Source organism: Rhizobium oryzihabitans (genome assembly GCF_010669145.1).
Lineage (GTDB): Bacteria > Pseudomonadota > Alphaproteobacteria > Rhizobiales > Rhizobiaceae > Agrobacterium > Agrobacterium oryzihabitans.
This window is the reverse complement of the sequence record NZ_CP048632.1, coordinates 2,180,001-2,294,457: the sequence shown is the minus strand read 5'-3', so window position 1 is coordinate 2,294,457 and position 114,457 is coordinate 2,180,001. Positions and strand designations below refer to the sequence as shown.

The following is a 114,457-nucleotide window of genomic DNA, read 5'->3' as shown; positions in this document are numbered from 1 at the left end:
CCGAATCGAGTTCGTTGAAGAAACGTTCGACCACATCGGGATCCTCGGCGATTACGGCCTCGGTGTGATTGGACGAATAGCTGCTGATATGATCGATGGCGCCGGAAATGCCGTCCACGACAGCAACCGAAATGATTGCATCCAGATATTCGGTGCGCCAGTCTTCTTCTGTCGCAGCTTTCAGGCCCTCAACCACATCGCGAACGGCCTGAGAGCCGCGCACTTCACATCCGGCCTCGATCAGGCCCTTGATGAGTGGTTCCAGATGCGTGGACACGGCAGCGGCATCCACCAGCAGGGTTTCGGCCGCCCCGCAAATGCCGGTACGGCGCATCTTGGCGTTCACGACGATGCGTTTCGCCATGTCGAGATCGGCCGAGCCGTCGACATAGATATGGCAAATACCTTCCAGATGCGCAAAGACCGGAACCCGCGCTTCAGACTGCACGCGCGCAACGAGGCTTTTGCCGCCGCGCGGCACAATCACGTCAACCATGCCATTCAAGCCGCCAAGAAGCGCGCCCACGGCGGCGCGGTCGGTGACCGGCACCAGTTGAATGGCATGCTCGGGAAGACCGGCAATCTTCAGGCCCTCGACTAGGCAGGCATGAATAGCACGCGATGAATGTTGCGAATCCGAGCCACCGCGCAGGATCACGGCATTGCCCGCTTTAAGGCAGAGCGCACCGGCATCCGCCGTCACATTCGGGCGGCTTTCGTAGATCACGCCGATGACGCCAAGCGGCGTGCGCACCCGCTCGATCTTCAGCCCGTTCGGACGATCCCAGGCGGCGATGACCTCGCCAACCGGATCGGCCAACGCAGCAACCGAGCGGATACCTTCGGCAATGCCGGCGATCCGCGCATCGTTGAGGGTGAGCCTGTCGATGAAGGAAGCAGCAAGGCCGGCATTATCCGCCGCTGCCAGATCTTTCCTGTTGGCCGCAAGGATCGTTTCTCTGGAGGCCTCTATCGCGGAGGCCATGGCGAGAAGCGCGCGGTTCTTCTGCTCAGTCCCTGCAATGGACAACGGTCGCGAAGCAGCTTTTGCCTGAGCGCCGATGGTCATCATCAGCGCATCGATATCATGGCTCTGCTTCACGGCCTGTTCAGGCATGGACCTCATCCTTCTTCGCATTTTTGACTTTGACGGCAGCACCGGTCATCACAAGATCGTCGCGATGGATCATCGCCGCACGCCCGACATAACCGAGGATCGCCTCGATCTCATTGGACTTGTGACCGATGATGAGGCGCGCCTCTTCCGCATCGTAGCCCGCAAGACCACGTGCGACCTCGCGGCCTTCCACGCCGATGATGGCAATCGCGTCGCCGCGTCCGAAATTGCCCTTCACCACACGCACGCCCGCGGGAAGCAGGCTTTTACCGGCATATAGAGCTTTTTCCGCGCCGGCATCCACATGGATTTCACCGGCCGGCTGCAACTGCCCAGCAATCCAGGTCTTGCGCGCCGTCACCGGCGTGCCTGATGGCGCAAACCAGGAGGAGCGTGCACCGTTTTCGATGGCCTTCAGCGGATTGAGCGTCTTGCCGGAAGCGATGATCATGCCGCAGCCGGCAGCGGTCGCGATCTTGCCCGCATCGATCTTGGTGCGCATGCCGCCACGCGAAAGCTCGGAAGCAGCACCGCCGGCCATGGCCTCGATCTCGGGGGTAATATCCGCAATCGTCTCAAGGAATTTCGCATCAGGATCAAGATGCGGTGGGGCGGTGTAAAGCCCGTCAATATCCGACAGCAGCACCAGAAGATCGGCACCCGTCATTGTCGCCACACGCGCCGCCAGACGGTCATTGTCGCCATAACGGATTTCGGTGGTCGCCACCGTGTCGTTTTCATTGATGATCGGAATAGCGCCGATCTTCAGCAGCTGGTTGATGGTCGCGCGGGCATTGAGGTAACGGCGACGCTCCTCGGTGTCGGACAGCGTCAGCAGAATCTGACCCGCGACGATCTCATGCCGCGACAGGCTTTCCGACCATGCCCTAGCCAGGGCGATCTGGCCGACTGCCGCCGCCGCCTGGCTTTCCTCCAGCTTCAATGCACCGGAGGGCAAGCCAAGGACTGTGCGGCCAAGCGCAATGGCGCCCGAAGACACGACCTGGACATCGACGCCGTTTTTCTTCAGCGCAGCGATGTCCTCGCAAATGGCGTCGAGCCAATCCTTTTTCAGCCCGCTTTTCCGGTCCACCAGAAGTGCAGAACCGATCTTGATGACGATCCTGTGGTGGCTGCCCAGAGGTTTACGCGTCAGGCTCATAGGCGATCGTCCTCTTCCTCGGCCTCGCTCTCCTCAGGCATTGAACGGTCGGGAAGGGCGGTCTCGCCGCCATTGCTCGCCGAGACGATGATATCGCGAAGGGCGCGCAGTGCCTCCGTCATGCCGATATGGGCAGCGGCAGACAACAGGAGCGGAGGACGGCCGCAGGCCTTCTCCAGTTCCTTTGCCTTCTTTTTCAGTTCTTTTTCGTCGAGCACGTCGATCTGCGACAGCGCCACGATTTCCGGCTTGTCGGTCAGCCCGCCACCATAGGCGTCCAGTTCGGCCTTGACCGTCTTATAGGCCTTGCCGACTTTTTCTTCCTGCGCCGAGACGAGGTGCAGAAGTACGCGGGTACGTTCCACATGGCCAAGGAAACGGTCGCCGATGCCCACGCCCTCATGCGCGCCTTCGATGAGGCCCGGAATATCGGCCAGCACGAATTCACGGCCGTCGATGGTCGCAACGCCGAGGTTCGGATGCAGGGTCGTGAAAGGATAATTGGCGATCTTCGGCCGCGCGCGCGTGACAGTCGCGAGGAATGTCGATTTGCCGGCATTCGGCAGACCGACGAGACCGGCATCGGCAATCAGCTTCAGGCGAAGCCAGACCGTCTTTTCCTCGCCCGCAAGACCCGGATTGGCATGGGTGGGCGCCTGATTGGTCGAAGACTTGAAATAGGCATTGCCGAAACCGCCATTGCCGCCAGCGGCAAGACGAAAGCGCTGGCCTTCCTTGGTGAGGTCGACGATCAGCGTCTCGTTGTCTTCCTCGAATATCTGCGTACCGACGGGCACCTTCAGCACCACATCCGAACCCTTTGCGCCGGTGCGGGTCTTGCCCATGCCGTGCTGTCCGATCGAGGCTTTGAAATGCTGCTGGAAGCGGAAGTCGATCAGGGTATTGAGACCGTTGACCACCTCGATCCAGACATCGCCGCCGCGGCCGCCATCGCCACCATCCGGGCCGCCGAACTCGATGAATTTTTCGCGCCGGAAGGAAACGGCGCCCGCGCCGCCATCACCGGACTTGATATAGACTTTTGCTTCATCGAGAAATTTCATCGGACTGCCGTTCTGTCGGTTTGCGGGCGCATTCGTCAATCGCGTTGCGCCAAACAAAAATATCGTCGTTTCGAATACAAGCGCTTCTTCACGAGGTCAAAGACTATCGTGCGGGAAGCCCCTGCGTGAGACAAGGTCGGTTTGGGATAAACCGGCCCTGTTCAAAGCATCGGGCCGAAAACTGTAATGGTTTTCGGCCCGATGCTCTTCAGGTGTCAGCGATGCGGCGGGAGGAAATCCTCAGCCGTGATCACCGTATCGATATGCGCCACCATGGCGGCACGCGCCGTGGCATAGATCTGGTGGCAGCCGGTCACCCGGAAGCCCAGTTTCTCCTGCACGCGCAGGGATGCAGGGTTATCCGCAAACACGCCGGAATGGAGAACTACCCCCGGCATGCGGCGGAAGAACCGCTCGACCACAGCAGCCACCGCCTCGGTCATGTAACCCTTGCCCCAGTAGAAACGGTTGAGCCAGTAGCCCAGATGCCACTCGCCATGCCGCAACTCGATTGAGACAACCCCGATCAGGGTATCGTCACCACTGGTGATGGCGAAATCCCAGTCGGGCAGGGTGCCGGAAGTGCGCAGAACCAGCCATTCCAGCGCATCCTGCCTGTGGTAGGGTGCGGGAACACGGGCCAGCATCCTGGTCACGGCGAAATCGCCAAGCGATTCCGCAATGCTGCCAGCGTCGGAAAGCCGCTGCGGACGCAGCACCAGACGCGACGTCTCAATGACAGGGCAGGGGCCGGGCGGCGCCGCGGTTGCAGCTGCACGGCGACGGGTAAGCTCGAGCGTGCTCATCCCATATCCCCCAGCTCTTCAGCGAAACCCAGGTCTTGCGGTCCAGCCGGTACCATTCAACCGGCACCATGCCGCCCAGCGCCAGCGAACCAACCATGCCGGAGCCCTGGAACTGGAAACCGCACTTCTGGATGACGCGACGCGAGGGAATGTTGGTGACCCGGCAACGCGCATCGATCTGGTCGATTTCACGCGTGCGGAAGGCCATGTCGATCAGCGCATGCGCGGCTTCCGTCATATAGCCCCGGTTCCAGTAGGGTTCCCCCAGCCAGTAACCGATCTCCAGCGTCTTTTCGTCTTCCTGGGGTTCCAGCGCGCAGCAGCCCAGAAACTCGCCATTGTCCATGCGGGTAATCGCATAGACGCACTTGCCAATCTCGCCAGCTTTGGTGCGTCGCACGAAGTCCGCGGCGTCTTTGGCCGTGTACGGGTGCGGCATACGCGACACCATGGTCGCGATATTGGCGTTGTTGGCAAGATGGGCAAGGGCGTCGATGTCTTCTTCGTGAGGCTTGCGTAAAACCAGCCTCTGCGACAGTAAAACGGGGCAATCGCTCCTCGACCGATCGGGCCTCGGCCGTTCCTCGGGTGACCGTGATTGGTCAACCCTCAACAATTCAGCTTGCATGGTTCAGTCCCTCCTTGGGGTTAAAGAAAAAGGGGAGTTGGGTGGTGCCCCATCTCCCCTGTTTTCTTGACTGAACCTGATACGTCTCAGCCGGGTCGATGGGACACCGGCTGCATATGACGCTTACCGGCTTATTCTGCGGCTTCCGCTTTCGGAGCCACGGATACGAACACGCGGCCGTTGGCCTTCGTGCGGAAGTTCACGTTACCTGCGGTCAGTGCGAAAATCGTGTGGTCCTTGCCGATGCCGACATTGGCGCCCGGATGCCACTGCGTGCCGCGCTGACGCAGAATAATGTTGCCTGGAATGACGGCTTCGCCGCCGAACTTCTTTACGCCAAGGCGCTTGGATTCGGAATCGCGACCGTTACGCGAGGAACCGCCAGCTTTTTTGTGTGCCATTGGAGTTCTCCTTTAAACCTTGTTTCCCGTGTCGCGCCGATCAGGCAGCAACGATGTCCGTGATGCGGACGACAGTGTGATGCTGACGATGGCCGCGCGAACGCTTGGAGTTCTGACGACGACGCTTCTTGAAGGCGATGACCTTCTTGCCGCGATTGTGCTCGACAACTTCAGCCTTGACGATGGCGCCCTTGACAAAGGGTGCACCGAACTTGGCGTCGGCGCCTTCGCCAACAACGAGAACTTCGGTGAATTCTACAGTTGCGCCTGCCTCTGCTTCCAGCTTTTCGATGGTCAGCACGGCGTCGGCCGCTACGCGGTACTGCTTACCGCCGGTCTTGATGACTGCGAACATTTTTTATCCTTTCATGTTCGTTCCGGCTCTGCCCGCATATGCAAGCTGGCCGTCTTTTTATCAGTCGGAGTAGCGGAAATCCGTCAGGACTGAATGCCCCTTTGAATGTCTGCCGGTGAAGCCGCCTTTTGAGGGGCGGAATAAACAGAAGGCGCACTACGCCATCAATTTGGGTGCCGATTACGCGAGACGTCAGTTTATGTCAAGATGACGACGGCTTGAAAAGTAACTGTAACGCCAAGAATTTCATGCTTTTTCGGCAGGTGAAGCAGTCGGGTCTCGAAATTTGTGCAGCAAGTGTTTATATGGGCCTACCAACAAGGAGCAGAAATGGCCCGCATAGACCAGACCGACGATTGGCGGGACCGCCATGCGCCGACACTTTCCGCCTTCGAGTCGCTTGCGATCGAGGCGTATGGCCACCTGCCAGAAGAATTCCGCGCCTTAACGAAGGATCTCATCATCGAGATCGCCGATTTTCCGACCGATGACGTGTTCGAAGACATGGCACTCGAAACACCCTTCGATCTTCTCGGACTGTTTGAAGGACGCGGCATCTCCGAACGTTTCACCATGGAAACGGGCGAAATGGTGAACCGCATCACGCTTTATCGCCGCCCCATTCTCGACTACTGGGCCGAGAACGAGGAAACGCTGGGCGACATCATCACCCATGTCCTCATCCACGAGATCGGCCACCATTTCGGCCTCTCGGATGATGACATGGAGCGGATCGAGGAAAGCGCTGACGAGGCCGCGGCGGAGCGATAGCCCCGCCGACGGCGCGTCTTATTGCTCGCCGAGCTTCATATCCGGATGGTATTCCTTGCCCTCGACCACCTTGGTCACGGCCTGGCCGCAATGCATCACGCCGCTTGCGGCGTTGAAGGCGTAGCTCGGCGAACCGGCAAGCTCCCATCCCTTGTTCAGCGCCTCGGTGACCCGATGGCAGAACTTCGAGTCATCGGGACCAGTTATGAAACGATAGACCTTCACGTCTTTTTTGCCTTTCTCTGTGCGATGATATCGGCCATGGCAACCAGCCTCTCGGCCTGCCCCACATGCAGCCGTTCGATCATCCGCCCGTTCATGTTGATGACGTTCAATTCCATAGATTCAGGTTTTGCGAAAGCGGCAATAATCTCTCTCGCATCCGCAACAGCGGCATCATCTGGCGCGAAGCGCCGATTGGCCGGCTCAATCTGTGCCGGGTGGATCAGCATCTTGCCATCGAACCCCATGGCGCGACCCTGTTCGCATTCACTGTCAAAAGCTGCAATGTCTCGAAAATCGTTGGACACGCTGTCGATGACATCAAGGCCATAGGCGCGGGCGGCGAGCACCACCTGCATCATCCAGGGCACGAGATAGGTTCGCCCGGGGAGGACTGGAACACGCGTTTCCTTGCGCAGATCGTTGAGCCCGATTACAAAGGCGGCAAGCCGCGCATCCGGCGTATGGGCAGCGTCGGCGATGGAGGCGGCGTTCAAAACACCCAGCGGCGTCTCAATCATTGCCCAAATTTTCAGGTCCTGGGGCGCATCGGCCTCCGCCAGAAGGTCGGCCACATCATGAATATCTGCGGGCTGCTCCACCTTCGGCAATAAAACCGCATCCGGCCGACAGGAAAGCACGAGTTTCAAATCCGCCATGCCATCCGGCGTTGAGAGCGGATTGATACGGATAATGGTCTCGCGTCCGGCGAAAGGCGCATCCGAAAATAGCCTGCCCAGATTTTCCCGCGCCTCGCCCTTCATGTCGGGCGCGACGGAATCCTCCAGATCGAGGATTACTCCGTCGCAATCGAGATCGCGGATTTTTTCGAGCGCCCTGACATTGATGGCCGGAACCGACAGCAGCGAACGGCGCGGTCTCACAGGAATATTTTCGAAAAAATTAGTCATGCCGCACTTGTGTCAAGCTTTTGTGACATCTGCAACCTGACAATCCACTGAATCCTCTTGCAAGCCGGAAGAAGAAGGCCCACATTCGTCTGGAAAGAAAGGTTGAATCATGCAAGGCATCCGTTCATTTTTCATCGCCGCATCCGGCATCGCAATTCTGGCCATGGCCGCCCTCTTCACGGCGTCGCTTACGGTCGCTTTTATCGGCGTGCTCGCCGTTCTCAGCGCTGGCCGTCTGCTTTCGGCGCGTCTGAGGCCGGCCCCCATTCCGGTCAAGCCCCGCAACCAGCGCGACATGCGCGTCTGGAACGATGGCAAGGGCACGATTATCGATCTCTGAGATCGTTTAATCCGGTCAAAATGCGAGGACGCCGCAGAAGGCGTACCGAAGAACGCGGGTTTGCGCTTCTAAAGCGATCCGTTTTGCAGTATTTCCCGGCAGAACACATCCGGCGAGCTTCGGCCCGCGCCGGATTTTGTTGAAGGGAAAACGGGAAGCGACAGATGGAAAAGTTCACGAAGCTGACGGGCGTCGCCGCGCCCATGCCGGTTGTCAATATCGACACCGATATGATCATTCCGAAAGACTATCTGAAGACCATCAAGCGCACCGGTCTCGGTAAGGGCCTCTTCGCCGAGTCGCGTTATCTCGAGGATGGCTCGCCCAACCCCGATTTCGTGCTGAACAAGCCCGCTTACCAGAACGCCCAGATCCTTGTCGCCGGCGACAATTTCGGTTGCGGCTCCTCGCGCGAACATGCGCCATGGGCGCTTCTCGATTTCGGCATCCGCTGCGTGATCTCCACCAGCTTCGCCGACATCTTTTACAATAACTGTTTCAAGAACGGCATCCTGCCGATCGTCGTCAGCCCGAGAACCTCGAAAAGCTGCTGGACGATGCGTCGCGCGGATCGAATGCCGTTCTCTCCGTCGATCTGGAAAGTCAGGAAATCAGCGGCCCCGATGGCGGTACGATCACCTTCGAGATCGATGAATTCAAGCGCCATTGCATGCTGAACGGACTTGATGATATCGGCCTGACGCTGGAACATTCCGGCGCTATCGACACGTTCGAAAAGGCAAATGCCTCGGTCCGCCCCTGGGCCTGACCGCATTTCCGCTCTTCAAAAAAGCCGATCCCGTACCAAACAGTACCGGATCGGCTTTTGCTTTGCTTGAAAAGCCCTTGAGGCGGAGATAAGAAGCCTCCGATCCCGTCCGGCTGCGACACGATTTGCCATGTGCAGGACGGAATGAGTTTGACGCCGCGCTCGCCGCAATCGAAAACCCTTCAGGATGTTTTTCGGCGCGCCGCCCAAGGAGGGTTTCTCATGACAGTCCGTTCGCTTTTCCTGCTGCCCGGTGACGGTATCGGCCCCGAAGCCATGGCTGAAGTTCGCAAGCTGATCGATTATATGAACAGCGCGCACAATGCCGGCTTCACCGTCTCGGAAGGTCTGGTCGGCGGCTCTGCCTATGACGCCCATGGCGTGGCGATTTCCGATGCAGATATGGAAAAGGCGCTAGCCGCCGATGCGATCCTGTTCGGCGCCGTCGGCGGCCCGAAATGGGATGGCGTGCCCTACGAGCATCGCCCGGAAGCCGGTCTGCTTCGCCTGCGCAAGGATCTCGAGCTTTTCGCCAATCTGCGCCCGGCCATCTGCTACCCGGCACTTGCCGCCGCTTCCTCGCTGAAGCCTGAACTGGTCGAAGGTCTCGATATCCTCATCGTCCGCGAGCTGACGGGCGGCGTTTATTTCGGTGAACCGAAGCAGATCATCGATCTCGGCAACGGCCAGAAGCGCGGCATCGACACGCAGATCTACGACACTTTCGAGATCGAGCGTATCGCCAGCGTCGCTTTCGAACTGGCCCGCACCCGCGACAACCGCGTCTGCTCGATGGAAAAGCGCAACGTCATGAAATCTGGCGTTCTGTGGAACCAGGTGGTCACCGAAACCCACGCTGCCAAGTTCAAAGACGTTCAGCTGGAACATATGCTGGCCGATGCCGGCGGCATGCAGCTGGTGCGCAAGCCCAAGCAGTTCGACGTGATCGTGACCGACAACCTCTTCGGCGACATGCTCTCCGACGTCGCCGCCATGCTGACCGGCTCGCTTGGCATGCTGCCCTCCGCTTCGCTTGGCGCGCCTGACGCCAAGACCGGCAAGCGCAAGGCCATGTATGAGCCGGTGCACGGTTCGGCTCCTGACATTGCCGGCAAGGGCATCGCCAACCCCATCGCCATGATCGCGTCCTTCGCCATGTGCCTGCGTTACTCGTTCAACATGGTGGATGAGGCAACAAAGCTCGAAGCAGCGATCGCAAACGTGCTCGACAAGGGCATCCGCACCGCCGACATCATGGCCGAGGGCAGCCGCCAGGTCGGAACCTCCGAAATGGGTGATGCGGTTCTCGCCGAATTCAAGGCGCTTTCGGCGTAACGTTTACAGGAACCGGCTGGGCAGGGGCCACGGCTCCCTGCCCGTCCTCCTTCGGCAAAAGATGCTCATATCTTTTGTCAGTCAAAGTCTTCAAGAATGCGACGACGGCATCTACACGCTTGTCGTCCAGTGCGGGCGCGGACGTCAGCTCCGTCATGGCGATGTTCTCAGGCACTTCCGGCGCATCCCATGTCTTGCCGGTTTCCGGATTGATCTGCCGGCTGGGCTTCTTGCTTTTGTATTTCACGTAAAACAGCACCACCGTGCGCAGGTCCTTGAAGACGCCATTGTGCATGTATGGACCGGTGACGGCGACGTTGCGCAGCGTCGGCACCTTGAACTTGCCACGCTCAGCCGGATCGCCGGCCACAACAGGATTTTGCGCGAGCCCAAGATCGACAGCATCCGGCTTCGAGCCGTTGGCCGCTCTCACCGCCGTGTTGGCCGGAACGCCAATGTTGAAATATTTGTGGTTGGTGAAGAGGCCGTCTTCCAGCCCCTTGGCGCCGCGAATTTCATGGCAGGTATTGCAATTGGTAAATTGCGTGGAGGAAATCAGAACTCGCCCCAGCTCCTCCTGATCGGTCAGCTTTTCCTCGCCGCGCAGGAAACGGTCATATTTGGAATCGAAGGTGGAGAATTCATCCGAACGCTCGAAGCTAGCCAGCGCCTTGGTCATCGCGGCATAGGCGCTTTCGTCACTCTTGAAAACATCGCCGCCGAACTGCGTGCCGAAAGCCGCGACATAATCGGGGTTCTCCTTCAGCCGTTTCACGATCGACGATTTGTCCGGCATCCCCATTTCGATCGGGTTGAGCGGTGGACCACCCGCCTGATCTTCCAGCATCGAGGCGCGACCGTCCCAGAATTGCCCGCCTACATACTCGCCCGCCGCGTTCTTGCCGAAAGGCGGTGTGAACCTGGCATAGGCGGCAGTCGGCGCGTTGCGGTCGCCCAGCGAAATCCCGTCATCGCCGAGCGACACGTCCCGCCCGACCTTGTCGCTCTCGCGCGCATCGGAAAAACCCGCCGCCTGCATATGGCAGGTGGAACAGGCCATGGTGCGATTCATGGAAAGATTGGGGTCGTCGAAAAGAGCTGCGCCGAGCTTTTCCAAAGTCGCATAGTCTTCGCCGCCATGGGCGCGCGTGCCGTTGAACCCGGTACCGATAGGAGCCAGCAGAATGGCCGCAGCAAAGACGGCAGAGATAAAAAATCCGGGTTTCATCATCGGTATGCACGCTCGATGTAAAATGCGCGAGTACAATATCGGACCGAAAAATATGAAGCGGTTTCAGGTCCGGCCGCGCTTCACCAAGTGTGGAGACCCGGAGGCAATTCCCCTGGTCCACGTCCTGTGCAGCGATCTATAGCACTTTCCCCCGCTCCAAGCCTACAAACTTTCGCTGCTTGGTCCACTTTGCCGCACCGTGATCCGGGAAGGCAAATGTCCGGGACGATCAACCGCCTCTGGCGATGGCATGGAAGAAAGTGCCTGAAACGAGACCCCGCCTGCCGCCAGAGGGGCCGAGCGGACGACCCTGCCCGTCAGCAATCTGGGCGAAAGGCTCATCGTGGCCCGGATCGATAACACGCGCATAATGAAACTCATGGCCGCGCAGGATCTCGCCCGCTCCGCCGAGCGGTCCATCTGCCACGATCGTCGCCTGCCGATAACCGAGATTCATCTTGCGCGTCGCGAAACTGGTGGCATGGGATAAGAGCCCGGTCATGGCATGGGTTACACCCTCGGCATCTTCCAGCGCCGCGCCAAGCACCATATAGCCGCCGCACTCACCGTGGACCGGTTTTGTCGCGGCGAAACGGGTAATGCCCGCTTTGAACCCGACCGCATCGGCAAGCTTTCCAGCGTAAAGCTCTGGATAGCCACCGGGCAGCCAGCAAATGTCGCAGGTCTCATCAGGCGCCTCGTCTGCGAGCGGTGAGAAGGGCACGATCTCGGCTCCGGCCGTATGCCAATGGCTCTTCAGATGCGGATAAAGGAAGGTGAAAGCCGCATCGTCCGCAAGCGCGATACGCTGGCCGGGCGGCGCAATCGCCGCCTCCGCCAAGCCTAGGGGCACATCCACCGGCGCGGCGAGCGAAAGCAGGGCATCGAGATCGATGGACCTTTCCATCGCATCCGCCAGCCGTTCTATATGCGCGTCAATTTCCGGATGTTCGCTGGCCTGCACCAGCCCCAGATGCCGCTCCGGCAGGATGAGCGACGGATCGCGCAATACACAGCCTGCGACAGGCAGTCCGATTTTTTCGATGGCCTCCGTACACAGCGTCCGGTGTCTTTCGCTGCCGGCCCGGTTCAGCACCACCGCCGCCATTGTGACGTCCGGATCGTAATGGGCAAAACCATGGGCGACAGCCGCCGCCGTCTGCGACTGGCCGGACACATCCAGCACCAACAGCACGGGAATGCCGAACAGCCGGGCCAGATCCGCCGCCGACCCGGTACGGTTTTCCGCCACGGGAATGCCGTCGAACAGGCCCATGGCGCTTTCGATCAGAACGAGGTCCGCGCCGTCAGTCTGCTGCAAGAACAGGTGCCGCAGCAGTTCCGGCCGCATGGCCCAGCTGTCCAGATTGAGCCCAGGCGTGCCGGTGGCAAAGGCATGGAAGCCGGGGTCGATATAGTCAGGCCCGGTCTTGATGCCGCGCACCTTGACGCCGCGTCTTGCAAAGGCCCTGAGCAGGCCAATAGTCACGCTGGTCTTGCCGGAACCGGAGCGCGGTGCACCGATGATGATCGCCCGGGCCGTCATGATCCGGCTCCACCGAGGCGGTTTCTCATCGAAACAATCTCGCCAATGACGATCAGGGCCGGCGCCTCGAATTTTTCCCGCTTTGCATCGTCAGCTATGCTTTCCAGCGTTCCGATAAAAATGCGCTCCTGCGCCGTCGTTGCCGACATGATGACGGCGACCGGCGTTATTCCTGAACGGCCGCCCTGCATCAGAAGATCGGCGATAGAACCTATATTCTTGAGCCCCATATAAACGACAATGGGTTCGTGCGTTTTCGCCAGCGCTAGCCAGTCCAGATCCTCTTCAGTACCGGCGGCATGGCCCGTGGCGAGCGTGACGGCGCGGCTGATGCCGCGCATGGTGGCGGGAATATGCGCGGAAGCAAGGGCTGCGAGCGACGAGGTCATGCCCGGCAGGATACGGAACGGGATACCGGCTAGGATCAGCGCCTCCGCCTCTTCACCACCACGCCCGAAAATAAAGGGATCGCCACCCTTAAGCCGCAACACCTTCTTACCCTGCCGGGCGAGATCGATCAGCGAGGCGGTAATGTCGTCCTGCGTTGCCGAAGGCTTGCCGCCACGCTTGCCGGCAAAGACGATTTCAGCCTGGGGACCAAGGGCAACGACATCGTCGCTGACCAGCGCATCGCGAACGATCACATCGGCCTGCGAAAGCGCAAGCGCCACTTCGAGTGTCAGATAACGCACATCCCCCGGTCCCGCCCCTGCGAGCCAGACGTGACCGGGCTCAAAGACCGGACCTTTTGCGGCGATGCTGTTTAAAACTTGGCGTATCGACATTCTTCTCGGCTGCTTTTTTAACGATGACGGAAAAAGCCGTCCCGGCTATAGGAATTCATATGGAAACAGATGGAAAGACCCTTCGCCGCGGCTGGACCACGGGCACCTGCGCGGCGGCGGCCTCGAAGGCGGCTTGCGCCGCCCTTCTGACCGGCGAGTTTCCTTACCCTGTCGAAGTCCAACTTCCAAGCGGCGCGCGGCCGGCATTTTCCCTCGCCACCGAGGAAAAAGGCGAAAACTTCGCCCGTGCGGGTGTCGTCAAGGATGCGGGCGACGATCCGGACGTCACCCACGGAGCGCTGATCGAAAGTACAGTGCGACATGGCCAACCGGGAAGCGGCATCACCTTCAGGGCCGGAAAAGGCGTCGGCACCATCACCCGGCCGGGATTGCCCCTGCCGCCGGGCGAACCTGCCATCAACCCCGTGCCGCGCAAGATGATCGAAACCGCCATTCACGAGGTCGCCGGAGAGAATGCCGATTTCGAAGTCGAGATTTCCGTCCGTGACGGTGAGAAACTGGCGGAAAAGACCCTGAATGGCAGGCTCGGCATCATTGGCGGCATTTCCATTCTCGGCACCACCGGCATCGTCATCCCATTTTCCTGCTCGGCATGGATACATTCCATCTGGCGCGGCATCGATGTGGCGCGCGCGACCGGCTGCGCCCATCTGCTCGGCGCAACCGGCAATACCTCGGAAAAAGCCGGACGGGCGATTTACGACCTGCCGGAGACCGCGCTGATCGACATGGGCGATTTCATCGGCGGCATGCTGAAATATCTGCGCAGCCACCCTGTAGAGCGGGTCACGATTGCCGGTGGCGTCGCCAAGATGACGAAGCTTGCCCAGGGCATGCTCGATGTCCACTCCAAGAAAGGCCTCGCCGATCTCGACGCGCTGGCGGAGCTGGCAACCGAAGCCGGCGGAGATGAGAATCTTGCAGCCGCCATCCGTCAGGCCAACATGGTCGCGCACGCTTTTGAGCTGGCCGAAGGCGCCGGGATTGACCTCGGTGCGATCGTTGCGGAAAAAGCCTGGGTAACCGCGGCCGCCGCGCTGAAGACGCCCACCATCGCGCTCGATATTCTGGTTTTCGATCGTCAGGGTACGCTCAAGGGGCGCACCGCCTCCACGCCGTCGCATCAACCCTTCGCATCTTCCTTCGGGGACCGGAACCGGCGTACATAATCGGTGCTATAAAGTGCGCTCTCACGAAAATCCGTCGAGGCAAGCCCGCGCCCGACGAAGATCAGCGCCGTCCGCTCCACCGGCTCGGCGGCCAGTTTCCCTTCAATGTCGAACAAGGTGCCGCGAATGACCCGCTCGTCCGGCCAGGAGGCGCGAACGACGATGGCAACAGGGCAATCGGAACCGCAAAGCGGCGTCAGTTCTTCCACCACCCTGCCGATGGCATGGATGGCGAGGTGGATGGCAAGCGTAGTACCTGTCGCACCGAAGGCTTTCAGCGTCTCGCCCTCGGGCATTTTCGAAGCGCGGCCTGAAATACGGGTCAGTACAAGGCTTTGCGCCACTTCCGGCACCGTCAGTTCCCGCTGCAGGGTGGCAGCGGCAGCGGCAAACGAGGGCACGCCAGGAGTCACAGTGTAGTCGAGACCCAGCCGTTCGAGCCGGCGGATCTGTTCACCCATGGCGCTCCAGACGGAGAGATCGCCGGAATGCAGCCGCGCCACATCCTTGCCCGCCTTTGCCGCCGCAACGAATTCCGCCTCGATCTCATCCAGCGACAGTGCGGCCGTATCGACAATGCGTGCACCCGGCGGGCAATAATCGATCAGCGCCTTCGGAACCAGCGAACCGGCATAAAGGCAGACCGGGCAGGCAGCGATAAGATCACGCCCGCGCACCGTGATGAGGTCGGCAGCACCCGGACCAGCGCCGATAAAATGAACTGTCATTGTTGTTCTCCATGTTCGATGGCACGCTCGCGGTCATGTGACGCATCCCTTGTCGTGGCGATAGCCACCGTCACATCGCCAACCACAAGACGCGCCGCAACCAGCCGCGCATTTTCTCCGGCTGCGGCAAGTGCCGCCGCTTCACTGACGCTGGGCGTCCCGGCATGATCGAGGCTTGCCTGTGAAAATGTCATTGTTTTCGAAGCAACCGCCTCGAGCCATTCCTGCGATGCGATTTCAAGCGGCAACGACAGGCGTTTCGCCGCTTCCACAAGACCAGCTTCTTCTGCCTTGAGCGGCGCAGTCGCCAGGCATTCGACGGTCACGCCGAAAGCAAGCTCGGCGGCGCGCACGGCTGCTATAATTGCATCCGAACCCGTGCCTTTACGGCAGCCTATACCAGCGACGGTCAGCATGGCTTGACCCAGCTCCACTGCGTCACCGGCATCGCCGGACGCCAGCCAGACATGGAGCCGAGAGCAACAACGCGCGACACGTCGAGACGGATCATAGAACCGCCAAGTCGCGCATGGGCATCGAATAACACCGCCTCCATTTCCAGCGTCACCGCATTGGCGACCAGCCGTCCGCCCGGTTTCAGGGCCTGCATGGCGCCTTCCAGCACACCCGCTTCGCTGCCGCCACCACCAATGAAGATCGCATCCGGTTGAGGCAGGCCCTCAAAAGCCGCAGGTGCCGCACCGATCAGGACTTCAAGCCCCGGAACGCCAAATGCCTCGGCATTACGGGCGATACGTTCCGCCCTTTCCGGGTGATGCTCTATGGCGATGGCACGAAGCGAGGGGTGCGACAGCATCCATTCGATACCGATTGAACCCGAACCGGCACCGATATCCCACAGCAACTCGCCCCGGCGCGGGGCCAGCGATGAAAGCGTCACGGCACGAATTTCACGCTTGGTGATCTGCCCGTCATGCTCAAACAGGCTGTCATCAAGCCCCTGTGCAAAAGGCAGAACACGTGCGCCCTCAGCAGCGACAACATCGATGGCCACGACGTTCAACGGATCTATGTCGTCAAAGGCAAAATCAGCCGCCCTGACCTGCCGCCGCTTTTCCCGCTGTCCGCCCAAAGCTTCAAGCAGGACAAATTCCGACTGGCCGAAACCCGAACTGGTCAGCAGTTCCGCGATCAGAGCCGGCGCACGTTCATCCGAAGTCAGCGCGATGATCCTTGCACCCGGATGCAGGTGCGGTCGCAAAAGATCGATGGAGCGCCCATGCAACGACACGCAGTCGACAGACTGCAAGGCCCAGCCAAGCCGCGCCGCGGCAAGCGAAAAGGCGGAAGGCGATGGATAGCAGACTGTCTCATCCGCATTGATTCGCCGCAGAAGTGTAACGCCGACACCATAAAAGAACGGATCGCCGGAGGCGAGCACGCAGACTTTGCCGCCGCGCAACGCCACGACATCGCTCATCTCCGCATCGAACGGCACCGGCCAAGGGCGCGCTTCGCTATGAATGGCCGCGGCCGCCAGTTCCAGATGGCGTTTGCCGCCGAAAACGATCTCGGCCGCCTCTATTGCCGCAATGGCATTCCGGCCGAGCCCCTCAAACCCATCCTCGCCAATGCCAACGATGGAAAGCCACGGCTTCTCTTTCTTTTCAGCGGAAGCCTTCTTTTGAGTGGAAGCGTTGTCCGTTCCAGAATATTCAGACGTCATGACACGCTCCATACTCATCCTTGGCGGCACGGCGGATGCCCGCATTCTGGCCGGCAGGCTGGCAGAGGACTCCGGCTACCGAATCCTGCTCTCCATGGCCGGACGCACGCTTTCGCCAGTGGAACAGCCCGTGCCGATGCGCAGCGGCGGATTTGGCGGTGCGACGGGTCTTGCGGATTTCATTCGCGCCGAGGGCTTCGATATTCTCGTGGACGCCACCCATCCCTATGCGGCGAGGATTTCCGCCAACGCCATCGAGGCAGCCCGACTTGCCAAAGTTCCGCTCGTAGCGCTTTCGCGCCCCGCCTGGCAGCGCCAGCCGGGTGACAGGTGGCAGAGTGTCGATACCGTCGAACAGGCCGTTACGGCGCTCGGCAGCGAAGGCAAGCGCGTGTTTCTGGCGCTCGGACGGCAGGAACTTCTCCCTTTCGAAGCCGCCCCTCAGCACCGCTATCTTATCCGCAGCGTCGATCCGGTGGAGCCGCCGCTCAAGGTGCCGGATGCGCACTATATCACCGCACGCGGCCCCTTTGCGCTCAATGACGAAATCCGCATGCTGGAAGAAAACAGTATCGAGACTGTTATTTCCAAGAATTCCGGCGGCAGTGCCAGTTATGACAAGATCGAAGCGGCGAGGCGTCTCGGCGTTCCGGTCATCATGATCGAGCGGCCGCCCAAGCGGAACGACGCCAATGACGCGAACGTGCCTGATGTAGCGACTGCGCTCACCACCATCCGCCATCAGCTTTCTCTTTTCGAAAAACGTGGCGAATAGACCAGCGGGTCTTTCTCGGAGCGTTCGATCAGACGCGTTTCCACCGAGCCGACGATGATGCAGGTGGCCATATCCGCCATATCGCTTGATGCTTCCGACAAAGGCACGACCCGGATACGTTCATCCGCCCGGCCTGCCGCCCGGCCGAAGATCACCGGCACCGAACCGGGCAAATGTGCCCGCAAGAGATCGAAGGCGGTGCCAAGCTGGTGCGGGCGCGCCTTGCTTACGGGATTGTAGAAGGCCATCACGAATCCGGCTTCCGCCGCCGCGATAAGCCGCTTTTCGATAATGCCCCAGGGCTTCAAATTGTCCGACAGCGAAATGGCGCAGAAATCATGCCCGAGAGGCGCGCCGGCTCTTGCGGCAACAGCGAGCATCGCCGTCACGCCCGGCACGACCGAAAAGTCTATCTCGCGCCATTCAGACGGGCCGTTTTCAATCGCCTCGCAAACCGCCGCCGCCATGGCGAAAACGCCGGGATCGCCGCCCGAAACCACACAGACCTTGCCGCCAGCGGCGGCAAGCCGCAGCGCCTGTTGGGCGCGGGAGATTTCCTCGCGATTATCAGAGGCATGGCGGCGCTGGCCGGGTCTGAGCGCCAGACGGTCGAGATAGGGAATATAACCGAAGAAATCCTCTGATGCTTCAACGGCGGCGAGCGCTTCCGGTGTCACCTGCGCCGCACTGCCGGGGCCGAGGCCGACAACCACCAGCCGGCCGGTCATGGCGTTTCACCGCCAGCGGGTCTGGTTTTCCAGCCCGGCACCAGAACCAGCGAAAAATAGGGCGCGGGCGATGCGTCCCGCTCGATCAGCGGCACGGCATGGCTGTTCGCCATGGTGCCGCGCTCGACATAAAGCGCCTCGTTAAGCTTGCCGGCTTTTTCCAACGCCCGGCGGATCTTCGGCAGGTTGCGCCCCACCTTCATGATCACGGCGCCATCCGTGCCGGACAGGCGCTCTGTCAGCACATCTTCCGCCAGCGTGCCGGGAAGCACGCTCAAGATATCGTCACCCTGCACCAGCGGTAGACCGGCCATCGACCAGCAGCCGGACATGGCGGTGATGCCAGCGACGACCTCCGCCTCATAGGAGGGCGCAAGCCGCAGATGAAGGTGCATATAGGAGCCGTAAAACAGCGGATCGCCTTCCGACAGCACGGCGACATTGCGCCCGGCATCGAGATGGGCAGCAATATCCATGGCCGACTGATCGAAAAAGGCGGCGATTGCGCCGCGATAGTCCTCGCCGTTTTTGTCGCTCTCGACGGTGACCGGATAGACCAGCGGCATTTCCAGCGTGCCCGGACGAATGAAGGCCTCAACGATGCCGCGACCATTGCCGCTGCTGCCTTTCTTGCAGAAGAAGGCAAGGACATCGGCATTTTCGATGGCGCGCACGGCTTTCAGCGTCAGAAGCTCGGGATCGCCAGGGCCGGTTCCGACACCGACCAGTTTACCCTTGGTGTGTTCAAAAAGAGCAGCGCTCACAGACCTGCCCTCGCAACCGCGTTGACGGCGGCAGCCGTCATGGCCGAGCCACCCATGCGTCCCTTGACGATGGCATAAGGAATGCCGAGCGAACTAGCCTCCAACGCATCCTTCGATTCCGCCGCGCCGACAAAACCGACCGGCATGCCGATGATGGCGGCAGGACGTGCAGCGCCTTTTTCCAGCATTTCCAGAAGATAGAACAGTGCTGTTGGCGCGTTGCCAATGGCAACGAGAGCGCCGTCCAGCTTGTCCGCCCAGAGATCGAGCGCTGCGGCGGAGCGGGTGTTGCCGATCTTTTTTGCAAGTTCCGGCGTGCGCGGATCGCGAAGGGTGCAAATCACGTCATTATTGGCCGGAAGGCGAGCGCGGGTCACGCCATGGGCAACCATTTCCGCATCGCAAAGTATGGGCTTGCCCGCCAGCAAAGCGCCGCGTGCGGCGGCAACGAAATCCGGTGAGAACCGGAAATGGCTGGCCGCCTCCACCTGCCCGCAGGCGTGGATCATGCGAACGGCAATATCCGCCTGTTCTTCGGTAAAGGCGGATAAATCCGCTTCTTCGCGGACAATGGCGAAGGAGCGCTCATAGATCGCATTGCCGTCGCGAATATAGTCATGGTCGGTCATCGGTCATCCTGTCGAAGCGCCGCAGCGATTGCCTCTCTGCCCAGGCGGGCGATGAGGTTGGCAGCGTTTTCCCCGGGCTTATGTTCTTTTTCGTAAAGACGGGCAAGCCGCGAAAGCGCCGTCCTCTGTTGCTCTAAAGGTAAAATACCGTCCTGCGGGTCGCAGGCGCGGCCCGAAATCGAAAAGGCCAGGCCATCGACGGTGCCGGAAAAGGTCAAGAGCGACGCGGCGGGATGCGCGCAACCCTTGCCGCAGCCGGAGATATGCAGCGTGAAGGAGCCGTCGAGCAACGAGGCGCATTCCTCGGATGCAAAGGCGGCCAGATCATGGGTGGGAAAGAACGCCGAAGCGCATCCCGGCGCGCCGGGACAGACGGCGATGGAAGACCGCGCATCACCTGCCCTTGTGATGAAACCGGAAGTGCCCGCGGTCTGGATCAATGCACGGCAAGCATCCGGTGACCCGAAAAATAGCAGGCTATGATTGACCGAGGGTCGCAATGTTTCGATATCAACTGCGCGCGCCAGATCACAGAGCCGCGACAGATCGGAGGCACTGACTTGCGCAAAAGCAGGTCCGACACCGGCAGCGAAAGTGCCGTTGCCGATCGCCATCAACCCCAGCGGCAAAGAAGTCGCGGGCGTCTCGCCTTCAATCTCCCTATCCACCAGGCGGTCTCCGCAAATCGCCTTTATCGTTCGCAAATCTAGATCACGGCCCCGGGCAAGCGGTCCCTTGCCGGCCAGATGAACGAGCAGCAACAGGACAACATCCGCCGCCTTGTCGGCCTCGACAAATCCCGCGCGCAACGCCTTGCTCTCCGGCCCCCGACAGACAATTGCCAGAAAACGCGGCCCTCAAGCCGCACCGCTTTCAGGCGGATATCGGCCAGCAAATCGCCCATGGAAAGACGGCCGCCCCCATCGATGACGACGGACATTTTGGCGGCGAGCTTTTCATGCAGCGCCAGCGCAGCAGCCTCTCTGCGAATCTCGCCGGCAAGAGAACTGCCATCGGCGATTTCCTGATCGTCCCGGCCGGCAAGGGGTGAGGTCTCGACTGCCAGTCCGTCGCGAAGCGGCAAACCGAGCGCCAGAACATCATTCTCCAGGTCGCAGGCGCTTTCCCGCGTCAGGCCGCGAAATTGCAGGCTGCCGCGTGCCGTGATGTCGATCAGCCCGTTGCCGTGCCGCTCGGCAAGTTCGCAAAGCGCTATCATGTCATGGGGCGCAATATCAGCCTCGAATGCGATGCGTGACAGGTATCCGTCACCGGTCAGCATCGGGGTCGACAAGGCCGGACACGTCCCACGGCGGCCAAATGGCTGGACCGGATCGGAAGGGGCCGTCCTCATGCGCCGACCCTTTCAGAACGGGGCAGGATCAGCATTTCAAGTTCCACATCAACCGCATTGCGTCGGCTGTGCCACAGGCCGCGCCGACGGGCGGATAAAAAGCGCGTCGCCATCACCTCCGCCGCCTTCGGATTTTCCCGCAGGATGAAATCGCGCACGTCCTCATTGCCGAAATAGGCGTCATAAAGCGCCTCGATCAGCGAGGAAGAAACCGCATGGGTGGTTTCGGCAAAGCCGATCAGCCGGTCAACCGTCTCGGCAAATTCCGCGGCGCCGCGCGGGCCGTGCCGCATCTGGCCGGCAATGAAGCGTGGGTTGACGGCGCGGGCCCGCACCACGCGGGTCAGCGCCTGAGAAATGGACCGGGCGCGCGGACGCGCGGGATCGGTCGTATCCAGCGCCACAATATCGGCAACGCCGCCAAGTACTGCCTTTGCGGCGGAAAACCCCCCAATGAAGGCGACATCGGAAGAGCCGTCGAGAAGATCCCGGCCCGGATCGTCACCGGTGTGAACGAGAAGGTCGGCCCGACGTACCAGCTCAACAAAACCGGCGTTCTCGAAAATCTCAAGCCCATCGGCACCGCCGAAGGCGTGACTTGCCGAATCGAGATAAGCCTGGCCCAGTTCCTCACGTTCTTCCCATTTCCCGCTGGCGAGTTTTTCCTCAATACCTGCGCCATAGGTGCCGGGTGCGGAGCCGAAGATACGTGCCGGTATGTGCCCGAGTGCCACCGCCTCTTCCGCCAGAGGATTGTCGCCCGGCGCTTCATCCCGCCGCGCGACGGCCTTGGCCGCTGCGTCGAGAAGAGCAATGAGCGCTGGAAACATGTCGCGGAACAAGCCGGAAATCCTGAATGTGACGTCGACACGCGGCCGCCCGATACTGGCGGGCGGCAGAACCTCGATGCCTGTGACGCGACCCGTGGCCGGGTCATGGATCGGCCTCGCCCCCATCAGATGCAGCGCCTGCGCCACATCCTCGCCGCCATTGCGCAGGCTGGCGCTGCCCCAGAGATCAAAAACCAGATGTTTCGGCCAGTCGCCATGGGACTGCAGATGGTGCCGAAGCACTTCTTCACCCGCCATGCGGCCCAGTTCGAAAGCCGTCGGCGTCGGCATGGTGCGCGGATCGGCGGCATAAAGATTGCGACCCGTCGGCAGCACATCGAGACGCCCGCGCGCGGGCGCGCCTGACGGGCCGGGGACAATATGGCGGCCATCGAGCGCGGCAAGCAGCGCTGCTTTTTCCGCCGCAGCGCTTTCAAGCCTCAGAAGATCGATTTCGCCTTCAGGGCTGCGGCCAAAAACATGCTGGCCATCCTTGATGGCAAAATCCTTCAGGTCGCAGAGAAAGGCATCAATGCGCGATAGCGCCGCATCGGCATCGTCCTTAGCCCCCACGCCCGCATCGGCCGCGAGCCCGGTTTCCAGTGCCTTCTCTACGATCAGTTTTGCCAACCGGTCACGGCGGCGGCGGTCAAGCCCGTCCGCCTGTGCATATTCATCGACAAGTTGTTCCAAAGCCAATTGTTCCGGCGAAAGTCCGGCATGTACCAGCACCGGCGGAACATGGCCGATGGTAACAGCAGCAATCCGCCGTTTGGCGACGGCCGCCTCGCCCGGATTGGAAACGATAAACGGATAGATCACCGGCAACGAACCAGCGACGATCTCGGGAAAACAATCGCGGGAAAGCGCCACCGTCTTGCCCGGCAACCATTCAAGCGTGCCATGCGCACCCACATGCACGATGGCATGCGCATCCGCGACCCGCTGCATCCAGGCGCCGAAAGCGACGAGCGCATGGCGTGGCGGCAGGGCAGGGTCATGGTAATCCACCCGGCGGTCCTCGTTCCGCCCCCGGTCCGGCGCCAGCGCCACAAAGACCTGGCCGAAACGAGCGACGCGAAAACGGAATGCGCCGTTGGCTAGCGCATCATCCCGTTCGGCGGAACCCCACGTGGCATCCACGGAGGCAGCAGCCCCGTCAGGCAAAGCCGCGAGAAAATCCTGATAGGCTGAAAGTTCGACAGACGCTTCCTGCTGCTCGACACAATCCAGCAAAGCCCGCGCCGTTTCGGGAATATCCGAAACGGCATATCCGGCCGCGGCCAGATCGCGCAGCATTTCAAGCACGCTTTGCGGCACATCGAGACCAACGGCATAACCGGTGCGCCCCGGCGCAGCACCCGGATAATCCGGCATCAAAATAACGATCCGCCGTTCCTGCGGCGCAGACTGTTTCAACCGCAGAAACGCAGCGATGCGGTTTGCCACCTGCTCGACACGATCCGCTTCCGGCGTGTTAACGAGGCTGACACCGCCATCGGTCCGCATCTGTTTGAATGAGATAGCACCGGCAAGAATCCGGCCATCGAGTTCCGGCAAAACCACATGCATGGCAAGGTCGGATGGGTTGAGACCGCGCGCATTTTCCGCCCAGCCGTCGCGGTGCGTCGTCGCCATGACCACCTGAAACACCGGCACGCCGAGGCGATCAAACAGGGTTTTGCCACCGTCGTCCGTCTGACTGGCAAAAGCCGTGGCGGCAACAATGGCCGCGGGCTTGATATCCGGCAGCACGGTTTCAAGAAAGCGGATCGCCTCCGCATCCTTCAGGCCGCTGACGAAAATCGGCAAAGGGCTAAAACCGCGCTGTGCGAGCCCATGAAACAGCGCATCGACGGGCGCAGAATCCGAAGCCAGAAGCATGGAGCGGTAAAAGAGAATGGGCAGAATAGGTGCATCGGCGGGGTAACCCACGCAGGCTTCCGCTTGATCCACAACGCCTTTACCGGGCCGGTAGAAACCCGCTTTCGGCAGCGGTTGGGCCTCGATATCCGGCCATGCGCCACCGCTTGCAAGAACCGAAAGCCCGGAGGCAAGCCGGTCCATATTCTCCCGCCCACCCTCACGGAAGAAGGAGAGGACTGAGGAAAGCGTCTGTCGATCGACGGTCGAGGCCGCCTCCAGCTTCTCGTCCCTCTCGCTGCACTCACCAGGCAATAACAGAAGCTTTATGCCGCGCCGTCGCGCCATTATGGAGAGTTGATCCACGCCGTAACGCCAGCGCTCCGCACCGCCCAGAATCCGGATAAGGATGACACGGGCGTGCTCCGCCGTTTTTTCGATCCACAGATCGACTGACATCGGATGCCGAAGTTCGGAGAGGTTGGCGGCGGACAGGGAAGGAAGTCTGGACCCCACCTGCCGCCATGCCTGTTCCAGCCCGGCAAGATCGCTTGCCGAAAAAGACAGCATCACCACATCCGATCGCGGCTGATTGAGATCAACCGGCTCGACCAGATCGTCCAGAGACGAGGATGTGGTGGCGAGAATATGCATCTAAGGCATTTCCAGTAAAAGTGCAGTGCAGTTTTGCGTCCGACAATGCGCAAACAAGACAGCACGTCCGATGATTCCGTTTAAACCGGACGTGCTTTATGTCAGGCGGCCAGCATCTGTTCGATCTTTTCGCGGTTGATGCCCTTCTCGCCGATGATGACGAGGCGGCTGCGGCGCTCCTCACCGGCTGCCCATGGCCGATCGTAATAATGGTTGACGCGGCTGCCGACAGCCTGCACCTGCAGGCGCATCGGCTTGGCGGAAACTTCAACGAAACCCTTGATGCGAAGAACGTTTTCCGCAGCAGCAGTTTCCGCGATACGGGTGGCCAGTGCTTCCGGATCGGTCACGGCGGGCAGATCGATGACGAAGCTGTCGAAATCGTCGTGTTCGTGGTCAAGCTCGCCATCATGATGGGTGCGGCGGTTTTCGATATCCTCCTCCACCGCAAGGCCGAGACCAATCAGAACGGCGGGGTCGATTGCACCATTCGAGGCGACGACGATCTTCGCAGCCCGCGGCAGATGCTCGAGAATATGAGCCTTCGCCTTTTCCAGACCGGCGTGATCAAGGAGATCGGCCTTGGTGAGGACGATGAGATCGGCGCAGGCGACCTGATCCTCGAAGACTTCTTCCACCGGATCGTCGTGATCGAGCGCTTCGTCATTCGCCCGCTGGGCGGCAAGCGCTTCCATGTCATGCGCCACCTGGCCCTCTGCAAGGGCGGCACCGTCCACGACAGCCACCACGGCATCCACCGTTACGCGGCTCTTGATCGCCGGCCACTGGAACGCCTGCACCAGGGGCTTCGGCAGGGCAAGGCCCGAGGTCTCGATGAGGATATGCTCCACCTTCGGCTGGCGGCTGAGGATCTGTTCAATGGCCGGCTGGAAATCATCCGCGACCGTGCAGCAGATGCAGCCATTGGCCAGTTCGACGATGTTTTCCTCCGGGCAGCTCTCAATGCCGCAGCCTTTGAGGATTTCGCCATCGATGCCGATATCACCGAACTCATTGACGATGATGGCCAGTCGCTTGCCATCAAGCTTTTCGAGAAGACCGCGCAGCAGCGTGGTTTTTCCGGCCCCCAGAAAGCCGGTGACGATGGTGCAGGGAACGCGGTCCAGAAGGGTGCTCATGATCTCTCCTCGGTAAAATCGAATGGGGGAATGCGCGCCACCATGCCGCGCTTCAATGTATCGGGGCGGCCGCGCCAGGGCATCAGGCCATCTGCGGAGGCGGCCAGCATGCGCGCGCCGGTCAGCAGGTCTTCCGCATCGTCGGGCGTCAGCCCGCCAAAGACATAGGACCAGCCGTCGCCGCCGCGAAGCACGGCGCTGAGGCCGCGTTTGCAATTGGCAAGACAATTGACGGAACGGACGACAATGCCGGCTTCCTGCGCCGTTGCCATGACGGCATCCGCAAGACGTGCACCGGGTCGCGGCTCCGCATTGGGATCGGTTTCATCGCGACAGCTGCGGCAGACAAAAACGACGACGCCGGAGGCGTTTTCGCCTTCCGCCTCCGAATTCGCACATGAAGAGACCGCTGTAATATCCAAACCGTTTCGCTTTCCGCGCCTTTAAAAACTCATCGGGGTGCGGATGTCGAAAACGGCATGCGGAAAAGCGCAGAGCCGGCTGTTCGATCTGACCGACTGACCGGAGCACCCCGCCCGGCAGACGTTTTTCCTGAAACGGCAGGTCTCCTGGCTTGCGGCTTTAAAACACCCGGGCACCGCCTTCCCGAACCATCTTTAGAGGTTCAGTGGCTTTACGGTGCGGGCTTGCCGCTTACAGTTGCGGGGGCAGCCACGGAATGACCCCTGTCAGGGCGGAACCGTGTTCCCTCTTAGCTTTTCCCGTTGCCGGGAAAAGACCGTCAGTCCCTTACCCTTAGGCTGAACGGGCGTGGGGGTCAATGCCGCGGCCCGTTGGCTGGCCGCATTGCCGGGTGCGGCAAATTGGGTATAGTCGCCGCTCCGAAAGGCAGGGGCATCCGGCCCCGCGCCGCTGGACGAGAAGGAAAACGCGATGACACGCGACATCAGCGACAGCGAAGCCGAACGCCACCGGCAGAAAATGGTGAACCGCAAGACGGTTCAGGATGCCGAAGTCGCGGAAAAGACCATCGAAAAAGGTCTGCTGATGATCAATACCGGCCCCGGTAAAGGCAAGTCCACGGCGGCTTTCGGCCTTGCTTTGCGCATGCTCGGCACCGGACGCAGGGTCGGCGTGGTGCAATTCATCAAGGGCGCATGGTCCACGGGTGAACAGCAGGCGCTGACGCTCTTCGGTGACAAGGTCGTCTGGCGTACCATGGGCGAGGGGTTTACCTGGGACACGCAGGACCTGAAGCGCGATGTCATGGCAGCCGCAAAGGCCTGGGAAGAAGCCAAGGTCCTGATGGCTGACGAAACGATCGGCCTCCTGATCCTCGACGAGTTGAATATCGCGCTGCGTTACGATTACCTGCCGCTGGAAGAAGTCGTCGAAACCCTTTCCAGCCGCCGGCCCGATCTGCATGTCATCGTCACCGGCCGCAACGCCAAGCAACCGTTGATCGACGCCGCCGACATGGTGACGGAAATGACCCTCGTCAAACATCACTTCAAGGCGGGTGTGAAGGCGCAGGCAGGGATAGAATTCTGAGATGACTGCACGCGTGCTGATGTTTCAGGGAACCGGCTCGGATGTCGGCAAATCGCTGATGGTGGCCGGCCTTGCCCGTGCCTTCGTCAAACGCGGCCTGTCCGTCATGCCGTTCAAGCCGCAGAACATGTCGAACAATGCCGCGGTCACCGCCGATGGCGGCGAGATAGGCCGCGCGCAGGCGCTGCAGGCGCGTGCAGCGGGCGTTCCGCTGTCGGTTCACATGAACCCGGTGCTTTTGAAGCCGCAGAGCGAAACCGGCGCACAGGTGGTGGTGCAGGGTAAAATTGTCGGCAATGCCAAAGCCGCCGATTACCAGCACATGAAAGCCGGGCTGATGCCGCGCGTGCTGGAAAGCTTCGAGCACCTGAAACAACGGGCCGATCTGGTGCTGGTGGAAGGGGCGGGCAGCGCATCCGAAATCAACCTGCGCGCCAACGACATCGCCAATATGGGCTTTGCCCGCGCGGCCGATGCTCCCGTCATCCTGATCGGCGATATAGACAGAGGCGGGGTCATCGCCAGCCTCGTGGGTACAAGAACCGTTCTCGACCCCGACGATGCCGCGATGATAAAGGGCTTCATCGTCAACCGCTTTCGCGGCGATCCGTCACTGTTTTCGGACGGTATGCGAATGATTGCGGAAAAAACCGGCTGGGCGTCCATCGGGCTTCTGCCGCATTTTTCCGATGCTGCGAAATTGCCGGCCGAAGATGCTCTCGGGCTTTCCGGCCCGGCGCAACACAAGCCCGGCGCGAAGATCCGCATCGCCGTGCCGATCCTGCCGCATATTTCCAATTTCGACGATCTCGATCCCCTCGACATGGAGCCGGATGTGGAGTTGATCCGCGTGCGGCCGGGCGAGACCATACCCGCCGATTGCAGGCTGGTTCTGCTTTGCGGTTCGAAATCTACCATCGCCGATCTTGCCGTGCTTAAAAATGCGGGGCTCGATATCGACATCAAGGCGCATGTGCGGCGTGGCGGCTATGTTCTCGGCCTCTGCGGCGGATACCAGATGCTTGGAAAAACCATTGCCGATCCTGATGGCATCGAAGGACCACCCGCGACGGTGGAAGGGCTTGGCCTGCTGGATGTGACGACGGTTTTGACCGGCGACAAGAGGCTCGTCTCCGTGCAGGGCAGGAGTTTCGACGGAGTTAATTTATCCGGCTATGAAATGCATGTCGGCGAAACGACGAGCGTAACGGGCAATCTCCCGTTTTCGAACATCGACGGACATACGGAGGGCACGATATCGCCCGATTGCCGCATCTTCGGGACCTATATACATGGTCTGTTTGCGGATGATCGCCAGCGTGGTGCATGGCTTGAGCGGCTTGGTGGAGAAAGCACGGAACTGAACTACGAAGCGCAGGTGGACGCCGTTCTTGATCGTCTCGCGGCCCATATGGAATACCACCTCGATCTCGACAGACTGCTTTCTATAGCGCGATAAGGATCGCCAGTAACCCGAACAGCCCAATCAGCAAGAAGTCTGCGATCCGCGCCAATCGAAGCGCCGTGCGAATATCGCCGGCAACCAACGCCGTTCTTCCGCCTTCGCCCATGAAGCGGGCTTCGATCATCTGCCCACCGTAGGAACGTGGACCGGCAAGGGCGAAACCGAGAGCACCCGCAAGCGCCGACTCCGGCCAACCAGCATTGGGGGAGCGGTGATGACGCGCATCGCGGCGTATCGCGGCAATGGCTCCACCCGGCGATGCGCCTTTCACAAAAAATGCCGCAAGTACGAAAAGACCGCCGCTCAGCCTCGATGCCGGCAGATTGACCAGATCGTCCAGCCGCGCCGACGCCCAGCCAAAGGCTTCATGGCGCGGCGAGCGATGGCCAATCATGCTGTCAGCCGTATTGATCGCCTTGTAACCCGCACCACCCGGCAGCCCCAGAAGACCTAGCCAGAGGGAAGGGGCAACGATGCCGTCGGAAAAATTCTCGGCCAGGCTTTCGATCGCCGCCCGGCATATCGCGGCCTCATCCAGCGCCTGCGGATCGCGGCCGACAATCATCGAAACGGCTTTGCGGCCCCCCTCCACCCCCTCGCGCTCCAGTGCGATGGCGACGGCCTCCACATGCTGTTCCAGACTTTTCTGTGCCGGAAGCGACGCCCCGAGCACCGCAACAAGCAACAGACCGAAGGGGAGGAACATAAGAAGCGACTGCGCAAACCATGCGAGAAATACAGTCAGCCCTACAAAAACGACCAGAGCCACAACGCCGGCCGCCTTACGCTGCGAAAATGACGCGCTCTCCCGGTTCCATTTTTTGTCCAGCAGCGCGATAAGCGAACCGATCCAGGTGACGGGATGGCCGATGCGCTTGAACAGCCAGTCCGGATAACCGGTCAGGCGTTCGATCACGAGCGACAGGAAAGCGAGAGCAAAGAACATGGGCGAGACAGTACCAGAAAAGGCGCAGACTGCGATCCGTCACGGCGGCAATCTCGGCAGGGCGCGCCTGATGTTTCCTGAAGCGCCGGAACCGTGGATCGACCTGTCGACCGGGATCAATCCGCACTCCTACCCGCATTCGCCCATTCCCGCCAGCGCATTTGCCCGCCTGCCGGAGCCTGACGCAGCCGAAGAATTAAAAGGGCTCGCAGCTGCCTCTTTCGGCGCGCCTTCTGACCGGCATGTTTCGCTTTCTCCCGGCACCCAGATGCTGATGCCATTGCTGGCTCATATCGCGGTCCACCGCGGAGCGAAAAGCGGAGCCGTGCTTTCCCCCGCCTATGCCGAACACGCCCGAACCGCCCGAATGACCGGACTGACTGTGACCGAAGTGGAGGACATCAGCGGCCTGGCGGCATCTGATTATGCCGTGGTCGTTAATCCCAACAATCCCGATGGCCGCGTTATCGATCGCGAAGACTTGTTGTCCTTGGCCAAGACCATGCACCGGAAGGGCGGCCTGCTCGTGGTGGATGAGGCCTTCATCGAAACTGGAGGTGCCGAAAGCCTCGCAAATGCTGCCGATTATGAAGCACTGGTGGTGCTGCGCTCCTTCGGCAAGTTTTACGGCATGGCGGGTGTCCGGCTCGGTTTTGCGCTCGCACGTCCAGAGATCGCTGGAGAACTGGAGGCAAGGCTTGGCCCTTGGGCAGTTTCCGGCCCGGCACTGCACATCGCAGCGCAAGCTTTGACAGACAAGGAATGGCAATCGTCCATGCGTCTCCGTCTCGCGGAAGAGGCACGGCGTATGAATGGCCTGCTGGAAAAAGCGGGACTAACGATTGCCGGCGGCACGTCCCTGTTTACTCTGGTAAGGGACCACCGCGCCATTGACCTGTTCGATCATCTTGGCCGGCGCGGCATTCTGGTACGCGTCTTTGATGAAAGGCCGAACGACATGCGTTTCGGCCTTCCCGGTGCTGAAGAGGAATGGCAGCGCCTCGAAGAAGCGCTGTCATCCTTCTGATTATTCTTCGAACGTATAGGTCTCGATAGACTCCGGCTTCATTTCGATGGAGAAGCCAGGCAGTTTCGGCGGCATGTAAGCAGCATTTCTGATATCGCAGGGTTCGATGAAGTGCTCGTGCAGATGGTCGACATATTCGATCACGCGGCCTTCCTTGGTGCCGGAAACCACGAGGTAGTCAATCATCGACAGATGCTGGACGTATTCGCAAAGGCCGACGCCGCCGGCATGCGGCCAGACCGGCAGGCCGTATTTGGCGGCAATCAGGAGAACTGCCAGCACCTCATTGAGACCACCCATGCGGCAGCTGTCGATCTGCACGACATCGATTGCGCCTTCGGCGATGAACTGCTTGAACATGATACGGTTCTGGCACATTTCGCCCGTCGCCACTTTCACGGAACCGATGGCCGCGCGAATCTTGCGATGGCCGGCAATGTCGTCCGGGCTGGTCGGCTCTTCGATGAAGAAAGGCTTGGCAAAAGCAAGCTTCTTGACCCAGTCGATGGCCTGGTCCACTTCCCACACCTGATTGGCGTCGATCATCAGATAACGGTCGGGACCGATCACCTCGCGGGCGATGGTGAGACGACGAATATCGTCTTCCAGATCGCGGCCAACCTTCATCTTCACATGGTTGAAGCCGGCATCGATCGCTTCCTGGCAAAGACGGCGCAGCTTGGCGTCGTCATAACCGAGCCAGCCGGCCGAGGTCGTGTAGCAGGCGTAACCTTCGTTCTTCAGCGTCTCGATCCGCTCCTTCTTGCCACTTTCGGCTTTCTTAAGGATTGCAAGCGCGTCGTCGCGGCTCAGCACATCGGTCAGGTAGCGGTAGTCGACGATGTCGGCGATTTCTTCCGGGCTCATATCGGCAACGAGCTGCCAGACCGGCTTTCCCGCCTTCTTGGCCAGCAGATCCCAGACAGCATTGACGACCGCGCCGGTGGCGAGATGCATCGCGCCTTTGTCCGGGCCGATCCAGCGCAGCTGGCTGTCGCTCGTCAGATGCCGCCAATATTTGCCTGGGTTCTCGGTAACGGTCGCAAGATCAGTACCGACGACGAGATGGCGCATCGCCTCAATGGCCATGCAGCAGATATCATTGCCGCGGCCGATGGTGAAGGTCAGCCCGTGGCCTTTCAGTCCCGCCTCGTCGGTATCGAGAATGACGTAAGCCGCCGAATAGTCCGGGTCGGGGTTCATCGCATCCGAACCGTCGAGGCTCTGGGAGGTGGGGAAACGCAGGTCGAAAACACGCAGATCTGTAATTTTGGTCATGGCCGTTCACTCGCGGTCAGTGTCAAAGGAAATCGTTCAATTGTGGTGGAAGGTTTCTTCCATCATTGCCCACCACTCGCCTTCCTTTCGGCTTTCGAGCGGTTGCTGGCAGGGAATGGTGAAAGACCACCATTCCTTGTTCTTCGGGCTTGCGGCCATCTTCGCCATGTCGGCGCTGAAATCACTGCCGTGGTATTCCCAATAGCCGAACAGCAGATTTTCCGGCTCGCGCAGGAAGATCGTGTAGTTGCGGATGTTGCAGTCGCTGATCAGCGCCAGAATTTCGGGCCACACGGCGGCGTGCAGTCTTTTATATTCAGCAATCATGTCCGGTTTGACGCCGATGACCATGCCCATACGCTGCATGAAAAACTCCATTATTGCTTGATGGTGGCGAGCGCCGCGCGCAGCTTCGGTTGCAGCAGGTTCAATCCGAGGCGTTCTGCAGCAGCGATGATCGGGATGAAGCGACGGCGTTTCTTTTCATCATGATTGCCGGCGATGTCGGCGAGCCGATGCGCGAGAAAGGGATTTCTCAAACGCTCCCGCAGCACACCGATATAGGCCTGCGCCTCATCCCCCATGCCTTCCGCTGCAAAGACCGGCAGCACCTCGTCACGCCAGAGCGTTTCAAGATCGTCGACCAATGCATCATCGGCCATTGCGTAGCGAACCGTCTCGTCTTTTACGCGACCATCCCGCAACCAGCGCTCGGCAAGATAGGAATGGCCGAGATTGAGCAGGAATAGCTTCAGCTTTTCGTAGTGGTCCAAGTCGTCCGTCAGCACCATTGCCGGGTGGTCGCAGGGAAGGACGAGACCTTCCTGCTTTTCGATGGCCCAAAGTGCATAGGGTTCCGCCACCGCACCAACCGGATCGATTGGCTCGGATACGATGCGATCCACCAGGCTATTGGCGAAACGGCATTTTTCATTGAGGTAAAAGGCAAATCCCGCCGGCAATTGCCACTCGTCTGCAAGCTGGCGAACAACCGCTTTGAGGCGGCCGCCATTGCGCGGAACAAGCTCGCAGGGGAAGATCGACAGTGCCGCTTCCGGATTGGTCTGAAAACGCTCCAGCAACAGCACGCACAGCTTGGCCGGAAAGCTCTTCGGAACGCGCCTGAAATCGTCGGCAAGACCCGGTCCATCAGACGAATCCAGCTCATAACCGCGATCGCCGGTATTGGACAGAATGACTTCGGCCTCGCAGGCAATGCGTCGAACCTCGGCCCAGTCCGTATCCGCCGTCAGCGCCAATGCGACAGCCTTGCCGGAAATTTCTTCATCCACCTCCTGCCCATCGCGAATGCCGCGGATACGCACGGGATAGGGGCACCGCTATTCAGCGCCGCAACGCGCTTCAGGCTTTCCGCATTGCCCGTTGTCTGGACAATTGCGATGCGCCCCAGAGCTTCGCCTTTGTCCAACGCTTGCGAAATAAACAGATCCGCATGCGCGAGAAGAAAGCGGCTGGTGCCGAATTGCAGGATGGGTGTGTCAGGCGTCATGCGACCTCCACCATGCCCTTGATGACTCCGGCTTTCGGATCGGTCAGCCCGGCGAATTTGGCAGGCACATCGGCAAGCGTCATGCGATGGGTGATGAGGGCTTCCGGCACCTTTCCTTCCCGCAGCGCCTGCAACACCCGCTCGAAGTCCTCCGGCGTCGCATTGCGGCTGCCGAGCAACGTCGTCTCACGCTTGTGAAACTCCGGATCGTTGAAGGTAATATCGCTGGCGACGATGGAAACCAGCACATAGGAGCCGCCATGGCCGACAAAGGAAAAACCGCGCTCCATGGCTTTCGGATTACCGGTCGCATCGAAAACCGCATCGAAGAAATCGCCATCGGTAATATGTAACAGATGGTCCTTGTCACCCTCGCCGAGCGTGACCGTATGGGCAACGCCGAGATGTTCCTTGCAAAAATCCAGCCGGTCGGTGCGCCCGTCAATCATGGTCACTTCGCCGCCATCGAGAACGGCGAAAACCGCAACCGCCATGCCGATAGGTCCGGCGCCGACGACCAGAACCTTCTGCCCTTTTTCAACCGCGCCACGGCGCACGGCATGCGCGCCGATCGCCAGAAATTCCGTCATCGCCGCCTGATCGAGGCTGAGGCCCTCCGCCTTGAGCACGAACTTTTGCGGAACGCTCAGATATTCGACCATGCCGCCATCACGATGAACGCCGAGCACACCGATGTTGCGGCAGCAATTGCTCTTGCCCTTCAGGCAGGCGCTGCATTCGCCGCAGGAGATATAAGGGATAACGGTAACGACATCGCCTGCCGAAAGATGGCTGCCTTCCGGTGCCTTCTCTACCGTGCCGGAAAGCTCGTGGCCCATGATGCGCGGATAGGAAAGATAGGGCTGGTTGCCGGTAAAGATATGCAGATCCGTACCGCAGACACCGATGCGGCGAATGCGTACCAGCACGTCACCTTCGCCACGCACGGGTTTCGGCAGTTCCTTTGGGAGGAGTTGACCGGGGGTCTCGCAGAAAATTGCCAGCATGCATCACCTGTGGGAAAGGGAATAAAAACGAATGGCATTGCCGCCAAAGACTGCCGCATGGTCCTCCGCCGGGACGATATCGCGGCAGAAATCCAGCCATTCCTGATAATCGCCGGCCAGTCGCAAGACCGGCCAGTCGCTGCCGAAGATCACGCGGTTTCCGCCGAACAACTCCAGAATGGTTTCGGCATAGGGCCTGACCGCCTCCGGCCGCTGATCACCGCGCTCGGTCAAGAGACCGGAAAGCTTACAATGAAGGTTGGGAAGGGCCGCCAGGGCCGCCATATCTTTGCGCCATTCCCTATAGTGACCGGTGGCGATAAGCGGCTTCGCGCCATGATCAATCACAACAGGCAATTGCGGATGCCGGCGGGCAAAAGACAGGAGATGCGGCAGATTTGGCGGCAATACCAGCGCATCGAACACGAGCCTGTGTTTCACCAGCGCATCCACGGCGGGATCGAGCGCCGGATCGTCTATCCAGGCAACGTCCTCCATGCCTTGCAGCATCGGGCGCACGCCTTTGAATGCCGGGTGTTTTGCACGACGGGCGATTCCCACCGCCGCATCAACGGACTTCATGTCCACCCAGCCGACCACACCCCTGATGAAATCCGTTTGCTCCGCCAGTTCCAGCATGAAATCCGTATCGGCCGCGTCTTCCATCGTCTGCACCAGCACCGTGCCGGAGACCCCGGCCGTAACCAGCAGAGGCGACAGATCGGCCGGCAAAAAATCCCGGTAGATGGCGGAGAGAGACGGCGGCGGCCATTGCCCGACACGATCCTTCATCAGCCAGAAATGCTGGTGAGCGTCGATGATCATGGCCTCAGGCCTTTCCGCCGGGCACAGGCGCGCCTTCGGAGATCAGGCCGCGCTTTTGCAGCTCGACCCAGAATTCATCCGGGACCGCCTGTTCGAACCATTCGATGTTGGAGGCAAGCTGCTGCGCATTGCGCGCGCCGGAGACGACCGTGACGGAGGCTGGATGACCGAGCGGAAATTGCAGCGCGGCCGCCTGCAGGGAAACGCCAACTTCGTCGCAAACGCCCTGCAAGGCATCCACACGGGTGATGATGTCGGCAGGCGCGTCGGCATAATTGAATTTGCGGTTACCGGCCAGAATGCCAGAATTGAACGCACCGGCGACCACGATCGCAACGCCGGTTTCCGCGCAGCGGTTCATGAAGGCGAGGCTCTGCTGCTCGAGCAGCGTATAGCGGCCGGCGAGCATCGCAACGTCGATATCGAAAACATCCATGGCATCGCGGACGATTTCCCACTCGTTGACACCAAGGCCGATGGCGCCCGTCGACCCTTCGTCGCGCAGCTTGCCAAGCGCCCGGAAGCCGCCGCCGCTTGTCAGCTGCTCCCAGTAATGCTGCTGCTTCTCGCCATGTGTGTAGGAACCGATATCGTGCACATAAAGAATATCCGGCTTCAGAACGCCGAGCCGCTGCTGGCTGGCTTCGAAGGACCGCAGGATACCGTCATAGGAATAGTCATAGACCGGACGGAAGGGCAGGGGCGCAATATAGGCGTCCTCTTCCGGGCCAACGGTTGCATCCGGAACCATGACGCGACCGACCTTGGTGCTGAGCGTGTATTCACCACGGTCATGCTCCGTCACCATGGTTCCAAGACGGCGCTCCGAACGTGTGTACCCGTAAAAAGGCGCGGTATCGAAATAACGAATGCCGCATTCCCATGCCTTGTCGAACGCGCCTTTGGATTCCTCATAGGGCGTGACGCGGTAGAGATTGCCCATCTGGGCGCAACCAAGGCCCATCATGGTGACTTCGACGGCGCGGCGCGGCAATTTGCGGGTATCGGAGACTTTCATCGCGGGGCTTTCTGATTTTTAGCAGAGCGGGATGGCGAAAAGGTGTGTGCGGTTTTCGCCTGAAATCCCGCATCTCAAAATTTTGAGGCGCGCCGCCAAAGCGGCGCGCCGTCTTGCATCAGTAAAGAACGTTCTTGGCTTCCGGCTTCTCGATATTGTCCTTGGTGACAACAACGACGCCAGTATCGACGAACTTCTCGACCTTTTCCTTGTTGATGAGCTTGGAGATAGTCTCCACGCCCTTTTCGCCCATCTGGTAGGAACCCTGAACAACGATGCCGGCGAGCGTGCCGTCCTTGACGAAGCCCTGAAGGTCCTGGTTGCCGTCAAAACCGATGCCGACGACCTTGCCCGCCTTGCCAGTCTGGGCAAGCGCACGGCCGACACCGATGGCGGTGGGCTCATTGGCGCCGAAGATACCCTTGAGATCGGAATTGGCGGCCAGAACGTCGGTCGTCTGGTTCAGCGCCGTCGCCATCTGCGACTGCGAATAGAACGGGCCGACGATCTTCAGGTTGGAATTCATCTGGATGTAGTCGGTGAAACCACCGACACGGCCGATTTCCGAACCGGCACCGGCCACGTAAGACATGACGGCGATCTTGCCTTCCTTGCCAACCTTGTCGATCAGCGCCTGCGCTGCCAGTTCGCCGGCTTTCTTATTGTCGGTCGCGAGGAAGGACTGGTAATATTGCTCGGAACCCTGAGCGAGCTGCGAGTCGATCAGAACCACGGGAATGCGGGCTTCCCAGGCCTTCTTGACGGCCGGCACCAAAGCATCCGGATCGGAAGGGGCGAGGACAATGCCTGCGACCTTACGGTTGATCGCGTTTTCGACCATGTTGACCTGGTCGGCGATGGCGGATTCGGCTGCCGGGCCCTGGAAAGTCATGGTGTTGCCGGCAGAGTTCTTCATCGCCGCATCGGCGCCCTTCTGGACGTTCTGCCAGAAGGTGGAGTTGACGGTCTTGACGATGACGGCGATTTCGCCGGCCTGCACGGTGGAGACGCTCCACAGCGCGATTGCGGATGTCAAAAGGGCAGTCGCAATTTTCTTCATTTCTTCCTCCGTGATGTCGGCATACCGGGCCTCCCCTGCCGATCTTTTTGCGGAAAGGGTCCGCAGCCCTTTGATCAGCGGCGGTTTCGCAACTGGTCGATCCAGACGGTGACCAGAATGACGAGGCCGATGATGATCTGTTGCGTGAAGGCGGAGACGCCATTCATATTGAGACCGTTGCGCAGGATGCCGATGACAAAGGCGCCGATGGCCGTGCCGGAAATCGTACCCACGCCGCCGATGAGCGATGTGCCGCCGATGACGGCGCTGGCGATTGCATCCAGCTCATACATCACGCCCTCATTCGGCTGGGCGGTGACGAGGCGCGACATCAGCACGCAACCCGTCAACCCTGCGAGCGTGCCGGACAGGATGTAGGTGAAATTGGTGACGCGGGCGACGTTGACGCCGGAAAGGCGTGCCGCCTCCGCATTTGAACCGACGGCATAGATATGACGGCCGAGGATCGAGCGGTTGAGCATGAAGGAGACGGCAAGCGCAATCACCACCATCAGGATGACAGGGTAGGGAATGCCCGGAAACACCACGTTCGGAAAGCCGTCATCACCGATGTTGACGATGCGGAAGAGAGCGCCATTGCCAAGTTCGCCGAAGGATTCGCCAAGACCGGAAACCGCGCGCGCGCCGGTGATTTGCAGCGCCACGCCGCGGGCAATCAGCATCATGCCGAGAGTGGCGATAAAGGGCGGCAGCTTGAAGCGGGTAACCAGAAGGCCGTTGATGAGACCGCAGAGAGACCCCGTCAGAACACCAAGAAACATGCCGACCGGCACCGGCATGCCAAGTTCCTTCACCGCAAGGGCGGCGACGACCCCGGCCAGGGCAAGCACAGAGCCGACGGAAAGATCGATGCCGCCGGTGATGATGACGCAGGTCGCACCGATGCCGAGCAAGGCGATGGACGTGACCTGAAGCGCAATGGTCATGGCATTGTTGACGGAGAAGAAGGCGCTGCTGGTGGCGGAAAACACCATAACCAGCACAACGAGACTGCCAAGCGCCGCAAACTTCTGGATAATATCCTTCTGGCGGTCGCTGAAGGCGAAGCTCTTCTTGGGTTCTGCAATATTAGCCATGTCGTTCCTCACTGCGCGGCCCGGCCGTAACCGGACGCATACCGCATGATTTCTTCCTGATTGGTCTTGGCGGTCTCAAGCACGCCCGTGATCCGGCCCTGGTGGAAGACGGCGATACGATCCGTCAGCCCCAGAATTTCCGGCAGTTCCGAACTGATGAGAATGACACCAATCCCCTGCGCGGCCAGTTCATCCATGATCTTGTAGATCGCAAATTTCGCGCCGACATCGATACCGCGTGTCGGCTCATCGAAGAACAACACGCGCGACTGCCGGAACAGCCATTTGCCGATAATGATTTTCTGCTGATTGCCGCCCGAGAGCAGCCGCACCGTCTGCTCGATCGAGGGCGTGCGAATATTCAGAAGGTCGACATAACGCTTGGCGACATCGTCATGTTTCTTGAAATCGATCAGTCCGAAACGGTTGGACACCTCGCCGATATTGGCAAGCGTCGTATTGGCCGCAACCGACATCTTGACGGCAAGACCATCACTCTTTCGGTCTTCCGAGAGATAGGCGATGCCTTCCCTGATGGCGTCCTGCGGTGAGTTGATCGAAAGTTCGCGCCCATTAAAAACGATCTTGCCCGCATCCAGAGGATCGGCGCCAAAGATCGCCCGCGCGACCTCGGTTCGACCCGCACCCATCAGCCCGGCAAAACCGAGAATTTCACCCCGGCGCAGCGAAAAACCGACATCGTGGAACACGCCGCTGCGTGTCAGCCCTTCCACGGAGAAGATAATGTCTTGCGTAGGATGCGAGGTGCGCTCGGGGAATTTGTCCTCGAGAGAACGTCCGACCATGCGCGTGACGATATCGTCAACGGTGATCGACGCGAAATCATCGGTCGAAATATAGCGTCCGTCGCGCAGAACCGTTACCCGGTCGACGATCTCGGCCATTTCATCGAGACGATGGGAAATATAGACGATGCCGACGCCGGATGCCTTGAGATCGCGGATGACCTTGAACAGCAGCCTTGTCTCCTGCTCGGTCAGCGAGGAGGTGGGCTCATCCATGATGAGGACTTCGGCATCGAGAGAAAGAGCCTTGGCAATCTCCACCATCTGACATTGGGCGACCGAGAGACCGCGAACGGTCTGGTCCGGGTCAATATCGACGCCAAGCCGATCAAGACAGCGCTTGGCATCGAGCCGCAGCTTCTTGCGATCAACGAGGAAACCCCGCCGGGGCTCGCGGGCGAGATAGATGTTTTCGGCGACAGAGAGATGCGGAACGAGGTTGAGTTCCTGATGGATGATGGCGATGCCGGCGGCTTCGGACTCCAGCGGCGATGCATATTGCACCTTAACGCCCTTATGCAGGATCGTGCCGTCGCTCGGCTGATAGACGCCGCTGACGATTTTCATCAGCGTCGATTTTCCCGCGCCATTTTCGCCGCAGACGGCATGCACTTCACCGCTGCGCAAATCGAAATGCACGTTCGACAGCGCCTTGACGCCCGGAAATTCCTTGCTGATGTTTTCAAGACGCAGAAGAACGGAGCGCTCGTCGCGCGCCATCTCCTCAGGCGAAAAATCGCCCCGAATTGTCGATGCGCCCTGCGACATCTGGAAACCTCCCACCCGTGCTCCCCGCTCCACCGGGGTACCATGAACAGGCCAAATGGTTAGGCCGGTTTTCTGGAATGGTCAAGCCAATTTGGTCAAAATTTGGATAAGGGCTCAAGAAAGAACACAATCATCAGAAGCTAGAATCCGCAATAGTGTTGTAAATTCTTATATTTAAGTAATTTCTTGCGTATTGATACGCTTGGCGTTACGGTAAGGCCAAATGCAGATTGAAGACAGGGCTCGTTAGAAAACACATGAATGGTCAGGCCAAAATAGCGGAACCACGCAGGCTTTATCAGCAGATTGCGGACCAGATACGCGAGCTCATCGATTTGGGCGAGTTTCTGCCCGGAACGCGGCTTCCGGCCGAGCGGGAACTGGCACAGAAACTCGGCGTCTCCAGACCCTCCCTGCGCGAGGCGCTGATCGCACTGGAAATCGACAACACCGTCGAAATTCGCATGGGTTCCGGTGTCTATGTATCAACCGAAGCTCTGCAGACCACCCATCACACCAAGTCGCTGGGCGACAGCCCGTCTGAACTGATGCAGGCGCGGGCGGCACTGGAAGGCGCAACCATCGTGTTGGCGGCAAGCCGCATGACGGAGGAAACCATTGCCAGCCTTCGCCAGATACTAAACACCATGCAGAAGGAAATCGAGGCGGGACGCAAGCCTCTCGATCAGGACCGGCTGTTTCATGTCACCATTGCCGAACAATCCGGAAACAGCGTTCTGGCGCGGCTGGTGGCAAACCTCTTTGATGAGCGGCACAGCCCCATTTCGGCCCAGCTGCGCGTGAAATTTGAGGATCGCGACACCTGGGCCTTCGCCCTTCAGGAACACGAAGCCATTCTGGCGGCACTGGAGCTGAAAGACCCGCTGCTGGCGCAGGCCGCAATGCACATCCATCTCGAAGGCTCCAAGAGGCGCTGGGTTGATAGTTGAATCTAAAATATAGCAGGCAATATACCGGGAGGAGGAAAACCCGTGAGTGAGAATTCCGAGGCAACCATTTTGCTGAACGCCAACGACAATGTCGCGGTGGCGCGCCGGTCCATTCCGGCCGGTGGTGCGACGGGCAGGGGCGATCTGACGGCGCTTGAACTGATCGGACGCGGACACAAGGTGGCCCTGAAGCTCATCAGATCCGGAGACGAGGTCCTGAAATACGGGCAGGTAATCGGCATCGCCACACAGGATATCGAGCCTGGCCGGCACGTGCATCTGCACAATCTCGCCATGGTGCCCTCCGAACATGCGCATCAGTTCAGTGTCGATATTGAGGAAAAGGGCATGGTGCCCGAGGCCGACCGCCGGACCTTCATGGGTTATGATCGCGGTCTCGGTGGCGTCGGCACGCGCAACTACATCGGCGTCATCGCTTCCGTGAACTGTTCCGCCACGGTATCGCGCTACATCGCCGATTATTTCAACAAGCAGGGCGGCCTTGAAGGTTTCGACAATGTCGATGGTGTCGTGGCGCTGACGCATGGCGGCGGCTGCGCGCTCAACACGAAATCGGAAGGATACCGCCTTCTGATCCGCACCATTCAGGGTTATGCCCGCCATCCAAATTTCGGTGGCATTCTGTTGATCGGCCTCGGTTGCGAAACAAACCAGATTGCCCCCATCCTCGAACACTACAAGATGGAGGAAGGCGAGCGCCTGCGCACCATGACCATCCAGCAGCATGGCGGCACGCGAAAGACGATCGACGCGGCGATTGCCGAGATCAAGGCCATGCTGCCGATGGTCAATGCCGCCCGCAGAACCGAACAACCCCTTTCAAAGCTGAAAGTGGCGCTGGAATGTGGTGGCTCTGACGGCTATTCCGGCATATCGGCGAACCCGGCACTCGGTTACGCCTCCGATCTCATTGTCCGTAACGGCGGCACGACGGTTCTTTCCGAGACACCGGAAATCTACGGCGCCGAGCACCTCCTGACGAAGCGGGCCATCACACCTGCGGTCGCCGAAAAGCTGCTGCAGCGCATCGACTGGTGGCGGGATTATACCGCCCGTAATGGCGACGAGCTGAACAACAACCCGTCCCACGGCAACAAGCTCGGCGGCCTGACCACCATTCTGGAAAAATCGCTGGGTGCGGTCGCCAAAGGCGGCTCCATGCCGCTGAAAGCCGTTTATGAATTTGCGGAAACCGTGACCGAACAGGGTTTCGTTTTCATGGATACGCCCGGCTACGATCCCGTTGCCGTCACCGGCCAGGTTGCCGGCGGCTGCAACGTCATCTGTTTCACCACGGGCCGCGGCTCCGTATCAGGGTTCAAGCCGGCGCCGTGCATCAAGATCGCCACCAATTCCGAAATGTATGAACACATGAAGGAAGACATGGATCTCAACTGCGGCGAGATCGTTACTGGCGCGGAAACCATTGAGGAATCCGGCAAACGAATTTTCGAGCACATTCTGGCGGTCGCGTCCGGTGATAAGACTGTCAGTGAGATTTACGACTACGGCGACAACGAATTCGTACCGTGGCAGGTGGGAGCGGTGACCTGAACCTGCGCATTCCAGTAAAACTGCGTAGCGGTTTTGCATCCGGAAAATGCGGGAGATGAAATCCGACTGTCCCACGTGAAACAAAAGGCCCGGAAATCACTTTCCGGGCCTTTTCCCATTCTGATAGGGGTATTCTCGCTCAGTGGCGGAAGTGGCGCATGCCGGTAAAGACCATCGTCACATTATGCTCGTTCGCGGCGTCGATCACTTCCTGATCACGCATGGAGCCACCCGGCTGGATGACGGCGGTGGCACCTGCGGCAATCGCAGCAAGCAGACCGTCGGCGAACGGATAGAACGCTTCCGACGCCACGGCAGAGCCACGTGTCAGGGGCTCAGTGAGCCCAAGCGCCTTGGCCGCATCCTCCGCCTTCAGGGCGGCGATCCGGGCGGAATCCACCCGGCTCATCTGACCGGCGCCAATACCAGCGGTCTGGCCATCCTTGGCATAGATGACGGCGTTGGATTTCACATGCTTAGCAATCTTGAAGGCAAATTTCATGTCTTCAAGTTCCTGCGCCGTCGGCGCACGCTTGGTGACAACCTTCAGCTCGAGATCCTCGACCATACCGTTGTCGCGGCTCTGCACGAGCAGGCCACCCGAAACGGTCTTGGCCGTGATACCGGCTACGCGCGGATCAGGCAGGCCGCCTGCAGCCAGCAGGCGAAGGTTTGGCTTGCGGGCAATGATTGCCTTGGCCTCTTCCGTAACATCGGGTGCAATGATGACCTCGGTAAAGAGCTTGACGATCTCTTCCGCCGTTTCCGCATCGAGCGTGCGGTTCAACGCAATGACACCACCGAATGCCGAAACGGAATCGCAAGCCAGCGCCCGGCGGTAAGCTTCGGCAAGCGTGGGACCGGTTGCAACGCCACAGGGGTTTGCGTGCTTGATGATGGCAACAGCCGGCGCGTTTTCCGGCAGGAACTCCGCCACAAGCTCGTAAGCCGCATCCGTGTCGTTGATGTTATTGTAGGAAAGCTGCTTGCCCTGGAGAAGCGTTGCCGTTGCAACGCCAGGACGCTTTTCGCCGGTCAGGTAGAAGCCGGCACTCTGATGCGGGTTCTCGCCATAACGCATCTTTTCCTTCAGCGCGCCGCCAATGGCCCGGTAGTCCGGCGTCTCGATGGAAAGAGCCTGGGCAAACCAGTTGGAAATCACCGCATCATAAGCGGCCGTGCGGGCATAGGCCTTGGCGGCAAATCTCTGGCGCAGCGCATAGGATGTCTGGCCGTCATCCGCCTGCAGGGCTTCAACCAGTGCCGGGTAGTCTGAAGGATCGGTGACAACAGTGACATAAGCGTGGTTCTTGGCCGAAGCGCGGATCATCGCCGGGCCGCCGATGTCGATATTCTCGACCGTTGTCGGATAATCGCCGCCCTTGGCGCGAACTTCTTCAAACGGATAAAGGTTTATGACCGAGAGATCAATCGCCTCGATACCATGCGCCTTCATGGCCTCGACATGGTCGGCATCATCACGGATGGCCAGAAGGCCGCCATGCACATTGGGATGCAAGGTCTTGACCCGGCCGTCCATGATTTCCGGAAAATTGGTTACATCGGAAACATCCGTCACCGGCAGGCCCGCCTCGGCGATGGCCTTCGCCGTACCGCCTGTCGACAGGAGCTTGACGCCAAGCTTCGACAGAACCGTCGCCAGCTCGAGGATATCCGTCTTGTCGGACACGGAAAGAAGTGCCGTGCGGATTTTGACCTTATCGGGAGCGGGGATTTTTTTGGATACGACAGCCATCAGGCATACTCCGTTCAACAGGGAGGACAGGCTGGACTGGGGATTGATCCAGCAATTGCCGCCGCGTTAACACAGCTTGCCGTATTAATAAACAGCGGGGATGCCGAACGGCGAAAACTACACGCGGTTTTCGTGTGAAAACCATCCGGAACCATCTAGGCCTTGCGTTCGATGATCCAGCGGATTTCCCGGGTATTGGCAAGGTTGAAGGGCAGCTCGATCTGCTGCGAGGGCCGCATGCCGGAGGCATCGGCCATGAAGACATCCTCGGTGACGAAAAGCTCCAGCCCCGGCGCGGAGAACAGCCAGGTGGTTCCATCCGCCGCTTCAAGATAAACCGACTCTTCATCCCGCTGATGCAGCTGGATGTGAGGATGGATATGGAAACGCGATACCGCCGAAACGGACTGCAGCTGCATCTTTATTGCATCTTCATCGGCACGCAGCAGGTCGCGGCCTTTTATCTTCGTACCCGCTGCATTCAATTCGATTTCCCGCTCGTGATAGCAGCCGAAATTCTGCAGATATCCATCATGCGATGCCCACAGCACATCGTTGCGGTTTCCATCCGTTCCGCGCCTGCTATCGACCTCGCTGACACCGGAGATCATGATCGGCCCAAGCAGTCTCGATCGGGACAATTTGCAGGAAGACGTGTCCGCAAGCGTGACGGTGGAGTGGGCGGCCGTCGACCGGCTGGCCCGTTGATATTCCGGTGCAGCATTTTTCGGAAAACCGGAATTAACGATGAACCGGTTCTTGCCGCAGGACATTTCGAAGGACAGGCACCCTGAATGGGCGTTGCGCGAAAGCTCCGCCGAACTGGGATAACCCGTATCCACTATGATAACGGTATCGTCGGTGGCGAGCCGTTGGTAGTTCACGTCCGGCAGCACCTTGGAGGGCCGGCCCGCCGTTTCATCATAGCGGAGCACGGAGACGAGCTCATTGGCCAGCGTGGCTGTCGCGCCGTTGAACAGCGCGAGATCGCCGCCCTGATGCCGGAAAAACCGGATTGCCGGAAACATGCGGTCAATCGCCGGCACAAGCCCCGAGGGCAGATCGTGGCCGAGATTGATGTAGCTTTGCCGAAGCGGCAAAAGATCAAGCAGGAGATCCAGCATGACCCGCGGATTGCGCGAAACATGTCCGCCATCGGGGAGAATCTGGCGTTCCATTTCCTGAGCAAGCTTCATTCCATGCCGGGTAATGCGGGAGAGGCGGGTAGGCATGGCGATGGAGGCCATGGCGAGCGCAATCCTTATCCTCAGCCTCGCTTCTCCGTCAGGCGCATGTTTCACGATCCTGTCGAGGTAACGCACATGAAAGGCAAGACTTTTCAGGAAGCGGCGATAAAAGCCCGCATCTGCCTCATATAAAACGACGGGTGAATGGGAGAGCCAGGCGATCAGCCTCTGCGCCGCAATTTCCGGTGACCAGGCGGCGCCCGCAAGCCGCTTGCCATGGATGGCGATCCACTCGGCAACGATACGGCGCGCGCGCTTGCACGCCTCGCTCGATCTGTCGGAACGGATATGCCGCAGCCAGCCGAAGGCGTGCAGGCGTTCCTCAAAAACCAGCGAAGGGTAGTCCAACTGAAATGGCGAGAGGCCACCGGTTTCAACGACGCGACCGGCAAGCGCTATACGGCCACGCAACAATTCCTCGGCAAAATAGGGGTCGATCGCCCTCAGATCGGTAGGCGCCGCTACCAGCCCGTCGGGAACACGATTGGCAAACCGGGATACATGCAGGCGCAAAGGCGTGAGGCCGACGCACAGATGCCGATACGCCATCCGTGAAAGAAGACCGGCCGCATTCATGCTGCCTGCAAAGGACCCTAACAAGCTGTGTTTCCCGTTCACATGTTTTGTTTTTATCAGTGAACCGCGATGACCGGAACGTTATCGATAAATATCTAATGATTCGCGAGAGCTTCGCTTTTTTCTACTTCTTACGCAAGACACTGCTAAAAAACCCATCGACCCCACCGAACATATCCGGCGTCGTGCGAAGATCGCCCTCTGCGGTGATAGCAGCCTCCATCGAGGGCCAATCCTCCTTGCGGACGGCGACACGCTCAATACCGGGGTTTTCTGCCAGAACCTGCGCAATCATCGCTTCCCCTTCAGAAGGATCGAGCGAGCAGTTGGAGAACACCACGATGCCTCCGGAATCGACCAGAGTAAGCGCATGCCGCAGCATCTGGCCCTGAAGCGTAGCAAGTTTGGCGATATCGTTTTCATCCTTCGTCCAGCAGACATCGGGATGCTTGCGCAGCGTGCCGGTTGACGAGCAGGGAGCATCAAGAAGAACGGCGTCGAAAAGCTGCTCCGGCTGGTACTTCATCATGTTGACCTCCACCGTTTCGGCGTGAAGGCCGAGCCGATCGAGATTCTCCCTGAGGCGGCGAAGACGATTGCCGGATTGGTCCAGAGCAGTCACTTTCGCACCCGCAAGCGCAAGCTGCGCGGTCTTGCCGCCTGGAGCGGCACAAAGATCTGCAACACGCTTGCCGGACACATCGCCCATCAGCCTCACCGGCATGCTGGCAGCGAGATCCTGCACCCACCAGGCGCCATCGGCAAAGCCGTCCAGCGACGGGATCTGCCCTTCGAACTCCCCGAGACGGACGCTGCCATTCGGCATGAGCGTGCCACCCAGCTTTTCCGCCCACAGAGCCGGATCGGCCTTCACCGTGAGATCGATGGAGGACGGCGTCAGCTGTGCCTCGGAAATCCGTTCGGCAGTCTTATCACCATAGGCGGAAACCAGACGCGCATAGAACCAGTCCGGCAGTACCGGGACCTGCGCGATCGCCTGTTCGATATCAGCTTTTTCCCGACCCAGTCGCCGCAAAACGGCATTCACCAGCTTGACGAAGCGCCTGTTGCGCGGGTCGCGATGGGCCTGTTCCACAGCGAGATCCACTGCCGAATGATCCGGAACGTCGAGATAAAGCATCTGCGCCGCACCGACGACGAGAACGTGATGCAGCGAGCGGGCGCCCTGCGGCAAGGGGCCATCAAGCAGCATCGACAATGCCGCCTCGACACGCGGCAGATGTCTAAGTGCGCTGTTGACGATGGCTCTCACGAGCGCCCGGTCCGCAACGGACAGCGCGCGGTACACCGGATTGCCATTTTCGCTGTCCAGCATTCCATCGAGCGAGGTCTTCTTTTCCAGAACGGCTGCGAGAATGCGCGTCGCGGCAACGCGTGCGGCAAGGCCCGGCTTGTCCTGGAAAGACGAAGGGCCGTCTTCGCGGCCCCCACCATTGGCCGGCCTCGGTTTTTTGGACCGCGCCGGCTTATTCTGCGTATCGGATGTCAAGACCACGGCCCTTTTCGCTCGTTTTCATTGCCTCGCCCCGAGCCTGTGCTTGGAACCGAGCCTGATTTGCGCAGACGCTTATCATTCGACGGCGCCGGCGTCGATCCTCGCGGGGAAAACTCCTGCGCCATGGCATGCAGCGCGGCGACCCGGTTTTCCGTATTGGGATGCGTCGAGAAGAGATTGTCCATACGCTCGCCCGAGAGCGGATTGATGATGAACATATGGGCCGTTGCCGGGTTGCGCTCAGCATCGTCATTGTGAATCTGCTGCGCCATGCCGGAAATCTTCTGCAATGCGGAGGCAAGCCACAGCGGATTGCCGCAGATTTCCGCCCCGCGTCGGTCAGCCGAATATTCCCGGGTGCGGCTGATGGCCATCTGCACCAGCATCGCAGCCAGCGGCGCCACGATCATCGCGACCAGCACGCCGATGAAACCAAGTGGATTATTGTTGTTTTCGCGATTGCCACCGAACAGGAACGCGAAGTTGCCCAGCATGGAGATCGCACCAGCCAATGTTGCGGTGATCGTCATTGTCAGCGTATCCCGGTTCTGCACATGCGCAAGCTCATGCGCCATCACACCGGCCACTTCCTCAGGTGTCAGACGCTCCAGCAGACCCGTGGAGGCGGCGACGGCGGCATTCTGCGGGTTTCTTCCCGTCGCAAAGGCATTGGGCTGCGGGCTGTCGTAAATATAGACCTTAGGCATCGGCAGACCGGCATTATGCGAGAGATCGCGGATCATGTGAAAAAACTCGGGCGCATTGGCCTCATCGATCTCCCTCGCGCGATAGGCTGAGAGGACCATCTTGTCCGAATTCCAGTAGGAGAAGAGGTTCATACCGGCAGCGATGAGGAAAGCAATCATCATGCCGCCCCTGCCGCCAATCAGAAAACCGACACCCATGAACAATGCCGTCATGAAGGCCAGAAGCATTGCCGTGCGCATCATGTTCATCTGTCAAACTCTCCTTGTAATTTATCAGGGAATATTCCGGGGTTTATAAAGCCCGTTTGATTATATAATCTGGTAAACGGCAAACATATTTCAATATCCCGTCATAGGGAGGATTCTCATGCAGGATGCGGATAATGACAACGGCGCGGAGATGGCCAGGCGGCTTTCGCCTGCTGCGGAACGTGCGTTGAAGGAAGCGGAAGAACGCCGCAAACAGCAGGCGGATCTCCAATTACCGCCGGAAACCGGTGGCCGCGGCGGCGCAGAACCCGTTCGTTTCGGGGACTACGAAATAAAAGGCCGGGCTATCGACTTTTGAACACCGTAATGAAAAATACCCGCTAAAAGCGGGTATTTTTCAATAAAAACAAGCACTTGCTTATTTCTGTTCCAACAGCCGGCAGATCGCTTCCAATTGCTCCAGTGTACGGTAGCTGATGCGGATTTGCCCGGAGCCGCCCTTGTGGCTGATCTTCACATCCAGGCCGAGAGCGTCTGACAGGCTGCGTTCCAGAGCAACCGTATCGGAATCCTTTTCGGCAGCCGGACGCTTCTCGGCAACGTCACCCTGCGACTTGATATCGTTTTGCGCCAAACGCTCGGCATCACGCACCGAGAGGCCCTTGGAGACGATGGTCTTTGCCAGAGTGGCCGGATCGGACGTCGATACAAGTGCTCGCGCGTGACCGGCGGAAAGCGAACCATCGGCCAGCATATCCCGAACCGGATCAGGAAGCTTCAGAAGCCTGAGGCTGTTTGCAACATGGCTTCGGCTTTTGCCGATAATTTCGCCCAGATCGTTCTGGGTGTAACCGTGCTCGGCGATCAGCTGTTCGTAACCCATCGCCTCTTCCAGCGGATTGAGGTCAGAACGCTGCACGTTTTCGACAATCGCCAGCTCCAGCGCCGTACGGTCGTCGACATCACGAACGATTACAGGGACATCGGTAAAACCAGCCAGCTGCGCCGCGCGCCAACGCCTTTCACCAGCGATAATCTCGTAACGGTTGACGCCAACTGTCCGCACCACCACAGGCTGAACAATTCCGTGCTGACGAATGGATGCAGCGAGATCCTGCAGCTCATTCTCATCAAAATGACGGCGCGGGTTTCTCTGGCTGCGAGCGATGAACTCGATCGGAATGGTACGATCAGCGTTGACGGCACGCTGTGGTTCGCCCACCGGCACCGGCTGGTCCATTTCACCGATCAGCGCCGCAAGACCGCGTCCGAGACGACGCTTGGAAAGATCATCACTCATAAGATATTACTCCATACAGTCCGGCAGACGTCACGCGGCCTTGCGCAGACGTTCTCTCTGGATCACTTCAGACGCCAGTTGCAGATAGGCCTGGCTACCCGCACATTTCAGGTCGTAAAGAATGGCAGGCTTACCATAAGACGGCGCCTCGGAAACACGCACATTCCGCGGAATGAGAGTGTGGTAAACCTTCTCACCCAGATGCGCACGCACATCGGTCACGACCTGTTGCGCAAGATTATTGCGCGCATCGAACATCGTTAGAACGATGCCCTGAATATCGAGCTGCGGGTTGACCGAGCCACGTATCTGGCTGACGGTATCCAGCAACTGGCTGAGACCTTCCAGCGCGAAGAACTCGCATTGCAGCGGCACCAGCACAGAATGTGCGGCCGTCATGGCATTCATGGTCAAAAGATTAAACGAAGGCGGGCAGTCTACGAGGATATAGGAATAGCCTCGCGCTTCCTGCGTCTCCATGGCGGCACGCAGAAGAAAGACACGATTGGCGACATTGGCGACCTGCATCTCGAAGCCAAGCAGATCCATCGTGGAAGGAACGATATCGAGGCTTGGAACCGCTGTCGGGACCGCAACTTCGGCAATGGTGTTATCACCTACCAGAAGATCGTAGGACGAGAGCTTACGCTCTTTACGGTCAATTCCAAGTCCTGTGCTCGCATTGCCCTGCGGATCAAGATCGATGATCAGCACGCGCTCGCCAATTGCCGCCAACGCGGTAGCCAGATTGATGGCCGTCGTCGTTTTACCCACGCCGCCCTTCTGGTTTGCAACTGCGATTATCCGGTTTTTTTCAAAGCTCATGCCGCACCTGGTCAGTTCGTCAGTGCCTCAAAATGAGGTTTCTGATTTCAAGAACAACAGAATCCGCCTCAATGGCACTCTGATGTTTTATCAGATCAAACTGCCAGCGGCCATGTGCTTTCTGCACTTCGGAATCATAATCCCGGCCTTTATTAAAATAGGCCTTGAGATTTGGATTATTCCGCGCCCAAGGGTGAATATAGTCGAAAAGCAGATCCAGCTCAGCCAGCGCTCTTGCGGAAACGGCATCGCAGTTTTTAACGGATTCGGGCGCTTTTTCAATTCTGACCGGATGAACAGAGCCTCTCGCGCCGGTTTCCTTTAGCGCGATTCGCAGAAATGCAGCTTTCTTATTGTTGCTTTCAACGAGATCGACCCAGCCTTCGCCAAGCTCCGCAAGAAAAATAGCGGTGATGACGCCGGGAAATCCGCCGCCGCTACCCAGATCTATCCATTTCTGAGGGGCAGGGGAGAGCTGGAAAATCTGCGCACTGTCAGCGACGTGCCTGCTCCAAAGCTCAGTAAGAGTCGAAGGCGCCACCAGATTTGTGGTTTTATTCCACTTCTTGAAAAGCTCGACAAAATGCTCGAGCCTCTCTTGTGTTTCACGTGAAACACTCTGGCCGTTTATCTTCATAATCCGACTCGCTATTGGTGCATGCGCAGTTTTTCGTTTCGCGTTGCGGAGCTCTTCCGCAAAAGTGCGAGCAGCAGCGATATCGCAGCAGGTGTCATACCGTCAACACGGGCAGCCTGCGCAATGTTCTCTGGGCGCGCCTTTTCCAGCTTTTGTTTCAGCTCATTGGATAGACCGGACAAAGTCTGAAAATCGAAGTCATCGGGAATCTTCCTGTCCTCGTCGCGCTTGATATCGACAATATCCGCACTCTGGCGTTGCATGTAGACGGCGTAACTTGCCTCAATCTGCAATACCTCAGCAACCTTGCTGTCGATAGATCGCAGCTCCGGCCAATGTTCGGTCAGCGCTTCAAGGGTCATATCAGGATAGGCAAGCAGCTCATAGACGGAGCGACGTTGGCCGTCCTGATTGAGCTTCAATCCTTGCTTGGCTGCCTGCGACGGGCTGATGGACATGCTCCTCATCAACTCCCGTCCCTGATGAAGATCGGAAAGGAAATTCGCGAAGCGCTCCTGCCGTTCACGGCCTATGATTCCGGCAACTTGACCAATGGGCGTCAATCGCAGGTCGGCATTGTCGACACGAAGCGAAAGGCGATATTCTGCTCTCGATGTGAACATGCGATAGGGCTCGCTAACACCTTTCGAGGTGAGGTCATCAATCATGACGCCGATATAGGATTCCGTGCGGCTAAAATGGATGGCATCCGCGCCACCGGCATAAAGCGAGGCGTTCAGCCCGGCAACGAGACCCTGCGCGGCGGCTTCTTCATAACCTGTCGTTCCATTTATCTGCCCTGCAAGAAACAGCCCTGGAATTTTGCGGCATTCCAGAGACGGCTTAAGCTCCCGCGGATCGACATAATCATATTCGATTGCATAGCCAGGCTGCAGAATAGTCACGTTTTCAAGGCCGGGTATGGTGCGGATAAATTGTTCCTGGACAGAAGCTGGGAGAGACGTCGAAATCCCGTTCGGATAAATGGTGTGATCATCCAGGCCTTCCGGCTCCAGAAAGATCTGGTGGCCGTCGCGTTCACCGAAGCGGGTAATCTTATCCTCAATCGACGGGCAATAGCGCGGACCGACGCCTTCAATTTGCCCTGAATACATCGCCGAGAGATGAATATTGTCCTGAATGATCTTATGCCCGGCAGGCGTCGTACGCGTCACGCCACACTCGATCTGCGGATTGACGATGCGGTCCGTCATAAAGGAAAACGGGACCGGATCCTCATCGGCAGCCTGGCGATCTACCGCGTTCCAATCGACTGTGCGCCCATCAAGGCGCGCGGGCGTACCGGTCTTCAGCCGACCCATGGCAAGACCGAGACGGGAAAGCGTTTTGGAGAGCCCAAGAGACGGCTTTTCGCCGACGCGGCCGGCGGGAATCTTTTCGGAGCCGATATGAATAAGTCCGCGTAGAAAAGTGCCGCTAGTCAGAACAACGGCGCCACAGAGAATCCGGCTACCATTTGCCATGATAACGGCAGAAACCCGGTCACCGGCCATTTCGATATCGAAAGCATCCCCTTCAATAATCGTGAGCATGTCTATGGCATCGATTTCGCGCTGCATCGCCTCTCGGTAAAGACGCCGATCGGCCTGGGTGCGAGGCCCGCGCACGGCTGGGCCCTTTTTGCGATTGAGCATACGGAACTGAATTCCCGCAGCATCAGCCACCCGACCCATCAAGCCGTCCAGTGCGTCGATTTCACGAACAAGATGGCCCTTACCAAGACCACCGATCGCCGGGTTGCAGGACATCACACCAATCGTTTCGCGCTTATGGGTAACCAGCGCGGTTTTCGCACCATGTCGTGCAGCCGCGGCTGCTGCCTCACTGCCCGCGTGACCGCCACCAATAACAATGACATCGAATGAGTGGTGCATATTCCTGCGCCTTATTTTAACCATCAGCACTGCCGCGTGGGCCGCCAATGTTTCACGTGAATCATTTTCCTATGCAGAATTCCGAGAAGATCACGCCGAGCAAATCTTCCACATCCACGCGGCCCGTAATGCGTCCGAGCGAGGTCGCCGCAAGCCGCAAATATTCTGACCTGATCGCAAGGTCCATGGCTTCGGAATGGAGCGCATCACTAACATAATTCAGCGTGTCTTCAAGACGTTTTTTGTGACGCGCGCGCGCCGGAACCAAAGTCTGCGCAGCGCCGACCCGCCTTTCGATCTCCCGTTTGATCGACGAACGCAACTCGGCCAAGCCAACACCCTCCTTGGCCGAGATGGAGAGATCATAATCCGAGCCTGCATTAGAGTGGGAAACCGCCGTTTTAGTTCGGACCCGTAACCGTCTTTGATTCTCAACCGACGCGGAAAATTGTTTCGGAATCGAATCATTATCCTGCAACACCAATACGAGATCGGCAGTTTCCGCCGTCAGAACGGCGCGCCTGACACCCTCCTGTTCGACCACATCCTGAGTATCCCTGATACCGGCTGTATCGAATATCCGAACCAGATAACCATCCAGATTGATATCCACACTCAGCACGTCTCTGGTCGTGCCGGCGATATCCGTCACAATGGCGACGTCGCGACCGCTCAGAGCGTTAAGGAGAGTGGATTTACCCGCATTAGGCTCTCCAACCAACGCCACCTTGAAGCCGTCACGAATGATTTCACTGCTTCCACCGCTCCGCAGATGACCGGCAATCTCATCTCGCAGCTGCGACACGGAATCCCAGACCTGGGACGCAACAGAATCCGGAACGTCCTCTTCATCGGCAAAGTCGAGTTCCGCCTCGATCATGGCGCGGGCACGGGTCAACCGATTTGCCCAGCCATCATAGAGCGCCGAGAGTTTGCCTGAGCTTTGCTCGACAGCCAACCGCCTCTGCATTTCGGTTTCCGCCTGCAACAGGTCGGCAAGTCCTTCAACTTCGAGAAGGTCCATCTTGCCGTTCTCAAATGCACGACGGGAGAATTCGCCGGCATCTGCGGGCCTGAGCCCCGGAAGATTGTCGAGTTCCGTGAAAATCGCGGCCATGACAGCCCGACTGCCGTGACTGTGAATCTCCACGCAATCCTCGCCCGTGAATGAATTGGGGGCCAGGAAAATGACCGTCAGCGCTTGGTCGATAATCTCATTGTTTCGATCCCGAATCGAACCCAACGCGACTTGCCGAGGGGCGGGAAGCTCGCGGCCGGTCAACTTCAACAGAGCCTCAAAGGCTAAGGGACCGCTGATCCTGATGATGGCAACACCGGCCGGCAGGGCTCCGCTTGAAAGCGCATAGATCGTATCGGTGGAAGCTGGCATCACGTACCTCGTCTAAAACAGTCAAGCCGCATTCGAATAAACGAATGCGGCTTTAAATCTTGGTCGAAGAATCCGGCTAAACTCCGGATCAGGTATTCATGGACTCGAAGAAGTCCGAGTTCGTCTTGGTCTGCTTCAGCTTGTCGATCAGGAACTCGATGGCGTCCATCGTTCCCATCGGCGCCAGAATTCGACGAAGCACGAAAATCTTCTGCAGATCCTGACGCGGTACCAGCAGGTCTTCCTTACGCGTGCCGGATTTCAGGATGTCCAGAGCCGGGAAGATGCGCTTGTCGGCGACCTTGCGATCGAGCACGATTTCCGAGTTACCCGTACCCTTAAATTCTTCGAAGATCACTTCGTCCATACGGCTGCCCGTATCGATCAATGCAGTCGCGATAATCGTCAGCGAACCGCCTTCCTCGATGTTACGAGCGGCACCAAAGAAGCGCTTTGGCCTCTGCAGAGCGTTAGCGTCCACACCACCGGTCAGGACCTTGCCGGAAGAGGGAACGACAGTGTTATAGGCGCGGCCGAGGCGGGTGATGGAATCGAGCAGGATGACGACGTCGCGGCCATGTTCCACAAGGCGCTTCGCCTTTTCAATGACCATTTCGGCGACCTGGACGTGGCGCACAGCCGGTTCGTCGAAGGTGGAGGAGACGACCTCACCCTTCACCGAACGCTGCATGTCGGTCACTTCTTCCGGGCGTTCGTCGATCAGGAGAACGATCAGATAACATTCCGGATGGTTCGCCGTGATCGAATGGGCGATGTTCTGCAGCAGGACCGTTTTACCGGTGCGCGGCGGCGCGACGATCAATCCGCGCTGGCCCTTGCCGAGCGGCGCGACGAGATCGATCACCCGCGAAGAGAGATCCTTCGATGTCGGAACATCGAGTTCCATCTTGAACCGCTCGTTTGGATAGAGCGGCGTCAGGTTATCGAAGTGAACCTTGTGACGAATCTTTTCAGGATCGTCGAAATTGATCGTGTTGACCTTTAGAAGCGCGAAGTAACGTTCGCCTTCCTTGGGACCACGGATAGGGCCTTCAACGGTATCCCCTGTCTTCAGCGAGAAGCGGCGGATTTGCGAGGGCGAAATATAGATGTCGTCCGGACCCGGCAGATAGTTCGCGTTTGCAGACCGCAGGAAACCAAAACCATCCTGCAGGACTTCAACGACGCCTTCGCCGATAATTTCAATGTCCTGGCTCGCGAGAACCTTGAGGATTGCGAACATAAGCTCCTGCTTGCGCATGGTGCTCGCATTTTCAACTTCCAGGGATTCAGCAAAAGTCAGCAAGTCGGTAGGCGATTTGCTCTTAAGTTCCTGAAGCTTCATTTCAGCCATGAAGGAAAGACCGTTTGATAATGTAATTTGGGGGAGGGCGTGTTCGCGAATCAGATGCTGAGGGAGATACCGCAGATGACTGAAAAATTCACATGCCACGAAGATGAGTGAGGGGAAAATAGCGACTGAACACGGCCGCCGCAAGAGGAAAGCACGAATTCCGCGAAATTTATCGTGAGAACCTCTTAACCGAAGGGTTTCACAACCACAAGTACGACTATGAGGATCATCAGCACCGTCGGAACTTCGTTCATCAACCGCCAGTGACGGGCAGGTCTGGTATTTTCATCCCGTGCGAAACGTTTGGCGCTGCGGGTGAAATAGACATGGGTGATGGTCAAAATCACCACCAGCGCGATTTTTGCATGCAGCCAGCCGCCGGAGAAACCGTAAACCGACCAGGCGAGATAAAGCCCCAATACCCAGCTTATCATCATCGCCGGGTTCATGATGACCTTGATCAGCCGCTGTTCCATCACCTTGAAGGTCTCGGACTGCTGTGAGCCAACAGGCGCATCGGTGTGATAGATGAACAGCCGCGGCAGGTAAAAAATCGCCGCCATCCAGGAGATCACCGCGATGATGTGAAGCGCCTTGATCCAGAGATAGAGATCGGCGGGATCGGCATAAAACAGCAGGGTGACAAATGCCGCAAAGACGCCAAGTGCTACGCCCGCCCGAAGGGCGGCTCTGTTTCCGGAACGGGCAGAGGTCTGTTTCTCGTCGCTCATGCCCCGGCTCCATAAGCGCGTACCCGCTGTACCAGCCTTGCGACGTTTTCCGGATCGGCCTGCGGGGTAATGCCATGGCCGAGATTGAAGATCAGCGGACCCTGTCCGAGCGCCTGTAGCACGGCATCGATGCCATCCTGCAACGCCCTGCCACCGGCCACCATCAGCATCGGGTCCAGATTGCCCTGCACAGAGCCTTCCTTTTGCAGATCGCGAGCGAAGCTGAGAGGTACAGACCAGTCGAGCCCGATGGCGTCTGCACCTGTCTTGCGGCGATAATCCTTCAAAAGATAACCGGCCCCCTTGGCGAAAGCGATGATCTTTGCGGATGGACGACGAGCGCGTACCGAAGCGATAATCCGTGCAACGGGCTTTACTGCATATTCCTCGAATTCCTTCTCGCCGAGAACGCCGGCCCAGGAATCGAAAATCTGAACCGCGTCGGCGCCGGCATCGATCTGCGCCACCAGATAATCAGCGGAGATATCCGCAAGGAAAGCGAGAAGTTTTTCCATCGCGACCGGCTCCTGGTAGCCGAATAGCCGCGCCGGTGCCTGATCAGGTGTGCCGTGGCCGGCAATCATATAGGTGGCAACCGTCCAGGGCGCGCCGCAGAATCCGAGAAGCGTCGTCTCATCCGGCAAGGCTGTGCGCAAGCGGGAAACGGTTTCGAAAACAGGCGAAAGATGTTTTAGGACATTCGCTGAATCTAGCTTTTCGATACCGCTCACATCGATCGGGTCCATGGCCGGACCCTTTCCTTCGCTGAAAGAGACGTTGCGATGAAGCGCGTCCGGTATCACCAGAATATCGGAAAACAGAATGGCTGCATCGAGCCCGAACCGGCGAATGGGCTGAAGGGTCACTTCAGTTGCCAGCTCGGGATTATAACAGAGCTCGAGGAAACTGCCGGCGATCTTTCGCGTTTCCCTGTACTCGGGGAGGTAACGCCCTGCCTGCCGCATCAGCCATATGGGCGGAGGTGTGACCGTTTGCCCGTTCAACACCTTTATAACCTTACGCTCGCTCATGCCACCCAACTTCTAAAAAATAAAATCAAAGAGATTTAAAAGATTTTCTATTTCTTAGAGTCGGTGAGTAGCAAGGATTAAAATCTTTCCAGTCGAAATGCCGCAGCCGGGCCTTTTCATCATTCTGCGAGCACAAGGAAATCGTTCTTTCGCAGAATAATGGAGAAATCGAAGATTCAATAAATTATTTCAATAATTTAGAATTTTAGTACCGAAGGCGTTGTCTGTGGATCGCTTGTGGAGAGATTTGAACAAGTTCCAGATTTTCAGACTATTCACAGGCACGCCGAACAACAAAGAAGCCACTTGCGAATTGTGGAAAAAAACCACTTTATCCACGGCGCGGCGCAGCCCGCAGGACAATCCGGAAGTTTGTCCCGGTTTATCAACAGCGGGAGAAAAACAGCGTGGAGAACAAAAAAAGCTTCTTCCATTTGCATCTGATTTCGGACTCAACGGGCGAGACTCTGATGTCGGCCGGCCGCGCGGTTTCTGCGCAGTTCCACGCCTCCATGCCGGTGGAACATGTTTATCCGATGATCAGGAACCAGAAGCAGCTTGCCCAGGTGGTGGACCTTATCGACAAGGAACCGGGCATCGTCCTTTATACCATCGTTGACCAGCAGCTGGCCGAGTTTCTGGATCTACGCTGCCACGCGATCGGGGTGCCCTGCGTCAACGTTCTGGAACCGATCATCGGTATTTTCCAGACCTATCTCGGCGCGCCCTCCAGACGGCGGGTCGGGGCGCAGCATGTCTTGAATGCGGATTATTTCGCGCGGATCGAGGCGCTTAATTTCGCCATGGACCATGATGACGGGCAGATGCCGGAAACCTATGATGAGGCCGATATCGTCATTATCGGGATCAGCCGTACGTCGAAAACGCCAACCAGCATCTATCTCGCCAACAGGGGAATAAAGACCGCCAACATTCCGGTCGTTCCCAACGTGCCTCTGCCCGAAAGCCTCTATGTGGCCACAAGGCCACTGATCGTCGGTCTCGTCGCGACATCGGACCGCATATCGCAGGTGCGTGAAAACCGGGAGCTTGGCGTTACCGGGGGATTTGACAGCGGGCGGTACACGGACCGCGCCACCATCATGGAGGAGCTGAAATATGCGCGGGCGCTCTGCGCGCGCAACAATTGGCCACTGATTGACGTCACGCGACGGTCCATTGAGGAAACGGCGGCAGCCATTCTTGCCCTTCGCCCGAGGACACGATAATCCGGATCGCACCATTCGGAGCAGACAGTCGATGAAACAAGAATTGATCCTCGCCTCGTCCAGCGCATCCCGCCAGATGTTGATGCGTAATGCGGGCCTGACATTTTCGGCAATCCCGGCGGATATAAACGAGCGTGCGCTCGATGAAGAGCTGGAGAGAAACGGCGCCCGCCCGGAAGAGGTTGCGCTTGAACTTGCCAGAGCCAAGGCCCTCGCAGTCAGCGCGCTCCATCCTGAAGCGCTCGTTCTTGGATGCGACCAGACAATGGCGCTCGGCACCCGCGTCTATCACAAACCGAAGACGATGGCGGAAGCCGAGGCGCACCTGCTTTCATTGTCCGGCAAGGTTCATCGCCTGAACAGCGCTGCCGTGCTCGTTCGCGGAGAAGAAGTAATATGGCAGACTGTTTCCAGTGCCGAGCTTTCCGTGCGGAAACTGAGCGTCGAATTTATCTCGCGTCACCTGCAACGGGTGGGAGAAAAAGCTCTGAGTAGCGTTGGCGCCTATCAGCTCGAGGGCGAGGGAATCCAGCTATTCACTTCGATCGAAGGCGATTATTTCACCATTCTCGGCCTGCCGCTTCTGCCTCTTTTATCGAAACTGCGCGACATGGATGTCATCGATGGCTGATTCACGTGAAACATTAACCATAAATGCCTTCGTTGCCGGTTACCCGATCAAGCATTCCAGGTCGCCTATCATCCACTCCTATTGGCTGAAGAAATTCGGCATTTCCGGCTCCTATAAGGCCGTGGAGGTCACGCCGGACGACTTCCCGAACTTCATTGCGACAATAAGGGCGCAGGGGCTTGGATCCGCCGTCGGCGGAAATGTCACCATCCCGCACAAGGAAGCCGCCTACAGGCTCGCCGATAGCCCTGACGAGGTGGCTGAAGAACTGGGTGCGGCCAACACCATCTGGATGGAAGAGGGTAGGCTTCACGCCACCAACACGGATGGTTATGGTTTTGTCTCCAATCTCGATGAGCGACACCCGGGCTGGGATAAAGCCGATCGGGCGGTGGTGTTTGGCGCCGGTGGCGCAAGCCGGGCAGTGGTTCAGTCCTTGCGGGACCGCGGTATTGGCGAAATCCACATTTTGAACCGCACTGAAGAACGTGCCCAGGAACTGGCCGACCGTTTTGGCGCCCGTGTTTTTTCCCATCCGCAGGGCGCGCTTCATGAGGTCATGCAAGGTGCCGGTCTTTTCGTGAACACCACATCGCTCGGCATGGACGGGACCGAAGCGCCCGAACTCGACTTCTCGCCGCTGGCAGAAAATGCCGTCGTGACGGATATCGTCTATGTGCCCTTGATAACGCCCATCCTGCAGATGGCGCAGGCACAGGGCATTGCGACCGTGGATGGGCTTGGCATGCTCCTCCATCAGGCGAAACCCGGTTTCAAGAAGTGGTTCGGTCAAATGCCGGAGGTCGACGAAACCCTTCGTTCCATCATCATCGCGGATATGGAAAAACATTGATGATTGTCATCGGTCTTACCGGCTCGATCGGAATGGGAAAAACAACGACGGCAAAGCTGTTTGCTGAAGAAGGCGTCCCGGTTCTCGATTCCGATGAGGTCGTGCACGCGCTTTATCGGGCAGAAGCTGTTGGCTTGATCGAAACCGCTTTCCCCGGCACGACCGCTTCCGGTGCGGTGGATCGCCAGAAGCTCGGCGAAGTTCTGCGGGAGAATCCGGCTAATTTTGGAAAGCTCGAAGCGATTGTTCACCCGCTTGTCCGGCAGAAACAGGAGGACTTTCTCGCAAAGGCTAGGGAAGAAGCTCGGCAATTCGCCCTTCTCGATATTCCGCTGCTGTTTGAAACCGGAGCTGAAGAGAGGGTCGATAAAATAGTGGTCGTCAGCTGCGCCCCTGACATACAGCGCCAGCGCGTTTTATCCCGGCCGGGCATGACGGAAGAGAAGTTTGAAATGATCCTAGCCCGGCAGATGCCAGATGCTGAAAAGCGCCAACGCGCCGATTTCGTCATCGATACCGGAAATGGTGTCGAAGCGGCGCGGGATCAGGTAAGAGGAATCTTGCAAAGATTGGCCGCCGGTTCAGGCCACGGAGAAAACAATGCGTGAGATCATTTTCGATACGGAAACCACGGGCCTTGAATCGAAACTGGACCGTGTTATCGAAATCGGCGGGATTGAGCTGATCAACCATTTTCCAACCGGAAAAACACTGCATCTCTATATCAGCCCGGAAGACCGCAAGGTTCACCCCGATGCGCTTGCGGTTCACGGCATTACCGACGACTTCCTGAAAGACAAACCGAAATTCGCCGATGTCGTCGACGAGATCCGTGATTTCTTCGAGGGCGCGCGCTGGGTGGCGCATAATGCGACCTTCGATATGGGCTTCATCAATGCGGAATTCGCCCGTCTTGGAATTGAACCTGTCGCACCCGATCTGGTGACGGATACGCTTTCGCTCGCCCGCCGCAAGCACCCGATGGGACCGAATTCTCTCGATGCGCTTTGCCGGCGTTACGGCATCGACAATTCCCACCGCACCAAGCACGGCGCGCTTCTCGACTCCGAACTTCTAGCCGAAGTCTACATCGAGATGATCGGCGGGCGCCAGACGGCGCTCGGTTTCGGTTCCTCCGCCAAGCAGGAAACCATCGTCATCGAGGATGACGTACCGCTTGAGCCACTGCAACGGCCAAGCCCCTTGCCCTCGAGACTGGACGCGGAGACGCTCGCGGCTCATGGCAAACTTGTTCTCGGCATGGGCGACAAGGCGATCTGGAACCGGTACCAGAATTGACGCGCCTGCCGAGACGTTGAAATGGCAAATGTGGTCAAAGAAAAACCCGGGCAAAGAACCCGGGTTTTGTTTTGTCAGAAATTCTGAAACGCGATATGCGCTGCTCAGTTCGGTACGGCCTGAACCTTGGCTCTCGCCTGTTCTTCGGCAACGCGCTGAGCGAACATCTGCGCAAAATCGATCGGGTCGATCATCAGCGGCGGGAAGCCGCCGTTGCGGGTAACGTCCGCGATGATCTGGCGTGCGAAGGGAAACAGAAGGCGCGGGCATTCGATGAACAGCACCGGCAGCATATGTTCCTGCGGGAAACCGGCAATGCGGAACACGCCGCCATAAACCAGCTCGGCCGCAAACAGAACCTTGTCGCCATCCTTGGCTTCCGCATTCAGCGCCAGAACAACGTCAAAATCCGAACCGGAGATCGGGTTTGCATTGACATTGACGTTGATGTTGATCGACGGCGCATTTTCACGTGCCTGGAGCGAACGAGGAGCGCCCGGATTTTCGAAGGAAAGATCCTTGATGTACTGGGTAAGAATGTTGAGGGAAGGACTTACTGCGTCCTGTGCACCATTTTCAGCGGTCATTACGTTTCCTCGCGGCGTGAATTCGTGGAAGGCGGTCTATCATTTCGACCCGAGCCTTACAACCCTTCGTGAGCCGGCCCTGGGTCTGTTCCAACGCGCCTTCAGGGTTTGGGCAGGTCGCGATCATCCGGCTTGCGGGACCAGGGAGAATCCTTCGGTCCTTCGCGGTGAAACTCTTCCTCGTCGAGGTCTACGACCTTGGAATTCCCGCTTTTTCCTTGATCATTGCGGAACCCGGAAAAATCACCGGGCTGCGGACCGGACTGGCTGCCAGACTGGCGAAACGAGCCCGCAACAACGACGCGTGGTCCGAAGGCTTTCCAGAAAAAGCGCCGAACCGTTTTCGACAACAGCAGAAGGCCGAGGATGTCGGTAATGAAACCGGGAATGAAAAGCAGGATTCCGGCGACAACCCGCATGGCGCCATTGACCAGCTCATCCGCCGGTTGGGCACCCGTGCGTCCGGCTGCCTGAAGGTTTCTCACCATGCCGATGCCGCCAAGGCGCAGGATCAGGAGCCCGAGAAACGACGTGAACAGGACGAGCGCCAATGTCAGCCACAAACCGATCGCTTTGCCGACAATGATGAAGCCGGCAATTTCGAGGATGGGCATCATCAGGATGACGATGGGGAGAAAGGAAAAACGCATCTTCTAGCCTTGCGTGTGCATCTCTGGCAGATTGCCGGTTCGCGAGAACACCGATGATTGAATCTGCACATTTGAATGATGGTAAGATGCAGACTATATGATGGTGTGGTTTTCGATTTTAAATGGCGGTTTTGGTAAAAGATGGGCTTTAGCGACTTTATCACATTGTTTTTTCTCGTTGCGGCGGTGCTGATCTTCTTTCAGCTGCGTAGCGTTCTCGGCCGCCGAACGGGCAATGAGAAGCCGCCATTCGATCCCTATAGCCCGCGCGACGTCGCGAAAGGTCCCGTCACGGACGATAACAAGGTCGTGACCCTGCCGAAGCGCGGCGAGGCGGAGGATGAAAACCGCTTTGCCGAGGCGGATGCGCTTGCGCCCGTGGACTCCGCATTAAATGCTTCCCTCAGGGACGTGATGACCAAGGACCCGACGTTCCGCCCGAAGGAATTCCTCAACGGCGCACGCATGGCCTATGAAATGATTGTCATGGGTTTTGCCGACGGCGACCGCAAGACACTCAAGAACCTTCTGTCGAAGGACGTTTTTGACGGCTTCGATGCGGCCATTTCCGAGCGGGAAAGTCGTGGTGAGGTTGTTAAGTCCACCTTCGTGGGTATCGAAAAGGCCGATATCACCCAGGCGGCCGTTCGAGACTCGGAAGTGCAGATCACGCTGAGGCTGGTCAGCCAGCTGATTTCTGCCACGTATGACAAGGACGGCAAGCTGGTGGATGGCGATCCGGACGCGGTTGCGGAAGTGGATGACATCTGGACCTTCTCGCGTGACATTCGTTCGCGCGATCCGAACTGGAAGCTGATCGCTACCGAATCCGAGCAATGAGCACGCCTTTTTCAATCGACGAAGTGTCTTTCCGCGATCTGCCAGGGTGGCGGGAGGACGATCCCAGCGAGCTTTTTGCAGCTATGGGAACGATCCTGTCGCATCTGAGGAATGCGAAACCCTACAGGACCGGCGCGCTCGGCGTCACCGCTGGGGAACTGGTTTCACTTCTGGAAGCCGCCGAAGGCTTGGAAGCGGATAGCCCCGAACAGGCGCGCCACTTTTTCGAAACCAATTGCGTAGCCTTCAAGATTTCTCCTGCTCAGGGAAAGAGCGGTTTTGTTACCGCCTTTTACGAACCGGAACTGGAAGTGTCTTCCACACCGGACGAGATCTGGCGTTATCCGATCTATCGCAGGCCGCCGGAACTGGTGGATATCGGCGACGATAATCGTCCCACCGGTTTCGATCCGACCTATGCTTTTGGCAAAGAAGGCGAAGACGGGATTTCCTATTTTCCCGACCGTCGCGCCATGGATGAAGGATATCTGGAGGGCAGGGGTCTTGAGATCGCCTGGGCGAAATCGAAGGTCGATCTGTTTTTCGTCCACGTTCAGGGTGCTGCCCGTCTCCTGTTTCGCAATGGTGAGGTGAAACGCATTACCTATGCGGCAAAAGCCGGGCATCCGTTTTCGCCAATCGGCCGCTTGCTTCTGGATCGCGGCGAACTCGATCCAAAAACCGTCTCGATGCAGACGATCCGAAAATGGCTCGCCGATCATCCCGACGACGTGGATGGCGTGCTCTGGCATAACCGCTCCTATATTTTTTTCCGGGAAGCGGATGTTGCCAAAGACGATATGGGACCGATTGCCGCCGCCAAGGTGCCGCTGATCGCTGGCCGGGCGCTTGCGGTCGATAGGCTCATTCACACATTCGGTTTGCCCTTTTTCATCCATGCGCCGTCATTGACCCATCTGGATGATGGAAAACCATTCGCCCGGCTGATGCTGGCGCTCGATACGGGGTCGGCCATCGTCGGCCCGGCGCGCGGCGATATTTTCACCGGCTCCGGTTTCGAAGCCGGCGAACTTGCCGGTACGGTGCGCAACGACGCCGATTTTTATATACTGTTGCCGCATGCTGCTGCGGAAAGGTATCGGCGATGAAGGGCAGTCGAAAGCTTGGCAAGGAAGAACGCATCCTGTGGGGTAAGGTCGCAAGGACAGCGCGGCCGATCCCAGGCAGGCTGGAGGATTTGCTGGCTTTCGACGATGTAGAGGAAACCCCGGCCGAGCCGGTGGTTCCGCAAACCGGCAAGGGTCTCTTTCCGCGCATGCTCGCAGAGCCGGCGGAGGTGCCGCCCGCTTCGCCGGACAAGAAACCCCGAATTCATCAGCCGCTGGAAAAACCGGTCAAGCGCAAGCTCACCCGCGGCAGGCTGCCGCTGGAAGGGCGGATCGATCTGCACGGCATGTTCCAGAGCGAGGCCCATGCGGTTCTGCTCGACTTTCTGCTGCGCGCGCATGAACGGGGTCTGAGGCATGTGCTCGTCATCACCGGCAAGGGGCGCTCGATAGGCAGCGACGGCGCGTTGAAAAGAGCGGTGCCCATGTGGTTCTCCAAACCGGAATATCGCCATTTGATTTCCTCCTACGAGGATGCATCTGCCAATCATGGCGGCGACGGCGCGCTCTATGTGCGGCTGGCACGCCGGAAGGGTGACAAATCATGACGCCCTTTGCCGAGGCGGTGCGACAGCTTCGCGAACGCAAGGGCGTGACGCAGAAGGAAATGGCCGCCGCCATCGGCGTGTCGCCGGCCTATCTCTCGGCGCTGGAGCACGGCAAGCGTGGCAAGCCGAGCTTTGATCTCCTTCAGCGCATTGCCGGATATTTCAATATTATCTGGGACGAGGCGGAGGAATTGTTCTTTCTCGCCGGCTCGTCCGACCCGAAAGTGGTGATCGACACCATCGGTCTGCCACCACAATATACGGCTTTCGCCAATCGTCTGGCGCGGGATATTCGCAAGCTGCCGCCGAGTATGATAGAGGAACTGTCAGCGGTGCTGCAAAAAAGCCGTTCTTGCGATTGAAACCCCTCTATCCCCTGCTTTATGCAGCATCCGGAAGCATGCGGCCTTTGGGATTGGGTGTAGAATTTCTATAGTCGCATGTCGGATTTGAGTGATTCGCTGGCTTCAGGCCTTCTCACTGAAAACTTGGCCAGGAAAACTTTGGAAAGAGTACTTATGACCGAAACATCGTCAAGCGAAGTCGGCGCGAACACGGAATACGGAGCCGATTCGATCAAGGTCCTCAAGGGTCTTGATGCTGTGCGCAAACGGCCCGGCATGTATATCGGCGATACCGATGACGGTTCCGGCCTGCATCACATGGTCTACGAAGTGGTCGACAACGCCATCGATGAAGCACTCGCGGGCCACGCCGATCTGGTGACGGTGACGCTGAATGCCGATGGATCGGTGACGGTGACGGATAACGGACGCGGTATTCCGACTGACATCCATTCTTCCGAAGGCGTTTCCGCAGCCGAAGTCATCATGACCCAGCTGCATGCGGGCGGAAAATTCGACCAGAACTCCTACAAGGTTTCCGGCGGTCTGCACGGTGTGGGCGTTTCGGTGGTGAATGCGCTTTCCGTCTGGCTGAAGCTCAGAATCCGCCGCAATGGCAAGCTGCACGAAATCGGCTTCACCCATGGTGTCGCCGATGCGCCGCTCTCCGTCATTGGTGAATATGAAGGTCGCTCCGGCACGGAAGTCACTTTCCTCGCGAGCCCGCAGACCTTCACCATGACGGACTATGATTACGGCACGCTGGAGCATCGCCTGCGCGAACTGGCATTCCTGAATTCCGGCGTGCGCATCCTGCTCACCGACAAGCGCCATTCCGATATCAAGCAGGAAGAGCTGCTGTACGACGGCGGGCTTGAAGCCTTCGTCCGTTATCTGGACCGCGCCAAGAAGCCGCTGGTGGACAAGCCGGTCGCCATCCGTGGCGAAAAGGACGGCATCACGGTCGAGGTCGCGCTGTGGTGGAACGACAGCTACCATGAAAACGTGCTCTGCTTTACCAACAACATTCCCCAGCGCGACGGCGGCACCCATATGGCCGGTTTCCGTGCAGCGCTCACACGCCAGGTAACATCCTATGCCGAAACATCGGGCATCCTGAAAAAGGAAAAGGTGAGCCTGCAGGGTGAGGACTGCCGTGAAGGTCTGACGGCCATTCTCTCCGTCAAGGTTCCCGATCCAAAGTTTTCGTCGCAGACGAAGGACAAGCTCGTTTCGTCCGAAGTGCGCCCGGTTGTGGAAAGCCTCGTCAACGAGGCTCTCTCCACCTGGCTGGAAGAACATCCTTCCGACGCAAGGATCCTTGTCGGCAAGGTCGTGGAAGCGGCCGTCGCCCGCGAAGCCGCCCGCAAGGCGCGCGAACTGACGCGTCGCAAGGGTGCGCTCGATATCGCCTCTCTGCCCGGCAAGCTTGCCGACTGCTCCGAGCGCGATCCGGCGAAATCCGAACTCTTCCTCGTCGAGGGTGACTCCGCCGGCGGTTCGGCCAAGCAGGGCCGCTCGCGTGAAACCCAGGCCATCCTGCCGCTGCGCGGTAAGATCCTCAATGTCGAGCGCGCGCGTTTCGACAAGATGTTGTCCAGCCAGGAAATCGGCACGCTGATCACTGCGCTCGGCACGTCGATCGGCAAGGACGAGTTCAACGCCGACAAGCTGCGTTACCACAAGATCATCATCATGACGGACGCCGACGTCGACGGCGCCCATATCCGTACCCTGCTTTTGACCTTCTTCTTCCGCCAGATGCCGGAACTGATCGAGCGCGGCCATCTCTATATCGCCCAGCCACCGCTTTATAAGGTGACGCGCGGAAAGTCCGTACAGTACCTCAAGGATGAGAAGGCGCTGGAAGACTATCTGATCTCCATGGGCCTTGAAGAAGCATCGCTGACGCTTGGCTCCGGGGAAGTGCGCGTTGGCGCCGATCTTCGCGAGGTCATTCTTGACGCGGTGCGCATGCGCTCGCTGATTGATGGCCTGCATTCCCGCTACAGCCGCTCGATCGTGGAACAGGCCGCCATTGCCGGCGCGCTCAACCCCGAGCTTTCGGCCAATGCGGCGCGTGCCGAGGAAACGGTTGCCGAAGTTGCCCGCCGCCTCGACATGATCGCGGAAGAAACCGAACGTGGCTGGACCGGCACGGTGCTTGATGACGGCGGCCTGCGCTTCGAGCGCATGGTGCGCGGCGTCAAGGAAGTTTCGACGCTGGATATGGGTCTCATCGGTTCAGCCGATGCCCGTCATATCGATCAGCTCGCAGCCCGCACGCGCGACATCTACGTGACGCCGCCGGTTCTGCAACGCAAGGACGGCACCATGGAGCTGCCAGGTCCGCGTGCGCTTCTGGATGCGATTTTCGCCGCCGGCCGCAAGGGTCTTTCCATGCAGCGTTACAAGGGCCTCGGCGAAATGAATGCCGAACAGCTTTGGGAAACGACGCTTGACGCCAATGTCCGTTCGCTTCTGCAGGTCAAGGTCAACGATGCGACCGATGCCGACGGCCTGTTTGCCCGCCTGATGGGCGACGAGGTGGAACCGCGCCGTGACTTCATCCAGGAAAACGCCTTGAGCGTTGCCAACCTCGACATTTAATTCTGTGGGGCGTCTCACGTAACGATTCACGTGAAACGAAACTTTAACAAAAGGCCCGGCGGTTGTTTTCCGCCGGGCCTTTTTGTTGATATTGACGCTCGGATATCAATCGGCCTTGCCGGTGAAACGCCCCTTGAAAGCGACGTCCGAAAGGGGAAGGCGCTTGCTCGGCACTTCCCGTTCCGCCAGATCATCGGGAAGGACGGTCTTGTCGGTCAATGTGCCGATGGCAACCGCCGCCTCCACTTTATAGCCTTCTGGAACATCAAGCTTTTCCACGATCTGGTCTTTCAATATGCCGGCCATGCCATGGGCGTGGTAACCGAGCAGATGGGCCTGCATGGCGAGCGAAAACCATGCCGCACCGGCATCGAAGGAATGGGTCGCTGAAGGTTTTTTCTCGCCTTCTCGCGAAATATTGTGGTCGCGGGAAATGACGAAGAGCAGCACGGAGGCATTTTTTGCCCAGCGCTGGTTCCCCTCCATCAGAAGTTCCACGAAGAGCGGCCAGTCCTCGCTATCCTTGTGTGCATAGACAAATCGCCATGGCTGATGATTGGATGCCGAGGGCGCCCAATGCGCCGCATCGAGAATGGTCAGCAGATGCTCTTGCGGCATGGCATTGCCATCGAAGGCGCGGGGAGACCAGCGATCGAGGAAAAGGGGATCGACGGGATATTCTGATTGCCGGGAATTACTGTTCGTCACGGGCCATGTCCTTTTGATTGCCGGGAGGGAAAAGGTATTTTTCGAAAGTCGGAGCAGTCAAGGGGTGACAAGTATGAATGCATCGTTCATATATGCATCACCTTGTCAGACAACTGGGAGAGAGTTCCATGAAATTGATGCGCGTTGGCCAACCCGGCCAGGAAAAGCCTGCGATCCTCGACGCGGAAGGAAAAGTCCGCGATCTGTCCGCCCATGTGAAAGATATCGGCGGCGATGCCATCTCTCCAGAGGGCCTCAAGAAGATTGCTGCCATCGATCTTGGCACTCTTCCGGTCCTCAACGAAGAGCGCATCGGCGCCTGCGTTGCCGGAACGGGGAAATTCATCTGCATCGGCCTCAACTTCTCCGACCATGCTGCTGAAACGGGTGCAACCGTACCGCCGGAACCGGTCATTTTCATGAAGGCGACCTCGGCGATCGTCGGTCCGAATGATGATGTTGTCATTCCGCGCGGCTCCGAAAAGACCGACTGGGAAGTCGAGCTTGGTGTCGTCATCGGCAAGACGGCAAAATATGTTTCGGAAGCCGATGCTCTCGACTACGTCGCCGGTTATTGCGTCTCGCACGACGTTTCCGAACGCGCCTTCCAGACGGAGCGCGCCGGGCAGTGGACCAAGGGCAAGTCCTGCGACACCTTCGGCCCGATCGGCCCCTGGCTCGTCACGAAGGACGAAATCACCGATCCGCAGAACCTCGGCATGTGGCTGAAGGTGAATGGCCAGACAATGCAGGACGGTTCCAGCAAGACCATGGTTTACGGCGTTGCCCATGTCGTTTCCTATCTCAGCCAGTTCATGTCGCTGCATCCCGGTGACGTCATCTCCACCGGCACGCCTCCCGGCGTCGGCATGGGCCAGAAGCCGCCGCGTTATCTCAAGACCGGTGATGTCGTGGAACTCGGCATTGAAGGCCTCGGTTCCCAGAAGCAGACCTTCGTCGCCGACATCTGATTATCGACAAGCGTTCAACTGAAATTGAGGCGCCGGCGGGAAACCACCGGCGCCTTCGATTTTGTGCAGTTGCGAAAAGCTGCTATGGTCAAAAAAAGAGCGTGATCCGCGAGGGAGGCGTAATCAGTGTTCTACCACCTTTATGAAATGAACCATGCGGCGATGGTGCCCCTGCGCGCGGGTGCCGATATGATGCGCCAGGCCTGCAGCAATCCATTGAACCCGCTTTCCAGCACCGCCTTCGGGCGAAGCCTCGATGCGGGCTTTGAGGTGTTCGAGCGTCTGACACGCCGTTACGTCAAGCCGGAGTTCGGCCTTGGCACCACGACCGTTGATGGCGAGACGGTTGCCGTCACCGAAGAAATCGTCTGGTCGCGTCCCTTCTGCAACCTCGTTCATTTCAAAAAAGAATTTGATACGACCCGCAAAGCGGATCCGAAGGTGCTGCTGGTTGCGCCGATGTCCGGCCACTACGCCACATTGCTGCGGGGAACGGTGGAGGCGCTGCTGCCATCGGCGGATATATACATCACTGACTGGATCGATGCCCGCATGGTGCCGGTGACAGAAGGCACCTTCGATCTCGACGATTACATCAGCTATGTCATCGATATGCTGCGTGAGATTGGACCGGGTGCGCATGTGGTTGCCGTCTGTCAACCCTCGGTGCCGGTGCTCGCGGCCGTTTCCCTGATGGAAGCCGATGGGGATGGTTTCGCACCGGCATCCATGACGCTGATGGGGGGCCGATCGATACGCGCATCAATCCCACAGCCGTCAACGGCCTGGCCAAGGCCAAGCCCATCGAGTGGTTCCGCGATAACGTCGTCATGCAGGTACCGTGGCCGCAGCCTGCTTTCGGCAGGTCCGTTTATCCCGGCTTCCTGCAATTGTCCGGTTTCATGTCCATGAACCTCGACAAGCACATGACGGCGCATAAGGATTTCTACCTCAACCTCGTCAAGAACGATGGCGATTCCGCCGAGAAGCATCGCGATTTTTACGATGAATATCTGGCCGTCATGGATTTGACGGCGGAATTCTATCTGCAGACTGTCGAAACCGTTTTTATCGACCATGCGCTGCCGAAGGGAAACATGCAGCACAGGGGCAGGGCGGTTGATCCCGCTGCCATTCGAAATGTCGCCTTGTTTACCGTGGAAGGTGAGAATGACGATATCTCCGGTGTCGGCCAGACCAAGGCGGCCCATGATCTGTGCCGGAACATCCCGGATGAAAAGCGCGCCCATTATATGCAGCCCGATGTCGGCCATTACGGCGTTTTCAACGGGTCGCGGTTCCGCAAGGAAATCGTGCCGCGTATGGTGGAATTCATCGGCAAACACCAGACTGTCTAGCGCTGGAAGACAGGCGATGCCGCGCATTTGCGTGGCCAAGCCAGTGTCGAATCGGCTATGAACCATTCATGTTTTCGCTCCTCAGAAAATCCGTGAAGTCGCCGGCGCCAAAAAAGACCGCACCGAGCCAGCGCACCGTCGAGGTGGCCGGGCGTCACGTCCCCATCACGGTGAGGGAAAACCCGCGGGCCACGCGCATTACCTTGCGCATCGAACCCGGCGGTCGGGCACTGAAGCTGACGATCCCGCAGGGCCTGCACCACCGCCAGGTTGATGATTTCCTTGAAAGGCATCAGGGCTGGCTGGAAGGCAAGCTTTTGAAAATCGGCCCTGACGACGGTTTGGGTCATGGCGCGACCATCGATATTCGCGGCATATCCCACCGCATAGACCACACCGGCAGCCTGCGGGGCCTGACCCATATATCCCAGGACGCTGACGGCACGGCGGTTCTGAAAGTCAGCGGCGCGCCCGAGCATCTGCGCAGACGGGTGGCGACCTTTCTGAAAAAGGAAGCGAAGGCTGATCTGGAGAAGCTGGTTGCGTTCCATGCGCGTGCCGCCGGCCGACCTGTGCGGTCCATCAGCATGAAGGACACCCGCAGCCGCTGGGGCTCCTGTTCCCATGATGGAAATCTGAGCTTCTCATGGCGCATCGTCATGGCGCCGGAGAAGGTCATCGATTATCTCGCCGCCCACGAGGTTGCGCATCTGAGCGAAATGAACCACGGCCCGAAATTCTGGGCCCTGTGTGAAAAGCTCTGCCCGCATACTGACGAAGCCAAGGAATGGCTGAAACGCCATGGCTCCAAACTCCACGCCATCGATTTCGATTGAAAGTGGAGGCGTGGATCGCCATCTGGATTCACGTGAAACATTCCAGAGAAAACGGATGCGATTTGGCTCGACTCTTGTCGCATTTCATGTCAGGTCGCGGGTATGAAACCGGATATCAAGATTTGCGGATTGAAGACACCGGAAGCGCTGGAGCGCGCCGTCAGGCGCGGCGCCTCCCATGTCGGCTTTATTTTCTTTGAAAAAAGCCCGCGCAACATCGAGCCCGATATTGCCGGCAGGCTGGCGGAAGGTGCCCGTGGCGCCGCCAAGGTGGTTGCCGTCACCGTCAATGCCGATAATGACTATCTCGATGAAATCGTCGATCTCGTAAAACCGGACATCCTGCAGCTGCATGGCAATGAAAGCCCGGAGCGGCTGCTGAATATCAAGGCGCTGTATGGCCTGCCTGTCATGAAGGCGATTTCCATTCGCGATGCCGCTGATCTTGCCAAAATCGACCCTTATATCGGAATAGCCGACCGTTTTCTGCTGGACGCCAAGGCGCCCGCCGGTTCCGAGCTGCCGGGTGGCAACGGCGTCTCCTTCGACTGGACCATGCTGCGATCACTTGACGGAAGTGTGGATTACATGCTTTCCGGGGGATTGAACAAGGACAATGTCGCCGAGGCGCTGGCGGAGACCAGGGCAAGCGGACTAGATTTATCGTCCGGTGTGGAAAGCGCGCCGGGTGTCAAGGATCTGTCCATGATCGACGCATTTTTCGATGTGGTGAATGATTGGTCGAAAGGCCCAAAGGGAGCTTGAAGTGAACGACGCGCCAACACCCAATTCTTTTCGCGCTGGTCCCGATGAGGACGGACGTTTCGGCATTTACGGAGGTCGCTTCGTTGCCGAAACGCTGATGCCGCTCATTCTGGATTTGCAGGCGGAATGGGACAAGGCCAAGACCGATCCCGCGTTTCAGGCGGAACTCAAGCATCTCGGCGCTCACTATACCGGTCGTCCGAGCCCGCTTTATTTTGCGGAACGCCTGACGGCGGAACTTGGCGGCGCGAAGATCTATTTCAAGCGCGAAGAACTCAACCACACCGGTTCGCACAAGATCAACAATTGCCTTGGCCAGATCCTGCTTGCCAAGCGCATGGGCAAGACCCGCATCATCGCCGAAACCGGTGCCGGCCAGCACGGTGTTGCCTCTGCTACCGTGGCCGCGCGCTTCGGTTTGCCCTGCGTCGTTTATATGGGCGCGACGGATGTTGCCCGTCAGGCCCCGAATGTTTTCCGCATGAAGCTCCTCGGTGCTGAAGTGAAGCCGGTGACGGCCGGCCACGGCACCCTGAAGGATGCCATGAACGAGGCCCTGCGCGACTGGGTCACCAATGTCGACGATACCTATTACCTGATCGGCACCGCGGCCGGCCCGCATCCCTATCCGGAAATGGTTCGCGATTTCCAGGCCGTCATCGGTGAGGAAGCCAAGGCGCAGATGCTGGAGGCGGAAGGCCGCCTGCCGGATCTGGTCGTCGCGGCTGTCGGCGGCGGCTCTAATGCCATCGGCATCTTCCATCCTTTCCTTGACGACAAGAATGTCCGCATCGTTGGCGTCGAAGCCGGCGGCAAGGGCCTTTCGGGTGACGAGCATTGCGCTTCGATCACAGCCGGTTCGCCGGGCGTTCTGCATGGAAACCGCACATATCTGCTTCAGGACGAGGATGGCCAGATCAAGGAAGGCCATTCCATCTCCGCAGGTCTCGACTATCCCGGCATCGGCCCTGAACACTCCTGGCTGAACGATATCGGCCGCGTCGAATATGTACCGATCATGGACCATGAGGCGCTGGACGCCTTCCAGATGCTGACCCGCCTCGAAGGCATCATTCCCGCTCTGGAGCCAAGCCACGCACTGGCGGAAGTCATCAAGCGCGCGCCGACGATGGGCAAGGACGAAATCATCCTGATGAACCTCTCCGGTCGCGGCGACAAGGATGTCCACACCGTCAGCAAGTTCCTTGGAATGGATGTATAAGATCATGACTGCACGTATGGACAAGCGCTTCGCCGATCTGCGGGCGGAAAATCGCCCGGCCCTGATCACCTATTTCATGGGCGGCGACCCGGATTTCGAAACCTCGCTCGGCATCATGAAGGCCCTGCCGGAAGCAGGCGCCGATGTTATCGAGCTTGGAATGCCGTTTTCCGACCCGATGGCGGACGGCCCGGCGATCCAGCTGGCGGGACAGCGCGCGCTGAAAGGTGGCCAGACGCTGAAAACCACACTCGATCTCGCCCGCGAGTTCCGGAAGGGTGATGATGCGACCCCGATCGTGATGATGGGATATTACAATCCGATCTATATCTACGGTGTCGACAGGTTTCTGGATGATGCGTTGGCGGCCGGTGTCGATGGCCTGATCGTGGTCGATCTGCCGCCGGAAATGGATGATGAGCTCTGCGTGCCTGCCCTGGCGCGCGGCATCAATTTCATCCGTCTTGCCACGCCGACGACGGATGGCAAGCGCCTGCCTGCCGTTCTTAAAAATACCTCAGGTTTCGTTTATTACGTCTCGATGAACGGTATTACCGGCTCCGCACTTCCCGATCCCTCGTTGATCTCGGGCGCTGTCGGTCGTATCAAGGCGCATACGGAACTGCCAGTGTGCGTCGGTTTCGGTGTCAAGACGGCCGATCATGCCAAAGCGATCGGTGCCGTGGCGGATGGCGTGGTGGTCGGTTCGGCCATTGTCAACCAGATTGCGGGCAGCCTGACCAAGGACGGACAGGCGACCGCCGATACCGTGCCGGCCGTCACGACGCTGGTAAAAGGACTTTCAACGGGCGTGCGCGCGTCGCGCCTTGCCGCTGCGGAATAATCGCGCGGCCCAGTCAGGAGTAGTCAGTTGAACTGGATCACCAATTACGTACGGCCCCGGATCAATTCCATGCTTGGCCGCCGCCCGGAGGTTCCGGAGAACCTGTGGATCAAGTGCCCGGAAACGGGCGAGATGGTCTTCCACAAGGACCTCGAGGATAACAAGTGGGTCATCCCGGCTTCCGGTTACCACATGAAGATGCCGGCAAAGGCACGTCTCGTCGATCTTTTTGATGGCGGCGTGTATGAGGCCTTGCCGCAGCCCAAGGTGGCGCAGGATCCGCTGAAGTTCCGCGATTCCAAGAAATACACCGATCGCCTGCGCGACAGCCGCACGAAGACCGAGCAGGAAGATACGATCCTTGCCGGCGTTGGTCTTTTGAAGGGACTGAAGATCGTCGCCGTCGTGCATGAATTCCAGTTCATGGGCGGTTCTCTCGGCATTGCGGCGGGCGAAGCCATCGTCAAGGCATTCGAGCGCGCCATTTCCGAGCGTTGCCCGCTCGTCATGTTCCCGGCCTCCGGCGGCGCTCGCATGCAGGAAGGCATTCTCTCCCTGATGCAGCTGCCGCGCACCACGGTTGCGGTGAACATGCTGAAAGAGGCGGGCATGCCTTACATCGTGGTTCTTACGAACCCGACGACGGGTGGTGTCACGGCTTCCTACGCCATGCTGGGTGATGTGCATATCGCCGAGCCCGGTGCCGAAATCTGCTTTGCGGGCAAGCGCGTGATCGAGCAGACCATTCGCGAAAAGCTTCCTGAGGGCTTTCAGACATCGGAATACCTGTTCGAGCACGGTATGGTCGACATGGTGATCGACCGCCGCGAGATCCCCGATACGCTGGCCAGCCTTCTCAAGATCATGACGAAAGCGCCGGCGGAAGCAAATGCGGTCGTTCCGCTTGCGGCTTCGGCCTGACGAAAAATATCTCACCCGAAGGCGGCAAATCGCCTTCGGGTGATGTTATACGTTGCATGATTTCATTTCTGATGCGGCGGACAAAATGGCCAAGACAACGCCTGAAAGGCGGACAGAAGACATGACGAAGCCCGCAATCGGCGAGGCCGAACAGATCATCGAAGAGCTGATGCAGCTCCACCCCAAGGGGTTTGATCTTTCGCTGGATAGAATTTCCCGTCTTCTCGAAAAATTGGGTAGCCCTCAGAAAAGACTCCCACCGGTCATTCATGTCGCAGGCACTAACGGCAAGGGTTCGGTTACGGCCTTCTGCCGCGCATTATTGGAGGCGGCGGGCCTTTCCGTCCACGTGCACACCTCTCCACATCTCGTGAACTGGCACGAACGTTATCGGATCGGCGTTTCCGGCGAGAAGGGCCGTTATGTCGAGGATGCCGTCTTTGCGGATGCGCTGCGCCGTATTGAGGCTGCCAATGGAGGCCAGATGATAACGGTTTTCGAAATCCTGACCGCCGCGATGTTCGTGCTTTTTGCGGAGCAGCCCGCTGACGCCGCTGTCGTCGAAGTTGGGCTTGGCGGGCGCTTCGATGCGACCAATGTGATCAACAACCCGGCCGTTTGCGTTATCATGCCGATATCACTCGATCATCAGGCCTATCTTGGAGATCGGGTGGAACTGATTGCCGCTGAAAAGGCCGGCATCATGAAATCGGGTTCTCCAGTCGTCATCGGCCATCAGGAATATGATGCGGCGCTGGAAACGCTTGTTGCCACGGCGGAGCGTCTCGGTTGCCCTGTATCGGTCTATGGACAGGATTTTTCCGCCCATGAAGAATTTGGCCGCATGGTCTATCAGGATGAATTCGGCCTGACCGATGCGCCGCTGCCGCGGCTCCCCGGCCGCCACCAGCTTGCCAATGCCGCTGCCGCGATCCGCGCCGTCAAGGCGGCCGGTTTCGAGGTGACGGAGCGGATGATCGAAAAGGCCATGACGACAGTGGAGTGGCCCGGCCGTCTTCAGCGCGTCCTGACCGGCAAAATCGCCGACATGGCCCCGAAGGATGCGGAGATCTGGATCGATGGCGGCCACAACCCGGGTGCCGGCGAAGTTATCGCTGAAGCCATGGCGGGGTTTGAGGACAAGACGCCACGTCCGCTGTTCATCATTGCGGGCATGATCAATACCAAGGATCCAGTGGGCTATTTCAAGGCTTTTGCGGATATCGCCGAATATGTCTTCACCGTACCGATCGGCGGTACCGATGCGGCGATCGACCCCGTTGTACTTGCCCATGCGGCCTTTGATGCCGGTCTGGTGGCAGCGCCTACATCTTCCCTTACCGAAGCGCTGGACGAATTGTCACGCCGCTTCGATCCCGAAGGGCCGGCGCCGCGTATCCTGATCGGCGGTTCGCTTTACCTTGCCGGAAATGCGCTTGCCTTGAATGGCACCATTCCCCAATAAAAAAGCCCGGCATCGCTGCCGGGCTTTTCTTATTCCATCAAAAATCGCTTATGCGGCGCCGGAAATCCAGGCGGAAAGCGCTGTCTTGGGAGCAGCACCAACCTTGATATCGGCCACTTCGCCGCCCTTGAAAATGGCGAGCGTCGGAATCGAGCGAACGCCGAACTTGGCGGCCAGTTCCGGGTTCTCGTCGATGTTGAGCTTTGCAACCTTGACCTTGCCGGCAAGCTCCGAAGAAATCTCTTCAAGGCTCGGGGCGATCATCTTGCAAGGGCCACACCATTCGGCCCAGAAATCCACCACGACTGGTTCGGCGGATTCGAGGACTTCGGACTGGAAGTTGGCGGCATCGACTTTTACGGTAGCCATATCTGGCTCTCCTTTCAGCTAAACTTTTCCGCTATGATGTGATGCGGGCGCGGCGAAATTTCAATGCCCCGGTATCTCACTTTGTCTTTATTGCGGCAAGGGCCTGCTTCATCGCATCGTCGTCAACTGTCACAAAAGCGGCATTTTCCGTGTAGATCAGCGCGCAGACGAATTTCTTGCCGGGATAAAGCGGTGCGAGAATTTCCCGATAAATCGCAAGCTGCGCCGTGTGGGAAAAGGGTATTTCGCGCGCCTCACGCGGCGGAACGCGGTTCGTCTTGTAATCGACCAGAATGACGCGGTCGCCATCCACCGCCAGCCGGTCTATACGGCCTGAAACAGCATATTGCTGCCTGCCGATCGTCATGGTTCCCATGATGGAAACTTCCGCACGACTGTTGGCTGAAAATGCCGGCTGCACCGCCGGTTCGGACATCACCCGCAGGACGGCCCGTATCAGGTGTTCGCGTTCATTGGGCGGCCAGAAACGGGCAGCGCGTTCCGCATAGCGGCGGGCCGCCTCTTCCCGCTCACTCTCGGTAAAATCCGGAAGGGCCTGCAGCATGCGATGCACCAGCCGGCCGCGTTGCAGCGCCAGTGAGGATGCATCGGCTTTTTCGCCGAACAGCGGTGAACGAACGGCCAGATCGTCCGCGCCGTCATCGATGATGGTGCCCGCGCCGGAAGGGCTGAGCGGTCTCGGCAGGGAGGGTAGGGCAGGCAAGGGGCCGAGAAGTCCCGCCGGAAGGGCATATTCTTCCTGCTGCTGCGGTTCGGTCAGTCTTTGCGGGGCGGGTGTCGGGCGGGCCTCGGACTTGCGCCAGACCAGCCCCTGCCATTCCTCGCCGTCGGCCGCAAACAGTTGCGGCTGCGAGTGTTTTTCATTGTCGGCAAGTGCTGCCTTGACGATGGCATGCCAGCATTCTGGATTTTCCCTCTGGCCGCGATAACCACAAACGACCAGATGATCGGCAGCGCGTGTCATCGCTACATAAAGCAGCCGGCGATATTCATCTTCGGCGGCCGTCTTCAGGCGGTCCTCGTCAGCGCGAATGAGATGATTGGAAAAACCGCTGCCTGGCAGCCAGACGGGGAAGGCGTCGCCGTCCGCTTCCACGAAGCGCAGTTTCGGCACATGGCTGTGGTTGAAGGCTTTTGATCCGCCATCAACGACGAAAACAACCGGCGCTTCAAGACCCTTGGAGGCATGCACGGTCATGATGCGCACTTCGCCGCGATCCTTGTCCTGTTCGCGCTTCACCTCCGGCGAATCCGTTTCCAGAACGGAAAGGAAGGCCTGCAGGCCGGGCAGGCCTGTCCTCTCATGGTCAAGCGCAAAGGACAGGAACTCGTCCAGAACATCGCTCGCCTCGTTGCCGAGACGGCCCAGGAACTTCTTGCGACCGTCATGCAGGGTCAGAACCGCGGCAAAGAAATCATGCACGGTTGCCGTTTTTGAAAGCGCGATGAAGTTTTTGAGTTTGCTGACCACTGCGGAAAAGCGGCTGCTCTCATCCTGCGAAAGTGTCTGCAATCTCTGCCACACGCTCTCCATATCGGATCGCGAGGCAGCCGCATCGAAAACATCATCTTCGGTGAGATTGAAAATAGGGCTTTTCAAAAGTGCTGCCAGCGAAAGATCATCCTCGGGCAGCACGACAAAACGGCCAAGCGCCAGAAGATCCTGGACGGCGATGTGGTCGGTCAGGCGAAGACGGTCGGCACCGGCAACGGGAATGTTCTTGCGTCGTTTCAGCTCGCGCGTCAGCGCGTTGACGAAGGCGTGGCGTTTTCTGACCAAGACCAGAATGTCGCCCGGTTCGACGGCGCGTTCCACGCCCTTTTCGATGATGGTCTGGGTCCCGATCATCCCGGCGATGCGCGCGGCGATCCGGCGGGCAACGATGGTGGCCGGCGCGCTTTCCCGAAGTGCATCGAAAGGTGCTGTCCAGTCCTCTTCGTCCTCGGCGGTTTCCGGCGCAACCATATCCCAGACTTCCACCGTGCCGGGTGGCCGGCGCGGTTGGAACGGTGTTCGACAGGCTCGTTATCGGCGCTGAGGCCACTGGCATTTTTGGGGTCGGAAAAGACCTGATCGACGGCGGCCAGCACATCTTCCGTGGAACGGAAGGACAGTGGCAGGCGGATGCGGTGAAACGCCTGCTCGACCGAATCGACGCGTCTTTTTGTCTCGTCGCGCTCCTGGGAGAACCGCTCCGGCCTTGCGCCCTGAAACGAATAGATCGACTGCTTTTCGTCACCCACTGCAAAAAGCGTGCGCCGGCCTAGGCGGGCACTCTCGCCGGTGAAGAAATCCGCCGCCAGCGACTGGATGATCGACCATTGCACCGGGCTCGTATCCTGCGCCTCATCGACGAGAATATGGTCTATGCCCTGGTCCAGCTTGTAATGCACCCAGGCACCCGCCGTATCGCGGTTGAGGAGGTTGGCGGCGCGTTCGATCAGGTCTTCGAAATCGAGCTGGCTTCGCTGCTTTTTCAGATCCTCGAAATCGCCGATCAACCGCTCGGCCAGAACAAGCGCACATTTCGTCGCCTCCAGCATCCGCACCAGACGATAGCGGTTGCGGCAGGCAACGACATGGTCCCGCGCAAGCGTCAGTGCGTCGAGGAGATCAGGTGCCGATTTCTGCATGCCTTTGTTGATGACATAGGCATCGGATTTTTTCTCGCCCTTGGCCGTCAACAGCGCGGCCTCGATGAATTCCATGCGCCGCACGGAATCCGTCTGCCGTTTCGCTTCCCGCAGGGCATAAGCGACGTCGATGACGCGCGATCCGCCCACTTCGTCAGCAAGCGTGAGATATGTATCGAGGGAAAGCCCGAAGAGGCCGGGCAGGGGCCAGAAGGCCGCCGCTGCCGTCTCTTCTGTTTCACCCGCTTCAATCTGCATTGCCTGCCGCAATTGGGCATCGATGCCATCAGCCTGTTTTGCCTCAATCAAAAAGGCGCGAAGGGCGCTGCGATTGGCGATGATGGCGGTCAGAAGCGATTCAAGCCCGCTTTCATCTGCCAGATCAAGCACATAGGCGAGAGACTGCGCGAGATCAGTGTCTCCCTCCGTCGAAACAGCCGTTAGGAGCGAACGGCGCGCCTCGGCCAGCAGGGTGGTTGCGGCACGGTCATCAAGAACCGAGAAATGGCCGGCGACATTGGCCTCCAGCGGGAACTGATGCAGCAGCGCTTCACAGAAGGCGTGGATCGTCTGGATTTTCAGCCCGCCCGGCGTTTCGAGCGCCTTGGCGAACAGCCGCCGCGCTTCAGCAAGCTTGATGCGATCCGGTACCTTGCCTTCGATGGCGGCAATGCGGTCCTTAAGATCATTATCCGGCAATGTAGCCCATTCCGCCAGGCGGTCGAAAACGCGGCTCGACATTTCAGAAGCCGCCGCCTTGGTATAGGTGAGGCACAAAATCGCGGAGGGTCGGCATCCGGCCAGAAGCAGGCGGATGACGCGCTGGGTCAGAACATGGGTCTTGCCGGATCCAGCATTGGCCGAAACCCAGGCGGAGCTAGCCGGATCAGAGGCGAGCCGCTGCCGGTCGCTCGTCCAGTCGATCCAGCTTTGAGGGGTATCCGTGGCGGGCCCGTGATCGATAGGGTCAATCATCATCGCCGTCTCCCGGTTCCGCCGTCGACCATTCCGAAACCCGGGCGAGGTGGTCATATTCCCCGCCATAGGATTGCTGCTCCTCCGGCACCAGCCGTGAGGCAAAGCCATTCTCGCCATCACGCAGCGAACGCACGAATTTGGCCAGCTGGTCGATGGATTCGGTTGCCAGTTCGATTGCCGATTTCGGCGCTTTCTTGCCGCTCCGGTTGGAATGTTCGTTATTCACCTGGTCGGCAAAAAAACGCTCACCCGGCCGCAGGCGCACATAGATGAGGTTTTCCGGCGTGTGCGAACCCGCCTCGCGAAAGGCGCCGCGCATCAGCGCTGCCGCTTCGAGCGCAAGCTGCGGGTCAAGCAGCGCGCGCGCCTGATTGACTGACGGCGCGAGCCCCGTCTTGTAATCGATAATATCCGCCTGACCGCTGGTCTTGATGTCGATACGGTCGGCGATACCAGTCAGCCTTATGCCCGCCTCGGGATTTCCTGTCCGGCGCGGGCTTCGAAGAAGCTGCGGCGGATGGATGGATGTCGTTCCTTCTCCCAGTCGATAAAGGCGCGCGCCACCGCCTCGAATCGCGGGCGCCAGATGACATCGACATGCAAGGGAAGATCTTGCGCATCGAAACTTTCATCCAGAATGCGCTGCATGGCCTCAAGCGATGCCGGCGTGCCCGGAATATGTCCCTCGCGTGAATAACGTTCGATGATTGCGTGATAGAGCGTACCGCGGTCGGCCGCGTTGGGGTCGCGATTGAACGGGTGGAGAGGATCGAGCCGCAGGATGCGCCGCGCATAGATCGAATAGGGATCGCGGCGCAGCCTGCCCACTTCGCTGAAAGAATAGCTTTTCGGATGTAGCTCGGCAGGCGGCTTCGGGGCAGGGCGTTTTGCCGCTTCCTGGTCGATGCTCGCGTCCATCAGACCCGCCCAGTGGCGATAGGTCTCGCCACGCTTCTTCAGCTGGTCGGCGAAATCCTCGCCGCCGAGTGCCAGCAATCGCTGCAGCCAGCGCGATGCGACGGCGGGTGTCGAACCTTGCCGGAGCGCCCGGCTGTAAAAAATCTGCCGAGTGCCGTTCGCCATCTCGAAATCATGCGCCAGTTGGCCGATCCGCCTCTCCGGCGGCTCCAGGCCGATCGCGGTCTTCATGTTGCGGGATAAAAACGGATTGTTTGCCGTCTGGCCCGGCCAAAGCCCTTCGTTGAGGCCGCCGATCACCACGGTGTCGACGCTCTGCAAACGCGCTTCGAGCGCGCCGAAGATGAAAATTCGTGGATGGCGCATGGATCGCGGTTTGATCGATTCGCCGGCCACCAGTGCCGCGAAGATATCGGCCCATTGCGGACCGTCAGCATCGAGGATTTCGCCGCTTTCCATCAATTCGCCGAACAGGCCGGAAAGCTTGTCGCCTGCCTCGCCGGACCAGAGCGCGGCAAGATCATTGTTTTCATCGGCGCAAATGGCTTCGATCACCCGGCCGGTCCGCTCTGCCCAATCGGAAAGCGGTAGTTTGTCCGTGAAAGACCGGCCCGACCTGTCGCGTCGAACGAATGCAGCACCGAGCGGCTCTGTCGAAACGGCGATCCGACGCGCCAGATCGCGTGCGGCCTCCACGCTTCCCTCCGGCAGTGCCAGCCGCCAGGCAGGCGGGTGCCGATCATCGCGCTGCGCCACGAGTTGCGCATCGAGAACCGCCTCCAGATTGCCGATTTCAGTTTCGACGCGGCCGCCTCTGAGTGCGATCAACTCCAGCCCTTTAGATGCCGTCGTGAATGCTTCCTCAGAAAGCCCGAAACGGCTGAGCGGATGTTTCAGAAGGGAAATGACCGGCACCGGATCTCCGGGCCTGAGGATCGCTTCCAGCGCCAGTTGCGTCAGCCCCGCCTGTGGCGTGGCGGATAATGGCGTGCCGGCTGAGTCATCGGCTTCGATACCGAAGCGCTGCAGTTCCGTCGCAACGCGCCGCGCCAGTCCTCGGTCGGGCGTGATCAGCGCTGCCTGAGACGGGCGCCCGGCACCCGGCGCTTCGAGCGCCAGCCGCAGCGCCACCGCGATTGCGGTTGCCTCTTCCCGCTCATTGGCAGCTTCTATCAGGGTCGCCGCTGCGAAAGCATCGTCGAAAAATCCGGGCGGTTTCTCCTCACGCCAACGGTTCCAGTCGCTGGTGGATTTGGCCGGCGCGAGTGCCGCTGAAAACACCGCCGCGCGTTTTTCGAGATCACTGTCGACAGCGCCGATCTGAACGACATCGTCGCGCATGATGCCGAGCTTCTGCAAGAGCATGTAAAGCCCATATTGCGAATGGGTGCGGCTGGAAGGGTCGGTGGGGTCCTCGGCAATCGCCTCCCATTGCTCCTCCGGCATCGAAAGATCGAGACCCGGAAGCACGACGACGCCCTGCGGCAGGGAGGCAACGGAGGCGATGAGGTCAGCTGCCGCCGGAATGGAGCCCGTGGAGCCCGCAACGATGATCGGCCCGGTATCCGGCAGATTGGCAAGCCGGTTGGCCTCCGCCCGCAGGATGCCGTTTCGATGCCGGCCTGCGGAGGTGCGGTTGAGCTCGGCGAGACGGGCAGGCCAGAAGATGCTGGCGATCTTCAGGAAATCCGCCGTCAGCTGCCACCATTGGGCGTGATCGCCGGTATCGAGATGCTGAAGAGCTTCCCATTCCTTTTCTTCGGTATCCATCGCATCAATCACCTCGCCAAGCGCACGCGCCAGCCATATGGCGTCGGCGGGACTGGCGGGGGCGACGAGCGGTGAATCCGAATGGATCGCCCTGATGGCGTCCGGCAGGCTGTTGCGCCATGCCAGAATGAGGCGCGCCAGCTCGATCAGCCTGCCGGTGCCGGAGATCGGCGGCGCCAGATCCATGATCTCGGGATTTTCAATTTCGAAGAAGCCGCTGTCGTCATCCGTTTCGCCGAGCGGCCGGATGAGCGGCAGAATGGCGGATCGGCCACCCAGAAGATCGACGAATTCGGAGCGCAGCACGCGGGCGGAGCGCCGGGTCGGCACATAGATCGTCACCTTGGCGAGCGAAAGCGGATCGGCCGGGTCATATTGATAGCCGGATGTCAGTGTCCCGTCACACAGCGTTTCCGCGAGCGTCTTGAGGAACGGTGTTCCCGCGGCGATCGTCAGGACGCGCTTTGCGTGGTGGGTCAAAGTCATGCAGAGCGCTTTTCCCTGTATTGCCGGATAATGCTTTCGGCGTCTTCTATCGCATCGGGCGTGCCGACGGTGATCCAGTGGCCATCCAGTGGGAGCCCGAAAAGCCGGTCTTTTTCGATGGCGCGGTCAAAATAGATATTAAGATTGAAGGCATCCGTCGGCGCATCGTCAAGCAGGCGCGAATCCATGGCGATCGCCCCGGCATAAACCACCGGGTTCGGATCACCGTCGCGATAACGCGCCAGTTTGCCACTGGCAGAGAGTTTGAAATCCCTCTTGCCGTTATGTCCGGTTGTGCGGTCCATGTCGACGCAGAGCAGCGCCATATCCATGTGCGTGGCATCGAAGAATTGCGCAAGCTTGCGCAGATTGCTGACGGCATTCAGCTGCTCGCCAATCCAGAAAAGATCGGCGTTCATGACGAAGACGGGACCGGGCTCCAGAAGTTTCAGGCCCTTGGCAAGCCCGCCACCGGAATTCATCAGCTGCGACCGCTCGTCGGAAATCAGGATCTCGGCATCCGAGCGGGTTTCAAGGTGGGCGATCATCTGTTCGGCATGGTGATGCACATTGACGACGATCCTCTCGGCCCCGGCTTCGACAAGGGCATCGAGCGCGTAGTCGATCATCGGCTTGCCGGCGATCTTGACGAGCGGCTTCGGTATCGTATCCGTGATCGGGCGCATCCGCGTGCCGAGCCCTGCGGCAAGCACCATCGCGTTCTTGATCGTCATCGTGGTCAACCGTCTTTCAGTCGTTAAATTCCATGCCCATGCGCAAGCACCAGTCTCGGAGAGGCGCAAGTTCCGGATGCGAAAGCGCTGCGCCAAGATAGCGGAACGTCCTTGGCATATGTTGCATATAACCGGGTTTTCCATCCCGTTCCAACAGTCTTACCCAGATACCGGCCAGCTTGCAGTTGCGCTGCGCCGACATGATGGCGAAGGCCTTGAGGAAAGCGGTCTCCTCAAACGAAGGCGTGTTTCTTCTGCCGTCGAGATAGTGCGAAAGCAGACGCGCTTGCAGTTCGGGGGAGATGGTAACCCGGGCATCCTGCACGATGGAAGCGAGATCATAGGCGGTCGGGCCGATCATCGCGTCCTGAAAATCGATCAGTCCGACCTGCCGGATGCCGCTATTCTGCTGTTGCCAGATAATATTCGGAGAATGGAAATCGCGCAGCAGAAGCCCTGTTTCGCAATCGGCGAGCGTATCGATCAGCCTGTCCCATAGGGCGTAATAGTCGCTCTTTTCGCTATCGGTGAGCGGCTTGCCACGCTTATGGGGCAGATACCATTCCACCAGCAGCGACACCTCGATCTTCATCGCCTGCCGGTCGAAGGGCGGAACCTCATAGGTGCTGCCATCACCCACCGGCAGCAGATCGGGCCGGGGCGTCTGATGGAGGGCGGCGAGACAGGCGACGCTTTGCAGATAACGCTCCTCTATCGGCGTTCCGTCAGATGCCAGCACTCCGTCCCGTCCGAGGTCCTCCAGAAGGAGAATGCCCTGGTCTGTATCCGCCGCCAGAATCTCCGGCGCGCAAAAGCCGCTGTTTCCCAGATAGTTGCCGATCGCCACGAAGGAACGGGCATCCTGGGCGAGATGGGCGATTTCCGCATAGGTCTTGCCATCCGCGACGATCGCCCCTCTCAAGGGGCGTCGCCAGTCCATCAGGATAAGGTCCGAACCATCGGTGGAAATGGTCTCATAGGCGCGTGTGGAAGCATCGCCGCTCAGAAAACGGCGCGTCGCGTCGCCCATGCCATTTTTTGCGAGGAACGCGCGAATGGCAAAAACGCGCTCAAGCCGTGCTTTTTGCTTCGCGGGAGCGTCGATCACAGCCAGACGCCCTTCACCGGAATGGGTCAGCGTCAAGCTGATGGTCTGCTCGGGCGGCAGAACCTCGGCAGCCATATCCGGCCACTCGATCAGGCAGATACCGTCCTCCAGCATCTCGTCAATGCCGAGCTCGTCCAGTTCGGAGACATCCGAAAGCCGGTAGAGATCGAGATGCGCGACCGGAATACGTGTGGGGTAGGTCTGTATGATCGTGAATGTTGGGCTTGGAACTTCAAGATCCGGTGCGTCCGCCATCGCCCGGATGAAAGCACGGGCGAGGGTGGATTTGCCGGCACCGAGATCGCCGATGAGCGCAAGGCAATCCCCGGCCGTCAAAGCCAGCGCCAAATCTTCACCTAACCGGATGGTGTCTTTTTCCCCATCAAGGGAAATGGTGATTGGCAGGATATCGTCACTCATTCTGCGGCGATGGAATGCGGGCGCGTGGCGGAGGGAATGCGGCAGGTGACGATGGTGCCGTTACCGGGTCGGCTGTCGATGCTGACGGTGCCGTGATGCAGGCTGACGAAGCTTTCCACGATGGAAAGGCCAAGCCCCGCACCGGTTCGCCGTCCGCCATTGCCGCGCGTCTCGAAGCGGTCGAAGACGCTCTTCAGCATGTCTTCCGGGATGCCCGGGCCCTTGTCCGCCACCGAGAACAGGAAGTCGCCCTCGCTGCGCTGGCAGGAAAGCTGAACGACAGATCCTTCCGGCGCGAAATTGATCGCATTGGTCAGAAGCTTGATGAGGATCTGCTTCAGGCGCTGATGATCGGCCACCAGGCTGCCAAGATGGGCCGGTGCGACGACCTCGAGCGAAATGCCGCTCTCCTGCAGCCGGTCGGCGATCTGCACCGACACATCGTCAAGCAACTCGTTCAGGTCGTTTTCCGAATAATTCAGCTGCATGATGCCGGCATCGACGGTCGCGAGATCGAGAATATCGTTGACGATGGTCAGAAGAACCGAGGACGAGGTGGAAATATGGTCGAGATATTCCGCCTGCCGCTCCGTCAGTTCTCCAATACCCGGGGTCTTCAGGAGATCGGTGAAACCGATGATATTCGTCAGCGGCGAGCGCAATTCGTAGGAGACGTGCTGCACGAAATCGTTCTTCAACTCGTCTGCTTTGAGCAGTGCGTCGTTCTTTTCCTTGAGCGCCCGCTCGGCCCGCACGCTGTCTGTCATGTTGACGAAAGTCAGCATGGTCTGCGCGTCCGGCAGCGGAATGATGGCGTAGTCGAGCACGAGGCCGGAGAGCAGCTCAAGCGTGCCCTGCCTGGACGGACGCTCGTCGTCAAAGCTGGTGATGAACTGGCTGAAAGAACGCCAGCCGTCCGGCCTGTCATAGGATTGCGTGCAGGCCGTTTCGATCGCGCGGATGTGGGTGCCTGTTTCAGCCTGCTCCGCGGTAACGCCCCAAAGCGCCCGGAATGCCGGGTTGGAAAGGCGAATGCGCCCATCCGCACCGAACACGGCGACACCTTCGGCCAGATGGTCGATGGTTTCGCCCTGCACCTTCACCAGCGTGTTGTAGCGCATCTGCAGATCGACCTGTTCGGTCAGGTTCTCGAAGACCCAGGTCGCGCCGCCCTGCGGGTGGGCGGTTGCGATGACCCGCAGGGTCTGGCCGTTTGGCAGATGCCAGAGATCGGTCTTGGTATCGAGGGAACGATAGACGGAAAGCGCTGTCTCTTTCCAGTTTTTCCAGTTCAGCTGCTCCGGCAACTTGCCGGCGGTGCGCAGCCTGTCGAGAAGCTCGGAATTATCAGGGCCGGACTCGAGGAAAACCAGATCGAAACCCCACAGGGTTGCAAAAGCCTGATTGTAGAATTGCAGCCGCTGCCGGCCGTCGAAAATGGCGACGGGCGTTGCCAGATGATCCAGCGTTTCGGCGTGGCTTTTCAGAACCCGCTTGAGTTCCTCGCGGATGGTTTCCGCTTCGGTGGCGTCGATGGCGATGCCCGCGGACCCGCCCGCCGTCTTGATGTCGACAACATCAAAGAAGGTGCGATTTCCGGACACCACTGTCGAAATGCGGTCGTGATAAGGCGATTCCGGCGTTGCGGCCGCGCGTATCTTCTGCCGGGTAACGGTATTGAGAAGCTCGCGTTTTTCGTGAACGGCCTGGTCGGCATTGCGCGCATCCACTGCCTGCGCATAGGCGTGGTTGACCCAGGTGAGGTCACCTTCGCCATTGCGCCGCCAGACGGGCTGCTCGATCGAATCCAGAAGTTCCTGAAACGTCGAGACCGAGGCCACGAGGCGCTCGCGCTCCACCTGCAATTCGGCAAGCTCCGCACGCAGATTGTTGAGCGCGATGAAACGCGCAAAGGCATTGCCGCCGGAAACCCGGCCCTGAACCTCAATGACTTCGCCGCGCTGTGTCTCGATGGTCAGGTCGAAACTTTGCGCGTGGCTGCGCAGCTTTTCCAGTGATTTTTCAAGCTGGCTTGCGGATGCGGGTTTCAGCCAGCGCCCAAAGGCCAGAAAATCATGGTCGGCCTGCGGTGCGCCCGTTTCCACCGGCAATTGCCCGAGAAACTCCGGGCGCCTGTCCGCACCATCCCAGATGACGATGCGTCGGCTTTTGTCCGAGATCAGCGCTTCATATTTCGCGATCTTGTGGTGGGACTGGGCAAGTGCCTGGCGATATTCGCTGCTTTCCGCCTCTATATTGCCGCGCTGCCGCACCAGCCAGACGACGGAAAACAGCGTTGCTGACAGCATGCCGACAAAAAGCGAATAGGTGATTGTTTCTCCGGATGAAAACAGCCGTGCGCCGGTCTTTGCCGCAAGGCTGTCCTGCGCCAGCGCCATGCTTGCAGAGCCGGTGAGAATAGTACCCGACATCAGGACGGGAAGCCTCGCAAAGCCCGTCCGAACCGCACTGACGACCTGCCGGCAACGGCCAATAGCCGCGCTCAATGCCACGCCAGCATGCGTGTTTTCAACGCGTTGAACTGTCTGCTCGCGCAGATCCGAATTGTGAACCGTCATCCCCGGTCTGTCTCCGTCCTATGTGCCGCATCTTCGACAAGACATCCCATTTCGTCCCCGCCGCCCTTTGGCGTGTCCGAATCAAGTTCGATGACAATACCGCCTTCATAAATCTGCGGAAAGGGAGCGCGCAAAAAAGATGCCGCGCGCTTTGTCAAGCGCGCGGCATCTACATATTGTGTAATTTCAGTGGATATTAACTATGAAATTAATATCTGTAGTGTTCTGCCTTGAACGGGCCCTGCTTCGAGATGCCGATATAATCTGCCTGAACGTCGGTAAGTTCCGTCAGACGCACGCCGAGCTTCTCAAGATGAAGGCGTGCAACCTTTTCGTCGAGGTGCTTCGGCAGCACGTAAACCTCGTTCTTGTATTCGCCCTGCTTGGTGAAGAGTTCGATCTGACCAAGCACCTGGTTGGTGAAGGACGCAGACATGACGAAGGACGGGTGACCGGTGGCGTTGCCGAGGTTCAGCAGGCGGCCTTCGGACAGAAGGATGATGCGGTTGCCCTTCGGGAACTCGATCATGTCGACCTGCGGCTTGATGTTCGTCCACTTCAGGTTACGCAGCGATGCGACCTGAATTTCATTGTCGAAATGGCCGATATTGCCGACGATGGCCATGTCCTTCATCTCGCGCATATGCTCGATGCGGATCACGTCCTTGTTGCCGGTGGTGGTGATGAAGATATCGGCCGACGAAATGACATCTTCAAGACGAACAACTTCGAAACCGTCCATGGCGGCCTGAAGCGCGCAGATCGGGTCGATTTCGGTAACCTTGACGCGGGCGCCGGCACCCTGCAGCGAAGCGGCAGAACCCTTGCCCACATCGCCGTAACCGCAGACGACGGCGACCTTCCCGGCCATCATCACGTCGGTTGCGCGGCGAATGCCGTCCACCAGCGATTCCTTGCAGCCGTATTTGTTGTCGAACTTGGACTTGGTGACGCTGTCGTTGACGTTGATGGCCGGGAAGGGCAGGAGGCCCTTCTTGCTGAGGTCATAAAGGCGGTGAACGCCGGTCGTCGTTTCTTCGGTAACGCCCTTCAGCGCGTCGCGCTGCTTGGTGAACCAGCCGGGCGAAGCCTTCAGGCGCTTGTTGATCTGCGCGAAGAGGATCTCTTCTTCTTCGGAGCCGGGATTGGAAAGAACGTCCTCGCCGGCTTCGGCGCGCGCACCGAGCAGGATGTACATGGTGGCGTCGCCGCCATCGTCGAGGATCATGTTGGAGAGACCGCCATCGGTCCACTGGAAGATCTTGTCGGTATATTCCCAATATTCCGTCAGGCTTTCACCCTTGACGGCGAAGACCGGAATGCCGGCAGCCGCGATGGCAGCCGCAGCATGGTCCTGCGTCGAGAAAATGTTGCAGGACGCCCAGCGGATATCCGCGCCGAGTTCCTTGAGCGTCTCGATCAGAACGCCGGTCTGGATCGTCATGTGAAGAGAACCGGTGATGCGTGCGCCCTTCAGGGGCTTGCTCTCGCCGAATTCCTTGCGGCAGGACATCAGGCCAGGCATTTCGGTTTCGGCGATGTCCAGTTCCTTGCGGCCGAATGCGGCAAGGTTGATATCGGCGACGATGTAGTCCTTCTCAAGGCTCATGAGGTTCTCCAGATCAGAAATGCCGCGCCTGTCAGCCCGGCTTTTAAACGTAGCAGGGGTTTAGCAGGCCACAAACGATCTGGCAATGATGATATAAAGAAGTCTTTATGTCTTTATATGAGGAGAGGTCAGGCTTCTTCGCCGAAGCGGTCGGCGACAAGCGCCTCGAGTGCGGCAAGCGCTTCTTCCGCCTGGTTACCGCTTGCCTCGACATAGACGCTGCAGCCGGGGCTGGCCGCCAGCATCATGAGACCCATGATGGAAGTGCCGCCAACGGTCATGCCATCCTTGGAAACCGTGATCGTCGCGTCGAACCCCTCGACCATCTGCACGAACTTCGCGGATGCCCGGGCGTGGAGACCGCGTTTGTTGATGATCGGTAATTCCCGGGAGAATGGCGACATGGGCTGACTTCTCACTTGCCGCTCAAAACGCGGCTGGCGACGTTGATATATTTGCGGCCGGCGTCAGATGCATCCTGGAGCGCCTTGTCCATGTTGTCTTCGCTGCGAACGCCGGCGAGCTTTATCAGCATGGGAAGATTGACGCCGGCGATGACTTCGACATTGCCGTTATTCATGACGGAAATCGCGAGATTGGAGGGCGTGCCGCCGAACATATCCGTCAGGATAATGACGCCATTGCCATCATTGGCGCGTGTGACGGCGTCGATGATATCCTGCCGGCGCTGATCCATGTCGTCTTCGGGACCGATACAGACCGTCTCGATCAATTTCTGGGGACCGACGACATGCTCCAACGCATGGCGAAACTCCTCAGCCAGCTTGCCATGGGTGACAAGCACTAGTCCGATCATGAAATGCTCCCTTGCACACGCACTCTCATTGCCGACTATCGCAACGCGGCAATCCTGTCCATCGGTGGGATTTCATCTTGATGAGGAAAATGCGAATCGCAAGCCTAAAATCGCCCGAATCACGGTCGCTTCACATTCGTTTTAAAAAGATTTTGAGCAAGTGCAGCAAATTTTCCATAGGGCGTAAGACTGGAAAGCGGAATGCGCAGAAGCGGAAGATGCCCGCCGCAGGGTAGCAACACCACCTCGTCATCTTCAGGAAGTCTTGGGTTTTCGGGTGAAAGAACTGTCGTAACGGCGAAATCCAGTGGCGCACTCGCAATGCTTTTGAGTGAAACAATGCCGCTGCCGCGCAGTTCCAGCAATCCGGCGATTGCTTCCGGCCGCTCTGCAATGATGGTTTCGCCATCGCGATACACGAAAATCTGATCGTCCGCGATCAGTGCTGCCGTCAATCCGCAGCGTTCAGCCTCGACCAGGAAGCTGAAGGCAAGCTCGCTTTTGCCGCTGCCGGAGGGTCCGGTGAAGAGGATGCCGGTGTCGTCTACGACGATGGCGGTAGCGTGCAGGTTGAAGCGTTCAGCGTTCATGGGTCTCGGCCGCCGGCAGCGACAGGGTGAAGCGCGCGCCGGAAATCACGCCGTATTTGTCGACAACATTTTCCGCCCTGAGGCTTCCGCCATGGGCTTCGGCGATCTGGCGGCTGATGGAAAGGCCAAGGCCGGAATTCTGCCCGAAGCCTTCGCTGGCCGGCCGATCGGTGTAGAAGCGCTCGAAAATCCGGTCGATATCTTCTGCCTGAATGCCGGGTCCGTTATCTTCCACCTGCACAAGGCAACGATCCTTGTGGCGGGAAAGGCGCACGGTGATACGGCCGCTTTCCTCTGCAACGAAAGATCGCGCATTCTCGATGAGGTTAGTGACGATCTGGCCTATGCGAAGATCGTGGCCATTCACCACGAAAGAGGTCTTGGTGCCCGCCTTCCGGTCGACGACATAGTCGATCGTCACGCTTTTCTTTTTGGTGCTTATCTGGCGGGATATATCCACCAGACCCTTCATCAGGACATCAAGATCGAGCGGCGAGGCATCGGCGCGCGCCAGCTCGGCATCGAGCCGCGAGGCATCCGAAATATCGCTGATGAGGCGGTCGAGGCGGCGCACATCGTGGAAAATGATCTCAGTGAGGCGCTGCTTGGACTCTTCGGTCTTGGCGCGCGGCAGCGTTTCAACGGCACTGCGCAGCGACGTCAGCGGGTTTTTGAGCTCGTGGCTGACGTCGGCAGCGAAACTTTCGATCGCATCGATACGATCGTAAAGTGCGGTCGTCATTTCACGCAACGCTATCGAGAGGTTGCCGATCTCGTCCTGACGCGCTGAGAAATCCGGTATTTCCTCACGGGTTCTCGCCCCGCGGCGCACACGGATCGCGGCGGCCGAAAGCCGCCGCAGCGGCGTGGCGATGGTGGAGGAGAGGAGCAGCGACAGCACGATATTGACCAGCGTGGCGATGCCGAAGACGCGCATGATCGCAAGGCGTTCCGCATGCACGATCTTGTCGATATCGCCTGCCTGCGTCGACAGCAGCAGCACGCCGAGCACGGCCCGGAAGCGCTGCACCGGCACGGCAACCGAAACGATCAGCTCGCCCTTTTCGGTGACGCGCACGACGGCGCCACGCACGCCGGTCAGTGCATTCATCACTTCCGGATAGATTGAGCCGTCGCCGCCCGGTGCTTCCTTGTATTGCGGCAGGCTGCTTGGTTGCAGCATGCGGTTGAACATGCTGGTGAACCATTCACCCCAGGTCTGGGTTTCCGGCGTCACCGGCGGCAGATCGAAGCGCAGGACCTGCCCGCGGGAATAAAGATGGCGGGAATCGAGAAGCAGGTTGGCGTCGGCATCGAACAGACGCGCGCGTGTGCGGGTCGGTGAAATCAGCCGGCGCAGCACCGGGGCCACCCGTTCCGGATTGATCGGGAAACTTAAGTCCTCGTCATTGAGGGCAGGGGTGATGCTCTGCCCCGCCTGCAATTCGAGAAGCTTTTCCGGATTGATGGTGATCGAGTTGGTGTCAACAGAGGCGGAGGCGGAAATGGCGCCAGCAATGATTTCGCCCTGTGTCAGAAGGCTCTCCACCCGCGCATCGATCAGCCCCTCGCGGAACTGGTTGAGGTAGAGAATGCCGCCGACCAGAACGACCGTCGCTGCGACGTTGAAGAAAAGAATACGGCGCGTGAGGCTGGAAAACACCGCATTGCCGAAGATGCGCCGGATAATCGTCAGTGGATGGATACGATGGCGGCGTTCGCTGCCGCGATCTTCGGCATCGTCACTGTCCGAGACGGTTTCCGGCGTTTTCTTCAACACGTATTTAAGTCCTCGCCACCACTCGTCGGGTGGTCTCTTCCGCTTGGCGCGCTTGTTTAAGCTGCTTCGCGGAAGCGATATCCTACGCCATAAAGCGTTTCAATCATATCGAAGTCGCCGTCGACCAATTTGAACTTCTTGCGAAGGCGTTTGATGTGGCTGTCGATCGTGCGGTCGTCCACATAGACCTGTTCGTCATAGGCGGCATCCATCAGCGCGTCGCGGCTTTTCACCACGCCCGGCCTCTGTGCCAGCGAATGCAGGATGAGGAATTCGGTCACGGTGAGTGTTACCGGTTCACCCTTCCAGGTGCAGGTGTGGCGCTCCTGGTCCATGGCGAGCTGTCCGCGTTCAAGCGTGCGCGCCTGCTGGTCCGCAGTCGGTTTCGCCGCGCCGCCACCGGCAACGGGGGAAGCATCGCGGCTGCTGGCGCGGCGCAGGATGGCCTTGACGCGCTCCACCAGAAGGCGCTGCGAAAAAGGCTTTGTGATGAAATCGTCAGCGCCCATCTTCAGGCCGAACAATTCGTCGATCTCTTCGTCCTTGGACGTCAGGAAGATAACGGGAATATCCGATTTCTGGCGAAGACGCCGCAAAAGCTCCATGCCGTCCATGCGGGGCATCTTGATGTCGAAAATGGCGAGCTGCGGCGGGCGGGCGATCAGCCCGTCAAGCGCGGACGCGCCGTCCGTATACGTTTCGACCCGGTACCCTTCGGCTTCGAGCGCGATCGATACCGAAGTGAGAATGTTCCGGTCATCGTCGACAAGCGCGATAGTCTGCATGTAGTTGGTCTCCATCGTCATTTTCTCGTAACTCCCGACATCCACCCAGCCAAGGTTGTGCGCCGTGAGCCACTCTCTTGAGTATAAAGGTGGAACAAATTGTGGCAAAGGAAATCTCGCAGCCAAATCCGCAGCGCGATCAGGGGATTTCGGTGAAAACGCCGCAGCCGGATTTTAATGCGTCTTCAACCGATTTAAAAAGAAATAAAATCTTTTAAATCGATTAATATATTGAAATCACTAAGTTTTTTAAAGTGAAGCTCTTGCGTTTCTAAAAGCCGCCACGTATTTTCCGAGGAAATTTCAACGTCCTTATCGTCATTAACAAGGAACGCGTCATGAACGAGCTTGGGGTTCATAATCCTGCCAATGGAGTTGCGGAACTCGGACTGGGCGAGGCCTCCCGCGTCTTTTATAACCTCAATGAGAGCGAATTATACGAAGAGGCGATCCGCAACGGCGAGGCTGAACTGACCATCGATGGTGCGCTGCGCGCCGTCACCGGTCAGCATACGGGCCGCTCGCCGAAGGATAAGTTCGTCGTTCGTGATGCCTCCACCGAGAACACCATCTGGTGGGACAACAACAAGCCTTTGTCGCCGGAAAATTTCGAGCTGCTGCGCCAGGACATGCTGGCCCATGCCGCCGGCAAGACACTTTACGTGCAGGATCTGATCGGCGGCGCCGATGAGGAAAACGCGCTGCCAACACGCGTCGTCACCGAGCTTGCCTGGCATTCGCTGTTCATCCGCAATCTGCTGATCCGCCCGAAGCAGGAGAAACTGGCGGGCTTCAAGCAGAAGCTGACCATCATCAACCTGCCGAGCTTCAAGGCAGATCCCGCCCGTCACGGCGTGCGTACGGAAACTGTCATCGCCTGCGATCTCACCAATGGTCTCGTCCTCATCGGCGGCACCTCCTATGCCGGCGAAAACAAGAAGTCCGTCTTCACGGTGCTGAACTACCTTCTGCCGGCCAAGGGCGTGATGCCGATGCATTGCTCGGCCAATGTGGGTCCCGAGGGTGATTCCGCCGTGTTCTTCGGTCTCTCCGGCACCGGCAAGACCACGCTTTCGGCCGATCCGTCGCGCACGCTGATCGGCGACGACGAACATGGCTGGGGTGAGCATGGCATCTTCAATTTCGAAGGTGGTTGCTACGCCAAGGCGATCAAGCTTTCGGCGGAAGCCGAGCCGGAAATCTATGCCGCGACCCGCCGTTTCGGCACGGTTCTCGAAAACGTCGTGCTGGACGAAAACCGCGTTCCTGATTTCAACGACAATTCGCTGACGGAAAACACCCGCAGCGCCTATCCGCTGCACTTCATTCCGAATGCATCGGAAACGGGCATTGCCGGCCATCCGAAGACGATCATCATGCTGACGGCGGATGCTTTCGGTGTGCTGCCGCCGATCGCGCGTCTGACGCCGGAACAGGCCATGTACCACTTCCTCTCCGGTTACACCGCAAAGGTTGCCGGCACGGAAAAAGGCGTGACTGAACCGGAAGCAACCTTCTCCACCTGCTTCGGCGCGCCCTTCATGCCGCGCCATCCGGCGGAATACGGCAACCTGCTGCGTGAGCTGATTGGCAAGCATGGCGTCGATTGCTGGCTGGTCAACACTGGCTGGACCGGCGGCGCTTACGGCATCGGCAAGCGCATGCCCATCAAGGCGACCCGCGCGCTTCTGACGGCGGCACTTACCGGTGAGCTCAAGGGTGCCGAATTCCGCACCGATGCGAATTTCGGCTTCGCCGTGCCGCTGTCGCTGGAAGGCGTCGATAGCGCGATCCTCGATCCGCGTTCGACCTGGGCCGATGGTGCAGCTTACGATGCGCAGGCGAAGAAGCTGGTTTCCATGTTCGTCACGAACTTCACCAAGTTCGAAGATCATGTGGACAGCAAGGTTCGCGACGCTGCACCTGGCCTGCTGCTCGCGGCTGAATGAATGAAGCCTCATTTATGAGGAGGAGGGGACCCGGCCTTGTGCCGGGTTCTTTCGTTTGGCCTGCTGTTTTCATTTTTTGTGATCTGTGGCATCACCGGCGCGGAGAAAGATCATGGCCAGCGACGCGCTTTACATCAGCAACCGTATTACCATCGCCGGCTGGGAGCTGACGGAGCAATTCGTGCTGGCCGGTGGTCCCGGCGGCCAGAATGTCAACAAGGTCTCGACGGCGGTCCAGCTGTTTTTAGACATCGCCAATTCACCTTCCCTGCCAGACCGGGTAAAGGCAAACGCCCTGCGGCTGGGCGGCCGGCGCGTTTCGAAAGAAGGCGTGCTGATGATCGAGGCGAGCCGGTTTCGCAGCCAGGAGCGCAATCGGGAAGATGCCCGTGATCGGCTGAAGGAACTGATCCTTGAAGCCGCCGCCCCGCCGCCACCGGTGCGCAAGGCCACCAAGCCGACCAAAGGCTCGGTCGAGCGCCGCCTCAAGGCAAAGTCCGGACGTTCGGACGTGAAGAAAATGCGTGGCAAACCGTCAGGCGAATAGGCGGCAGACGGCGAAATGTTTCGCACTTGTCATAGAGCCTCAAATATCGTCTGGTAAGCATCCCTACAACCAAGGAGGGTGCTATGGGTCTGTTCAATTTCATCAAGGAAGCGGGAAAGAAGCTTGGTATCGGCGGTGGTGATGATGCCCCCGATGTCGAAGCGGTCAAAAAGGAACTCGCTTCCCACGATCTCGGCACGGACAAGGTTCAGGTCGAAGTGGTGGACGACAAGGTCGTTCTGAAGGGCGAAGTGGCCGATCAGTCGGTTTTCGAAAAGGCGGTCATCGCGGTTGGCAATACGCTCGGCATTTCCAAGGTCGAGGCGGGTGAACTGAAGGTCGCCGAAGCGCCGGCGAAAGAACCCGTCTTCTACACGGTCAAGAAGGGCGACAATCTCTGGAAGATCGCCGAAGCGCAATATGGCAAGGCCAATGGTGCGAAGAACAACATCATCTTCGAAGCCAACAAGCCGATGCTGACTCACCCCGATAAAATCTATCCCGGTCAGGTCCTGCGTATTCCAGACCTTGCGTAATAACGGCTTTTAACCGCTGCAGTGGAGATGCCGCCTCGCGCGGCATCTTTTACAGCTTGCGAAGCGCCACCGTGTCGATCAGGTGGTTCTTTCCCTTGCGCAAGATAAGGTCGGCGCGCGGTCGCGTGGGCACGATGTTCTGGCGCAGGTTCTTCAGGTTGATGTTTTGCCAGAGACCCTCGGCAATGCTGAGTGCTGCTTCCTCGCTGATCGATGCATAGCGATTGAAGAACGAATTCGGGTCGCGGAACGCGGTTTGCCGCAGATTCATGAACCGGTTCACATACCAGTTGTGAATGAAGTCCTCGTCAGCATCGATATAGATCGAGAAATCGAAGAAATCGGAAACGATCGGTACGATCCGCCCGCCCGCCGGCAGGTCGCGCGATTGCAGAACGTTGATGCCTTCGAAGATCAGGATGTCCGGCTGGTCGATGACAGTGAATTCGTTCGGCAAAACGTCATAGGTCAGGTGGGAATAGCGCGGGGCCTTCACATTCGGTTGGCCCGCCTTGATCGCCGAGAGGAAACGCAGCAAAGCGCCGATATCGTAGCTCTCCGGAAAGCCCTTGCGCTCCATCAGGTTTTCGCGCCGCAGCACCTCGTTCGGGTAAAGAAACCCGTCGGTGGTGATGAGATCGACTTTCGGGCTGGAGGGCCAGCGGGCCAGAAGCTCCTTCAGGATACGCGCCGTTGTTGATTTGCCAACGGCCACCGACCCGGCAATGCCGATGACGAAAGGCGTCTTGTTTACGTCCGCCATATTCAGGAAGCGGTTGCGCTGTTCGAAAAGCAGCTGCGACGCTTCCACATGCGATGACAAGAGGCGCGACAGCGAAAGATAGATCCGCCGCACTTCGTCCAGATCGATCGGGTCGTCCAGCGAACGCAGCCTTTTCACCTCGTCGGCGGAAAGGGTGAGTGGCGTGTCGGCGCGAAAATTCGCCCATTCTTCAGAGCTGAAGAAGTGGTAGGGCGAATATTCATCCGGGCGGAAATGATCGAGTGTGCTCGGCATGCCTCTCTCCCCGCTGCCTGCCTTGACGTTCATGATGTCGGCCTCGCTGCCTTTTCCGCAAGCCCGGTCTGTCCGGTTCGGCGCTCCAGCTCGGCAAAAACATCGGCAAGCGGAATGTCGGCAATCTTCAGCACCACCATCAGGTGATAAAGCAGATCGGCGGCCTCGTTTTTCAGCCCGTCGCGGTCTTTCGCGATGGCGGCGATGACGGCCTCAACCGCCTCTTCGCCCAGTTTTTTAGCCGCACGTTCCTGACCCGCCGCAACAAGTTTGGCTGTCCAGGATTCATCGGGAGAGGCGGCGGCGCGTGTCGCGACGATGCGCTCCAGATCGGAAAGGGAAAATGCACTCATGGAAGAGGTTCCTGCAATCAGTCGAGACGCATGGGGATGCCATGCTCGGCCATATAGGTCTTGGCTTGTCCGATCGAATAGGTGCCGAAGTGGAAGATGGAAGCGGCAAGCACCGCGGTGGCATGGCCATCACGCACACCTGCCACCAGATCATCAAGCGTTCCGACGCCGCCCGAGGCGATGACGGGGACGCGAACCTGATCGGCAATGCTGCGTGTCAGGCCGATATCGTATCCGCTTTTGGTGCCATCGCGGTCCATCGAGGTGACGAGCAATTCGCCGGCGCCGCGTTCAACCATTTTGACGGCGAATTCCACGGCATCGATCCCGGTCGGCTGGCGTCCGCCATGGGTGAAGATTTCCCAGCGGTCGGCTTCCCCGTCTTTCGAAACCCTCTTGGCGTCGATCGAGACGACTATGCACTGGTTGCCGAACTTGTCGGCGGCCTGCGCGACGAAATCAGGATCCTTCACCGCTGCGGAATTGATCGAGACCTTGTCGGCACCGCAGAGAAGCAGCTTGCGGATGTCAGCGACGGCGCGGACACCGCCGCCGACGGTGAGCGGCATGAAGCAATGGTCGGCGGTGCGCGATACGACGTCGAAAATCGTGTCGCGATTGTCGGACGAAGCGGTGATGTCGAGAAAGCAGAGTTCGTCCGCTCCCGCCGCATCATAGGCCTTCGCCGCCTCGACGGGATCACCGGCGTCGATCAGGTCGACGAAGTTCACGCCCTTGACGACGCGGCCGTCTTTCACATCGAGGCATGGGATAACGCGGGCTTTGAGGGTCATGCGTTTACCTCCTTTGCAGCCTTGATGAGAGCAAGCGCCTCGGCGGGGTCGATGCGCCCGTCATAAAGCGCACGACCTGAAATAGCACCCTCGAGCTTTGCAGCATCGGGCTGCAACATGCGCTTGATGTCCTCGATGGAGGCGAGGCCGCCGGAGGCGATGACCGGGATCGACACGGCATTCGCCAGTTCCAGCGTTGAGGCCCAGTTGATGCCGGCCAGAATGCCGTCGCGATCGATATCGGTGTAGATGATGGCGGCGACGCCGGCGCCTTCGAAACGTTTGGCAAGTTCGATGACGCCGAGTTCGGAGGCTTCCGCCCAGCCTTCCACGGCAACCTTGCCACCCTTGGCGTCGATGCCGACGGCGACCTGACCAGGGAAACGCTTGCAGGCTTCGATAACCAGAACCGGGTCGCGCACCGCCACGGTGCCGAGAATGACACGGGCAAGCCCACGGCTGAGCCACGCTTCGATATGATCGAGCGTGCGGATGCCGCCGCCAAGCTGCACCGGGTTTTTCGTGGCTTTCAGAATGGCGTCGACCGCCTCGCCGTTGACTGTCTGGCCGGCAAAGGCGCCGTTGAGATCAACGACATGCAGCCATTCGAAACCCTGATCCTCGAAGGCCTTGGCCTGTGCTCCGGGGTCTTCGTTATAAACGGTGGCCTGGTCCATATCGCCGAGTTTCAGGCGAACGCACTGGCCGTCTTTAAGGTCGATTGCGGGAAAAAGAATCATGTCAGGGCTTCCAGCGCAGGAAATTGGAAATCAGGGCAAGGCCGAGCGTCTGGCTTTTTTCCGGGTGGAACTGCGCGCCCGCCATATTGTCACGGCCGACGAAAGCCGTCATCGCGCCACCGTAATTGGTGGTGGCGATCACGTCCGCCGGATGTTTTGCCGCCAGATGATAGGAATGCACGAAATAGGCATGCAACCCGTCCGCGCCGGTCTTGATGCCTTCGAATAGCGGGTGGGCATGCCGGATTTCCAGCGTGTTCCAGCCGATCTGCGGAATCTTCAGGCCCGGATCGGACGGCGTCATTTCCACGACGTCGCCTTCGATCCAGCCAAGCCCGGCACTGACGGTCTTTTCCAGACCGCGTGAGGACATCAGCTGCATGCCGACGCAGATGCCGAGGAAGGGATGGGCTTTTTTCTCGACGGCTTCAATGAGCGCCTCATGCATGCCGGGAACGGCATCGAGGCCTGCACGGCAATCGGCATAGGCACCGACACCAGGCAGAACGATGCGGTCCGCCGATGCGACGTGATCCGGCCTGTCGGTCAGGTCGATGGTTGCACTGATGCCTGCTTCACGGGCGGCACGCTCGAAAGCTTTGGTGGCCGAACGCAGATTGCCCGAACCGTAGTCGATGATCGCGACACGCATGTCAGCGCCTTCCATTCAAGTCGAAAAGAAACGATCCGGCGGGATCGTTGACGAAGTTTTTGTCGCCGCTCCTTTGCGGCGCAGGGGTCCATACCGGCTGCGACAGCTGTTCCGTCGTTGCGGTATCGGTGAGGTCGGAGAAATATATTTCCTCTGCACTCGAAAGATCAGGGGCGGAAATGACGGAAGTCATCTTCCAGCCTTTGCCGATCAGGTGCCGGACGAGAAAATTGCGTCCTTCCAGTGCGGTGATGAGGGCAATGGCGAAACCGCACAGAATGCCGGCCGGTTCAAACCCGGGTAACATCGATGCCTGACCGGCCAGAAGGATGGCGACGAAAACAATGGCGGCCGCCAGCCACAACCGGTTCAGGGCGAGCCACAGCCAGGGCGCAATCAGCGCCAGCCAGACGAAACGGTCTGCGATGAAGCGGGTCGTTTTATGATCCCTGTCCGGCCCGTTGGGGGCTTCCAGAACGAGATAGCTTGTCATGGGCTTCCTGACAGCTTTGGCGGTCAGGCCAGCATGCCCTTTGTCGAGGGAACGCGGCCTGCCTGCCGGGGGTCGATCTCGGTTGCCGCGCGAAGAACGCGGGCAACGGCCTTGAAGCATGTTTCGGCGATATGATGGTTGTTGGCGCCGTAATGGTTCAGGATATGCAGGGTGATGCCGGCATTCTGCGCCAGCGCCTGAAAGAACTCACGCACCAGCTCGGTGTCGAAGGTGCCGATCTTCGGTGCGGAGAAATTCACGTTCCAGACCAGGAAGGGACGCCCGGAAATATCGACGGCGGCCTTGGTCATCGTCTCATCCATGGCGAGGTCGAGCGAGGCATAACGGGTAATGCCGCGCCGGTCGCCCAGCGCCTTGGCGATGGCCTGGCCGATGGCGATGCCCGTATCTTCCACGGTGTGGTGGTCATCGATATGCAGGTCGCCCTTGACCTCGATGTCCATGTCGATCAGCGAGTGGCGGCTGAGCTGGTCCAGCATATGGTCGAAAAATCCAACGCCGGTGGAAATTGTCGACTTGCCGGTGCCGTCGATATCCACGCGCACCGAAACCGAGGTTTCGTTGGTCTTGCGGATAATCTCGCCTTTACGTTCTGCCATTTGTGGCCGCTCCGTGAAAATGTTGCCGTTCCTTATCAGCACGGGACACAAATATCCAGTTGTTCCATCGTCTTGCCTGGCTTGCGCAAAACGGTGCACGGCGCCCAAGATTGCAATCGTGAAAAGCAAACTTACATAGAACTCGAGAAGGGCCGGATGCCGGCCCGTTAACAGCAGGCCCGGCAGGGCAGACAGGTGTTTGATGACAACGATTATTACAGTCAGGAAGGGCGGCAAGGTCGTCATGGCTGGCGATGGTCAGGTAAGCCTTGGCCAGACCGTCATGAAGGGCAACGCCCGCAAGGTTCGCCGCATCGGCAAGGGCGAAGTGATTGCCGGTTTTGCCGGTGCGACCGCGGATGCCTTCACGCTGCTCGACCGTCTCGAAAAGAAACTCGAGCAATATCCCGGCCAGTTGATGCGCGCAGCCGTCGAGCTCGCGAAGGATTGGCGCACGGACAAATATCTGCGCAACCTCGAAGCCATGATGCTGGTGGCCGACAAATCCACCACTTTGGCCATCACCGGTAATGGTGACGTGCTGGAGCCGGAACACGGCGCGATCGCCATCGGCTCGGGCGGTAACTACGCCTTTGCGGCTGCCCGCGCGATGATGGACACGGACAAGTCGGCAGAAGACGTGGCGCGCCAGTCGCTCGATATCGCCGCCGATATCTGCGTTTATACCAACCATAACCTCGTCATCGAAACTCTCGACGCCGAGTAAGCATATTCCACCCCATTTCTCACCCAAGGGTCCTGTGGGCCGGGCCAGAAAGGCCGGTCGGAACAGGAAAGCCGAGAGGACAGAATGACCACTTTTTCTCCCCGGGAAATTGTCTCGGAACTCGATCGCCACATCATCGGCCAGCATGATGCGAAACGTGCGGTCGCCATTGCGCTGCGCAACCGCTGGCGCCGCCAGCAGCTCGATGAGAGCCTGCGCGACGAAGTCATGCCGAAAAACATTCTGATGATCGGACCGACCGGTGTCGGCAAGACGGAGATTTCCCGCCGCCTGGCCAAGCTTGCCGGCGCGCCCTTCATCAAGGTCGAGGCGACCAAGTTTACCGAAGTCGGTTATGTCGGCCGCGATGTCGAGCAGATCATCCGCGATCTGGTCGAAATCGGCATCGGTCTCGTGCGTGAAAAGAAGCGTGCCGAGGTTCAGGCAAAGGCCCATGCCAGCGCCGAAGAACGGGTGCTTGACGCACTGGTCGGATCGACGGCGTCGCCCGGCACCCGCGAAAGCTTCCGCAAGAAGCTGCGTGATGGTGAACTGGACGACAAGGAAATCGACATCGAGGTTGCAGACAGCGGATCGGGCATGCCCGGCTTTGAAATTCCCGGCATGCCGGGCGCCAATATCGGCGTTCTTAACCTGTCGGAAATGTTCGGCAAGGCCATGGGCGGACGTACCAAGAAGGTGCGCACCACGGTTTCGAAGTCTTATACCGATCTTGTCCGCGACGAATCCGACAAGCTGCTCGACAATGAAATGATCCAGCGCGAAGCGGTGAAGTCGGTGGAAAATGACGGTATCGTCTTCCTCGACGAGATCGACAAGATCGCTGCCCGTGACGGTGGCATGGGTGCCGGCGTCTCGCGCGAAGGTGTGCAGCGTGATCTTCTGCCGCTTGTCGAGGGCACGACGGTTTCGACGAAATATGGACCGGTGAAAACCGACCACGTGCTCTTCATCGCATCGGGCGCGTTCCATGTGGCAAAGCCTTCCGACCTTCTGCCGGAGCTTCAGGGTCGTCTGCCGATCCGCGTGGAGCTGAAGCCGCTGACGAAGGAGGACTTCCGCCGTATCCTGACGGAGACGGAAGCAAGCCTCATCCGCCAGTACAAGGCGCTGATGGCGACGGAAGAACTCGATCTCGACTTCACTGACGATGCGATAGATGCTTTGGCCGACGTGGCCGTTCATCTCAACTCGTCGGTCGAGAATATCGGTGCGCGCCGCCTGCAGACCGTGATGGAACGTGTTCTGGACGAGATTTCGTTCAATGCACCGGATCGCGGTGGTTCAGCCGTCAAGATCGATCAGGAATATGTGAAAAAACATGTCGGCGATCTTGCTGCCGATACGGATTTGTCGCGCTATATTCTCTGAAGACTCTTCAGATCAAAGAGGTGAGAGTGCGGCCATATTTGCCGCACTCTTTTATTTTATCTGCCTTGTCTCGCATTCAGCCCGCATTTTGTTTATGGAAGGGCTGCATTCCGGTTGGAACCGCTTTGGTGGAATGGTCCGGTTTTCCCGCATATGTCGCCAGGGAAACCGCAGGCTTGAGAAAAGGCATTCGCTCGTGCGCAAAACTCTTCTGGCATTTGCCGCTGCTTTGACGTTCACCGTCGTCTCGTCTTCCTTTGCCGAGGCTGCGACGGTCGTTCCGCCGGGCAATCGCAATGCAGAACAGCCGGGCGTCCCGGGCGCTTCCGCAAAGAGGACCAAGGCGTCCAACACCTCTTTCGAGCGCAAATACCAGAAAGTGATCGACCTCCTGTCCTCCGACAAGGCGCTGATCGGCAAGATCAAGTCGACGGCCGGGCGCTACGGTATCGATCCGATCCATATGATAGGCGCAATCGTTGGTGAGCATACTTATAATGTCGATGCCTATGACCGCCTGCAATCCTATTACGTCAAGGCGGCTTCCTATGCCGGCAACAGCTTCCGTTTCGGCTACAAGGACGAAACCATTGCGCAGTTTCTGACGCATTCGCAATTTTCCAGATGCCAGTCGAAAAAGGACTCCTACAGCCTTTGGAATTGTCGGGAAGACGTCTGGGACGACAGCTTCCGCGGCAAGACGGTGGATGGCGTTGCCTATCCGAACAATCGTTTCAGCGCCGTATTCTTCCAGCCCTTTTATGCAGGACAGACTTTCGGTCTCGGCCAGATCAATCCGCTGACGGCACTGATGCTGTCCGACATGGTGTCGAGAACGTCCGGTTACGAGAAGCTGGACGAGAATGACGCCACAGCCGTTTATACCGCGATCATGGATCCCGACCGTTCGCTGGCCTTCATGGCGGCATCCATCCGTAGATCGATCGATGACTATAAATCCATTGCCGACATGGACATCACCAGAAATCCGGGCGTAACCTCGACGCTTTATAATGTCGGCGGCTCGCAGCAACGTGCGGCGGCGCTCGCCCAGAAAAACCGCCAGCGCGCCGCTGGCGGGGAACAGCCCCTGTTGCCGGAAGAGAATTATTACGGCTGGCTGGTGAATGACCGCCTCAAGGACCTGCAGGCGCTTTTGTAGGAAAAGGCGATTATCTCCTGCATTATTTCCAAAATGGAAATAATATTTGGTTGTCTCCCGCAATTGACGAGCGGCCGCCTCAGCGTCCACTCTGTGCCCTCAAGTTAAAATGGAGGCGCATGTGAGCCGCACGGATAAATTCGGTCTTTCCATCGATAACAGGCTTCATGCCTTTTTGACGGATGAGGTGCTGCCGGGCACGGGCCTGAACAGCGAGGCTTTTTTCGAGGGCTTTTCAGCCATCGTCCACGAGCTTTCCCCGAAAAACCGTGAGCTGCTCGCCAAGCGCGACGCCTTGCAGGAAAAGCTTGATGGCTGGTACCGGCAGAACGGCGCACCGACGGATTTCGATGTGTATGAGGGTTTTCTGAAGGAAATCGGTTATCTGCTGCCGGAAGGCCCCGACTTCAAGGTGGAAACGAGCAACGTCGACCCTGAAATTGCCGCCGTTGCTGGCCCGCAGCTCGTCGTTCCGGTCATGAATGCGCGTTATGCGCTGAATGCTGCGAACGCCCGCTGGGGTTCGCTCTATGATGCGCTTTACGGAACGGATGCCATTTCTGATGCCGACGGAGCGGAAAAGGGCAGGGGCTACAGTCCCAAGCGCGGTGACAAGGTCATTGCCTGGGCGCGGAACTTCCTCAACGAATCGGCCCCGCTCGAAACGGCAGGATGGTCGGATGTGACCGGCTTCGAGATTGTCGGCGGCGTATTGCAGCTTGCAATCGGTGAGGGCACGACGGAACTGAAGGATGCGGCGCAATTCAAGGGCTTTACCGGTGAGGCGGAAAAACCGGCAACCATCCTGCTTGGCAAGAATGGTTTGCACACGGAGATCGTCATCGATCCGTCGACAGAAATCGGCAAGGGCGACAAGGCGGGTATCTCGGATGTCCTTCTCGAATCAGCGCTCACGACCATCATGGATTGCGAGGATTCGGTTGCTGCAGTCGACGCCGAGGACAAGGTGCTGGTTTATGGCAACTGGCTTGGCCTGATGCGCGGCGACCTGACGGAGGAGGTGTCGAAGGGTGGCAAGACCTTCACCCGCAGCCTCAATCCGGATCGTTATTATACGGCCCCCGATGGGTCGGCGCTTACTCTGCCGGGGCGCTCCCTGATGCTGGTGCGCAATGTCGGTCATCTCATGACCAATCCGGCAATCCTCGACAGGGATGGTCGTGAGGTGCCGGAAGGCATCATGGACGGCGTCGTCACCGCGCTGATCGCGCTTTATGATGTTGGCCCGTCCGGGCGGCGTCAGAATTCACGCGCCGGCTCGATGTATGTCGTCAAGCCGAAGATGCACGGGCCGGAGGAGGTCGCCTTCGCCAACGAGATTTTCGCGCGGGTCGAAAATCTGATCGGTATGGCGCCTAACACCATGAAAATGGGCATCATGGATGAGGAGCGCCGCACGACGGTCAACCTCAAGGAAAGCATCCGCGCGGCAAAGGACCGGGTCGTCTTCATCAATACGGGCTTCCTCGACCGCACGGGCGACGAGATCCATACCTCGATGGAAGCGGGTCCGATGATCCGCAAGGGCGACATGAAGCAGGCGGCCTGGATCGCGGCTTACGAGAACTGGAACGTCGATATCGGGCTGGAATGCGGCCTTTCCGGCCATGCGCAGATAGGCAAGGGCATGTGGGCTATGCCGGACCTGATGGCGGCCATGCTGGAACAGAAGATCGCGCATCCGAAGGCCGGCGCCAACACCGCTTGGGTGCCTTCACCGACGGCGGCAACGCTGCACGCCACGCACTATCACAAGGTCGATGTCGCAGCCGTTCAGGAAGGCTTGAAAAGCCGCGGCCGCGCGAAGCTCTCGGATATTCTGTCCGTTCCGGTCGCGACGCGTCCCAACTGGACGCCGGAGGAAATCCAGCGCGAACTCGATAATAATGCGCAGGGTATTCTCGGCTATGTCGTGCGCTGGGTTGATCAGGGCGTTGGTTGCTCCAAGGTGCCTGACATCAACAATGTCGGGCTGATGGAAGACCGCGCCACACTGCGTATCTCCGCGCAGCATATGGCGAACTGGCTGCGCCATGGCGTGGTGACAGAGGGGCAGATCGTTGAGACCATGAAGCGCATGGCGGCGGTGGTCGATGGCCAGAATTCCGGAGATCCGGCCTATCTGCCGATGGCGTCCGACTTTGATGGATCGGTCGCGTTTCAGGCCGCCGTCGAACTGGTGCTGAAGGGTCGGGAGCAGCCGAACGGTTATACCGAACCGGTTCTGCATCGCCGCCGTCTTGAACTGAAGGCGAAGCAGGCGGCCTGACGCCGCCGCAAGTCATTTCCATAAACAAAAAAGCCGCCGGGAATTCCTCGGCGGCTTTTTCTTTGTCTGGTATCGATCTTACTGGATCACGACAACCTTGGAGCTGCGGCCCGGACGGACGCGGCTGTAGAGGTCCATGACGTCCTGGTTGATCATGCGGATGCAGCCGGAAGAGGCGGCAGTGCCGATCGAAGCCCATTCAGGCGAACCATGGATACGGAACAGCGTGTCCTGTCCCTTTTCGTTGAAGAGATACATGGCGCGCGCGCCGAGCGGGTTGGAAAGACCCGGGCCCATGCCCGCCTCGACATATTTCGCGACTTCCGGCTTGCGGTCCGCCATTTCCTTTGGCGGATGCCACATTGGCCATTCCTGCTTCCAGGCGACATAGGCCTCACCGGCCCAGGCGAAACCCGCCTTGCCGACGCCGATGCCGTAACGAACCGCACGGTTACCGGACAGGATATAATAGAGGTAACGGTCACGCGTGTTGACGATGATCGTGCCCGGCCGTTCACTGGTCTGGAACTCGACGATCTGGCGACGGAACTTCTCATTCACGCGATTGATCGGAATGGCCGGCAGCGCATAGCCCGCATCGGTCACGGGGCCGTAAACATCGTTGAAGATCTGGACCGTTTCGACCTTCGCCGGAACCGGGTCGGCGACCGGCACGGACGCCGCGATCTTGCCGGAAGTCGGCGCAGATGATTGGGAAGTGGTTTCGGCGCAGCCGGCCAGAGCCAGTGCTGCCGTCAGACCGAGTGCGGTCAATGGGGTGCGGATGCGCATGTCGTTCTCGCGGAAAATTCGCCAAATTGTGCGAAGGAGTAGGCTTAACAGGATAAATCGGTTATTTTCCATTCAGCCGCTCTTGGCAAGCCGTTGCGCTGCCGCAAGACGGTTGTGCCCTCGAAATTGCCGGTTGATTGCCTTTTTGCAACAATAGGTCAAACGCTTCAGCAGCTTTTATCCATGACTATTCTTTCCGTTACCAACAATAATCCGTTAATCGACGGCCGCCAGTCGGACAAGGCGATGCTTGTACGCCGTGGCGTTCAAGTGCTTCTGCACGAGATGCGCCATTCGGTGCTGCCGGAACTGCCGCTTGCAAGCGGACGCAGGGCGGACCTCATCAGCCTGTCGGTGAAGGGTGAAATCTGGATCATCGAGATCAAATCCTCCATCGAGGATTTTCGGGTCGACCGCAAATGGCCGGAATACCGCCTGCATTGCGACCGGCTGTTTTTCGCGACCCATCCGGAAGTCCCGGTCGAAATCTTCCCGGAGGAATGCGGCTTGATCCTGTCGGATGGATATGGCGCCCATATGCTTCGCGATGCGCCGGAGCACAAATTGCCGCCGGCGACCCGCAAATCGGTGATGCTGGATTTCTCGAGAACCGCTGCAACCCGGCTGATGCTGGCGGAATGGACGACCGGGCGCAGCTTCGGAGAGTAGTTCCGGTTCGGCGCATTTTCCGGGCGCAGAACCGCTTCGCACTTTTACTGGAAATGCTCTACTTCGGCGCGCGTTTCGCCAGAATGCGCTGCAGCGTTCGCCGATGCATGTTGAGCCGGCGGGCTGTTTCCGAAACGTTGCGCTCGCACATTTCATAAACGCGCTGAATATGCTCCCACCGAACCCGGTCCGCCGACATGGGGTTTTCAGGGACTTCGGTCTTCTCGCCCTTGCGCTGCGTCAGCGCATTGAAGACATCGTCCGCATCGGCGGGTTTGGCAAGATAGTCCAGCGCCCCGAGTTTTACCGCGGTAACGGCGGTTGCAATATTGCCGTAGCCGGTCAGGACAACGATCTGCGTATCGTCCCGGTTCTGCCTGATGGCTTCGATGACCTCGAGACCATTGCCATCCGCAAGCCTCAGATCGACGACCGCATATTTGGGCGGTGCCGCCTTGGAGCGCGCAATGCCCTCGCTGACCGTCTCGGCGGTGTCGACGGCAAATCCGCGTGTTTCCATCGCCCGGGCAAGCCGGCGTAGAAACGGGCCGTCGTCATCGACGATCAGCAGTGATCTGTCAGGTCCGATCGGATCTTCGTCGTCCGTCGGCACGCTGGTGGATGGGTTCTGGTCTTCTGTTTTCATGTTTCCGGCCTTCCGGCAACTTCGTCGGCTTTCTTCTTATCGCCGCTTCAACGTGGATGGTAAAGTCAACGGCTTCTTTTATCGTCCATAAGTGCCCGAGGCCAGACGATTGTGACCCGCGCTCCAGTTCCGCTCGAACCGCGATTTCCGAAGGTGACGGCGGCGCCGGACCTTTCCAGCAACGTCTTGGCGATAAAAAGCCCAAGGCCCAGCCCGCCAGCCCGCGTGTCGTTGTGACGTTCGGTCACATAGGGTTCGCCGATGCGCGCAAGCACGTCATGGGCATAACCGGGTCCGTCATCCTCGATGATGACAGTGATGGTCTGCGAATCGTAGTCCACCGTCACGGTTACTTTTTCCCGCGCATAGTCGACACCGTTTTCAATCAGGTTGCCCAGCCCGTAAATGACGCCGGCATTGCGGATGCCGACCGGCTCGTCAGCCCGGTTGTTCTTTTCAACGAGTTCCAGGCGGATGCCGAATTCCCGGTGCGGCGCCACTACCTCCTCGATCAGGGAGGAGAGCGGCAGGCGGCGCATGTGCTCCTCATTGTCGGCGGAAAGCGATGTGAGGCGGCGCAGAATATCGCGGCATCGTTCGCTCTGGCTGCGCAGCAGCGCTATGTCTTCGCCAAATCTTTCATCATTGCCGAATTCCCGCTCCATCTCCTTGGCGACGACACTGATTGTCGCAAGCGGTGTGCCAAGTTCATGCGCTGCTGCTGCTGCAAGCCCATCCAGCTGCGACAGATGTTTTTCCCGCTCCAGCACCAGTTCGGTCGCAGCCAGCGCATCCGCCAGCTGGTTGGCCTCGTGCGAAACGCGATAGGCATAAAAGGCTGCGAAAGAAGTGGTAGCAATGATCGCGACCCAGGTGCCGACATGCAGCAGAAGCTGGATCGGCAGCACCTCGCCGGGATACCAAGGAACCGGAAACGGCGAAAAGGCAATCGCCGTCGAACATATGACGGCAAAGGCGAGAAGAATAAGAGAATGCCGAAGCGGCTGCGAGGCAAAGGCAATGATGACCTGCACGCAGATCAGCGGCGCGAAGGGATTGGAAAGGCCGCCGGTAATATAGATGAGCGCGGTCAATTGCAGCAGATCGAAAGCAAGCAGCAGCGTCGCTTCCCAGGGCTCCAGACGATAGGTGGAGGGAAAACGGGCTGTGAGAAACAGGTTGGCAAGCGCCAGAGCCGCAATCAAAAGGCTGCAAGCGAGAAGCGGCAGGGGGAAATTCAGCCCCAGGGCGACGAACAGGATCGTTGCGGTCTGTCCCGCCACCGCCAGCCAGCGCAGCCATACGATGGTTTGCAGCCTTATCCTGCGGCTGGCGCGGCCAAGCCTTGTGGTTTCGATCGGATGACCAGCCACCTTCGTCTCCTTTACCTTTGTCATCGTCGTCACGTTCCCCGCGGTTTGGCGCGGCTGGTCGGCAATGCCGATGCGGGATCTTCCGGCCATGGATGGCGCGGATAACGCCCGCGCATATCCGCCCGCACGTCCTTCCACGATCCCGCCCAGAAACCGGGAAGATCGCGTGTCGTCTGTATCGGCCTGTGCGCCGGCGAGGTCAATTCCAGAAGCAGCGGCAATCGTCCCTGCGCGATGGCAGGGTGGGCCGTCAGCCCGAAAAGCTCCTGCACGCGAATGGAAAGCGTCGGTTCGCTGGCGTCGTAGCGGATGGGATGCCGCTGGCCCGTCGGTGCTTCGAAATGCGTCGGCGCAAGCCTGCCGAGATCGCGCGCGACCTCATAGGGCACCAAGGATAAAAGTCCCTCGGAGAGGCTGCCGGGCCGGATATCCTGCAGGCTGCGTGCGCCGTGCTGGAAGGGCACGAACCATTCATCCAGTCGCAAAAGCAATGCCGCATCGCTGACGTCCGGCCAAGGCTCTCCGATGCTGGCGCTCAGAAAGCCGATCCTGTCACGCAGCTGAAGGGTCTCTTTCGAAAAAGGAAGAATGCCGATGCCGTATTCCCGAACGCCGTTGGCGAGCGCCTGCGCCGCCTGTTCGTCTTCGGGACGGGGTAGGGGCGTTTCGTCGAGTATGATGGCGCCGAGGCGCGTGACGCGGCGTGCACGCGCCTGGCCGCTCGCCTTGTCGAACAGCAGCTGGTCCTGCTGCACGATAAGATGCGGCATTCGCTCTTCTATATCGGCCCGCTCGATGCCGGCAGCTGAAAGGATGCGCGGCTGCGCCGCCCGCCCGGTGATGTCGGCAACCACCAGCATCCTGCTTGCGGCAAGCCGGTCGGTCTCGGCGAGTTCAGCACCCCGGCCGTTCGCCATCACGTAACGGCCGCGTGCTCCACGCTGAAGCGCAATCCGGTCAGGATAGGCATGCAGCAGCAGGGGACCAGCCTCGCTCGGCAATTCGATTGCTGCCTTCGCACCGCCGATCGTATCGAAAAGCCTCGACGCCAGCTTGCGGGCCGCCTGTGCCCTCTCGTTCTTCTCGGAAAGAAAGCGCCGCAATCGTTCATCGAGATCAATGTCGTTTCCGCCGAGACCCTGTTCGGTCAGCATGACGGCGAGCATCGCCGCCTTTTTTCCCGCACCTTCACCCGTCGCGGCAATCACCATGGCCGCCAGTCGCGGCGGCAATGAGAGGCCGCGCATGAGGTGGCCGCGTTGCGTCAGTGATCCGGCTTCATCGAGTGCGCCGAGATTTTTGAGAAGCGCGATGGATTCCTTCAGCGCCGCTTCGGGAGGGGCGTCCAGAAATGCAAGCGCAGACGGATCGTGAACGCCCCAATGGGCAAGATCAAGCGCCAGGCCGGAAAGGTCGCTCGCCAGAATTTGCGGTGGTGTGAAGGCGTTGAGCGCCGCCATCTGCCCTTGATGCCAAAGACGGACCGCAACGCCGGGCTCCGTTCGCCCAGCGCGGCCCGCCCGCTGATCGGCGGAAGCCCGCGAAACTCGCACAGTCTCCAGCCTCGTTATGCCCGTTGCCGGTTCGAAGACCGGCAGTCGCTGCAACCCGCTGTCGATCACCACGCGCACGCCGTCTATGGTGATCGAGGTTTCGGCGATAGAGGTGGCAAGCACGATCTTGCGCCGTCCGGCCGGTGCCGGCTTGATCGCCGCATCCTGCTCCTTTTGCGAAAGATTGCCGTAAAGCGGGATGATATCCGTATCTGCGGAAAAACGCCCCTCCAGCCGTGCGGCCGTGCGGGTGATTTCCGCTTGCCCCGGCAGGAAGGCGAGGATGGAGCCCGTTTCCGCTGCATGGGCTTCGGTAATCGCCTTTGTGACTTTCTCTTCGACGGGTACACCCTGCCAGCGGTCCTCGTAGCGGATATCGATCGGAAATGTCCGACCCAGGCTCTGAATGACCGGGGCGTCACCCATCAGCGTGCTGATGCGGTCCACATCGAGGGTGGCGGACATGACGAGGATGCGCAGATCATCTCGCAACCCTTCCTGCACGTCGAGCGCAAGCGCCAGTCCGAAATCGCCGTCGAGCGAACGTTCGTGAAACTCGTCGAAAATCACCGTCGAAACGCCGGCAAGTTCCGGGTCGTCAAGAACCATTCGGGCGAACACGCCCTCCGTCACCACTTCAATCCGGGTCCTTGAGGAGATGCGATTGTCGAGCCGCATGCGGTAGCCGACGGTTTCCCCGACATCCTCATGTAGCAGATCGGCCATGCGCCCGGCGGCGGCGCGGGTCGCAAGCCGACGTGGTTCGAGAAGAATGATCTTGCCGTCACCCCGCCATTCCTCTTGCAAGAGATGAAGCGGCACCAGCGTGGTTTTGCCCGCGCCCGGCGGAGCTGAAAGAACCGCACGCTTTGCTCCCCCAAGCGCATCGGCGATATCTGCCAGAACGTCGCTGACGGGAAGTTCGGGCAGATCCGTCTTTAT

General features: G+C 59.1%; 101 protein-coding genes, 7 pseudogenes and 1 riboswitch (2 of these 109 only partly in view). Of the genes and pseudogenes, 38 read left to right on the top strand and 70 right to left on the bottom strand.

The window, feature by feature from the left end:
• From G3A56_RS11895 to rplU, 7 genes and pseudogenes are all read right to left on the bottom strand, one after another.
• A protein-coding gene (locus tag G3A56_RS11895; protein WP_164056386.1) for a glutamate-5-semialdehyde dehydrogenase crosses the window boundary here: on the bottom strand, positions 1 to 1,117 show its 5' portion. 170 nt of this gene lie to the left of the window's left edge; 1,117 of the gene's 1,287 nt are visible here — the first part of the coding sequence; the start codon lies at positions 1,115 to 1,117; its stop codon lies beyond the left edge, outside the window.
• Positions 1,110 to 2,279, bottom strand: a complete 1,170-nt coding sequence (gene proB, locus G3A56_RS11890) for a glutamate 5-kinase (RefSeq protein WP_082183219.1) — start codon at positions 2,277 to 2,279, stop codon at positions 1,110 to 1,112. Before proB ends, G3A56_RS11895 begins: the two co-directional genes overlap by 8 nt.
• A complete protein-coding gene (obgE, locus tag G3A56_RS11885; protein WP_082183220.1) occupies positions 2,276 to 3,343 on the bottom strand; it encodes a GTPase ObgE in 1,068 nt (355 codons plus the stop codon). Before obgE ends, proB begins: the two co-directional genes overlap by 4 nt.
• Before the next feature lie 215 nt (positions 3,344 to 3,558).
• Entirely contained in the window at positions 3,559 to 4,149 is a 591-nt protein-coding gene (locus G3A56_RS11880; protein ID WP_082183222.1) for a GNAT family N-acetyltransferase, read from the bottom strand.
• A gap of 7 nt (positions 4,150 to 4,156) precedes the next feature.
• Positions 4,157 to 4,777 (bottom strand): annotated as a pseudogene (locus tag G3A56_RS11875) (GNAT family N-acetyltransferase); the annotation flags it as partial.
• A gap of 131 nt (positions 4,778 to 4,908) precedes the next feature.
• Positions 4,909 to 5,178 carry a 50S ribosomal protein L27 gene (gene rpmA, locus G3A56_RS11870; protein ID WP_003492686.1) on the bottom strand — a complete coding sequence of 90 codons (270 nt, stop codon included), beginning with the start codon at positions 5,176 to 5,178 and terminating at the stop codon, positions 4,909 to 4,911.
• 40 nt (positions 5,179 to 5,218) lie between these two features.
• Positions 5,219 to 5,533 carry a 50S ribosomal protein L21 gene (gene rplU / locus G3A56_RS11865; protein WP_003492690.1) on the bottom strand — a complete coding sequence of 105 codons (315 nt, stop codon included), beginning with the start codon at positions 5,531 to 5,533 and terminating at the stop codon, positions 5,219 to 5,221.
• A gap of 330 nt (positions 5,534 to 5,863) precedes the next feature.
• Between rplU and G3A56_RS11860 the strand changes: the two genes are divergently transcribed.
• Positions 5,864 to 6,304 carry a metallopeptidase family protein gene (locus G3A56_RS11860; protein ID WP_003492693.1) on the top strand — a complete coding sequence of 147 codons (441 nt, stop codon included), beginning with the start codon at positions 5,864 to 5,866 and terminating at the stop codon, positions 6,302 to 6,304.
• An 18-nt stretch (positions 6,305 to 6,322) separates the two neighbouring features.
• Here G3A56_RS11860 and G3A56_RS11855 read toward each other — a convergent pair whose 3' ends face one another.
• Together G3A56_RS11855 and G3A56_RS11850 are read right to left on the bottom strand one after the other, a co-directional pair.
• A complete protein-coding gene (locus G3A56_RS11855; RefSeq protein ID WP_003492695.1) occupies positions 6,323 to 6,529 on the bottom strand; it encodes a DUF1737 domain-containing protein in 207 nt (68 codons plus the stop codon).
• On the bottom strand, positions 6,526 to 7,437 hold the full coding sequence (locus tag G3A56_RS11850) for an HpcH/HpaI aldolase/citrate lyase family protein (protein ID WP_164056384.1): 912 nt from the start codon (positions 7,435 to 7,437) through the stop codon (positions 6,526 to 6,528). The genes G3A56_RS11855 and G3A56_RS11850 overlap by 4 nt, the downstream gene beginning before the upstream one ends.
• A gap of 109 nt (positions 7,438 to 7,546) precedes the next feature.
• Between G3A56_RS11850 and G3A56_RS11845 the strand changes: the two genes are divergently transcribed.
• The 3 genes and pseudogenes from G3A56_RS11845 (at position 7,547) to leuB (ending at position 9,881) form a co-directional block, all read left to right on the top strand.
• Positions 7,547 to 7,777: a hypothetical protein gene (locus G3A56_RS11845; protein ID WP_082183224.1), complete on the top strand. Its 231-nt coding sequence runs from the start codon at positions 7,547 to 7,549 to the stop codon at positions 7,775 to 7,777.
• A gap of 164 nt (positions 7,778 to 7,941) precedes the next feature.
• Positions 7,942 to 8,546: pseudogene (gene leuD / locus G3A56_RS11840) on the top strand (3-isopropylmalate dehydratase small subunit).
• 222 nt (positions 8,547 to 8,768) lie between these two features.
• Positions 8,769 to 9,881, top strand: a complete 1,113-nt coding sequence (gene leuB, locus G3A56_RS11835; RefSeq protein ID WP_082184540.1) for a 3-isopropylmalate dehydrogenase — start codon at positions 8,769 to 8,771, stop codon at positions 9,879 to 9,881.
• Here the strand turns inward: leuB and G3A56_RS11830 are convergent.
• From G3A56_RS11830 to cobA, 3 genes are all read right to left on the bottom strand, one after another.
• Positions 9,862 to 11,112, bottom strand: coding sequence for a cytochrome-c peroxidase (locus G3A56_RS11830; RefSeq protein WP_137067562.1), 1,251 nt, complete (start codon positions 11,110 to 11,112; stop codon positions 9,862 to 9,864). The genes leuB and G3A56_RS11830 overlap by 20 nt on opposite strands.
• A gap of 229 nt (positions 11,113 to 11,341) precedes the next feature.
• Entirely contained in the window at positions 11,342 to 12,658 is a 1,317-nt protein-coding gene (locus tag G3A56_RS11825; protein WP_003492708.1) for a cobyrinic acid a,c-diamide synthase CobB, read from the bottom strand.
• On the bottom strand, positions 12,655 to 13,443 hold the full coding sequence (gene cobA, locus G3A56_RS11820; protein ID WP_082183226.1) for a uroporphyrinogen-III C-methyltransferase: 789 nt from the start codon (positions 13,441 to 13,443) through the stop codon (positions 12,655 to 12,657). Before cobA ends, G3A56_RS11825 begins: the two co-directional genes overlap by 4 nt.
• Before the next feature lie 59 nt (positions 13,444 to 13,502).
• On the opposite strand from cobA, the gene G3A56_RS11815 reads away from it, so the two are divergent.
• Complete coding sequence (locus G3A56_RS11815; RefSeq protein ID WP_164056383.1) at positions 13,503 to 14,633, top strand: cobalt-precorrin-5B (C(1))-methyltransferase; 1,131 nt, start codon at positions 13,503 to 13,505, stop codon at positions 14,631 to 14,633.
• On the opposite strand, the gene cobM is transcribed toward G3A56_RS11815, so the two are convergent.
• Genes cobM through cbiE form a run of 3 tightly spaced genes read right to left on the bottom strand, consistent with a single transcriptional unit; the run spans position 14,588 to position 17,048 of the window.
• Positions 14,588 to 15,361: a precorrin-4 C(11)-methyltransferase gene (gene cobM, locus G3A56_RS11810; protein ID WP_082183228.1), complete on the bottom strand. Its 774-nt coding sequence runs from the start codon at positions 15,359 to 15,361 to the stop codon at positions 14,588 to 14,590. The two genes, G3A56_RS11815 and cobM, sit on opposite strands and share 46 nt — an antisense overlap.
• Positions 15,358 to 15,777 (bottom strand): cobalamin biosynthesis protein, encoded by a 420-nt coding sequence (locus G3A56_RS11805; protein ID WP_164056382.1) that lies wholly within the window; start codon positions 15,775 to 15,777, stop codon positions 15,358 to 15,360. Before G3A56_RS11805 ends, cobM begins: the two co-directional genes overlap by 4 nt.
• On the bottom strand, positions 15,771 to 17,048 hold the full coding sequence (cbiE, locus tag G3A56_RS11800) for a precorrin-6y C5,15-methyltransferase (decarboxylating) subunit CbiE (RefSeq protein ID WP_082183233.1): 1,278 nt from the start codon (positions 17,046 to 17,048) through the stop codon (positions 15,771 to 15,773). Before cbiE ends, G3A56_RS11805 begins: the two co-directional genes overlap by 7 nt.
• On the opposite strand from cbiE, the gene G3A56_RS11795 reads away from it, so the two are divergent.
• Positions 17,047 to 17,823 carry a cobalt-precorrin-6A reductase gene (locus tag G3A56_RS11795; RefSeq protein ID WP_082183235.1) on the top strand — a complete coding sequence of 259 codons (777 nt, stop codon included), beginning with the start codon at positions 17,047 to 17,049 and terminating at the stop codon, positions 17,821 to 17,823. The genes cbiE and G3A56_RS11795 overlap by 2 nt on opposite strands.
• Here the strand turns inward: G3A56_RS11795 and G3A56_RS11790 are convergent.
• The 7 genes and pseudogenes from G3A56_RS11790 to G3A56_RS11760 form a co-directional block, all read right to left on the bottom strand.
• Positions 17,790 to 18,551 carry a precorrin-3B C(17)-methyltransferase gene (locus G3A56_RS11790; protein WP_082183237.1) on the bottom strand — a complete coding sequence of 254 codons (762 nt, stop codon included), beginning with the start codon at positions 18,549 to 18,551 and terminating at the stop codon, positions 17,790 to 17,792. The two genes, G3A56_RS11795 and G3A56_RS11790, sit on opposite strands and share 34 nt — an antisense overlap.
• Positions 18,548 to 19,315, bottom strand: coding sequence for a precorrin-2 C(20)-methyltransferase (locus G3A56_RS11785; RefSeq protein WP_082183239.1), 768 nt, complete (start codon positions 19,313 to 19,315; stop codon positions 18,548 to 18,550). The genes G3A56_RS11790 and G3A56_RS11785 overlap by 4 nt, the downstream gene beginning before the upstream one ends.
• Entirely contained in the window at positions 19,312 to 19,944 is a 633-nt protein-coding gene (locus G3A56_RS11780) for a precorrin-8X methylmutase (protein WP_082183241.1), read from the bottom strand. The genes G3A56_RS11785 and G3A56_RS11780 overlap by 4 nt, the downstream gene beginning before the upstream one ends.
• Positions 19,941 to 21,298: pseudogene (gene cobG, locus G3A56_RS11775) on the bottom strand (precorrin-3B synthase). Before cobG ends, G3A56_RS11780 begins: the two are co-directional and overlap by 4 nt.
• On the bottom strand, positions 21,295 to 24,645 hold the full coding sequence (gene cobN, locus G3A56_RS11770; RefSeq protein ID WP_082183245.1) for a cobaltochelatase subunit CobN: 3,351 nt from the start codon (positions 24,643 to 24,645) through the stop codon (positions 21,295 to 21,297). Before cobN ends, cobG begins: the two are co-directional and overlap by 4 nt.
• A gap of 101 nt (positions 24,646 to 24,746) precedes the next feature.
• A complete protein-coding gene (cobW, locus tag G3A56_RS11765) occupies positions 24,747 to 25,784 on the bottom strand; it encodes a cobalamin biosynthesis protein CobW (protein ID WP_082183247.1) in 1,038 nt (345 codons plus the stop codon).
• Positions 25,781 to 26,206 carry a DUF1636 family protein gene (locus G3A56_RS11760; protein WP_082183249.1) on the bottom strand — a complete coding sequence of 142 codons (426 nt, stop codon included), beginning with the start codon at positions 26,204 to 26,206 and terminating at the stop codon, positions 25,781 to 25,783. Before G3A56_RS11760 ends, cobW begins: the two co-directional genes overlap by 4 nt.
• A 120-nt stretch (positions 26,207 to 26,326) precedes the next feature.
• Positions 26,327 to 26,543, bottom strand: a riboswitch (cobalamin riboswitch).
• A 135-nt stretch (positions 26,544 to 26,678) separates the two neighbouring features.
• Here G3A56_RS11760 and cobO point away from each other — a divergent pair.
• Both cobO and G3A56_RS11750 read left to right on the top strand, forming a co-directional pair.
• Positions 26,679 to 27,296 (top strand): cob(I)yrinic acid a,c-diamide adenosyltransferase, encoded by a 618-nt coding sequence (cobO, locus tag G3A56_RS11755; protein ID WP_082183250.1) that lies wholly within the window; start codon positions 26,679 to 26,681, stop codon positions 27,294 to 27,296.
• A 1-nt stretch (position 27,297) separates the two neighbouring features.
• The gene (locus G3A56_RS11750; protein ID WP_082183253.1) at positions 27,298 to 28,755 is read left to right on the top strand and encodes a cobyric acid synthase; all 1,458 of its coding nucleotides are present in this window, start codon (positions 27,298 to 27,300) and stop codon (positions 28,753 to 28,755) included.
• Here G3A56_RS11750 and cbiB read toward each other — a convergent pair.
• The gene (cbiB, locus tag G3A56_RS11745) at positions 28,742 to 29,707 is read right to left on the bottom strand and encodes an adenosylcobinamide-phosphate synthase CbiB (protein WP_082183254.1); all 966 of its coding nucleotides are present in this window, start codon (positions 29,705 to 29,707) and stop codon (positions 28,742 to 28,744) included. The genes G3A56_RS11750 and cbiB overlap by 14 nt on opposite strands.
• On the opposite strand from cbiB, the gene cobD reads away from it, so the two are divergent.
• Positions 29,706 to 30,734: a threonine-phosphate decarboxylase CobD gene (gene cobD, locus G3A56_RS11740; protein WP_082183257.1), complete on the top strand. Its 1,029-nt coding sequence runs from the start codon at positions 29,706 to 29,708 to the stop codon at positions 30,732 to 30,734. The genes cbiB and cobD overlap by 2 nt on opposite strands.
• Here cobD and G3A56_RS11735 read toward each other — a convergent pair whose 3' ends face one another.
• From G3A56_RS11735 to G3A56_RS11695, 9 genes and pseudogenes are all read right to left on the bottom strand, one after another.
• Positions 30,735 to 32,012, bottom strand: a complete 1,278-nt coding sequence (locus G3A56_RS11735; RefSeq protein ID WP_082183259.1) for an L-fuconate dehydratase — start codon at positions 32,010 to 32,012, stop codon at positions 30,735 to 30,737.
• A gap of 36 nt (positions 32,013 to 32,048) precedes the next feature.
• On the bottom strand, positions 32,049 to 32,378 hold the full coding sequence (locus tag G3A56_RS11730) for an L-rhamnose mutarotase (protein WP_082184543.1): 330 nt from the start codon (positions 32,376 to 32,378) through the stop codon (positions 32,049 to 32,051).
• An 11-nt stretch (positions 32,379 to 32,389) separates the two neighbouring features.
• Positions 32,390 to 33,522, bottom strand: a pseudogene (locus G3A56_RS11725) (mannitol dehydrogenase family protein).
• Complete coding sequence (locus G3A56_RS11720) at positions 33,519 to 34,529, bottom strand: zinc-binding alcohol dehydrogenase family protein (protein ID WP_082183264.1); 1,011 nt, start codon at positions 34,527 to 34,529, stop codon at positions 33,519 to 33,521. Before G3A56_RS11720 ends, G3A56_RS11725 begins: the two are co-directional and overlap by 4 nt.
• 3 nt (positions 34,530 to 34,532) lie before the next feature.
• Positions 34,533 to 35,354 carry an amidohydrolase family protein gene (locus G3A56_RS11715; protein WP_082183266.1) on the bottom strand — a complete coding sequence of 274 codons (822 nt, stop codon included), beginning with the start codon at positions 35,352 to 35,354 and terminating at the stop codon, positions 34,533 to 34,535.
• A 4-nt stretch (positions 35,355 to 35,358) separates the two neighbouring features.
• On the bottom strand, positions 35,359 to 36,372 hold the full coding sequence (locus G3A56_RS11710; RefSeq protein ID WP_082183267.1) for an aldo/keto reductase: 1,014 nt from the start codon (positions 36,370 to 36,372) through the stop codon (positions 35,359 to 35,361).
• A gap of 118 nt (positions 36,373 to 36,490) precedes the next feature.
• The gene (locus tag G3A56_RS11705; protein WP_082183269.1) at positions 36,491 to 37,432 is read right to left on the bottom strand and encodes an ABC transporter substrate-binding protein; all 942 of its coding nucleotides are present in this window, start codon (positions 37,430 to 37,432) and stop codon (positions 36,491 to 36,493) included.
• A 74-nt stretch (positions 37,433 to 37,506) separates the two neighbouring features.
• Entirely contained in the window at positions 37,507 to 38,529 is a 1,023-nt protein-coding gene (locus tag G3A56_RS11700; RefSeq protein WP_003492755.1) for an ABC transporter permease, read from the bottom strand.
• 8 nt (positions 38,530 to 38,537) lie between these two features.
• Positions 38,538 to 40,103 carry a sugar ABC transporter ATP-binding protein gene (locus G3A56_RS11695; protein WP_164056381.1) on the bottom strand — a complete coding sequence of 522 codons (1,566 nt, stop codon included), beginning with the start codon at positions 40,101 to 40,103 and terminating at the stop codon, positions 38,538 to 38,540.
• Between the two features lie 257 nt (positions 40,104 to 40,360).
• On the opposite strand from G3A56_RS11695, the gene G3A56_RS11690 reads away from it, so the two are divergent.
• Together G3A56_RS11690 and G3A56_RS11685 are read left to right on the top strand one after the other, a co-directional pair.
• On the top strand, positions 40,361 to 41,053 hold the full coding sequence (locus G3A56_RS11690) for a FadR/GntR family transcriptional regulator (RefSeq protein WP_003492759.1): 693 nt from the start codon (positions 40,361 to 40,363) through the stop codon (positions 41,051 to 41,053).
• A gap of 42 nt (positions 41,054 to 41,095) precedes the next feature.
• Positions 41,096 to 42,628 (top strand): UxaA family hydrolase, encoded by a 1,533-nt coding sequence (locus tag G3A56_RS11685; protein ID WP_003492761.1) that lies wholly within the window; start codon positions 41,096 to 41,098, stop codon positions 42,626 to 42,628.
• Between the two features lie 139 nt (positions 42,629 to 42,767).
• Here the strand turns inward: G3A56_RS11685 and purH are convergent, their stop codons facing one another.
• From purH to htpX, 4 genes are all read right to left on the bottom strand, one after another.
• Entirely contained in the window at positions 42,768 to 44,384 is a 1,617-nt protein-coding gene (gene purH / locus G3A56_RS11680) for a bifunctional phosphoribosylaminoimidazolecarboxamide formyltransferase/IMP cyclohydrolase (RefSeq protein WP_082183270.1), read from the bottom strand.
• A 155-nt stretch (positions 44,385 to 44,539) separates the two neighbouring features.
• Positions 44,540 to 46,207: a heparinase II/III family protein gene (locus G3A56_RS11675; RefSeq protein ID WP_164056665.1), complete on the bottom strand. Its 1,668-nt coding sequence runs from the start codon at positions 46,205 to 46,207 to the stop codon at positions 44,540 to 44,542.
• Positions 46,208 to 46,331: 124 nt separating this feature from the next.
• Positions 46,332 to 47,717, bottom strand: coding sequence for an RsmB/NOP family class I SAM-dependent RNA methyltransferase (locus tag G3A56_RS11670; RefSeq protein WP_082184546.1), 1,386 nt, complete (start codon positions 47,715 to 47,717; stop codon positions 46,332 to 46,334).
• Positions 47,714 to 48,679: a zinc metalloprotease HtpX gene (htpX, locus tag G3A56_RS11665; protein WP_003492769.1), complete on the bottom strand. Its 966-nt coding sequence runs from the start codon at positions 48,677 to 48,679 to the stop codon at positions 47,714 to 47,716. The genes G3A56_RS11670 and htpX overlap by 4 nt, the downstream gene beginning before the upstream one ends.
• 118 nt (positions 48,680 to 48,797) lie before the next feature.
• On the opposite strand from htpX, the gene G3A56_RS11660 reads away from it, so the two are divergent.
• A complete protein-coding gene (locus G3A56_RS11660) occupies positions 48,798 to 48,998 on the top strand; it encodes a DUF1674 domain-containing protein (protein ID WP_003492771.1) in 201 nt (66 codons plus the stop codon).
• Positions 48,999 to 49,058: 60 nt separating this feature from the next.
• Here G3A56_RS11660 and G3A56_RS11655 read toward each other — a convergent pair whose 3' ends face one another.
• The 8 genes from G3A56_RS11655 to hemE form a co-directional block, all read right to left on the bottom strand.
• Entirely contained in the window at positions 49,059 to 49,940 is an 882-nt protein-coding gene (locus G3A56_RS11655) for a ParB/RepB/Spo0J family partition protein (RefSeq protein ID WP_003492773.1), read from the bottom strand.
• 30 nt (positions 49,941 to 49,970) lie between these two features.
• A complete protein-coding gene (locus G3A56_RS11650; protein ID WP_082183273.1) occupies positions 49,971 to 50,765 on the bottom strand; it encodes a ParA family protein in 795 nt (264 codons plus the stop codon).
• Between the two features lie 19 nt (positions 50,766 to 50,784).
• Positions 50,785 to 51,402, bottom strand: coding sequence for a 16S rRNA (guanine(527)-N(7))-methyltransferase RsmG (rsmG, locus tag G3A56_RS11645; RefSeq protein ID WP_003492776.1), 618 nt, complete (start codon positions 51,400 to 51,402; stop codon positions 50,785 to 50,787).
• 11 nt (positions 51,403 to 51,413) lie between these two features.
• Positions 51,414 to 53,297: a tRNA uridine-5-carboxymethylaminomethyl(34) synthesis enzyme MnmG gene (gene mnmG / locus G3A56_RS11640; RefSeq protein ID WP_082183274.1), complete on the bottom strand. Its 1,884-nt coding sequence runs from the start codon at positions 53,295 to 53,297 to the stop codon at positions 51,414 to 51,416.
• Between the two features lie 61 nt (positions 53,298 to 53,358).
• Positions 53,359 to 54,687 carry a tRNA uridine-5-carboxymethylaminomethyl(34) synthesis GTPase MnmE gene (gene mnmE, locus G3A56_RS11635; protein ID WP_082183277.1) on the bottom strand — a complete coding sequence of 443 codons (1,329 nt, stop codon included), beginning with the start codon at positions 54,685 to 54,687 and terminating at the stop codon, positions 53,359 to 53,361.
• An 88-nt stretch (positions 54,688 to 54,775) separates the two neighbouring features.
• Complete coding sequence (gene rho / locus G3A56_RS11630; RefSeq protein ID WP_003492784.1) at positions 54,776 to 56,041, bottom strand: transcription termination factor Rho; 1,266 nt, start codon at positions 56,039 to 56,041, stop codon at positions 54,776 to 54,778.
• 185 nt (positions 56,042 to 56,226) lie between these two features.
• Positions 56,227 to 56,772, bottom strand: a complete 546-nt coding sequence (gene hemJ / locus G3A56_RS11625; RefSeq protein ID WP_082183279.1) for a protoporphyrinogen oxidase HemJ — start codon at positions 56,770 to 56,772, stop codon at positions 56,227 to 56,229.
• The gene (gene hemE / locus G3A56_RS11620; protein ID WP_082184547.1) at positions 56,769 to 57,803 is read right to left on the bottom strand and encodes a uroporphyrinogen decarboxylase; all 1,035 of its coding nucleotides are present in this window, start codon (positions 57,801 to 57,803) and stop codon (positions 56,769 to 56,771) included. Before hemE ends, hemJ begins: the two co-directional genes overlap by 4 nt.
• Positions 57,804 to 58,210: 407 nt before the next feature.
• Here hemE and G3A56_RS11615 point away from each other — a divergent pair, with 407 nt between their 5' ends.
• Genes G3A56_RS11615 through dnaQ form a run of 5 tightly spaced genes read left to right on the top strand, consistent with a single transcriptional unit; the run spans position 58,211 to position 61,815 of the window.
• The gene (locus G3A56_RS11615; RefSeq protein ID WP_082183282.1) at positions 58,211 to 59,032 is read left to right on the top strand and encodes a pyruvate, water dikinase regulatory protein; all 822 of its coding nucleotides are present in this window, start codon (positions 58,211 to 58,213) and stop codon (positions 59,030 to 59,032) included.
• 31 nt (positions 59,033 to 59,063) lie between these two features.
• Entirely contained in the window at positions 59,064 to 59,663 is a 600-nt protein-coding gene (locus G3A56_RS11610; RefSeq protein WP_082183285.1) for a Maf-like protein, read from the top strand.
• A complete protein-coding gene (locus G3A56_RS11605) occupies positions 59,656 to 60,516 on the top strand; it encodes a shikimate dehydrogenase (protein WP_082183287.1) in 861 nt (286 codons plus the stop codon). Before G3A56_RS11610 ends, G3A56_RS11605 begins: the two co-directional genes overlap by 8 nt.
• Positions 60,516 to 61,124, top strand: a complete 609-nt coding sequence (gene coaE, locus G3A56_RS11600; RefSeq protein WP_082183290.1) for a dephospho-CoA kinase — start codon at positions 60,516 to 60,518, stop codon at positions 61,122 to 61,124. The genes G3A56_RS11605 and coaE overlap by 1 nt, the downstream gene beginning before the upstream one ends.
• On the top strand, positions 61,117 to 61,815 hold the full coding sequence (gene dnaQ, locus G3A56_RS11595) for a DNA polymerase III subunit epsilon (RefSeq protein WP_082183292.1): 699 nt from the start codon (positions 61,117 to 61,119) through the stop codon (positions 61,813 to 61,815). Before coaE ends, dnaQ begins: the two co-directional genes overlap by 8 nt.
• A gap of 104 nt (positions 61,816 to 61,919) precedes the next feature.
• Here the strand turns inward: dnaQ and secB are convergent, their stop codons facing one another.
• A complete protein-coding gene (gene secB / locus G3A56_RS11590; protein ID WP_003492802.1) occupies positions 61,920 to 62,402 on the bottom strand; it encodes a protein-export chaperone SecB in 483 nt (160 codons plus the stop codon).
• A gap of 101 nt (positions 62,403 to 62,503) precedes the next feature.
• Complete coding sequence (locus tag G3A56_RS11585; protein ID WP_082183295.1) at positions 62,504 to 63,052, bottom strand: FxsA family protein; 549 nt, start codon at positions 63,050 to 63,052, stop codon at positions 62,504 to 62,506.
• 141 nt (positions 63,053 to 63,193) lie between these two features.
• On the opposite strand from G3A56_RS11585, the gene G3A56_RS11580 reads away from it, so the two are divergent.
• The 5 genes from G3A56_RS11580 to gyrB all read left to right on the top strand — a co-directional run bounded on the left by G3A56_RS11580 (position 63,194) and on the right by gyrB (position 68,521).
• On the top strand, positions 63,194 to 63,892 hold the full coding sequence (locus G3A56_RS11580; RefSeq protein WP_137038410.1) for a Tim44/TimA family putative adaptor protein: 699 nt from the start codon (positions 63,194 to 63,196) through the stop codon (positions 63,890 to 63,892).
• Positions 63,889 to 65,001 (top strand): murein transglycosylase A, encoded by a 1,113-nt coding sequence (mltA, locus tag G3A56_RS11575; protein WP_082183296.1) that lies wholly within the window; start codon positions 63,889 to 63,891, stop codon positions 64,999 to 65,001. Before G3A56_RS11580 ends, mltA begins: the two co-directional genes overlap by 4 nt.
• On the top strand, positions 64,998 to 65,567 hold the full coding sequence (locus G3A56_RS11570) for a Smr/MutS family protein (RefSeq protein ID WP_003492810.1): 570 nt from the start codon (positions 64,998 to 65,000) through the stop codon (positions 65,565 to 65,567). The genes mltA and G3A56_RS11570 overlap by 4 nt, the downstream gene beginning before the upstream one ends.
• Positions 65,564 to 65,929 (top strand): helix-turn-helix domain-containing protein, encoded by a 366-nt coding sequence (locus G3A56_RS11565; protein WP_003492812.1) that lies wholly within the window; start codon positions 65,564 to 65,566, stop codon positions 65,927 to 65,929. Before G3A56_RS11570 ends, G3A56_RS11565 begins: the two co-directional genes overlap by 4 nt.
• Before the next feature lie 156 nt (positions 65,930 to 66,085).
• Positions 66,086 to 68,521: a DNA topoisomerase (ATP-hydrolyzing) subunit B gene (gyrB, locus tag G3A56_RS11560; protein ID WP_003492814.1), complete on the top strand. Its 2,436-nt coding sequence runs from the start codon at positions 66,086 to 66,088 to the stop codon at positions 68,519 to 68,521.
• Positions 68,522 to 68,626: 105 nt separating this feature from the next.
• On the opposite strand, the gene G3A56_RS11555 is transcribed toward gyrB, so the two are convergent.
• On the bottom strand, positions 68,627 to 69,229 hold the full coding sequence (locus G3A56_RS11555; RefSeq protein ID WP_003492816.1) for a nitroreductase family protein: 603 nt from the start codon (positions 69,227 to 69,229) through the stop codon (positions 68,627 to 68,629).
• Between the two features lie 128 nt (positions 69,230 to 69,357).
• Between G3A56_RS11555 and G3A56_RS11550 the strand changes: the two genes are divergently transcribed.
• The 8 genes and pseudogenes from G3A56_RS11550 to G3A56_RS11515 all read left to right on the top strand — a co-directional run bounded on the left by G3A56_RS11550 (position 69,358) and on the right by G3A56_RS11515 (position 77,611).
• Positions 69,358 to 70,200 (top strand): fumarylacetoacetate hydrolase family protein, encoded by an 843-nt coding sequence (locus G3A56_RS11550; RefSeq protein WP_003492817.1) that lies wholly within the window; start codon positions 69,358 to 69,360, stop codon positions 70,198 to 70,200.
• Positions 70,201 to 70,326: 126 nt separating this feature from the next.
• A pseudogene (locus G3A56_RS11545) lies at positions 70,327 to 71,558 on the top strand (polyhydroxyalkanoate depolymerase).
• A 68-nt stretch (positions 71,559 to 71,626) separates the two neighbouring features.
• Positions 71,627 to 72,394 (top strand): M48 family metallopeptidase, encoded by a 768-nt coding sequence (locus tag G3A56_RS11540; RefSeq protein ID WP_082183297.1) that lies wholly within the window; start codon positions 71,627 to 71,629, stop codon positions 72,392 to 72,394.
• 102 nt (positions 72,395 to 72,496) lie between these two features.
• Positions 72,497 to 73,159: a phosphoribosylanthranilate isomerase gene (locus G3A56_RS11535; protein ID WP_082183298.1), complete on the top strand. Its 663-nt coding sequence runs from the start codon at positions 72,497 to 72,499 to the stop codon at positions 73,157 to 73,159.
• A gap of 1 nt (position 73,160) precedes the next feature.
• Positions 73,161 to 74,381 (top strand): tryptophan synthase subunit beta, encoded by a 1,221-nt coding sequence (gene trpB, locus G3A56_RS11530; protein ID WP_035241306.1) that lies wholly within the window; start codon positions 73,161 to 73,163, stop codon positions 74,379 to 74,381.
• Positions 74,382 to 74,385: 4 nt separating this feature from the next.
• Complete coding sequence (gene trpA / locus G3A56_RS11525; protein ID WP_035241931.1) at positions 74,386 to 75,225, top strand: tryptophan synthase subunit alpha; 840 nt, start codon at positions 74,386 to 74,388, stop codon at positions 75,223 to 75,225.
• Between the two features lie 27 nt (positions 75,226 to 75,252).
• Positions 75,253 to 76,146: an acetyl-CoA carboxylase, carboxyltransferase subunit beta gene (accD, locus tag G3A56_RS11520; protein ID WP_045020492.1), complete on the top strand. Its 894-nt coding sequence runs from the start codon at positions 75,253 to 75,255 to the stop codon at positions 76,144 to 76,146.
• Positions 76,147 to 76,231: 85 nt separating this feature from the next.
• Positions 76,232 to 77,611: a bifunctional folylpolyglutamate synthase/dihydrofolate synthase gene (locus G3A56_RS11515; RefSeq protein ID WP_175414382.1), complete on the top strand. Its 1,380-nt coding sequence runs from the start codon at positions 76,232 to 76,234 to the stop codon at positions 77,609 to 77,611.
• A gap of 48 nt (positions 77,612 to 77,659) precedes the next feature.
• On the opposite strand, the gene trxA is transcribed toward G3A56_RS11515, so the two are convergent.
• The 12 genes and pseudogenes from trxA to chvI form a co-directional block, all read right to left on the bottom strand.
• Positions 77,660 to 77,980, bottom strand: coding sequence for a thioredoxin (gene trxA / locus G3A56_RS11510; RefSeq protein WP_082183299.1), 321 nt, complete (start codon positions 77,978 to 77,980; stop codon positions 77,660 to 77,662).
• 76 nt (positions 77,981 to 78,056) lie between these two features.
• Positions 78,057 to 81,613, bottom strand: a pseudogene (gene addA, locus G3A56_RS11505) (double-strand break repair helicase AddA).
• Positions 81,603 to 84,787: pseudogene (gene addB / locus G3A56_RS11500) on the bottom strand (double-strand break repair protein AddB). The pseudogenes addA and addB overlap by 11 nt, the downstream one beginning before the upstream one ends.
• The gene (locus tag G3A56_RS11495; protein ID WP_082183307.1) at positions 84,784 to 85,521 is read right to left on the bottom strand and encodes a nucleotidyltransferase family protein; all 738 of its coding nucleotides are present in this window, start codon (positions 85,519 to 85,521) and stop codon (positions 84,784 to 84,786) included. The pseudogene addB and the gene G3A56_RS11495 overlap by 4 nt, the downstream one beginning before the upstream one ends.
• 16 nt (positions 85,522 to 85,537) lie before the next feature.
• Positions 85,538 to 87,049, bottom strand: a complete 1,512-nt coding sequence (gene tsaE, locus G3A56_RS11490; protein WP_082183310.1) for a tRNA (adenosine(37)-N6)-threonylcarbamoyltransferase complex ATPase subunit type 1 TsaE — start codon at positions 87,047 to 87,049, stop codon at positions 85,538 to 85,540.
• Positions 87,046 to 89,628 carry a sensor histidine kinase gene (locus G3A56_RS11485; RefSeq protein ID WP_082183312.1) on the bottom strand — a complete coding sequence of 861 codons (2,583 nt, stop codon included), beginning with the start codon at positions 89,626 to 89,628 and terminating at the stop codon, positions 87,046 to 87,048. Before G3A56_RS11485 ends, tsaE begins: the two co-directional genes overlap by 4 nt.
• 208 nt (positions 89,629 to 89,836) lie before the next feature.
• Entirely contained in the window at positions 89,837 to 91,237 is a 1,401-nt protein-coding gene (gene ahcY / locus G3A56_RS11475; RefSeq protein ID WP_003492844.1) for an adenosylhomocysteinase, read from the bottom strand.
• A gap of 128 nt (positions 91,238 to 91,365) precedes the next feature.
• Positions 91,366 to 91,641 (bottom strand): HPr family phosphocarrier protein, encoded by a 276-nt coding sequence (locus G3A56_RS11470; RefSeq protein ID WP_003492846.1) that lies wholly within the window; start codon positions 91,639 to 91,641, stop codon positions 91,366 to 91,368.
• 11 nt (positions 91,642 to 91,652) lie between these two features.
• Complete coding sequence (locus G3A56_RS11465; RefSeq protein ID WP_035222011.1) at positions 91,653 to 92,054, bottom strand: PTS sugar transporter subunit IIA; 402 nt, start codon at positions 92,052 to 92,054, stop codon at positions 91,653 to 91,655.
• Positions 92,055 to 92,173: 119 nt separating this feature from the next.
• Entirely contained in the window at positions 92,174 to 92,644 is a 471-nt protein-coding gene (locus tag G3A56_RS11460) for an HPr kinase/phosphorylase (RefSeq protein ID WP_082183315.1), read from the bottom strand.
• Positions 92,634 to 94,424, bottom strand: a complete 1,791-nt coding sequence (chvG, locus tag G3A56_RS11455; protein WP_164056380.1) for a two-component system sensor histidine kinase ChvG — start codon at positions 94,422 to 94,424, stop codon at positions 92,634 to 92,636. The genes G3A56_RS11460 and chvG overlap by 11 nt, the downstream gene beginning before the upstream one ends.
• Before the next feature lie 56 nt (positions 94,425 to 94,480).
• Positions 94,481 to 95,209, bottom strand: coding sequence for a two-component system response regulator ChvI (gene chvI, locus G3A56_RS11450; RefSeq protein WP_080600208.1), 729 nt, complete (start codon positions 95,207 to 95,209; stop codon positions 94,481 to 94,483).
• A gap of 338 nt (positions 95,210 to 95,547) precedes the next feature.
• On the opposite strand from chvI, the gene G3A56_RS11445 reads away from it, so the two are divergent.
• The 3 genes from G3A56_RS11445 to lysM all read left to right on the top strand — a co-directional run bounded on the left by G3A56_RS11445 (position 95,548) and on the right by lysM (position 98,241).
• Positions 95,548 to 97,158 (top strand): phosphoenolpyruvate carboxykinase, encoded by a 1,611-nt coding sequence (locus G3A56_RS11445; RefSeq protein WP_082183319.1) that lies wholly within the window; start codon positions 95,548 to 95,550, stop codon positions 97,156 to 97,158.
• Between the two features lie 112 nt (positions 97,159 to 97,270).
• Positions 97,271 to 97,705, top strand: a complete 435-nt coding sequence (gene arfB, locus G3A56_RS11440) for an alternative ribosome rescue aminoacyl-tRNA hydrolase ArfB (RefSeq protein WP_082183322.1) — start codon at positions 97,271 to 97,273, stop codon at positions 97,703 to 97,705.
• An 83-nt stretch (positions 97,706 to 97,788) separates the two neighbouring features.
• Positions 97,789 to 98,241 (top strand): peptidoglycan-binding protein LysM, encoded by a 453-nt coding sequence (gene lysM / locus G3A56_RS11435; RefSeq protein WP_003492864.1) that lies wholly within the window; start codon positions 97,789 to 97,791, stop codon positions 98,239 to 98,241.
• Between the two features lie 49 nt (positions 98,242 to 98,290).
• On the opposite strand, the gene coaA is transcribed toward lysM, so the two are convergent.
• Genes coaA through hisB form a run of 7 tightly spaced genes read right to left on the bottom strand, consistent with a single transcriptional unit; the run spans position 98,291 to position 102,911 of the window.
• Positions 98,291 to 99,292, bottom strand: coding sequence for a type I pantothenate kinase (coaA, locus tag G3A56_RS11430; protein WP_175414383.1), 1,002 nt, complete (start codon positions 99,290 to 99,292; stop codon positions 98,291 to 98,293).
• Positions 99,289 to 99,612 carry a phosphoribosyl-ATP diphosphatase gene (locus G3A56_RS11425; protein WP_082183323.1) on the bottom strand — a complete coding sequence of 108 codons (324 nt, stop codon included), beginning with the start codon at positions 99,610 to 99,612 and terminating at the stop codon, positions 99,289 to 99,291. Before G3A56_RS11425 ends, coaA begins: the two co-directional genes overlap by 4 nt.
• 17 nt (positions 99,613 to 99,629) lie before the next feature.
• Positions 99,630 to 100,406, bottom strand: a complete 777-nt coding sequence (hisF, locus tag G3A56_RS11420) for an imidazole glycerol phosphate synthase subunit HisF (protein WP_035241314.1) — start codon at positions 100,404 to 100,406, stop codon at positions 99,630 to 99,632.
• Positions 100,403 to 101,146, bottom strand: coding sequence for a 1-(5-phosphoribosyl)-5-[(5-phosphoribosylamino)methylideneamino]imidazole-4-carboxamide isomerase (gene hisA, locus G3A56_RS11415; RefSeq protein WP_082183324.1), 744 nt, complete (start codon positions 101,144 to 101,146; stop codon positions 100,403 to 100,405). The genes hisF and hisA overlap by 4 nt, the downstream gene beginning before the upstream one ends.
• Position 101,147: 1 nt before the next feature.
• On the bottom strand, positions 101,148 to 101,798 hold the full coding sequence (hisH, locus tag G3A56_RS11410; protein WP_082183327.1) for an imidazole glycerol phosphate synthase subunit HisH: 651 nt from the start codon (positions 101,796 to 101,798) through the stop codon (positions 101,148 to 101,150).
• Position 101,799: 1 nt separating this feature from the next.
• Positions 101,800 to 102,291 (bottom strand): DUF2628 domain-containing protein, encoded by a 492-nt coding sequence (locus G3A56_RS11405; RefSeq protein ID WP_082183329.1) that lies wholly within the window; start codon positions 102,289 to 102,291, stop codon positions 101,800 to 101,802.
• A gap of 23 nt (positions 102,292 to 102,314) precedes the next feature.
• A complete protein-coding gene (gene hisB / locus G3A56_RS11400; protein WP_082183332.1) occupies positions 102,315 to 102,911 on the bottom strand; it encodes an imidazoleglycerol-phosphate dehydratase HisB in 597 nt (198 codons plus the stop codon).
• 202 nt (positions 102,912 to 103,113) lie between these two features.
• On the opposite strand from hisB, the gene hslV reads away from it, so the two are divergent.
• The 4 genes from hslV (at position 103,114) to G3A56_RS11380 (ending at position 108,482) form a co-directional block, all read left to right on the top strand.
• Positions 103,114 to 103,638: an ATP-dependent protease subunit HslV gene (gene hslV, locus G3A56_RS11395; protein ID WP_003492881.1), complete on the top strand. Its 525-nt coding sequence runs from the start codon at positions 103,114 to 103,116 to the stop codon at positions 103,636 to 103,638.
• An 84-nt stretch (positions 103,639 to 103,722) separates the two neighbouring features.
• Positions 103,723 to 105,030, top strand: coding sequence for an ATP-dependent protease ATPase subunit HslU (gene hslU / locus G3A56_RS11390; protein ID WP_082183333.1), 1,308 nt, complete (start codon positions 103,723 to 103,725; stop codon positions 105,028 to 105,030).
• 196 nt (positions 105,031 to 105,226) lie between these two features.
• Positions 105,227 to 106,192, top strand: coding sequence for a DUF1402 family protein (locus G3A56_RS11385; protein WP_082184551.1), 966 nt, complete (start codon positions 105,227 to 105,229; stop codon positions 106,190 to 106,192).
• A 121-nt stretch (positions 106,193 to 106,313) separates the two neighbouring features.
• Positions 106,314 to 108,482, top strand: coding sequence for a malate synthase G (locus G3A56_RS11380; RefSeq protein ID WP_164056379.1), 2,169 nt, complete (start codon positions 106,314 to 106,316; stop codon positions 108,480 to 108,482).
• A 78-nt stretch (positions 108,483 to 108,560) separates the two neighbouring features.
• Here G3A56_RS11380 and G3A56_RS11375 read toward each other — a convergent pair whose 3' ends face one another.
• Complete coding sequence (locus G3A56_RS11375) at positions 108,561 to 109,274, bottom strand: L,D-transpeptidase (RefSeq protein WP_003492889.1); 714 nt, start codon at positions 109,272 to 109,274, stop codon at positions 108,561 to 108,563.
• Between the two features lie 183 nt (positions 109,275 to 109,457).
• Here G3A56_RS11375 and G3A56_RS11370 point away from each other — a divergent pair, with 183 nt between their 5' ends.
• Positions 109,458 to 109,943, top strand: coding sequence for an MmcB family DNA repair protein (locus tag G3A56_RS11370; protein ID WP_035241937.1), 486 nt, complete (start codon positions 109,458 to 109,460; stop codon positions 109,941 to 109,943).
• Between the two features lie 58 nt (positions 109,944 to 110,001).
• Here G3A56_RS11370 and G3A56_RS11365 read toward each other — a convergent pair whose 3' ends face one another.
• From G3A56_RS11365 to hrpB, 3 genes are all read right to left on the bottom strand, one after another.
• On the bottom strand, positions 110,002 to 110,589 hold the full coding sequence (locus G3A56_RS11365; protein ID WP_082183335.1) for an ActR/PrrA/RegA family redox response regulator transcription factor: 588 nt from the start codon (positions 110,587 to 110,589) through the stop codon (positions 110,002 to 110,004).
• Positions 110,590 to 110,654: 65 nt separating this feature from the next.
• Entirely contained in the window at positions 110,655 to 111,962 is a 1,308-nt protein-coding gene (locus G3A56_RS11360) for an ActS/PrrB/RegB family redox-sensitive histidine kinase (protein ID WP_080600209.1), read from the bottom strand.
• A 29-nt stretch (positions 111,963 to 111,991) separates the two neighbouring features.
• Positions 111,992 to 114,457: the 3' portion of an ATP-dependent helicase HrpB gene (hrpB, locus tag G3A56_RS11355; RefSeq protein ID WP_082183337.1), read on the bottom strand. The gene runs 21 nt beyond the window's last position; the window shows 2,466 of its 2,487 coding nt (coding positions 22-2,487); its start codon lies beyond the right edge, outside the window; the stop codon is at positions 111,992 to 111,994.

Bases quoted from the DNA above. Each gene is read 5' to 3' on its own strand.
- proB (WP_082183219.1), bottom strand. From the start codon at position 2,279: ATGAGCCTGACGCGTAAACCTCTGGGCAGCCACCACAGGATCGTCATC.
- obgE (WP_082183220.1), bottom strand. From the start codon at position 3,343: ATGAAATTTCTCGATGAAGCAAAAGTCTATATCAAGTCCGGTGATGGC.
- G3A56_RS11880 (WP_082183222.1), bottom strand. From the start codon at position 4,149: ATGAGCACGCTCGAGCTTACCCGTCGCCGTGCAGCTGCAACCGCGGCG.
- rpmA (WP_003492686.1), bottom strand. From the start codon at position 5,178: ATGGCACACAAAAAAGCTGGCGGTTCCTCGCGTAACGGTCGCGATTCC.
- rplU (WP_003492690.1), bottom strand. From the start codon at position 5,533: ATGTTCGCAGTCATCAAGACCGGCGGTAAGCAGTACCGCGTAGCGGCC.
- G3A56_RS11860 (WP_003492693.1), top strand. From the start codon at position 5,864: ATGGCCCGCATAGACCAGACCGACGATTGGCGGGACCGCCATGCGCCG.
- G3A56_RS11850 (WP_164056384.1), bottom strand. From the start codon at position 7,437: ATGACTAATTTTTTCGAAAATATTCCTGTGAGACCGCGCCGTTCGCTG.
- G3A56_RS11845 (WP_082183224.1), top strand. From the start codon at position 7,547: ATGCAAGGCATCCGTTCATTTTTCATCGCCGCATCCGGCATCGCAATT.
- leuB (WP_082184540.1), top strand. From the start codon at position 8,769: ATGACAGTCCGTTCGCTTTTCCTGCTGCCCGGTGACGGTATCGGCCCC.
- G3A56_RS11830 (WP_137067562.1), bottom strand. From the start codon at position 11,112: ATGATGAAACCCGGATTTTTTATCTCTGCCGTCTTTGCTGCGGCCATT.
- G3A56_RS11825 (WP_003492708.1), bottom strand. From the start codon at position 12,658: ATGACGGCCCGGGCGATCATCATCGGTGCACCGCGCTCCGGTTCCGGC.
- cobA (WP_082183226.1), bottom strand. From the start codon at position 13,443: ATGTCGATACGCCAAGTTTTAAACAGCATCGCCGCAAAAGGTCCGGTC.
- G3A56_RS11815 (WP_164056383.1), top strand. From the start codon at position 13,503: ATGGAAACAGATGGAAAGACCCTTCGCCGCGGCTGGACCACGGGCACC.
- cobM (WP_082183228.1), bottom strand. From the start codon at position 15,361: ATGACAGTTCATTTTATCGGCGCTGGTCCGGGTGCTGCCGACCTCATC.
- G3A56_RS11805 (WP_164056382.1), bottom strand. From the start codon at position 15,777: ATGCTGACCGTCGCTGGTATAGGCTGCCGTAAAGGCACGGGTTCGGAT.
- G3A56_RS11795 (WP_082183235.1), top strand. From the start codon at position 17,047: ATGACACGCTCCATACTCATCCTTGGCGGCACGGCGGATGCCCGCATT.
- cbiE (WP_082183233.1), bottom strand. From the start codon at position 17,048: ATGACGTCTGAATATTCTGGAACGGACAACGCTTCCACTCAAAAGAAG.
- G3A56_RS11790 (WP_082183237.1), bottom strand. From the start codon at position 18,551: ATGACCGGCCGGCTGGTGGTTGTCGGCCTCGGCCCCGGCAGTGCGGCG.
- G3A56_RS11780 (WP_082183241.1), bottom strand. From the start codon at position 19,944: ATGACCGACCATGACTATATTCGCGACGGCAATGCGATCTATGAGCGC.
- cobN (WP_082183245.1), bottom strand. From the start codon at position 24,645: ATGCATATTCTCGCCACCACATCCTCGTCTCTGGACGATCTGGTCGAG.
- cobW (WP_082183247.1), bottom strand. From the start codon at position 25,784: ATGAGCACCCTTCTGGACCGCGTTCCCTGCACCATCGTCACCGGCTTT.
- cobO (WP_082183250.1), top strand. From the start codon at position 26,679: ATGACACGCGACATCAGCGACAGCGAAGCCGAACGCCACCGGCAGAAA.
- G3A56_RS11750 (WP_082183253.1), top strand. From the start codon at position 27,298: ATGACTGCACGCGTGCTGATGTTTCAGGGAACCGGCTCGGATGTCGGC.
- cobD (WP_082183257.1), top strand. From the start codon at position 29,706: ATGGGCGAGACAGTACCAGAAAAGGCGCAGACTGCGATCCGTCACGGC.
- cbiB (WP_082183254.1), bottom strand. From the start codon at position 29,707: ATGTTCTTTGCTCTCGCTTTCCTGTCGCTCGTGATCGAACGCCTGACC.
- G3A56_RS11735 (WP_082183259.1), bottom strand. From the start codon at position 32,012: ATGACCAAAATTACAGATCTGCGTGTTTTCGACCTGCGTTTCCCCACC.
- G3A56_RS11730 (WP_082184543.1), bottom strand. From the start codon at position 32,378: ATGCAGCGTATGGGCATGGTCATCGGCGTCAAACCGGACATGATTGCT.
- G3A56_RS11720 (WP_082183264.1), bottom strand. From the start codon at position 34,529: ATGCTGGCAATTTTCTGCGAGACCCCCGGTCAACTCCTCCCAAAGGAA.
- G3A56_RS11715 (WP_082183266.1), bottom strand. From the start codon at position 35,354: ATGATCATCGACGCTCACCAGCATTTCTGGCTGATGAAGGATCGTGTC.
- G3A56_RS11710 (WP_082183267.1), bottom strand. From the start codon at position 36,372: ATGAAAGTCTCCGATACCCGCAAATTGCCGCGCCGCGCCGTCGAAGTC.
- G3A56_RS11705 (WP_082183269.1), bottom strand. From the start codon at position 37,432: ATGAAGAAAATTGCGACTGCCCTTTTGACATCCGCAATCGCGCTGTGG.
- G3A56_RS11700 (WP_003492755.1), bottom strand. From the start codon at position 38,529: ATGGCTAATATTGCAGAACCCAAGAAGAGCTTCGCCTTCAGCGACCGC.
- G3A56_RS11695 (WP_164056381.1), bottom strand. From the start codon at position 40,103: ATGTCGCAGGGCGCATCGACAATTCGGGGCGATTTTTCGCCTGAGGAG.
- G3A56_RS11690 (WP_003492759.1), top strand. From the start codon at position 40,361: ATGAATGGTCAGGCCAAAATAGCGGAACCACGCAGGCTTTATCAGCAG.
- purH (WP_082183270.1), bottom strand. From the start codon at position 44,384: ATGGCTGTCGTATCCAAAAAAATCCCCGCTCCCGATAAGGTCAAAATC.
- G3A56_RS11675 (WP_164056665.1), bottom strand. From the start codon at position 46,207: ATGAATGCGGCCGGTCTTCTTTCACGGATGGCGTATCGGCATCTGTGC.
- htpX (WP_003492769.1), bottom strand. From the start codon at position 48,679: ATGAACATGATGCGCACGGCAATGCTTCTGGCCTTCATGACGGCATTG.
- G3A56_RS11660 (WP_003492771.1), top strand. From the start codon at position 48,798: ATGCAGGATGCGGATAATGACAACGGCGCGGAGATGGCCAGGCGGCTT.
- G3A56_RS11655 (WP_003492773.1), bottom strand. From the start codon at position 49,940: ATGAGTGATGATCTTTCCAAGCGTCGTCTCGGACGCGGTCTTGCGGCG.
- G3A56_RS11650 (WP_082183273.1), bottom strand. From the start codon at position 50,765: ATGAGCTTTGAAAAAAACCGGATAATCGCAGTTGCAAACCAGAAGGGC.
- rsmG (WP_003492776.1), bottom strand. From the start codon at position 51,402: ATGAAGATAAACGGCCAGAGTGTTTCACGTGAAACACAAGAGAGGCTC.
- mnmG (WP_082183274.1), bottom strand. From the start codon at position 53,297: ATGCACCACTCATTCGATGTCATTGTTATTGGTGGCGGTCACGCGGGC.
- mnmE (WP_082183277.1), bottom strand. From the start codon at position 54,687: ATGCCAGCTTCCACCGATACGATCTATGCGCTTTCAAGCGGAGCCCTG.
- rho (WP_003492784.1), bottom strand. From the start codon at position 56,041: ATGGCTGAAATGAAGCTTCAGGAACTTAAGAGCAAATCGCCTACCGAC.
- hemJ (WP_082183279.1), bottom strand. From the start codon at position 56,772: ATGAGCGACGAGAAACAGACCTCTGCCCGTTCCGGAAACAGAGCCGCC.
- hemE (WP_082184547.1), bottom strand. From the start codon at position 57,803: ATGAGCGAGCGTAAGGTTATAAAGGTGTTGAACGGGCAAACGGTCACA.
- G3A56_RS11610 (WP_082183285.1), top strand. From the start codon at position 59,064: ATGAAACAAGAATTGATCCTCGCCTCGTCCAGCGCATCCCGCCAGATG.
- G3A56_RS11605 (WP_082183287.1), top strand. From the start codon at position 59,656: ATGGCTGATTCACGTGAAACATTAACCATAAATGCCTTCGTTGCCGGT.
- coaE (WP_082183290.1), top strand. From the start codon at position 60,516: ATGATTGTCATCGGTCTTACCGGCTCGATCGGAATGGGAAAAACAACG.
- dnaQ (WP_082183292.1), top strand. From the start codon at position 61,117: ATGCGTGAGATCATTTTCGATACGGAAACCACGGGCCTTGAATCGAAA.
- secB (WP_003492802.1), bottom strand. From the start codon at position 62,402: ATGACCGCTGAAAATGGTGCACAGGACGCAGTAAGTCCTTCCCTCAAC.
- G3A56_RS11585 (WP_082183295.1), bottom strand. From the start codon at position 63,052: ATGCGTTTTTCCTTTCTCCCCATCGTCATCCTGATGATGCCCATCCTC.
- G3A56_RS11580 (WP_137038410.1), top strand. From the start codon at position 63,194: ATGGGCTTTAGCGACTTTATCACATTGTTTTTTCTCGTTGCGGCGGTG.
- mltA (WP_082183296.1), top strand. From the start codon at position 63,889: ATGAGCACGCCTTTTTCAATCGACGAAGTGTCTTTCCGCGATCTGCCA.
- G3A56_RS11570 (WP_003492810.1), top strand. From the start codon at position 64,998: ATGAAGGGCAGTCGAAAGCTTGGCAAGGAAGAACGCATCCTGTGGGGT.
- G3A56_RS11565 (WP_003492812.1), top strand. From the start codon at position 65,564: ATGACGCCCTTTGCCGAGGCGGTGCGACAGCTTCGCGAACGCAAGGGC.
- gyrB (WP_003492814.1), top strand. From the start codon at position 66,086: ATGACCGAAACATCGTCAAGCGAAGTCGGCGCGAACACGGAATACGGA.
- G3A56_RS11550 (WP_003492817.1), top strand. From the start codon at position 69,358: ATGAAATTGATGCGCGTTGGCCAACCCGGCCAGGAAAAGCCTGCGATC.
- G3A56_RS11540 (WP_082183297.1), top strand. From the start codon at position 71,627: ATGTTTTCGCTCCTCAGAAAATCCGTGAAGTCGCCGGCGCCAAAAAAG.
- G3A56_RS11535 (WP_082183298.1), top strand. From the start codon at position 72,497: ATGAAACCGGATATCAAGATTTGCGGATTGAAGACACCGGAAGCGCTG.
- trpA (WP_035241931.1), top strand. From the start codon at position 74,386: ATGACTGCACGTATGGACAAGCGCTTCGCCGATCTGCGGGCGGAAAAT.
- G3A56_RS11515 (WP_175414382.1), top strand. From the start codon at position 76,232: ATGGCCAAGACAACGCCTGAAAGGCGGACAGAAGACATGACGAAGCCC.
- trxA (WP_082183299.1), bottom strand. From the start codon at position 77,980: ATGGCTACCGTAAAAGTCGATGCCGCCAACTTCCAGTCCGAAGTCCTC.
- G3A56_RS11495 (WP_082183307.1), bottom strand. From the start codon at position 85,521: ATGACGATCAAGAACGCGATGGTGCTTGCCGCAGGGCTCGGCACGCGG.
- tsaE (WP_082183310.1), bottom strand. From the start codon at position 87,049: ATGAGTGACGATATCCTGCCAATCACCATTTCCCTTGATGGGGAAAAA.
- G3A56_RS11485 (WP_082183312.1), bottom strand. From the start codon at position 89,628: ATGACGGTTCACAATTCGGATCTGCGCGAGCAGACAGTTCAACGCGTT.
- ahcY (WP_003492844.1), bottom strand. From the start codon at position 91,237: ATGAGCCTTGAGAAGGACTACATCGTCGCCGATATCAACCTTGCCGCA.
- G3A56_RS11470 (WP_003492846.1), bottom strand. From the start codon at position 91,641: ATGTCGCCATTCTCCCGGGAATTACCGATCATCAACAAACGCGGTCTC.
- G3A56_RS11465 (WP_035222011.1), bottom strand. From the start codon at position 92,054: ATGATCGGACTAGTGCTTGTCACCCATGGCAAGCTGGCTGAGGAGTTT.
- G3A56_RS11460 (WP_082183315.1), bottom strand. From the start codon at position 92,644: ATGAACGCTGAACGCTTCAACCTGCACGCTACCGCCATCGTCGTAGAC.
- chvI (WP_080600208.1), bottom strand. From the start codon at position 95,209: ATGCAGACTATCGCGCTTGTCGACGATGACCGGAACATTCTCACTTCG.
- G3A56_RS11445 (WP_082183319.1), top strand. From the start codon at position 95,548: ATGAACGAGCTTGGGGTTCATAATCCTGCCAATGGAGTTGCGGAACTC.
- arfB (WP_082183322.1), top strand. From the start codon at position 97,271: ATGGCCAGCGACGCGCTTTACATCAGCAACCGTATTACCATCGCCGGC.
- lysM (WP_003492864.1), top strand. From the start codon at position 97,789: ATGGGTCTGTTCAATTTCATCAAGGAAGCGGGAAAGAAGCTTGGTATC.
- coaA (WP_175414383.1), bottom strand. From the start codon at position 99,292: ATGAACGTCAAGGCAGGCAGCGGGGAGAGAGGCATGCCGAGCACACTC.
- G3A56_RS11425 (WP_082183323.1), bottom strand. From the start codon at position 99,612: ATGAGTGCATTTTCCCTTTCCGATCTGGAGCGCATCGTCGCGACACGC.
- hisF (WP_035241314.1), bottom strand. From the start codon at position 100,406: ATGACCCTCAAAGCCCGCGTTATCCCATGCCTCGATGTGAAAGACGGC.
- hisA (WP_082183324.1), bottom strand. From the start codon at position 101,146: ATGATTCTTTTTCCCGCAATCGACCTTAAAGACGGCCAGTGCGTTCGC.
- hisH (WP_082183327.1), bottom strand. From the start codon at position 101,798: ATGCGTGTCGCGATCATCGACTACGGTTCGGGCAATCTGCGTTCGGCC.
- G3A56_RS11405 (WP_082183329.1), bottom strand. From the start codon at position 102,291: ATGACAAGCTATCTCGTTCTGGAAGCCCCCAACGGGCCGGACAGGGAT.
- hisB (WP_082183332.1), bottom strand. From the start codon at position 102,911: ATGGCAGAACGTAAAGGCGAGATTATCCGCAAGACCAACGAAACCTCG.
- hslV (WP_003492881.1), top strand. From the start codon at position 103,114: ATGACAACGATTATTACAGTCAGGAAGGGCGGCAAGGTCGTCATGGCT.
- hslU (WP_082183333.1), top strand. From the start codon at position 103,723: ATGACCACTTTTTCTCCCCGGGAAATTGTCTCGGAACTCGATCGCCAC.
- G3A56_RS11375 (WP_003492889.1), bottom strand. From the start codon at position 109,274: ATGCGCATCCGCACCCCATTGACCGCACTCGGTCTGACGGCAGCACTG.
- G3A56_RS11370 (WP_035241937.1), top strand. From the start codon at position 109,458: ATGACTATTCTTTCCGTTACCAACAATAATCCGTTAATCGACGGCCGC.
- G3A56_RS11365 (WP_082183335.1), bottom strand. From the start codon at position 110,589: ATGAAAACAGAAGACCAGAACCCATCCACCAGCGTGCCGACGGACGAC.